The sequence below is a fragment of the Vibrio sp. 1751 genome (assembly GCF_033339895.1).
Lineage (GTDB): Bacteria > Pseudomonadota > Gammaproteobacteria > Enterobacterales > Vibrionaceae > Vibrio > Vibrio alginolyticus.
In genome coordinates, this window is sequence record NZ_JAWOVM010000008.1 from 1 (window position 1) to 106545 (window position 106545).

The following is a 106545-nucleotide window of genomic DNA, read 5'->3' on the forward strand; positions in this document are numbered from 1 at the left end:
AGCACTTTTCTAATACACACAGAGGTTTATATGACAGCGAAATATGGCGTTAAACGCCGATTAGCGATTCTTGCCGCCGCTTTAATCGGTGCGACAAGTAGCAGTATCGCAGCAGAGAAACCAAATATTCTCGTCATTTGGGGTGATGATATTGGCCAGTCCAATCTCAGTGCTTACACGTTTGGCTTGATGGGGTACAAAACACCAAATATAGACAGTATCGCCAAAGAAGGCATGATGTTCACTGACTATTACGGTGAGCAATCTTGTACAGCGGGCCGTTCTACTTTCATTACGGGCCAAACCGTTCTTAGAACAGGTTTGAGTAAAGTGGGGCTTCCAGGTGCTGATCTTGGCTTGAAGGAAGAGGACGCAACCATTGCCGAAATGCTGAAGCCGATGGGCTATATGACAGGGCAATTTGGTAAAAACCACTTAGGTGATAAAGATGAGCACCTTCCTACTAATCACGGCTTCGATGAATTTTTTGGCAACCTTTATCACTTGAACGCCGAGGAGGAGCCAGAAAACGTCGATTATCCTAAAGATCCTGAGTTTCGTAAAAAGTTCGGTCCGCGCGGTGTTATCCGTTCGTACGCTGATGGCAAAATTGAAGATACAGGACCTCTAACTCGCAAGCGCATGGAAACCGTGGATGAAGAGACGTTAGATGCGGCACTCGACTTTATGGATCGTGCAGTCAAGGCTGAAAAACCTTTCTTTGTCTGGTGGAACGCAACTCGTATGCACTTCCGTACTCATGTGAAAGAAGAGAACTCTGGAAAAACAGGCATCAGCGAGTATGCAGATGGTATGGTCGAGCATGATAATCATGTAGGTCAGCTGCTGAAAAAAGTGGATGATTTGGGTATTAAAGACAACACAATCGTCTTTTACTCCACCGATAATGGCCCACACATGAACTCGTGGCCAGATGCAGGCACAACGCCATTCCGTGGAGAGAAAAATACCAACTGGGAAGGTGCGTACCGAGTTCCTGCGATGGTACGTTGGCCGGGTAAAATTAAAGCTGGCTCTGTTTCGAATGATATCATGCATCACATGGACTGGATGCCAACGTTCGTTGCTGCCGCGGGTGATGACAATATCAAAGAGAAATTGCTCAAAGGTTATAGTGCGAATGGTAAGAAATTCAAAGTTCACCTAGACGGCTATAACTTCCTACCATATTTGACTGGTAAAGAGGATAAGGCCCCACGTGAAGAAATTTTTTACTTCTCAGATGATGGAGACTTAACTGCACTTCGTTATAACAAATGGAAGCTGGTCTTTATGGAGCAACGAGCAAAAGGCACGTTGCGTATTTGGGCTGAACCATTCACCACACTTCGTGTTCCTAAGATCTTCAACTTGCGTATGGATCCTTACGAAGTGGCTGATATCACTTCTAACACTTACTATGATTGGATGCTAGACCGTGCTTACATGCTTGTTCCTGCGCAAGCTTACGTTGGCAGATTCCTTGAAACGTTTAAAGAGTTCCCACCAAGGCAAAAAGCAGCAAGCTTCTCGCTCGATCAAGTGATGGAGAAACTAAAAGAGAACCCAAATAAGTAAGAAAAGCTAAGTGAAGTTCCACATCTAGAAAGAGGCTCATTAACGTGAGCCTCTTTTTTTATCTGTAAAATTCTATCTATTCAGGTTTGTAGAAAGCTTGATGACGAAAACGCCTAACGCTTCAATTGACAAGATTTATAAACAAATTGGTTCGTAGTGGGCTGCCGTTAAGTTGGCTTTGATTTTTTCACGTAGAGCGATGTGGGCTGGGTTGTTTACCTCTCGCTTATGGTAAACGAACTTGTAAGGGATAGAGCGTATCGAAATGGGGCAGGGCAAAATTTGAAGTTTGAGCGCTTTGCTCCACTTGTTTGCAAAAGATTGAGACACGATCCCTAAACTGTCTCTTTGGGCGACATACAGCGCCATGCCCGCTAGCGAAGAGGTGATCAAGTCGACTTTTCTTTCTTGAATTGTTTCCTTTGCTAGTTGCTCGAACCCCGACATGTTGTTCCATTTTCCTGAAAATAAACAGTGAGTTTCCTCATAAAATTGCTCTTTTGTGAGCGTGCCGTGTACACGGGGATGGTTCTCACTACAGATAACCACGGCTTCTTCCTCATAGGCATCTTCAATAATAAACGCTGCATCTTTCGTGATCACCGTATCGATTACTAGATCGACTTTTTGTTGTCTTAACAGCTCAAATAATAGGAATTTTTCGGGTGGTGATTCATAAAAAATAGTGTTCTTTATCGGGTCCATAATGTGCAACAAAATTTCCGAACAACACACTTCAAAATGATTTTTATCAGATATCGCATTGTCAATAATATTAACCGCTTGCTGGAATTGCGGCAGTAATTGATAAGCGGTGGAGGTTAGTGCGATACCTCGCCCTTTTTTAACGAATAATTGCTTATCGACGACTTGCTCTAAACGCTTTATTGCAGCGCTCACAGCAGGTTGTGTAAGCCCTAATTGTTCCGCGGCTTTTGTATAAGATTGAAACTCCGCAACAACAAGAAAAGTTTGGATCAAATTCAAGTCCATAACGTCACTCATAAATTTAATTTATAGGTTAACTAATTTTGACTGCATTTATCGCCTGAAATTAGTGCTTTATCTTATATCAACAATGGTATTGAAAAGCGAATACCATTTTTACGCACTAGCGAACTCTTGGAGATAATATGAAAAATGCGACCAAAACGAGCAGTAAAAAACTCGTACTTAACGCATGTACGTTAGCTTTGGGCGCTGCATCTGCAGTTGCACATGCAGCGGACAAACCCAACATTCTTGTCATCTTTGGTGATGATGTTGGTTACTGGAACCTTAGTACCTACAACCAAGGCATGATGGCGTACAACACGCCAAACATAGATAGCATTGCTAAAGAAGGTGCGAAGTTCACTAACTTCTACGCGCAGCAAAGCTCGACAGCAGGCCGTTCTGCATTCATCACTGGTCAAATGCCAAAACGTACAGGTCTATCAAAAGTGGGCTTACCAGGCGCTCCGGAAGGTATCTCGGAAAAAGATCCGACGATTGCAACCGTGCTTAAACAAATGGGTTACGCAACCGGACAATTTGGTAAGAACCATTTAGGTGACCGAGACGAGCATCTTCCTACCAACCACGGTTTTGATGAATTCTTCGGCAACCTATACCACTTGAACGCAGAAGAAGAGCCAGAGAACGTGGATTACCCTAAAGATCCGGAGTTCAAGAAGAAATTTGGCCCTCGTGGCGTTATCCATTCTTACGCTGATGGCAAAATCGAAGATACCGGTCCACTAACGCGTAAGCGTATGGAAAATGTTGATGGTGAGTTTCTTGATGCCGCTGAGAGCTTCATAGAAAAACAAGTAAAAGCGGACAAGCCGTTCTTTACTTGGTTTAACACCACTCGCATGCACAACTTCACGCATGTTCCTGAAGAATACCAAGGTAAAACAGGTGCCGGTTTCTACGCGGATGGTGTTAAGCAGCACGATGACCAAATCGGTCAGCTACTTAACAAGATCAAAGAGTTAGGTGTGGATGACAATACAATCATTGTTTACACCACTGACAACGGCCCTATGGTGGATTTGTGGCCGGATGCAGGGATGACACCGTTCCGCTCAGAGAAAAACACTGGCTGGGAAGGGAGTTTCCGTGTGCCAATGTTGATTAAATGGCCTGGAAAAATTGAGGCAGGTAAAACATTCAACGGCATGATGTCATTAGAGGACTTTTTCCCGACACTAGTTGCTGCGGCAGGTGATACCAAAGTTAAAGACGAACTGCTAAAAGGCAAAAAAGTTGGCGATATGGACTACAAAGTTCACCTAGACGGTTACAACCAACTGCCATATTTAACGGGTAAGTCAGACAAATCCGCACGAAATGAGTTCGTTTACTGGAGCGACGACGGCGATCTTGTGGCATTGCGCCAAGGAAAGTACAAGTTCCACTTTATGATTCAAGAGAATGAAACGGGTATGGATGTATGGCGTAAGCCGTTCACTAAACTTCGTGTGCCACTGATCTTTGACTTGAGCATTGATCCATTTGAACGAGGCGATCAAGGCATGGGTTATTCTCGTTGGATGTACGAGCGTTCATTCTTAATGATGCCAGCAATGGATACAGTGAAAGAGGTGATGGGTACATTCAAAGAATTCCCGCCTCGTATGGAAGCAGGTTCGTTCGTACCTAAGTCTTCTAAGTAAATTAAGATTATATAGCGCTTTTTGGAGCGCTATATACCCAAATAGCTTCACTTTTGCTGTACAGCGCTCACGAGGTTATTTGGGTATATGTAATAGTGAGAAACGTATGAGTAAGATTTCCCCTCGCCATTCTACTACTATGCCTATTGTTCCTCTTAAAACGGCGTCTAAAGCGCCGGTTCTGGGCGCGTATGACCGTCGATTCCATGTGATGGCAAAGCCAGGCGGAGCAAAGTGCAACATCGATTGTCAGTACTGCTTTTATCTGCATAAAGAAAATCTACTGCACCAAGAAAAGCAGCCAAAAATGGACGACGCAACACTGGAAGCGTTCGTGAAAAGCTATATCGAAAGTCAGGATGGCGAAGAAATTGTATTCTCATGGCAGGGCGGAGAGCCGACGCTGCTTGGGTTGGACTATTTCCGCAATGTCGTAGCTTTGCAAAAGAAATATCAGCCGAAAGGCGTTCGCATTGAAAACGACCTTCAGACCAACGGCATTTTGCTAAACGATGAGTGGTGTGCGTTTTTAAAAGAGCACAACTTCCTAGTTGGCTTGTCGATTGATGGACCACGAGAGCTGCACGACAAATATCGCAAAACCCGCAGCGGTAAGCCAACGTTTGATCTCGTGATGAAAGCGGTAGATAAGCTCAAAGCGCATGGCGTGAAATTCAACGCGTTGGTCACGGTGAATCGTCACAATGCGAAATACCCGCTCGAAGTATATCGATTTTTAACCCAAGAATTGGGTGTGACTTATATTCAGTTTGCGCCGGTGGTAGAAGCCAACAACTTCCAAACAACCGCGCCGCAGTTTTGGAACGAACAGATGATCCCAACCAAAGGTAGTGATCTGGCTAAACCGGGGCATCCAATGTCGATTGTAACGGATTGGTCAGTCGATCCTGAAGACTGGGGACGCTTTTTAATGGCGACCTTTGAAGAGTGGGTGAATAACGATCTTGGCCGTGTGCTGGTTAATCTGTTTGAAACCGCGGTGGCGCAAGTAATGGGGAAACCGTCTCAGCTTTGCGTGACGGCGGAGTTTTGTGGCAAAGGGTTGGCGATTGAGCACAATGGCGACGTGTTCAGTTGCGACCACTATGTGTATCCAGAATACAAACTCGCCAACATTCATGAACACTCACTGAATGAAATGGCCTTCTCTACAAGACAATATACTTTTGGCATGGCAAAACGCGATTCATTGCCGACGTATTGTAAGCAATGCCCTTACTTGCCTTATTGTTGGGGTGAGTGCCCAAAAAACCGTTTGATCAAAACGCCGAATGGTGAGAGTGGTCTAAACTATTTGTGTTCGGGAATCAAAATGTTCTTTGATTATGCGTTACCGATGTTGGTTGGTCTTGCACAACTTCTCCAATCTCAAGAACCGCAAAGATAACATAGTGAATATAACCTTAAGTTATTTCATTTGTTCTTATACTTAACTATCGAAAAGACGGCTTAAACCATTGAAAAGGTATCCTATGAACCACGCACAACAAGCGATAAAAGAACTCATCGAACAAACAGAAAAAAGCGTCATTGGACAAAGCCACGTGGTTCGAGCTTTAGTCATCGGGTTATTAACAAATGGGCATATTCTGCTAGAAGGTTTACCGGGAACGGCAAAAACACGTTCCGTAAAATCGTTGGCGAACTTGTTAAACACCAGTTTTGGTCGAATCCAGTTTACGCCGGATCTTTTACCATCTGACGTGACGGGTACTGAGGTTTATCAAGAGCTGGATGGTAAGCCGCAACTCCACTTTCAACCTGGGCCCATTTTTAACAGCATTGTACTTGCTGATGAGGTCAACCGTGCACCTGCCAAAGTACAAGCGGCACTGCTTGAAGCCATGGCCGAAGGCACAATCACAGTAGGCGATAAAACTCACGTATTGCCAGACTTATTTATGGTGCTTGCAACGCAAAACCCAGTAGAGCAAGAGGGCACGTACCCACTGCCAGAAGCGCAAATGGACCGCTTTATCATGAAGGTTACCGTCGATTATCCAGAAGATGACGCAGAACGTGACATCATTCGTTTGGTGCGCAGTGAAGAATTGGGTGCGGAAACCAGCAGCGAAATTATTACGCCAAAACACATCGAGCCAGACGTGCTGCTAGAAGCGCGCCGTCAGTTACCAAACATCGTGGTATCAGACCTAGTGGAAAACTACATCGTTGCGTTAGTGATGGCGACTCGTAAGCCAGAGCGTTATGCTGATTCAAACTTAGCAAAATGGATTGAGATTGGCTCTAGTCCTCGTGCTTCTATCGCACTCGACAAATGCGCTCGTGCGTATGCGTGGATGCAAGGACGTGACCACGTTACTCCTGACGATGTGCGTGCCATGGTTCCGTCTGTATTGGGCCACCGTTTTTCTTTGACCTACGATGCACTGGCAGATGGGGTCGATCATCAACGAGTCGTACAAGAGCTGCTAGATTGTGTAGAAATTGGGTAAGTGGGAGGCATTATGGCTAAGCCAACTCTTGCGCCAAAATCACAGGGGATGGATCCCCGTTTGTACTGCGATTATGCTCGTTTAGTACGTCTGCAAGCACAAGCAGAATCATTCAGTTTACTTCCTCATCTAAAAGCGGGTAGCGTACTCTCTGGCCGACACAATTCGTTGTTTCGCGGTCGTGGATTGAACTTCGAAGAGCTGCGCCATTACCAATTGGGTGACGATATTCGTAACCTTGATTGGAAAGTTACGATGCGTACAGGTAAGCCGCACGTGCGCAGCTATACAGAAGAAAAAGATCGCAACGTAATCGTGTGTGTCGACCAGAGAAGCACAATGTTTTTTGCTTCGACGCAAGTAATGAAATCAGTTGTCGCGGCAGAGATCGCAGCGATGTGTGGGTGGCGAGTATTAAAAGATGGCGACCGAGTCGGTTTTGTCATCGCATCCCCGCAGGCATTGTTTCACAGCAAGGCACAGCGTTCGCAAAACGATCTTCTGGCGCAACTTAAACGTCTCGCTAAAGCCAATCAATCGCTCAATGTGGACTCCTGCAATTCCGAAAAAGTAACGTTCAGTCAATGGATTGAGCTTATTAAACGCATGAAGCTCAAGCAATCCACTTTGATTTTTATCAGCGACTGGAGCGACTGCGAGGAGCACCACCTTGATCACCTTAAACAGCTACAACAGCACAACGATGTTCTTGCAGTGATGGTCAGTGACCCATTAGAACAAGCGCTACCAGACGATTTGGCAAAATCGAAATGGGTGGTTGGTGACGGGCAGTATCAACTCAATTTAGACAGCAAAGCAAAGGTAGAAGCTGCGAGCGCAAAGCTTGAGGCTCGAACTAGCTTACAGCGTCAATCACTCTCTCAACTTATGGCGATGAAACACCTTCCGCACATCGAACTCGATACGACAGGTGAGCACATTAAACAATTCCAAAAACTGGTAGGAGGGCGTTAAATGAGTGATCTTCCTACGCCTCCAAGTACCTACATACTCAGAGAGCTGCATGATGTGGCCGTACCATCTAGCGTGAGTTGGTACCCGCAAACTATTGGCTGGAAAATTTTAGCGGCGGTTGCGTTCATTGCATTGGTATATTTCGCATATCGCTTGGCTCGGCAATGGTGGCATAATCGTTACCGAAAAGAAGCTCTACTGGCGATTTCGCAAATCAACCCGAGCGACAAAGACATGCCAAAAGTATTGTTCTCTGTGCTTAAAATAGTGCTGATTCATATTGATAGCCGCAACGCGAAATTGTTTGATACCGCCTTTCTGCGCAAGCTCGATGCGCTGTATCCGCAAACCAGAGACTCTCAAGCAAACTCGCAAATGGTTTTTAACGATGAGCTTTCAAAGTGTTGGCTACAAAGTATTGTTGACCCAAGCGTTACGCTAACCAACGAAGAGCGAGTAACGCTTATTGCTCGTGCGAAAAACTGGGTGAGTGAGCACCGTTGTGATGCTCAAAAAAGCGCGGCAAATAAATCACCACGATTGAAACGCAAAGCACATCAGGGAGGTCAACATGAATGATCTTCTTGCATCGATAACTGGTTTGTCTGGTTTTGAATTTGCTCACCCAATGTGGTTTCTGGTTTTGCCCTTGCCGTTGGTGGTGTACTACTTGGTGCCTGCATATCGCACTAAGCAAATGGCGATCAAAGTGCCGTTTTTTAGTCAGCTGGTGGAAGCGATTGGCGAGACGCCATCAGAAGGTGCAAGCCAGTTGACCCCGAGTTGGTGGCAACGAGCAACGTTAATTCTCTCATGGCTTTTGGTGGTGTGTGCGATGGCAAAACCCACCGTGTTAGGCGAGCCTCAAGTTCGCGAGAGTTTAGGTCGCGATGTGGTGGTGGTGGTGGATCTTTCGGGCTCCATGGCCGAGCCAGATTTCACCTCACGTACAGGCGAAAAAATTTCTCGTCTTGATGCGGCAAAAGAAGTGCTGTCGGAGTTTGTTCAGTCTCGTAAAGGTGACCGATTAGGCTTGGTGCTTTTTGGTGATGCTGCTTTCGTGCAAACGCCATTTACCGCAGACCAAAAAGTGTGGCTCGAACTGCTTAACCAAACCGATGTGGCAATGGCAGGGCAGAGTACCCATCTTGGTGATGCGATTGGCTTAGCGATTAAAGTTTTTGAGCAAAGCGATAAGTCGCGTGGTGCTTTAGAACAAGACCAAAACCGTGAAAAAGTCGCGATTGTATTAACCGATGGTAACGACACGGGCAGTTTTGTTGAACCGATTGATGCGGCGAAAGTGGCGAAAGCCAAAGGCGTGAGAGTACACGTCATTGCGATGGGCGATCCGGAAACGATAGGTGAAACCGCGTTGGATATGGAGACGATTCATCGCATTGCGAAAGAATCCGGCGGTGAAGCGTTTGAAGCACTCAACCGTGATGAACTATCGGCTGCCTACGACGAAATTGGCAAACTGGAACCTCAACTTTACGAAAGCACTACATACCGCCCAAAACAAAGCCTTCATCATTACTTGATGGCGTTAGTGGTCATCATGCATTTGCTCGCGTTCAGCGTCGCAACACTCAAAAGAAGGGCTGCAACACGATCATCATTAGGAGAGAGCGATGTTTGATTCTCTTAGTTGGACGCAATTCTTTACGCAGTTTCATTTTATTCGACCACTGTGGTTACTGGCTTTGGTACCCATGTTTTTCTTGGTGTGGTTACGCTGGCGAGAAGAAAGCAAGCCAAGCTGGAAGGATATTCTGCCCGAACATTTACGCAATGCTTTGACGATAGGTGAGCGAGGCTGGCGTAAGCAACTGCCGCTTAAGCTCTTGATGCTGATTGTGTTCATCGCCATTGTGATTTGTGCAGGCCCAACGTGGCAACGAGAATCTTCTCCCTTTGGCGAAGATAAAGCCTCTATGCTTGTGGTGCTTGATAACAGCGACTCGATGCTGCAAAAAGATCTCCCACCAAGCCGCCTTGAGCGTTCCAAACAGAAAATACGCGATTTGCTAGCCGCGCGAAAAGGCGGAAAAACGGGTTTAGTCGTGTTCGCGGGCAGTGCTCATGTCGCGATGCCTATAACTCAAGACAGCAAAGTATTTGACCCATTTTTGGCGGCCATTACGCCAGAAATTATGCCCGTGCAAGGTAAGCTTGCCGAAAAAGCCTTGCCGTTAATTGATCAACAATTGCAAGGTCAACCAGGCTCCACCGTTCTGTTGGTGAGTGATGGCGTTAATCCAGCCACGATTGAGCAATACCAAGCGTATTTCTCGGGCAAACCTTATCAACTGTTAATTCTTGCGGCAGGGAATGCTGACATTGTGAGTAACAACCCAATGGATTTGGATTCTCTACAAAAACTGGCTAGTCAGACTAACGGTCGATTGGTGGAAGTGACCGTCGATAATAGTGATATCGAGCAACTGAATCGATACGTTGAGCGCAATATGCAGCTTAATGGCGAATCTTCAATGCCTTGGAAAGACATGGGGTATCAACTTCTGTTCCCAATCGCGCTGATCATGATGCTGTGGTTTAGAAAAGGGTGGTTAGTGCAGTGGTGCGTGATTGTAATGGTGAGCGGCACGTTATTGATGCCAACAAGTGCATTGGCCGAGAACATTTCAGTTAAAGCCGAGCAGCCACAAGTTGTGCAAAAAGTGACGGCTTTCGACAAGGTGACGCAATGGTGGTGGGATTTGTGGCTAACGCCAGATCAACAAGGACAGCGTTTGTTCAACCAACAAGCGTATTTAGAAGCCGCGAAACACTTTGTCGATCCATTACGCAAAGGGACGGCGTACTACTACGCTAGCGAGTTTGAACTCGCCCACAGTGCGTTTTTGGAAATGCAAAACGACCCGTCCGAAGAGGTTCGAGATTACGGTCTTTATAATGCGGCGAGTGCATTGGCGCGTCAGCGTGAATATTTGGCTGCACGTGACTTGTTAAAATCCCTAGCCAACAAGCCAACATTAAGCGAGAGGCTAAGACCGGATGTTGAGCATAACTTGAAAGTGATTGGTGGTATTGTAGAGGACATCAACCGGATGAGTGAGAGTCAGGCAGGAACGGAGCAAGAAGCATCAACCGAGCTAGGCGATAACCCTCAAACCGCAGAAGGGGCGGATGAAAAAACGTCAGCGGAGTTGATGATTAAAGAGACGTTAAGTGCAGACGACATCTTAGGTAGCCAAGAATTAGCCGACAAATGGTTAAAGCGAGTCGAAGCGGATCCTAAATACTTCTTAAATGCGAAGTTTCAGATTCAATTGCGTTCAATAGAAACCGGAGAATCAACTTCTACTGCGAACGAAAATACAGAGGAGGCGGTGCAATGATGAAAAGCCACCGTTTTACGCCCTTTGCTTTACCCTTGTGGTTAGTTATCTGTTTCGGTTTCCTCCTGAGCAGTAGTGTGTTGGCTCAAGATATTCGTGACGTTCAACGAGAGCATGGTGTAGAGTTACTAGCGTGGGTTGGTAAACAACCAACGGCTGGGGAGAAGCGTAAAACACCAAGTTTTAGCGTCAATGAGCAAGTTATTTTAACCATCGAAGTGGCAACGCCGCGTTGGTTTACGGGTGGTACGAGAATTGGCAATATTGAAATACCCAATGTTATCGCCAAACAGCGTAATCAACTAGCAACCAACTTTACTGAGCAAAAAGAGGGACAAACTTGGTCGCGTCAACGCTGGGAAGTGACTTTGTATCCACAAGCATCTGGTGATTTTGTGATTCCACCTGTCGCTGTGGGCGTTCAGGTGTCGGCGCCGGATGGCGAGAAGGTGTCAGGCACACTTTATACGCAGCCGATTAAGTTCAAAACTGTCTTGCCATCGGGATTGTTGAGCGGTGATACGCCTTGGTTTTCTGCAACGCACGTAGACGTAAAACAAGAGTGGGAAACCTCCACTGAGTCACTCAAAGTTGGGGATGCAATCACGCGTAAAATCACCATTTTGGCTCATGATTCGCTATCTGTGTTGCTACCAGACTTGTTGAAAGGAGAATCAACAACCCGTTACCAAGCGTATCCTCAACCGCACCGTCTTACAGATACGCAAACACGTGGTGACTACCAGTCAACACGCACAGAAGAGAGTGTGTACGTGATTCAACAAGGTGGTGAATTAACCCTGCCAGATTATGAGTTCCGTTGGTGGAACAGTAAGACTCAACAAGTGGAAACGGTGGTGTTAGAGGGCAAAACATTTGCTGCGAAGCACACGTTGAAATCCTTCATCAAAACGTACTTTGCATGGATTGTATCCACGCTTGTATTTCTGGGTTTTGTGATTATTTCATTGGTAGCCATTAAACGTTACTACCGCAACAGACCGACACCAGCATGGCTGACGTTCCACCGTTTGTTAAAGGCTAAACGTTGGTCTGAAGCAAGGACCATATTGTACAAACAATTGCGTTTAAATACGGCCGAGCTAGAAATGACCAAAGCCGATACGAGTGAATCGTGGCAAAAAAGTGCGTCGCGAATGCAAAATGGTGAAAATAGCGCTCATTTACTGAAGTCGATGTGGCGCAAAGTCCAGACCAAACAAAAACGCTTTAAATTCCGTATTCCGCGAGCGTTACCAGAACTGGACAAAGTCATTGGAAGAGATGGCAATGAATAAAACGGGGCGCTAATATAGCGCCTCGTTTTTATTAGAGAATAGAGTTCAAATGAGCCAAGAGTTTATGCGCCGCGCATTGGAAGTGTCCAAAAATGCGCTTCCTGAATGTCAACCCAACCCGTCGGTTGGCTGCGTGTTAGTGAAAGACAATCAAATCGTTTCTGAAGGTCATACTCAAGCGATTGGTGGCAATCACGCGGAAGTGGAAGCGCTGAATGCGTATCAAGGCTCGTTAGAATCGGTGACGGCATACGTTACGCTGGAACCGTGTTCGTTTGTTGGTCGCACGCCAGCTTGCGCGGTGACATTAGTCAAATCCGGCATAAGCAAAGTCGTCGTAGCCATATTGGACCCCGACCCGCGCAACAGTGGTCGAGGTATCGAGATTCTAAAACAAGCAGGTATAGAGGTAGAAACGGGTTTGTGCGGCGAGGAAGTCAGCGAGTTTCTTACCCCTTACCTAGGCAAAGCCTAAGTCAAGCTTTACGTTGCACTATGGTGCCAGTTTATGTGGTGAATGAAGTGCGTCAAAATTGAGTTAAAACTCATTAAAACAAGCGATACCGCCCATTTATTGCACTTGGCTACGTGAAGGATCATGCTGTTAGATTAAAATAGAGAAAGTGACTTTTGAAAAATTTAATAGCATGAAACCGACCGACCTTAATCTTATTCCCATTTTCACTGCCATCTATGAAGAGCGTAACTTGTCTCGGGCGGCGGCGCGTTTAAACATCACCCAGCCTGCGGTGAGTAAAGCGCTAGCAAGGCTACGTGATATCTACGATGATCCATTGTTTCATCGTTGCGTTAAAGGTGTCGAGCCTACCTCGTTTGCGATGGATATTTATCCTGCTCTTCTAGCTTCAGTACAAAATTTCACTTCGACATTATCGGCCTCTAGTGAGTTTGACCCTAAAGTGTCGAATAGAGTGTTTTCTATTGCCTGTGTGTCCGTTGCAAGCTTTGAGTTGCTACCTCAAGTCATGAAACAAATCCGTGTGTCGGCGCCAAATGTTGCATTAGAAGTACATCCGCTTTTTACGGAAGATTTTGAAAGTGATCTGCGGTTACAACGATACGATTTGATCATTGATATCACACCAAGAGCAAGAACGGTGTTAAAACTGGAAACTGTACTTACGGAGCGTTTGGTGGTGGTATGTAGCGAAGCGCATCCACGCCTGAATGACGAGATTACGGCTGAACAATTTTTTGAAGAAGAACACGTAGTGGTTTCGCAGTGGCAGAGTCGTAAGAGCTTGTTAAACGCCGATGACATTGTCGACTTGGATAAGAGAAAGATTAAGTATCGAGCCTCAGGCGTACTAGAAATGCTCCCAATTATTTGTGGTAGTGAATACATTGGTTTAATGCCAGAGTCGATGATCAACTTGTTCAATAACACCTATCATGTTAAATCTTTATCAATGCCATTTGATGAACAAATGTATGAGCTTTGCACAATCTGGCATCCTAGTCGCACAAACGACAGCGCCCATCAGTGGTTGCGTTCACAGATTAAGCAAGCAGGAAAAGTCATCAACCAATAGGAAGTGCAATGAAAAAGACAATACGTGCCATCCTTAACGGAAAAAAAGCTGGGAATCCAGAGTTAAGAGATGCAATCATGAAAATGAGAGACAAAGGCATCGACGTACAGGTGCGTGTGACGTGGGAATCTCAAGACATGCCGCGGCTAGTAAAAGAAGCGGTTGATGAAGGCATTGAACGTATTGTTGTCGCTGGTGGCGATGGGACCGTCAATGAGGCGGCTTCTGCGATTATTCAAATTGACAAAGAAAAACGTCCTGAGTTAGCAATTATTCCACTTGGTACCGCCAATGACTTTGCTACCGCTATTCAAGTACCTAATTCCATTAAGGCGTCTTTATCTCTTGCTGTTGAGGGGCAGTCCGCTTTGGTCGATTGCGTCAAAGCGAACGATCGCTGCTTTATTAACGTGGCAACAGCAGGGTTTGGCGCAGAAGTTACAGCAGAAACGCCTGTTGAACTCAAAAACTTTCTTGGCGGCGGAGCTTACACGCTAACTGGTGTTGTAAAAGCACTTGGCTTTAAACCATATGACGGAACAATAACGATTGAAGGTGGTGCGTATCAGGGAGAAATGTTGCTCGGTGCGTTTTGTAATGGGCGCCTTGCTGGAGGTGGGCAAGAGTTAGCTCCAAAAGCGATGATTAATGATGGGCTGATGGATCTAACATTGGTGCGCCCATTTTTACCTCATGAGCTGCCTAAAGTAATCGACGAGATCAATAACCCGAGTGAGAAAGGAGAGTTTGTGAAGTACACAAGAGCAAGCTGGTTGGAGATAGACTTCCCGAATCCATTGCCTCTTAATTTAGATGGAGAACCTTATCATTCGAGAACCATTAGATTTGATGTTCAGCCTAAGAGTATACGATTAGTCGTACCGCAAGATTGCCCTTGCTTGACTAGCTAAACGAGCGTTTTCCATGATTATTGCTTAACACAGCCACTAAAATGTGGCTGTGTTGCTTGTGTTGAGGTATCAGTCAACCTCTTAACGTTTTTGAATGGTCTCAACGTCTATCTGCGTAGTTGTCCAATCTGAGTCAACCTCTCCTCGAATCATTACGGTATCTTTTGGTGTCACTTCTTGACCCATCCAATCTTCGTTGTCGATCTCTACTTCGATCTCACCAGTGTTGTCTTTGAACAAGTAAGTCTCGTTACCAAATGATTGAACAATATGCCCGGTTAGCACTACAGCGCTGTCGTCGGTTGCGTTGCGCGCCTCTTTCACCGTATTGATTGCACTGACTTCTGGACCATTAAACGCGGCGAAAGCCGAGCTTGAAAGTAGGGCAAGCATGGATGTTAACAATACTCTTTTCATTATCATCTCCTTATATTAGAAGTAATAAGTTGTGCCTACGTTAAAGGATGCAGTGTTTGCGTAGCTGTCTAGTTGGTATTTAGCGTTTGCGCCAATGGTGAGCTTTGGCAACACTTGGTATTCCGCGCCCACAGAGAACATTGCGCCTAACTCGTTGCTTTTCTCCGAGCTATGGAAAAGCGTGTTGCTTATTTCCACATCGTCATTCGCGACAAGCTCATATTCTTGATGTTGAGCAACCTTGGCGTCGTATTGTGTGTAAGTTAAACCCGCTTTGAATTTTGTTGTCCATTTATCACTTAATGCATAGCTAAACACTGGTGCTAGCGAGACTTGTTTGGCTGTGATAGAGGCATCCCAATCCATTTCATGATGGTAATCTTTGCCATCAATTGTCTTGATACCAAGGTTCTTAGAACGGCCGTCATCAAGGTCAAACTGGCTGTAACCTAGCTCAATTGCCCAATTGTCATTAAACGAGTAACCGATAAAACCTGAGAAGATACCACCCTCAAGTTCTGGATTAAGCGTTACATTTTCAGATGAAAAGTGAGGTTCCAAGTCATGGTCAGTGGTGCCTAGTCCATATTCCAGACCTACATAAGGAGCCGCAGATACCGAAACTGAGCAGGTAACGAGTAACGCAAGAATGGTTTTGTTCATTTTATTTTGCCTCTTCAAATCAACTTAATGAGTAGAAGCGCATTGTGTGTGATGAAGCGTGAAGTGATCGTGAAGAAACAAAAATATTTCAGAAAAAGAGCAAGGTGCGGTAAAAAAGAAATTGTTTTAATGAATATGCGCCAAGCTCTTTATATAAAGAGAGTTAACTTGCGGCGACGTAACACACCGCAAATGGCACATTAAGGCGAGTAAACTCTTTAATCCAACGCCATTGGTTGTCTTGGAGTTTATCTCCTGGGCCTTTTACTTCAATCCATTCGAACTCGTTTCCTTTGAAAGCAATCAGATCAGGCATCCCATTGCGGTAAAGCTTTAGGTCACTCAATTGTATTTTAAATAGCGCCACCAACATGCTAGTTGGGATTGTATTGAGTGCCGTTTCGAGTAGCTCTTTACTTATTAAGCTCCAATGCACAAATGGATTGCTGATACCAAACTTCTCATCGTACCTAGTTAACAACGTATGAGTATTGCCCGTTTCCAACTCATCAAACGTCGCATCTATCAAAGCTTGGCGTTTGGTAACAAAATCAGAATGGTACAAATCTAAAGGACGGTGTTGATAGGCATTGATGAATGCGCCTTCGATGGGAGCGAAAATCGCATCCCAAAAAGTGAGACCAAGTAATGCATTAAGCAGTGCATTTTCGGCGTAAAATACAGTCCAGCCTAAGGACTCAAAATACGCTTTGCTGGCGAGTTCGACTCTCTGTTGAGATAAATCCAGTTCAAGGCGGTATTCCGTACAGGTTGGCTTCGTCACTCTTGGCACTTTCTCGCCTTGTTTTCGTTTTAACCGTTGCTCAAGTTTTTGTGCAACTTCGAGCTCAGACACATCGATCGGTGAGTTAAGCATATCTGTGACAATGTCACCAAATAAATCATCATGGTTTAATTTGTCATAGATACGTGCGCGTCGTTCTCGGCTCGGTGTGAGTTGAGTTTGGCCAAATAGAGATAGGGCGGTCTCTAGATCATTAAGCCGTTCGTAATCACGTGCTATGTCATTCAACATGTGCTCGCGTTTACGATCTACGTAACGGTGTTTAACGGGCTGAGGCATTGCCTCAATTAATAAGTCGAGATTGGCTTTGTCTTTTCGGTCAAATTGCCAGTACAGGTTGGCCAACTGGCTCAGTTCAATTAAGCGGTCTATTTGCTCACGTGAATCAAAGAAACGGCGCACTTTACTCAATTGATATTGCTCGAACTGATGCAAACCTAAGTCATCAAGCACAAACTGACTTAAGTCTTGATGGGTGTTGGCAAAAAACAGAGTGAGTAACACGTCGATCATATGAGCAGAATTGAGTTTGACGATCGTAAACTCAAGCCGCTCTATACGATCAAATTCCGTATTACTCAAATGTTCGACAAGGGCGTCTTTCTTGAGTGATTTCGGCAGTTCGGGATAAAGCGCGGAGATTTCTGGTTTGGTCAGTAAATTAGCCGCTAACTCTTGATGAGAAAGGGGTGGGGAAAGGGCTACAAACTCATGCTGACTCAATTCTGCCAGTGCTTCATTGATAGAAGGTATTTCTTGATAACTCAGCTTATCACTTCGAAACCAACATCCCTTTCGGCTGTATAAACGCACCAAAAGGCACTGGGCGTGTTTGCTCAAAGAATCAAACGAGCAAAGCCATGCGTGTTCTTCCTTGGTCAGTAAATCGCTGTACCAAGTTATTGCGTGATGAGTCAGCTTGAAGAAGTTCTCTAGATAGTAGTCTGGTGCAAGTTCGATAGGGCTTTCCATAAACGACCGATAACAAAAAAGGCTTAACCCATAGGTTAAGCCTTTTCGCTATCAAATCAATTCGCAATTATGCGTTTTTTAGCTGTGCTACTTTCGCTTCAGACAATGGCTTAGTGATGAACGCTAGTACGATACATACTGCCATCATTGCTGAAGAAATTGTGTAAGCCAAGGTGTAGCCGTCGCCATTTGTCATCGAGAAACCAACAACCGCTGCGCCGATTGCACCACCGATACCCCATGCTGTGTAAAGCACGCCGTAGTTAGTGCCGTAGTTTTTCAGACCGTAGAACTCAGCCGTTAGAGTAGGGAATACCGCTAGAAGTGTGCCGTAACCTACCGCTGCGATTGCTGTACCGATGATCAGTGTAAACTCAGAGTCGAACGTCGCGAACAGCACCATGTTTACGCCTTGTAGAACGAACGCGAGTAGAAGCGTACGAACACCGCCGATTTTATCTGCAAGCATACCCGCGGCAACACGACCGCCAGAGTTAAATACAGCAAGAATAGACGCTAGGTAAACCGCGTTTGGCAAGTTTGCTTGAACGCTTGCGATTGTCGTGATGTTACCAATGATCATTAGACCAACAGAAGCTGCAAACGCGTACATGATCCATAGAGAGTAGAACTGTGGCGTTTTCAACATTGCTTTCCAAGTTAAGTCATCTGACTTTTTCACCGCTTTAGGTGCTTGGCCTTCTTTTACTTTAGGCTCCGCAGGTGTGTAGTCTGCTGGTGGGTTGTTGATGGTTGCTGCAAGAGGAACCGCAATCGCTAGGATACCAACACCAAGAACCATAAAGCTAGTTTGAATGCCCATGCTGTCTATTAGCGCAGAAGTTACTGGCGCAAGGTAAATAGCCGCTAGACCAAAACCTGCCGCAATAATGCCGTTAACCATACCTTTCTTCGAAGCGTGGAACCACTTCATCGCAGAAGGTGATAGGCATGCGTAACCAAAACCGATACCTGCACCTGTGATCACACCGAAGGTAATGTTCAGCATGAGTGGAGTGTCAACAAAGCCAGACGCGATCATGCCCAGACCTGTAAGAACAGTACCTAGGATAAGGATCATTCGAGGGCCCATGCGGTCTTGAAGAATACCTGCAATAAGAAGACAGATAGAGAAAGTGATGGTTGCAGTTGCGTAAGGTGCAGAAGCTTCTGCAGCACTCCAGCCTGATTCAGTTACCAGTGCCTTGTTGAATACACTCCAAGCATACAGGATGCCAAGACAAAGGTTGATACAGAACCCTGCTAACAGGATGCGCATAGCTTTATCAATCTTGCTCATTTTTATTCTCAGTTTTTCCTCTTATTGGCAATGCCGCAAAGAAGGTTGGTTTAAAGATGTTTTTTCTCAAAATTAGTTTGCGTTTTTCAACGTTTAACGCAATGAGCGCGGATTATAACCAATAAATATGTGATTGGAATCTCTTTTTACGGTTACTGATAAAATAATTTGCAACATTAAAAGTGGATGTGAATTCATGGTTTTGTATGTAGTAAGAACGTTGTAAAAAAGTGATATTTTTTGTTCGCTAATAACGAATGATGAGTCAAGACAGAGAGGTTTTACGCTGTTGAGTGCACAGTTCACATTTCAAATAAAAAATTTCAAAATGTTTCCATGTTAACCATTTGTAACAAAAATGGCGAATTTATCATCTAACTGTCGTAAGTATCAGATGCAAAGGGTTTCTTAATTTTTAATTGTTAACCTTTTGTAATAATTGAAGCTGATTAGCTTTTATGTTCATTAAGTGAGCAAAAAAGTAACTTGTAATTGCTGATTTTAGGCGCAGAATATAGTGAAAAATGAGTTTTCATTTATGAAGGGATGCTTTTTAGATTTGTTGTGAGGTGACTTATGAAACTGTTCCTATTACTCATGGCTTCGGTATCCGCTGGTATCGCATCAGCAGACCACATCCATTCATTTATGTTGGGCTTATCTATTGCTTCTTTAGCGGTAGGTAGCTGTTATTTCTTCGCATTTCGCAGCTCGCGCTTTCCACAGCTTGCTTTATTCCTACTCATTTGCGGTATGCTTTCTAAGTTGACGATAACCGTAGTCGGTGTGATGTGGGGAATGTCCGCGGAATTAATCACGTCTCCAATCGTATTCGCACTTTCATATTTATTCTTTTCGCTTGCCGTTACCTACTTATGGTTTAGCTACAGAGAGAGCATCACTAAGATTCCTGACCGATTTAAGTCAGCGTAAATCAACACATTAGAATAAAAAAACGCCAGCACATTTGCTGGCGTTTTTAATTAAACGTAATTTTGTTCGGATATTGCTTTTAGTTTGATCGTGGCAATACCGTTAGGCACTCATTGGAACAAGCACCATAGTACCAATAATCACCGTGATAAGGCCTGCTAGAACCGGAACGGATGTGCGTTTTACAACCTCAAACGGGCTGATGTTTGCCATACCTGATGTCGCAACGATTACGCCAGATACTGGTGAGATAGTACGGCCTAGGTTTGATGCTTGAAGCATCGGGATAATTAGGAAAGCAGGGTTTAATCCCATTTTCGCAGCCAAAGATGGTGCTAACTCCACGAACGCATAGAAAGGCGCGTTACCCGAACCCGTTGCAATTGCTGCTGCAACTGTCAATGCAGTTAGAATAAGCATTAAAGCAACGCCGCCTGCACCAGCATTATCTGCTAGATGAAGTAGGTTATCGATAGCTCCGATAGACATCAGACCTTGTGCAAAAACCCCAGCGGCAACCAAAAGCATCACAACGCCTTTGAACGCGTCAGCCATGCCTGCGTAACAAGAATCTAAATCTTCTAGTGATTTCTTACCATCGAACTTATTTACAACATAATGGATCAGAGCTCCAAGGAAAATCGAACCAACCACAATAGTGTAGATGTCTAGACTAAGTCCTGGAATGGTACGACCGTTGAATAGGAAAACGCCGATGATAGGTAGAAAAGGAAGAGCTGCATAAAACGCTGGTGCGTCAGCTTTGATCTCTGATACATCAATTTTTTCCATTGGTGTATTTTCTTTCTTATCTAAGTATTTGTTCCAGAAGAACGCTGCCGCTGCCATGACGATGATTGCGCAAATAGAAACAGGCAACACAGTTTGTACCGCAAACACATCAAGCTCTAAACCAGACTTTTCTGCTGCGATAACAACATCACCAGAAGTAGGAGAAAGGATGATTGCCGCTGGAGAGGCACACACTGCAACGGCTGCTGGACGAGAAATGCCCATCGCGACCATCATTGGGAATAATGTCGCCATTAATAGTACGCCAAGGCCTGTTGCAGAACTTACCGCAAGAGACATTAAACACGCCACAATGTAAGCCGCTACCAAAAGGACGTAAGGAGACTTGATGACAGAAAGCGGTTTAGAGAACTGTTTCACTACCACGTTGTTCGCGCCGATATGAGTCATGTATGACGCAAAACCACAAAGCAGCATGATTTGCATACCAAGACCGCCACCGCGGTATTGAAGCATGTATTTCACGTATTCAAGCGCATCTGTCACCATGTTACCAGTTGAGGTGATTTTTGACGGCAGCACGTCGTGCCCCAAAACGCCAGTCATAAGAAGTAAAGCAATACCAGCGGTCAGTAACACGCCCGCAGCTTTATAGCCTTTGACAATAAAGTAACCCACTGCAATGGTAACCACTAAGCCAATTAAGAGCTCTAACATAGGGATCTCCGAATGTTATGTGAAAAAGAAAGAAACTGTTTCAGTTTATGACAAGGAATTTACAGAATTCTTAGCTGTGGCACGAGACAAATATGGGGCTTGCATGATCTGAGACAAATAATAATTTAATAAATAATTTCGTTAGATTGTATTGTTGGAATTTGGTTTTCTAAGTGTTATGTGCTGGTTTGAAGCTATTTATAGGAAGGAAAATATGACTAGGAAAGTGAATGAATAAAGAGTGAATTGATTCACAATAGGAAAAAGACTTTACTCAGTAAGCAATTATTGGAAAACACTCTTCACAACAAAAAAGCTTCGCCGAAGCGAAGCTAAGTAATCGTAAGAATGAGGATAAACTATGCGTATCGACGAACCATAAGGTTCCAACTACGCTGCTGCCGTTCGAACTCTGCTTTAATTTGCTGGTACTTCATTTTCGTTACAGAACATTCGTATTTTTTTACCACACTGGCAGTTTTGGCACCGAGTACTTCTTTGCGCATCTCGTAGTATTCCTGCATGTGATGAACTAAAGTATCAAACTCGTGCTGTAGCTGATCGAGGATTGTTTGCGTGTTCGGTTTCGATTCTAGCTTTTCTCTTGCTTTCTTCAAAAGTTGACTCGCACGGGCTTTTTCAATTCTAAATGTAGGCGTTGTGCGCAACTTAGATGTGAGTCCTAGCCAAGAACATGACTTTATCAACCACTTCGTTGGGTCGTAATGCCACCAATACACGCCATTGCGATAGTCATTCTCGAAAATATGATGGAAATTATGGTAACCCTCTCCAAATGTGAAAAAGGCGAGTACACCATTATCGCGAGCAGTGTTTTTGTCTGTGAAAGTTTGCTTACCCCAAATATGTGCGAGGGAGTTAATGAAAAAAGTCGTATGGTGACTCATAAAGAGTCGAGCCGCACCAACGACCAATAACATCCCCCAGATATCACCGTAGATCAGTCCGAGCATGACTGGGAAACCAATATTAGTCAGTAGGGCAAGTGGAACATAATACTTATGCTGCCACATGACGATTTTGTCGCGCTTTAGATCACGGCAGTTTGTATATTCGTTTTCCTTTGATTTATTGTAATCACGTAACATCCACCCAATGTGAGAATACCAAAAACCCCGCTTGGCTGAGTACGGATCTTTATCGTTATTGTCGACATGTTTGTGATGCACACGATGATCAGAAGACCAATGTAATGCACTATTTTGCAAAGAAAATGCTCCTCCAATCGCAAAAATGGCGCGCAAAATAGGATGAGCTTCGTATGTTTTGTGGCTCCAGAGACGATGATAGCCTGCTGTAATAGAAAGGTTAGTAAAACTAAATGCAATCACTCCCCAAATTAGATGTTCCCAACCCAGTCCAAAATGATATGCATACCAAGGCATTACAATAAAAGTTAGAACAAAACTGGCAGAAAATATTAATGTATTCAACCAGATAACAGGTGGTTTGTTTTGAGTCACAGGTGTATCCCTAACTTTGAGCTAACAACTGTTCGCCAGAATATCAGCGTACACATGTAAGTCAAATTAAAGTTAGACAAATGTGATGATTCCTTTGGGTGTAGATTAAGGAACTTGATGGGATATTTTGCTTTTAATTGAATAATGAGTAGTATTAAAAAATGAGCTCTGGCTTAAGGTGTATAAAATCTGCCAAGAAACAAGTGTTATAAAGGTGGAATATACCGAGACTCTATAAAGAAGCAAAAATGTAAGAAAATAGGAATACGTAATGGATTTACGATTAGCGGAATATAAGGACTACGAGCGCATTGCGCATCTTCATGCGGATAGCTGGAAGCGTCATTACCGTGGCATTCTTAGTGATAACTATCTTGAGAAAGAAGCGATTGACGACAAACTACTGATTTGGCAAACCCGTTTGACCAACCCACCATTCAATCAGCACATTGTCTTGGCGGAGGAGGGAGGTTTGCTACTTGGCTTTGTTTGTGTGTTCGGCAACCATGATTTCGAGCGTGGAACCTTTATTGACGCATTGCATGTTGATGACAGTTACCGTGGTCGTGGGATTGGTAAGCAGCTATTACTTGCTGTCGCAGAATGGCAACAGCAGTACTTTAAAGACACAGGTCTTTATTTAGAAGTTGTGTCGCAAAACATTTCTGCGATTGAATTCTATCGCCACATTGGTGGTCAAGAGGATCAAGAGCGAACTTGGCGCGCACCTGATGGCAAAGAGGTGTTAGAAAAAGTATTCCGTTGGAAGAACGCCCAGTCATTAGTTAGTGGGATTGAGGAAAACGTGATTTACTCCTAACCTAGCGTTCTAAAACATTAGATAAGAGCAGTCTCAACACTGCTCTTTTTTGTTTATGCACCCTAACGTTATGTTTTAATGAAAGCTTTCTAGAAGTTAACCCCCATGGCTTTTAGTTCGAGCTCACATTGCTGAGCATTTTCAAACTGAATAGCAGCCATGCCAACTGCTCGGGCACCTTCAACATTGTAAGGCATGTCATCAAGAAATACTGTCTCTTCGGGGTTAAGCTGATACTTTGAAAGTAGAGTTTGGTAGATCTCCGCTTGTGGTTTTAGTAATTGAACTTCAGAAGAGATGATTGCTCCATCAAACAGTGGCCAAAACTCATAGGTAGTACGAAGATGTTCCACAATTTCGTTGATGTTGTCTGTGAGCGCATATACGCCATATCCGGCTCTTTTTACTCGTTTTAACAGCTCTATACTGCCGTAAAGTAATATTTGAGTGTGTTTTACATAATAAAAGAAGCGGTCCATTTCTTCCGTCGTTACTTGGTGTTCACGTTGATAACGCTGTTTTGCTTCCCTTTCGGAGATCGTCCCTTTATTTAAATCTTTCCAGATTTGTGATGAAAATAGCATCTGAGCCATTTTCTCTGATTCTACGGAACCACCAAATGTTAAGCGAACGATTTCTACTGGAGACCAGCGTACCAACACATTACCTACATCAAAAATGACATTTTTTATCTGGACAGAATTCATAACACACCCCAAGCCAATTGTTCTTCACCACGCTATATGCGGTGAGTGCTGTTTTTGAATCGTTGGAAAGTCGTGCCAAAGGCGCGACTTAAGTTTCTTACACAAAATGAGATTAACATCCAATTGGATACAGAGCGATTATCGCAAAATTGCACTAAACTATATGCAACTTTGTTTATTTGGTTGTAAATCAAGTGTAGCTGTCTTAAAAGATTGAAACTAAAGATAAGTATTGCGAGCTGTTTACGTCATTTCGCGCTGCTTATAAATGATGATTAATATATAATTAGTTAATAATAAAACGATAAAAGTGAATCAAAATCACACTATTGTGCGTCAGGCGGAGTAAGCAAAACAGATTATATGGACTCGATACGTAAGGTTTATCAATATGCAGAACCAAACCTAACTCTCGTTGGCTGGATGGGGTTTCTTGGCTTTCCGCTGTACTACTTTGTCTGGGAGTTTGCCTTTCCACAGGCTTATGAAAATTTACCTCTTAGATTGTTTTGCTCGTTATTGTTTTTCGGCATCATTTTTAGAAACCGCTTATCATCGACTTGGAGAGATTATGTTCCTATTTACTACCAAGTGACGATAACGCTGTGCTTACCGTTTTTCTTTTTTTATATGTTACTGATGAATGACTGGTCCAATGTATGGGTTATGTCGTTTATGTCTGCAATTTTCTTACACATTTTACTGGTTCATGTTACTAGGGTCATGTTTGCTCAAACCTTTGCTGGGATAGGTTTAGCAACATTCTTCGCTTGGGTTGCAAAAGGGTTCCATCTTGACTTGACCATGGATTGGACTCATGTGCCAATCTTTCTGTTTATTTATGTCTTCGGTAATTTGTTCTATTTTCGTAACCAAGTTGAACATGAAGCGAAAGTCTCGCTGGCAAAATCATTCGGGGCAGGGATCGCACATGAAATGCGTAACCCGTTGAGTGGGCTTTGCACTTCAATAGATGTTATCCAGTCGATCTTGCCCAACATGAAAGAGGCAGGAAAAGAGCAGTACGTCATGAGTGTAGAGGATGTCACCTTATTACGTGAAGTGAGTCAGGATGCAATGAACATTATCCAATCGGGTAATGAAACCATCGATTTATTGCTGACTTCGATTGATGAAAATCGAGTTTCTCGTTCTAGCTTCAAAAAATATTCAGTTCACTCGGTCGTTGAACAGGCAATTGAAAGCTTCAGTTATAAACGTGCCACTGATCGATTTGCCATATCGCTGGATGCGAGAAGTGAGTTTGAGTTTCTAGGTAGTGATACATTACTTAAATACGTTATGTATAACCTCTTCAAGAATGCCTTCCATCACCGTAAATCTGAAGATTTTCACATACATGTATCCATGATAAGTTCAGAACGCTTTAATCAAATTGTTGTAACCGATAATGGTGCTGGCATTGCTCCTGATGTTCTACGCAATATCTTTCAAGACTTTTACACCACTGGCAAATCAGGAAGTTATGGTTTGGGTCTACCGTTTTGTAAAAAAGTCATGCGTTCATTTGGGGGGAACATTGAGTGTCAATCTCAGTTAGGGGAGTGGTCTCAATTTACGTTAACTTTCCCACTAACGACATCTGATACCGTTACTGAAATCAAAAACGATCTGACTAAACTCAAAACCATTCTAACGGTGACTAGCCAAGATATCTTGGTGTCTAAAGTAACAGATATTAGCCGTTTTATGGGCTTTGACTCGACGATTTTAGATGCCAACCAAGTACTCAAAAAGAAAGAGTACGAGTTCGAATTCGATCTGATTTTTGTCGATCTTGAGAGCTTAGATCCAAGAGCAAACCAATTGGATAGATTAGAATCTCTCTTGTCTTTCACTGAAGCACGCATAGTTTATCTTTTTGAGCATCATCCGACTCAGAGAGCACGTAAGGCTGCATATGAACCTATTTGGATCGAAACGCAAGCCTGGTTATTGAATACTAAACCAACTATTGAGCGTCTCTTATATGATTCAAGCTATGTATCGACACCAACGGCCTCGGTGACGTTAGATAATTCAAATAAGCGCACAATTATGGTCGTGGATGATAATGAATCTTTGCGTAAATTCACGGCAATGTTACTTGAAAAGCAAGGCTTTGAAGTGATTCAGAAAGAAGACGGGCAGCAGGCTCTGGATACACTAGAGCAAGAAGATGTTGATCTCATTCTGATGGATATCGAAATGCCAATTATGGATGGTGTAGAAGCGTCTAGGCGAATTCGAAGCTCGGATAAAAACTATGCGTCGGTACCTATTATTGCACATACAGGGGATAGTTCACCTGTCACGTTGGACAAAATTGGGTCTTCGGGTATGTCTGACTTCATCGTAAAACCGGCGGATAAAAATCGTTTGTTCGATAAAATCGCAAACTGGATCTAATCATTCGCGACTTGTTTTCTTGAGGCGAGTTGCTCACAACGAATAATACGAATAAAGAGCTCAGCAAAACTGTTGAGCTCTTTAGTTTTATCTACACACTAACTTACACAAACTCTAAGTCAGGGTGTGCAAATGCTTGTTGGCAGACAGTGAGTACATGATCAACTTCAGCAGCTGTCATGTCTGCATTGACTGAAAAACGGATGATGTTTTTGTTCCTTCCAGTTGCAGGGCGGCAAAACACTGCGCCGTAAACATTTCGCTCTTCGAGAAAGTCGCGGACTCGCTCAGTGTTTCTCTCGTTACCACATTCTAATGCGATAATTTGTGATTCACTGCGAATAGTAAATCCAATGCGTTTTAAACCAACGGCTAAAGACTTGGCTCTTTCAAACAGAATATCTCGCTTATCATCTGATTTTCTTATGACGTCCAGTGTTTTCTCTAGCCGAATGATCTCTTGCGGTAATACGGTAGAACTAAATATTGCAGGGTACGCCACAAATGGAAGCGTCTTCGCCAGTTTTTCTGGGCCTAAAATCGCGCCAGCACGATAAGCAAATGTCTTGGCAAGACTAACGGTAATAAAATCTACCTTATGAGTTAAGCCAAGACCCTGCAGTATCCCCGCACCTTGTGGACCGTGTGTACCTAAAGAGTGTGATTCATCTACAACCAGGCCGCAGTCAAACTCCTGTGCTATTTCGTAGATATCACGTAGAGGAGCGATGGTCCCGATAGTGCTGTAAACCGAATCCACAACAATGATCCCTGAACCGTGACGTGAAATCTGTTTTCTTAGGTGACTGGTGTTGTTATGCATGAACGGATGAATTTGTGCTCCGGCAATACGTGCGCCTTCCCACAAAGACATATGTGCAAAGAAATCAATGTACACAGGTATGTTCGGTGCACAAATAGTCTGCAATAAACCGACATTCGCAGCCCAACCAGATTGAGAAAGTAGACAACTAGGCATACCAACGAAACTGGCTAGTTGCGTTTCAAATACAGGTTTCGATTCATCGTCTTGTAAGAAAATCGCGGACATCACGACGTTGTCATCGTGCTGGGAAATCGCATCACGATGCGCGTTTTGAATCTCCTTATTATGAGACAGTGCAAGGTAATCATTGCTTTGCAGGACAACGGCATTACACGGTGGGCGTTTACCAAGAACAAGGTGTTTTTTGTTCTCATTCGGTTCGATTAGATCTTGAATATAAAAATCTAGGCGTTCCTCGATAAAGGAGGGAAGTGGTTTGCTTTGTATAGTTTCACTCATAATAAATCTCTTCTTCATATGGAAAAACGCCAGCGCTGACACTTATTCATATTGCGGATTTTGGGGAGAGTGTCACTAACCAGGTTGCATAAGTTTGCAGACCCTTGCAAACTCGACATTTGAGGGTTGGATGGTGGCTGTAACTCTATAGGGGCCCGGGGTCTAAACTAGTTTGTGCTTAAAGTTTATACGGCGATTTTGCGGTGTTTTTTCGTGCTTCATATCTGGGATTTTGGATGAGGAATATAAAGTTTGAAAAGTGAAAAAAATGGGCGCATTAGATAACAAAAAAGGCGCGAAAATCGCGCCTTGAAACATGAGTAGATAAGAGACAAGCTTATCGCTTATTACGTAAATAGCGCTTACGACGCTCTTCTTTACGCTTCGCTTTTTCTTCTTCTTTACGGGCGGTCTCAATCTCGACTTCAATCAGCTCTTGAGTGATCATTTCTGGGCGTTCTAATGTAATTTGGCCCAAAGTGCCTTGACGAAGTTCGTGCAATAAGATCTCTGATACTTTGTGCAAGTCAACACGTCCACCTGCACGTAGTGCACCGCGGCGACGACCAATTTCTTCCATGATCTCGATATCTGATTCTGGAAGCTCTTCAATTTGATAACGCTCTTTAAGCTTGTCTGCATAATGAGCTGCTAGGTATTCAATGGTATAGAATGCGACTTCGTCATATTCCATCGCTGTATCTTTTACCGCGCCGGTAGCCGCAAGGCGGAAGCCACTGTGTGGATTTTCCACTTTTGGCCATAAAATTCCTGGAGTATCAGATAATACGATGCCATTTTGCAGGTTGATACGTTGTTGACGACGTGTAACCGCGGGTTGGTTACCTGTTACAGCGATTGTTCGACCTGCGAGGGTGTTAATGATCGTCGACTTTCCAACGTTTGGGATGCCCATGATCATGGTGCGAATGTTTTTACCAATTTCTTCTCGGTGTGGGGCAAGTTTGCGGCAAAGCTCCATGATTCGATGCACTTCTTGTGGTTCAGAAGTCGTGATCGCCATTGCTTTTACATGTTGCTCTTGCTCCAAGTGCTCAATCCACAGTTGAGTTAATTCTGGATCGGCCAAATCACGTTTGTTCAAAACTTTAACGACAGGTTTGTCACCACGGATTTGAGAAATCAAAGGGTTTTCACTACTGAAAGGAATACGAGCATCCAGTACTTCGATGATCACATCCACTTGAGGGATTGCTTCTTCGATCTCTTTACGTGCTTTGTGCATGTGGCCAGGAAACCATTGAATATTATTGTTAACCATTTGAAAAACATACCTTTTAATTTTATGGTTAAGCTGGTGGGGTATCAGGTGGGGTACCAAGTAATAAAATTATATTTTGGGGATACCAGAGGAACTGTCTAAGTCACCCATAGCCGCATCAGCATTTAATGTGATGATATTAACATTTTCTAACGTGAGAGGATATTTTTGTTCGTTGGGGACACACTGAGTTGAACCCCAACGCTTACCTGGATTCCCTTGTATTATTAAACAGTGTCAATAATGACGTCTTCTTAGCGAACCGGTACTGATTACATGTAACCAAGGCAGTTACTCAGAATTATTTACAATGGGTACTCTTTCTGTTGATTGGCTTGCAGCTCTGACAGTCTTTGTTTTAGTTCGTAAATCTCATGTTGCAGAGTGGTAGAATCAAGTTTTTTTAGGAACACATCCTTATTGAAGAGCATGCATATGTAGTTAGTGTCTATCCTAGTTCCTGGTCTCGCATTCTCTATAATTCTTTGCAGTTCTTTTGTTTGCCGTTCTATATTTTTTGCATTGAGTAATGTAGTTTCAACCACATGACTTAAGCTGCACTTTTCACGTTTAGCCAACCTTTCTAGCTCTTTTCTGGCTGTAATTGAGATTGTATACGTGCCCTCAACTACTTTATTTTTGGTCTGCTTACGTTTTTTCCAAGAGTTCCATGCCGCCTTAAGATTTCGACATCGCTCTCTAGAGCTTGAGTCTTCTGGCCAACTTGTGGCGATCAATAAAAACTCTTCAACAGACTGCTGCGGAAGTAGATAAGATCCATTAATAGACTTCGTATTTCCCTGTTTTTTCGCTATATATTTTGCTAGCCATTCCGCTTGTTTTTGGTCGGTAGGGTTTATCCAACTTAATCGCTTCTTCATCTTACTATTCATTTCAAATCCATTGAGTTACTCACTTCAATAAACTCTCATTCTGTCACGATATAAGAAATAAAAACGTGACGGAGTCACATTGTATTAAACAAGTTATCAAACTAGTTGTCTTACATGTTAATATTCTTTATATACACTCTGTTTAAGGTTGCTTTTTAGTCAGATTATGAAGTTGAAATCCTTAAAAAACTACACTCCAGAGTCGATCTATTTGCTACTATTTTTGCTCAGAAAATATGGTTTGAATGGGCAGTTTACTGAATCGGTCGACGAGATTGTTCGTGATAGTAAAGCAACGAGAAACACCGTCGTTGAACTGTTTAGAGATTTGAAAGAAGGTGGTTGTGTGGTTGTCGAACCATCTTGGGTCGTTAAAGGGAAGGGAAAAAATGTTTATCATTTCACTGAAAAAGTAGATGAGCTTTTGAACTCAGATAGTTGTTTAAAAGCTGTATGTGAAAGCATTAAACCAGCTACAGCTTCTGTAATGAATAGTGACTCATTACAATCTTTTGGCGGTGTCAATTTGAAAATCCGTAATTCAAACAGACTGTTTCTCTCAATCCTCGTCGCACATGCGGACGAGTTTGGTACGGTCTCTAATTTGAGCTTTTCTGATATATCGAAATCAATGGGGGGGATTAGTAGAGACAGATTTAAATCACAACTGTCAACCGCAAAAAAAATGGGAGTAGTTGAATACCATATTGCAGGGGTAACCGGAAAACGGCTTTTCGGTAAGACCAAAAGTACTTTTTACCTGAATATTTCTCATCCTCTATTGGAATTAGGCTTTTGTCACTTAGGTGAGTTGAAAATACACCTCAAAGAGGTTTTTGATGGGACAGAGAAGACTGAATCTATCGCGTTAGGAATTGTTAGTACGTGTTTATCACGAGACAAAACGAAGCATTTTTTTTCGAAAGTAAACAAAGACGGGATTATAACTGAGTTCTACAAGTGGCCGGTGGAAGTTTCTTGCTTGAGACCTATTGTCAATGCTAACCCCAACCCTTATGAAGTATTATCTGTAGTGGGGCATTATAGAGATAGGGTGGTTCTTGAACAGCTACAATTGGTACTTAACGATCTAGCTTCCGAGATGATGTTTCGCAATTGGATAGAGCATTCCGATATCATCTGGACGACGCATATGCGGGAGTTACTTTCATGGAAAAAAATTTTGCCAACAAGGGACAGAATCCTGTTGAAGGCAGAACTTCACCCTATAGAGAACATTGACGAGTTGTTATTACGCCGTCACGAGTTAGCATTGAGTGACGAGGCTAAAATTTATCTTGAGATAGTGGCTTGGCTGTTAGCTTTGGCTAGAGAGATAGCACTGAGGTTTGAACGACTATTGAAGCTTATTTATAGTGAGCAAACCTGGGAAGGGGGCGAGTTTGGGATTAGGCCCATAGTTCATGATGGTCACACCGTACGTCGTTTACATATTGTACTTAAGTCGACTTCTTGCCAAGGGTCGTGTGAAGTGCGAGTGGGGAAACATGATGAAATTAGAATCCGTGGCCAAGAATGGAAAGTGATAGAAATACCAAACTTCAGAGATATGTTTAGAACCAGCTTCATGCATCAGTTTACATAAAATGTTACGAGTTTTTATCAGAGTGATGGTTTATGTTTATCTTGTTGGTAATTCCGGGGAGTTAATACATTAGATTGCTGAGAAATTCAGAGGCATGATCATGAGCGCAATGTCGGTATGTTAATACTAAAGAGTTTATATCTTTCAATATCACATTGTTTATAGGCTTTGAATAGAACGTTGCTGTCACCCTGCTAAGTAAAAAATAACATCCATGATGTCTTCTATGAATTAACTTACTCAAGGAGAACAATCATGCTAAATTTCAATCAACAGTTTTTTAATAACCTACCAGTTCTTGATGGTTATGAGTTGAAGGACAGTTACTTAAACGCAATACAAAATGTCATGATCAATGCGTTGACAGATCACCCTAGAACGATGATGGTCCGATTTGACTTACATTTACCTAGTCAGGTTAATTGCCCAGATTATCCACAAGGGTACGACACTTATGTTATTACACGGTTTATTGAATCAATGAAAGCTCATTTAAATGCAGATTTGGAAAAAAAGCGAAGAGAAAATATAAGAGTACATCCCTGTCATCTTCGTTATATTTGGGCCAAAGAAATGAATGAAGCTTTACAACCTCATTATCACGTGGCTTTTTTTGTTAACAAAGATGTATACTACACTTTAGGGGAATATCGTTGGGTGAGTGGTAACTTGGCAGGAATGATTTATCAAGCATGGCATAGTGCGCTGGGCTTTGACTTTGAGGGAGTGCTGAGTTTGGTGCACTTTCCGATGGACACACCTATCTACTATATAGATTGCAATTCTGAAAGCTATATCACCCAGTATAATGAGGCATACAGACGTTTGAGTTACCTTGCTAAGGTGGAAACCAAACAGTACGGTGACCGAACGAAGAATTTCTCATGCAGCAGGAAGTAAAAAAACAGTTTTTTTACTATGATATGTGTTTGAAAATTCAAGTACTTTAATTACCTATTTGGTAATTACATGATAGCGATACAGTTAAGTTATTATGCGATTGGTGCTGAATCGTGATGCAGACAGAAAAGGGATCTGCTGATCCCTTTTCGATTATTTGCCAATCTGTTTGTAATGATAGGTTAGTAAAGCATTGTTACTGATAAATTATCAGCAACGCCTATCCGACTCTTATGAGCATACTTCTTTTAGACATATAGCCTCTGAATGAGCAGAGGCCTTTTTATGCGGTCACGACGATTTGATATCATCATAAATCCCCATGGTTAAATAAGATAAAAAGTTACTCTCCCATAACTGGTAAAAGTCACGAACCTCACATCTATCAATGTTCGTCCAGCCCAATCCTGTCAGGTAAACTTGTCCCGTTGAAACATCAAAGTCCACGCATCTTTCAAGTTCAGGGTAAACATTCCCAACATAAGCAAAGTCTGTGATGTATTGAATTAACCATGTGTTTGATTTGGTCCATTGTAGTGATACTTCGACTGGATGATACCCGCCAGCTTCTGCGCTGTATGCACTATCACGAAAATTTAGAGTGATGGAAGTTTTACCAAGTTCAGAGTGCTGTTCAATTTGGCTTAGCAAAGTTTGAAACATTAATTCTGAGATGGGCAAAGCGCAAGGCTCAAATTGGTGTTGAATAGCCATAGTCTTTTCCTTTAATAAACGTTTATTTAATTTGTTGATAATTAACCAGAAAGAGAATTAAAAAGATTTCACAAGCGTGAGAACTTGAATGTCAAAGCTGTTTTGTCGTACGTGTTGAAGAAAGGCGATCAACCAACTCTGGAACAAGCCGGTCACTTCTGGCCTGTCAAGTTCACAGCGTTTGATGTCCGGCTGGTAGAACCACCTGAAATGAAAGTTAAAGTAAAGCGATACATCTAAGCTCTCTGAGTTCAAGGTTGGGTAGTCAAACGTTGCAACAAACCGAATCTCCCAGCCCGCATTCTCATCTGTTCTTTCAATCTGAATTTCCACTGGCTGAATGCCTTGTTTGTCGATATAGAACTGTGAACATTTAAAGTTAAGTGCCAGTCTTTTGGCATTAGATGGAATAGCGTATTGATTTAAAGTGAGAGCTATGAATTTGTTGAAGGGCTCAAGTGAAAGTAGGTAAGCATTACTACTGTTCATAACCACCCCTTTTCGGCAAATGAAACACAGTCACTGCCAACAACTATGTGATCGAGTGTTCGGATATCAATTAATGCTAGGGCTTCTTTTAGCCGTGTAGTTATCTGTCTGTCCGCCTGTGATGGCTCGGATACTTGTGACGGGTGATTGTGTGCAAAAATTACCGCAGCCGCATTAGCCTTGAGCGCTACTTTTACCACTTCTCTCGGGTAAATACTTGCGGCATCGATGGTTCCAAAGAAGACCTCGCTGTATTCGATGAGCTGATGTTGACTGTTAAGTAGCAAGACGGCAAATACTTCGCGTTCGTAATGTCCCATCTTTATTGTCAAATAGTGTTTAGTTACTTGAGGATCGTTAAATACATCTTTTTCCTGCAGGTTTTGTTTGAGTAATTCTGCAGCTTTTTCTAAGACTTGTTCCGCCGTGGCAGGGCCATGTATGACGTATTTCATCGCGTATTTCCTATCATCATTGTGGGTTTGCACCGTGATGATATGTGGTTGAAATATTCCCGAGTTTTGAGGGGTTGCGGACCTCTTGTGAAAATTGACATGCACCACTCATCAGATGAATTAACTATCAAAAGGAATTCATCATGAGATTTTTAAAATTAAAAGAAGTAATAGAAAAGACTGCACTGAGCCGTTCAGCGATATACAGGAAGATGGATGAAGGAAGCTTTCCACAAACTGTAAGTTTGGGTGATAGGGCTGTTGCTTGGATTGACAGTGAAGTAGAAGAGTGGATGGAAAAAGTTTTACATAGCCGAATCTAAAATTAGTGTCTGTTTAGCGAGTACAAGGTAATTAATAAAAAAACTCTCCACTTACCCAGATGTGTACTTTTGATGTTGTTGATAACTTGTCTGTGTTCAAACACACAAGGAGAAATGAGCATGTCAAAAGCAAAACCAACACCAATGACGCCATCGGCAGCATCACGTATTCAAAGTGCTCAAGCAAAAGCTAATGGTGGTCAAATCGCCAAGGGAACTTTCGCCACAAGAGCACAATCTGCGGCTGCAAAAAACAGTAAGTAACGGGAGTGTGGGGGAGGGTCATCTCTCCCCCTTACTTATTATGACAAGGTATAGTAATAACAAGGATATACAGAAGTTAGTTTGCCAGCTAATAAAGCACAATTGGAAATTCCAAAGGCGTAAAAAACATGGCTCTATCTTCTCGCCAGCAGGGAAGCGATTCACAGTGCCGAGTACACCAAGTGATAAAAGAGCTTTTCAAAATTTTAGCAAAGATATTCAACGTTCATTATGACTAGTAAAACAATAGAAACACCTTACTTCTCTGTTCAATACTTGCTCAGAGAGTTCGCGAAGGGATTAGGAACAAAGTCCTTAGCTGGAAAGAAAATTGATGATGCATGTAAAAGTTCAGAAATAAATCCGCATCATCTAGCAGCGCTAAAACAAGAACTGATTCATGAACCGCTTACCAAGTATGTCAATATTTACTTTGCGGATCATGTTTTAGAGCAATTTGAGAGCGTAACTGATGTTTATCTCAACTTGATAAAGTCAGTTCCTCTGGACGGGGTAAATGCAGGCTTAGCACAACAGTTTCTTGAACGTTACTTTATGACATTTGCTGTCGCTGAGATTTGCGCTAGTTCTTTAAATGGTATGCGTCTTACACCCAGAGATGTTGCGTGGAGTGATAAGACTTTGATGTCTCTTGTGATAGAAAAACTTGATGGCTCAACTGAGTGGCAAAAATTTCTAATCGAGAGTACGGACTCCCAGAGAGAACGTCTGCGAACTTGGTCGTTAGGAGCTGAGCTACCTGACTTAACCAGTATTGCCTCTCTTGGTAAGCAATGGCAGCGAGGGAATAGCTGGGGGACATATAAGGCGAGGTTTATAACTGCACGTTTGTGGGACTATTTTTTTCACCGCAGTGGCTATACCGACTTAGCTATTCTTAAGCATCAGTCCCCAAAACAGTGTTTAGAAATGCTGGTTAATCAATTATTCAATCTTCTTCAGAAGGGTACCGCTAAATATCAGGCTACAACGCCTTTAGCACTAGGGTTGTTTGATTTACTAAGCTTGCGACAACCTAAAGAAACTGGTTCGAGAGAGCACTGTTTTGAGTTACTAGGTCAGCTTAAGCAACAGCAAGATAGGTTGGATATAAACTACGAAACGACATATTACTACCATTGGATGAATGCTCGTTTTTACCTGCATTCGGGAGAACTTTTGGCCGCAGTTGACGCGTATAAAAGCGCGTTTGAACAGGTTATTTATAGGCAAGGTGAAAATGCCGAAAAAATAATCGTCGAAGCCATAGTTGCGGCATGCCGCTGTCCAAAACCAAATAAAAGGTTTATCAATCGGTTGAGGCGAATGGCTGTGATAATGAAGATCGATTTGATGCCACCAGATCATAGTAATGATGAGTACAGAGCTAAACCTGATGAGATTGAAGGTTGGGAGATTGCAGCATTTAGTCATTACTTCAGAGATTTCTTTACCTTAGATTCCTTCTTCCCAGACGCGCCATATCCCAAAGATCCGCATGATAATAATGGTGTATGGATGGTAGATGAAACCGCTTATAAGTTGGATATCCACAAGCCAAATAAAGTCTTCTCCGTTGGAATAGAAGGCGGGTTAGTGAAGAAAATGCCGCAGTTGGTTTATTTCTCGATGCTAGATGACACAGATGCTATTTCAGCTCTTTTAGAGGGTGGAGCGGATGTAAACAAGCTCTCTTCAAGCAACGAGTCTGCAATTCTGCTCGCAGTGCAATCTATGCAAGTTAATGTTGTTCCGTTGAATTCAATGAGCGATGAGTCATTCAATATATTGAGTAGAAAAGCACACAAGCGAAGTGTATTGGACGCTCTAACAGATAAGAAAAAACTGTCTCCATTGGGTTGTGCTGTTCAGACGGGACGATTAGACGTTGTCAGTAAGTTACTTGAGGTGGGGGCATCAGTGGATAGAAGGCATGACACTATTGGTGAAACTCCCTTGTTTACGGCGATAGGTTTAATAGCACACCATACTCGGCCAAACTTCAATGCAATACATTGGGAAGCAATGAAATTCTCAGAAATGAACTTACAATCTGTGCGAGCCCATTCAGCAGGGCTGTTACCTCATGATTTAGAGCATTTAAAGGCTGTGATAGAGAGGCAACAAAGCGATCCCAGGTTCCAATGTATGCATGAAGTCGTCAAGGCTAGAGAGCTGAACAATATTCTGGAACATACAACAGCTGAAGGGTTTCGACAAATTGCAAAACTCTTAATAGAACAAGGGGCTGATCCCAATGCAAAACACGATACGGCAATGCTTGGGTATACGCCACTGATGCTAGCCATTGAGCTAGACGAAGCTGAGCTGGTGGAAGCGATGATTGATTCAAAGTATCACCAAGCCAATTTCGGTGACACTTGTATCGATTCGCGCTCTCGGCAACGAGTAGATCTCGAACAATTGATGAGAAATTGGCGCTCAAAGAAGGTATCTAAAATGTTAACGGAACGGTTTTCTGATTAAATTGAAGCTCTAATTTCTGTGGAGACCTCACAGAGTAATTGTTGTTTGGCTCAGAACAGTGGAGCTTTCTGACCTGAGCTTTGTCTATGAAGAAGGTTAATATTCATAGGACCTATCTAAGAGGTTTCCAGCACAAGTACCACTCCACGAGGGCGTTACAGCTTTTGTGGAATGCTCTGATTATTACCGGCTAAACTCTCAACAGCAATTCAAGAATGTTACCAAGTCTTATAGTTTACATGCCTTACCAAAAGCGTGTTGTATGTTCCTAAGCGCACCTAGAAAAACAAATACGGCTTCAGCTCTTCAAAATTCCCAATGATAATCTGCTGACCTTGAGGGTTGGAATCAAGCACATTAATGTCGATGTTGTAAGCATCCAAAACATAGCGAACCAACGCGGCATTGGTCTGTATCTGGAGGATGTTTCCCTCCATACCGTAATCATGGGCAATAACTGAAGCCTGAGCCTCGGTCAAGCGTGGATCTGGTTTTAATTCGACGCGAAGTACAGTATTCCATAGTTCGTCGTTACCTTGTCCCATTACTTTTTTATCTTCAAGGCTTGGGATACCGCGAATTCGACTCAGTACAAAGTCCCTATAACCTTTTGCGTGTTCACAGTAGGCTCGAACATGCCAACGTAATGGGGTACAAACTAGCGTATGGGGTGAAATTATACGTTCTACTTCGATCCCATCTTTAAGCGATGTGTAGCTTATATCGACACGTTTTTTATCTTTAATAGCTTGGACTAGCGGGCGAAGTATCTCTGGCGAAATATTGCGTGTTACGGGTCTAACCATCGTCGTATTCTCAAAGCCCATATTGAGCTCACTAAATGTGATGGCCATATCTTCAGTGCGAGCGAGGATATGCAGGTACTCATCAGCATGACCGCTAGTTAATTTGGGTTTAAAGCTATTACTAGGCTTGTAGCCTTTTAACTGTTTGTCATAAACAAGGTTGCCAGGCGCAATATCAGCTAGATAAGAGTTGATGTCTTTCGATGCTTGTTGTCTACCAATACCAAAATTTTTAATCAGATGGTTCGTGGTTAAGCGGCCTTCCCACAACGCAATAATCTCAATCATTCGATATCGAAACAGCAGATCCCATCGAATTGGCCATTTACTCATTATTTGATTCCTGTCTACTTATGCGACGTGTGTATGTAATCAGTATTTACCTGTAGCTAATGGCGATATATTGTTTCAATGGTAATGAATAGTCAACCAAGCAGTTAATTTTGTTCTTTCTATTAGATATGCATGAAGTAGGTTTCAATGGCCGCACCTAAAAGTCTCACTTTTCAGCTACATCAACATTGGGAGGTGGTTGAGCAGTTAACTCGGCTCTCACGAGAGTTTCCAGCATTTGAGCTGAGATTACTTGAGCAGGTGATCAATCAGTACAAAAATAAACATGTGGAAAGTAATACTGTGCTCACCAGTCTGGTTAATGCAGACATACTGCAGCCTATCAATCGCAGTAGCGACTATCAGCTAAATACGCTAGTTGTGGACTTTGTCAGAGGCTTAACCCAGGAGCATGAGTTAGGTCTATCAGCGGTACTTAAAGCGCGAGTTGATGCGATTAAAGACGCCACCAGCCAAGTGTTAGAAGGGCTTGATGGGTCGGACAATGATTTACTTCGTACTGGTGCGAACAGGCTGTCAGAACTGGTTAGAAAAATTACCCAGCAGTTGACACAAGACAAACAAGCAATATTTGAAATAGCTGAATTGGCGAAATCGGCGGACACCAGTGTGCCTATTGAACGTCGCTATCGTGAGGTCTTAGAAGTGTATGATCAATACGTTGAGCCTATGAACGAAATGATGGATAGCGGTCTTGGCGGCAGTTTTTACCCCTTATTAGAAAAGGCGGAAGAAGCACTCGATACTGCCGTTGATATACTTTCCATGCGTGGAGCTTTGTATCAACAAAGACTGGCAATGCGTCAGATAGCTTATCAAGTCAAAGATCTTCGTTACCATGGCCGAGTCATTGCTCTGCAATGTGCCGATACCTTGTTGCCATTGAGAGAGGAAGCCAGGCAGCATAATCAGCTTTCTGCGGTGATAAGTAAGCAGCTTAGCCAAGTTCGTAAAAAGGGTCTAGCGCGAGGGCTGAACGCCGAAGGTTTGCCAATGTGGAAAAGTAGCAGAGTCACCAAAATTCAGTTGGGTAATGAGGTGCGTGAGTTGATGGCAGAAATCATGGACTTTGAGCCTAGCTCTATTCCGTTCCCTGATGAAGAGGAAATGCCAGAGAGTCCAATGTTCAATTGGGTTGATGAGAAGCTTCTGAGAGAGCAACTTATTGACGCATTACCAGTAGCGAACCTAATGACATGGCTTAGAGGAAACTATCAGCATTTACCAGATGCTGAGCTGTTGCGACTCTATCACGAGCTTGTCCGTGAACCTCAGTGGCAGAGCACTATAGGAGAGAATTCAAATACCACAGCGCTGAACACAGTAGCCGTAACTTACCACCCTCATGAAATAAAGTTGACTAGCTCAACAAATGCAAAGGATGTTGATAATGCAAATTAGCAAAATCGATTTAAATGAGCTTGCTCATCTAACAGAGCTATTTAACCTCTTTAACTCCGGGCGACACCTTAATCGCTCGATAGATGCAGCTCTTTGGCATGAGCTGGAACAACAAGCAGAGCAGTATCAGCACCTATTTACTAGCTTAGGTTTTGACTTGCGTATTGATGGGCGTGGTTTTGCTTGGTTCCACGATGACGATGGTAATCCGAACATCAATAAACAATCACGCCAGTTAGCGCTGTTGCTGATGGTGATATTTGACCTTCAAGCTGATAGCGGCCGTTCCCTTGGTCAGTTCTACCAATGGACGATTGATAATACCTTGCTAGATGAGGTTTATGAAAAGTACCAAGGGCTTTTGGATGCAGAAGAGCTCGACAAAGATGCGTTAGCAAAGATACTCGACAACGCAGTGCGAAAAGGCTTTGCAGATAAAGAGAACAATCATTGGCGTTTGCTGCCTTCGGTATATCGCTACCTAGACCATTTCGAAGCTATTACTGAACAAGCATCTGGCAGCGATGTAGCGGCTTATGAGGAAGGTGAATCATGCTAAGTTACGGTTTTCAACGTTTAGCGTTAATTGGCAGTGCTGGGTACAAGCGAGCAGAACTTCCTCTTGATGAATCTGTGTCACTAATTGCTCCAAATAACCATGGCAAAACAAGCCTAATCAACGCACTCCAGTTTCTGCTTATCATCGATCAAAGAAGAATGGATTTCGGCTCTCATACATTAGAGAAGGCTCGCCGTTTTTACTTCCCGAATAACAGCGCTTACATCTTGCTAGAAGTAATCTTACCGCAAACTGGCACCGTAGTGTTTGGGTGTGTTGGTAAAGGGGTAGGCTATGATTACGAGTACTTCGCCTACAAGGGGGAATTGAATTTAGATGATTTTCGTTTGGATGATGGCAACATCGTTGCTCAACCAAAGTTAGTTAATCATTTAGCGACAAAGAAACATCGAGTCTATAAATTCAATGATAAAGAGTTTCGGCACTCGATTTACGGCGGTGCGAAAAGTAATAAAACTAGTGACATCGATTTTACGGTATTCAAACTTGAGCATGTGAGCGACGCACGTTCATTCCAGCAAGTACTCACCAAAACACTAAGACTCGATAAGCTTAATTCCAGTGATGTGAAAGACTACTTGTTGAAGATATTTAGTCGAGAGCTACCCAATTCCAGCATCGATTTTAAGCAGGAGTGGGAGAAAGCATTTCAAGACATTAATCTAGAACGTGAGCAGTACTTAGCTGCCGTTCATAATCTGGAAATGATTCAAGATCTCGAGCAAAAGTTTGAGCGTACTTTGTCGCTAAGAGGAAAGATTGCTGTATGCCAACCTAAAGTGAATGAGCTGCTGCAAGATTGGCATGGTCACGTTAAAACGACGACCGAAAATCTATCAACGCAAAAGGCGAAGCTTGAAGAAGCACAACGTGAGTTACGAAGCCAGGATATCGCACGTGCAGGAGAGCGCACGGAAATAACCAATAAACTTGCAGATTTAAAATGTACCGAAGAGCAACATCAAGAACTAGAACAACGATTTACCTTGATTCCGGATCAAGAGTTTTTGGAGAGTCAATTAAAGTCTGCTGAGCAACAATATGACGCGCAGGCCGCATTGTGTGTTCAATCACAACGCTCTTCCTTTGCTTCGATTAGTAATCAGTTGCAAGAAAAAAAAGAGCAGCTACAAAGGTTGCAGTCTCATCATCAAACGATAGAAGACAATTTATACCTTCATCTTTCTAAAGTGCTCAATGCACATGAGTTAGAAAATCTGAACAAAGTACTTAGCCAACAAGTGATGCAACTGCCACCTTCGCAGTATTCGTTTGACATCAACCAGTTTCGAAACGTGCTCAGTGGTGAATCTTCTGAGCAACTTTCGCTTTCAGGTTTAAAACTGTCTCTTGATGAGCTTATTCCTCAGCATGTTCAAAAAACGGAGCAGGAGCTGGTGGAGGAAATAGATGATGTTAATAAGCAAATAACGGAACTTAAACAACTGATTGAAGTAATTAGAGAAAGTGACGCAGCTGAGAGGAAAAAGAACGAATTAAATGACGTAGTAAAACAGTGTGAACAGGACTTGAAGGACTATCAACACCTGCAACAACTAACAAAAGACCAGTCACAGCGAACAGAACAAAAACTGGCACTTGAGAATCAGCTAGAAGCGATTAACACAGCTTTTGAGAATGCAGATGAAAAATACAAGGCGTATACAAGCCAGATAGGTGAGGTTACCGATAAGCTAAATAAGCTTGCTTCGGACGATGAAAGTGTTGAAAAGCTAAAAAATCTGAGAATAGATGACCAAGCGTTGTTCAGTATGCTTTCGGAGCAACCGCATACCCCTTGGATCGTGATGGATGAATGGTCTCTGGAGTATCTGCCCGTTCGTCTTGAACAGTACATTGAGGATTGTAAGGACCTCGATAAGCTGTCCAAGGAATTACGCCAAATGAAAAATGACTTGATCCAACACGGGCTTACCAAGTTTCAGGTGGCTCAAACTCAGGATGAAGAGTTAAAAGGCATCATTCAATTCAGTCATTGTTTAGATAATGAGAAGAAAGCATTGGAAAGACGTGCTCGGTCGGCCGTGGTCAATGTAACCGCGAGTCTAAGAGAATTGCGCAGTGGCCTTTATGCTCTGCAAAGTAAGATGAAGGATTTCAATCGGTTAATCAGCCACAGACAGCTATCGGACCTCAAAATCTTCAAAATTGAGCCCGTGGAAGAGAGTCAGCTTGTTGATGCTATGAATGTACTGATACAGCAAGCAGAGCAAACCGAAAGTGGTCAGAGTTTCGAGCTGTTTGATCAAGGCAGTATTCTCGATGATGCGGAGTTAGAACGAGCGAAGAGCCTGCTGATTGAAGAAGGTAATGCTCGCCAAGGTTTGAGAGTGGCAGACTTGTTCAGACTTGAGTTTGTGGTTGCTAAGCAAGGACAGCAGCAAGAGTCATTTTAAGATATTGATAGTGCAGCTTCTAACGGAACCGTATTGATGGCCAAGCTTGTAACAGGCCTTGCAATGCTCCATCTAATGCAAGATAAACGTCACCAAATGAAAGCGGTATGCTATTTAGATGAGGCGTTAGCACTGGATACCAAGAACCAAGCTAACTTGGTAGAGATTGCTGATCAATTCGGTTTTGCGTTGATATTTGCTTCACCAGCACCATTAACTACCGCTCGTTATTGTGTTCCAATCCACCAAGCGAATGGCAAGAACCATATTAGCCGAACTAGCTGGCAGATTTTCGAACCAATAGAGAGCCGTGAACTGCCGCAGTCACAAGTGGAGCCATCACTATGAGCCAGGCATTGGCTAAAGCATTAACGCGATTAGTCGAGGTTTACCCTGACTCCATCGCCGGAAGCATATTGACGCCATCTCAGAAGAAGCAGCTTGAAGAGTTCATCCGCAAAACTCAGTGTGTACAAGTTACTCCTAAAGGCCGTGGTGTTGTCTACTGCATTCAAAATATGGATGTCGTTAAAGTCACACTGGAGCAGTTGGCACCAAACCAAGACTTGTCACCAACTGTGCCGCAACGCGCGGCAAACATAGCCTCCACACGCAGCAGCAAACAAGGACGAGTAGGTCACGAAGTGACCTACGTGCTGGCTAAAACGGTTGCCAATCCGTTATGGGAGGTTTCTGGAGTACCAACTGATCACTTAAATGTAGCGACAGAAGAGTTTGGCGTTTTTTCGCTTGAAGTGGGTGGGGAAAGAAATAAAAACCTTCACAGTCATCATTCTATTTGGCTGGTAGAGAACCAAGCACTATTTGACAGACTAGATTGGTTGCCCAATAACGAACCCACTACTGTTATTTGGTACCGAGGGCAGCTACACAACAAACTGATTGACTGGCTATCGGTGCAAGAAAGAGCGCCGATAGTCTACTTTTTTGCCGACTATGATGGAGTAGGACTAAATAACTACCGCCGCCTAAAAGAGAAGCTAGAAGAAAGAGCAGAGTTTTGGATGATACCGAATTGGAAGGAGCTTCTGAACCGATACGGGCAAAACCAGCTTTGGAATGATACAGCACGCGAATTTGAATCTTTCGAACAAAACAGTCAAAGACTTTTGGATCAGTCTTCAGCGTTACGAGGACTCATGACAGAAATGAAGAAACATGGCTTAGCTCTTGAACAAGAGAGCGTTTGGCTGGGAACAACTGTGAAATGACGGATTTCTAATTTCAGCAATGTTAGCGAGCAATAAAAAGGATAATAATCAGTTATGAATACTAACTCACTACCTGTAATAGGCACAAAACTCAATAACACTGAATTATGCGATGCATTTGGTTGCAGCCCACAAGGAGGCATGCGCCGCTCACATAAAACCAATACATTGGTCATTGTATCGAACCACATAAAGTCTATTTATGATGACCGATGGGTAGGTGACGTTCTCCACTATACTGGCATGGGCTCAAAAGGCGATCAAAGCTTAACGTTTCAGCAGAACAAAACCCTGGCAGAGTCGACAACCAATGGCGTCGCTGTTCACTTATTTGAGGTATTTAAGGACCAAGAATACACCTATGTTGGCGAAGTCGTTCTCGACGGTGAACCGTACTCGGAAACGCAAGATGATGAACAAGGTAATCCAAGAAGAGCATATATATTCCCTCTAAAGCTTGTAACGGGTGAGCGCCAGGTTAGAAAAGAAGATCGCGAGAACGTTGAGAGCGTCCGAGTTCGCAAGGCCAAGAGGTTGACGCTTGAGGAGCTTCAGTCTTTGGCGACGAAAGGTGGAAAAACCGCTACACGGTACCAACAACAATCCACCAGCTACGAACGAAATATTTGGGTAGCAGAATTGGCTAAACGCCTTGCTAAAGGTCAGTGCCAACTTTGTCTACAACTGGCGCCATTTAAAAATGCGAGAGGCGAGCCATATCTCGAGACACACCATATTGTTTGGCTCGCCAAAGGTGGAGACGATACGGCTGAAAATACAGTCGCATTGTGCCCCAATTGCCACAAGAAAATGCATATCGTAGATGACGCAAAGGATGTTGAGGTTTTAAAATCTCGTAGCAATAAAATGTTAGAAGAGCTAAATCAATGAGTAAGAAACGCATTGAAGTCGTTGCGGCTGTACTGAAAAATGAAGGCGAATTCCTAGTCGTACAAAGAGCGCCGTCAAAGCTAGATTATGTTAGCGAAAAATGGGAGTTCCCAGGAGGTAAAGTAGAAGCAGGCGAAACGCTTGTTGCAGCTATTACCAGGGAGCTAGATGAAGAGTTAAGAATTGCCATTACTGAACCACAGTTTTTGTTGACGATTGAGCATAGCTACCCTGATTTTGATATCACCATGCATTGTTTTGTTATTGAGGTACCAACGCGCGAACTTGAGCTTACAGAGCATATTGCCTCTCGTTGGTTATCCAAAGACCAACTTTGGGATGTTGATTGGGCTGCGGCTGATATACCGGCCGTTGAAAAGCTTCAGTCTACGTTATGAGGGATACCTAAGGTGGACTTAAAAGCAGGCTGGGATGGGACTTGGCAAGACTTTCTTTCTACAGACAAAGCTAGTTTTCTAGAGTCGTTAGTATCTTTCCATCGTAGTTTGAGTTGGACGCAAGATCTCGACCCTGCGCAACACTACGCTTGGGAAACTGAATACGATGTAATGACGTCTACCCTTGATCACGTTATTACAGAAACTCAAGTGGAACCAGAGAAGTGCTGGATAGCCTTTGAACAAGAATTGATTGGTGAAGGCGGAAAACGAGCGGCGGATGTTAACCTAGTTACTCCAGTTGGCGAATTGTTTGTAGTCGAGTTCAAACATAAGCAAGAAGCCTCTGAATACGAAATTCTTCGAGCAAACTCTGATTTGCAAACAATGCGACGCTATCACAGTGAATCTATTGACCTAGTCGGTCATGGCTTTGTTGTTCTCACCAAACCTGGCGCTAAGCCGTTCCAACACCCAAATGTTGTGTGTGACATCGCAGTCGATGGCCTAGCCCCCCAGTTAGCGTCACATCTTATAACGTCATTAAGTAAACCTGGTGACTATAACGTACTCCAGTGGGCAAAAGGTGAGTTTTATCGCCAGCCAAGCATATTGCATGGTACTGCTCAGGTCTTTTTCGACGCTAAAATACCTACGCTAAAAACCTCGGCCGGTGAAAATATTGACCAGGCCCGAGCGGCACTGTTAAAGCTTTATCAGCATGCTAGGGATAAGCAGCAAAGATATGTTGTTGTCGTTCATGGGCGCCCTGGTGCCGGAAAGACTCTACTGGGCATTAGTTCTGTTGCGGAAATTGCACGTAGTGAGAGCGCAAAGCAGAGTGAACCTATTTTTCTTTCTGGTAATAGACCTCTCGTTCAGGTCCTACAACATACGTTAGAGTATAGTGGTAAACAGCTAGGCAATCGGATTGTAGATAAGGTCATTGATGGTCGAGTGATGATCCAAGATCTGCTCCCGTTCAAGAAGGATCTGAAGCGCTCACTAAAATCACGCAGAGAAACTTTTGTCGTATTTGATGAAGCACAGCGAGCGTGGGACAAAGCAAGCCCTAGAGAATCACAATCACCGTCTGAGTTAATGCTGTTTTGTAACTGGCTTGCTTGTCAACCGTTTGGAGTGTTGGTGCTTTTGGTGGGGGATGGTCAAGCGATCCATCGCAATGAGATGCAGTTAGAGCAGATGCTAGCAGACCTAGATGCAGCAATAAGAGCACAAAACGGCAAAGTAGTCCCAATTATGCCATCGCTTCACGCTGATAAAATGCAGCTCATTACGCCACTTAAGAAAGACGTGTATTACCTTAAAACGCCCATTCGGCAGGCCTATACGGAAAGTTTAGACAAGTGGATTGAAGCGGTTCTATCTAACAATCCTGACCAAGCACAACAAGTCGCTTTGGACATTCAGGCTGACTATCCATTACGACTGACTAAAAACAAGCAAACTGCTGAGACTTACGCTCTGGGTTTACAACAAACTATGCACGAAGGAAACAAGCTTCAAGACGCCTTTAGAACAGGCTGGTTGATGTCCAGCCAAGGTGGCAAGTTTATTGAGGAAGTTCAGAAAGACAAATTCAAGCCTGGTAAACATATTGGTCCTTGGTACGTTGAACCACCAAGCTCTAGAAATTCATGTTGCCAATTTGAAGCGGCTTGTACTGAGTTTAGTTGTCAAGGTTTAGAACTATCACTTGCGCTGTTTAACTGGGGGCAGGATATGGTCTTTAGGAATGGAAAGCTGGTGGTTGAAGACAGGCGCCAGTACGAGCATTACACGGAGGGTAGTTATAGGGTATTGCTCAGCCGTGGGCGCAGTGGTTTGGTCATAAAGTGTGATGACCAGGAAACGTTCGAATACTTGAAACAATGTGGTATGCAGGAACTTTAAGTGACTGTTACTATATGAAAAAATTAATATGAATATGTGAGAGAGTAGTGAGCCGACAAAGAAGTCTAATTGGCTGGATAGATTTTTCATCTACAGAGCGAGAGCGTGTATCTCAAGTGTTATCCATGTTACAAGAGAAAGGTACGCTTGATGAGTTGGGTATAGGACAAATCAGGGATGCCTTTGCCGATCAGCTTTTTCCGGGTTTTTCTACTATCCAAACCCGCGCTAAGTACTTTGTCACTATACCGTATATCTTTCATGATTATCGTAAGTTAGAACCTAATGAGCGGCCTCTTCTGGCTGAATACATTAGCCAGCAAGAAGATAAATTAGCTAGGTGCTTAGTCGAAAACCATCAACACGACATGCCTGATGGGATCATTGGCAAAGACAGCCTAGAGAAAGGAGTGGCTCGTAAGCCTTCTTCCGTCTACTGGAATGGACTGCGCCAGTTATCCGTCGCTAAAACAGAACTGTCGTTAAGAGAGTTTGTTAATCAGTACCAAGAGCTAGCAAACAATAAGAGCGAAGCCCATATCGATGACGATGGGCAGTATTCTGATATTGCCCAACTGATGACGAAACCAGATGGTTACTGTGAATCTTGGTTAAACCAAGTGTCAATAAAACTTACACGTAAAGAAGCTGATTACCTCAAAAATAAACTACAGCTATCGAGTAAGATTGAACATAGTGTCCCCGCTCAGTTATTCAAGCACAACCTTGTTGGTGAAGCTTTGCAAGTGGCTGATATGGATGTCCATAATGGTTGGCAGGCCGAAGCCCTTTATGAAAAGTTAAAAGACTCTCCTATTTCCGAACAAACGAAAACATGTTTTGAAAAAGCGCTGGAATTTAGTTTTGTTCTTGAAGGCGCGCATATTCGTTACAACATCCTCATAGCCCAACGTGCCAAAAATATCGAACAGATTGAACAATGGAATGATGAGTTTGATGTTTGGTTGAACCAAGCTCATAAACAGCCGACGAGCTTTGAACAGCAGAGCATCGATAACTGGTATGAGTTTGCTTTCGGACCACATAAAAGCGCAAACAATCGTACACGTCAATTTATCGAAAACTGGTGTAGCTTGATTCGCGAGAATGCCCCTGTAGATAAGTTGGATGCATGTGTTAAGCAGCAAGCGATAGCAAATAAAGGGGCAAGGTGTTTGCTGAAAAAAGCCCTCAGTGAAAATCAAAAGTGGGTTGGAATGCGCAAACTGGAGTTTCGTTGGCCTTCTGCCAGAGTCATTTTACAAGATATCCAGGAGGGGCTAGATGTTAGTGCCGGATAAAAATCGCTTAGACTATGGCGAACAGCTTATTGCTCCCGAGGGTTATGAGCTTACTCGTGCTATCGCCACGACGTATAGCTTGGATCTAAATACCTTGTTGACGGTGCCAATTGCCATGTGTTTTGGCCATACCTTAGAAGGCTCGGTTGAACACATGAGAATAGCGCTGTTGGAAGCGTTAGGAATGCTGGGAGATAAACTCACGGTTTTCTACCAACAAGGCAATATTAAGTTGCCAGATAAGTACAACAGCTTATTTGGCTTGTTGGAACGCAGCCTAGTGCCTGTAGTTCCAAACGCAGGAGAGTCAAATTCAGCGTTTTCGTCGTTTCACCCGAAATTGTGGTTACTGCGATTCAAAAGCCCAGATGAAAACAAAAATGTGAAATACCGTTTGATAGTGTTGTCACGTAACTTAACGTTTGACCGCAGCTGGGATCTCAGCGCTGTCATTAATGGAGAATCAAGAGGGAAGCGCAAGCCAGCCAATCGTCCATTGATTGACTTTTTCGATGAGGTTTACCGTGGATCATCAGCGCAATCATTTGATGAAGTGATTGATCCAGAAGAGCTAGTTAGGGTGCATTGGGATAAACCAGATAACATCACTGAACTTGGTTTTCTCTCTACTGTTTTTCATGATGGCAATAAACGACAGCGTCCAATTCGTTTAAAGCATGGTAATCAAACCATGCTTGCTGTTTCACCTTTTATCAGAGGTGGAGGCAAGATAGGAGCTCTAGATTGGCTCAGTACCTTTGCTCCTGATGACCAACGTTACTTATTTAGCCGTAAAGAAGAGCTGGACATGGCGGGTGAGAAAGCGTTGGACGGTTGGCACTGCTATGCACTTAACGAACACCTCATCGATGCAGAAGAAAATGAGGAAATGGACCAGTCCCCATTTGTAGAAAACGACCTCAACTTGCATGCAAAGTTATTAGTTGTCGATGAAACTGATTCCACTTCTAGCTGGCATCTGGGGTCTGCGAATACGACTCAAGCAGCGATGGGAGACGAAACCAATAGCCCTAGAAATAGTGAATTCATGCTTCGTTTAATGGGCTCCAAAGATCACATTGGTGTTCATTCACTGATCAAGCAATGGGTTAATGAGCATGGCACCGGCTTATTTACAAAACATGAGTTCAGCGAATTAGAAGAAACTGAAGGTGAAGACTCTGATCGAACACTTCGTTTATTAGAGTTCAGCCTAATTAATGCAGATTGGAAGCTCAAAGTTGATTTATGTGGTGATGACAAATATCAGCTGACCTTAAATGGGGCTCTGGTTGAGACTCCGGAGAGTTTTGAGGTTAAGGTTTCGATTTTGAGTGCGTCACAGCCACGAGCCCTAGCTCAAGAGGTTATTTGGGATAGCCTTAAACCCTCCCAAATTAGTGCGCTGATCCATTTCGAAATATCTGAAAAGGATTCAGTGGTTAAAAATTTAGTCGTTCAAGCTGAAATAATATTTAACTGTAAATTGGACCGTGGAAAGGCAATAACCAATGAATTGCTCGAGAATCGCTCACAGTTTATGAGTTATATCGCGATGCTGTTACATATCGACCCAAGTAAGCAAGATTTGATGAACAGTGCGAGCAAGGGAGACGGTGAGGGGGCTGGTGGCGTGTTCTTCACCAAAGATAGTGTGATCTACGAAAAATTGATGCGAGCAGCTGCGTTAAGTCCGGATTTGTTAGAAAGAATTGATCGTTTACAGGCGCAAGTCGATGAAAAGATCATTCCAGATGAATTCAAGACATTATGGGGCGTCTTCTCGTCATTTGTACCATCCAAGTAGTTAATAAATAGTTGTAAAAATAAGAAGAACACGAAGTAATGACACAAGCGATCCTAGAGCAACTAAACGGTGTATTGACTGGCCTTAAAGATTTTCAAAAGGCAACGGTAGACCTAGTTATAGATAAGTATCAAATACCCGAACATAGCCACAGAATACTTGTAGCTGATGAAGTGGGGTTAGGAAAAACTATCGTCGCGAAAGGTGTCATCGCTCAATTACTGAAAAGACATGTAGGGTCCAACACGACTAAACCGATGCGTGTCATCTATATCTGTTCCAACCTTGCATTGGCAGATGAGAATCGCCAAAAGCTGGCGCTATTTAATGGTGAAGATGCAAAGCGATGGGTGAAACCATCAACATTTGGGCGCTTGGTTGAACTGGCTCTAAAGCCGAAAAAATCTGAAATAAACGATGAGCACGTTATTGAAGTTTGTACCTTAACCCCTTCGACTTCTTTTACGTTGACTGCTGGATCGGGTAACTGCCGGGAAAGAGCGATCTTAGCGGTTCTACTGTCTAAAACGACGAATTTATGTGAAGTCGTGAAGCCAGTTCGTGAGCTATTTAAAACCAATCAGATTACCAGAGAGGGTCGATGGGAAGATGAATTGAGGTATCTGGATCAGTATTTCGATACAGATCCGTTAGTCGTATCTCAGTTGGAAGGCAGCTTAACTAAGCCTTGTGAGTCTACAGTGTTAAGAGAACACTTTTCATCGCTTCAAGATGCAGCGCTCTACCTGGCTAATTGTTGGAAGAAGGACTCAGGCGAAATCGATGAAACTAGCCATCTATTTTACCATTTTAGAGTGGAAATTCGTCGACTGGTGGCGCGCTGTTGTGCTGGAAGTTTACAAGCAGACTTGTTCATCCTAGATGAGTTCCAACGTTTTCAGTCTTTAACAGATCAAAGCTCTGATTCCGAAGAGTCGTTAATTGCTAGGCAGGTATTTAGTGATAAGGGCAAAGCCAAAAAGGCAAAATCCAAAGTACTTTTGTTATCTGCAACGCCTTTTAAAGCGATGACGACAATTAACGATGAGGACGATGAAAGCAGTCATCATGAACAATTGCATAAGCTACTCGATTTTCTATCGCACAATGATGTGAATTTTGTTTCTCAATACGAACTGAAGCGTAATCAGCTTCATGGGGATATGTTAGTCCTGTCGTCCGGCAATGCAGGTTTTGAGTCTATCAGCGATACGAATGCGCGTTCAGTCGAAAAGTTACTGCAAGAGTATATTGCCAGAACTGAGCGGAGCCAAATTAGCAAAGGCTTTGAGCAGCTTATTCATTCTAATGAACTATGTTGTGGTTCTGACTTTAGTGTTGAAGAAGTCCAAGGTTACCGAGCGATCGAAGCGTTAAACGCAGTGCTGCCTAAGGGGCGTGGAGGTGTATCTCTTATCGAGTTTGCTAAGTCAGCGCCTTGGGCGATGTCTTTCTTAAATGGTTATGCTTTTAAAGAACTGTACCACCGCAATATCAACAACCCTGATGTAAAAAAGCTGCTTGGAAGGCACCAAAGCAGAGAGCACACTCACGCTTGGTTATCTCGTAGCAACATTCAAAACTATAAATTGAACGTTGAACAAAGAGCCCCGAACGCAAAGATCAAAGCGTTAAGTAAAGTCATTTTCGAAGGTTCGCCGGAGAACTTGCTTTGGTCCCCACCTTGCAAACCTTATTACCAATTTGACGGTGTATTTAAAGGAAATGAGAATTTTACTAAGACGCTGCTATTTTCATCGTGGGCGCTTGTGCCAAAGGCTTTAAGTTGTCTGTGGTCTTATGAGGCCGAACGTCGAGTACTAATGAGGAAGGGGAAAAGGCCTAAATATCATAACGATAAAGGTAATTCACCTTTGCTTCGATTTGAAGGGAAATCCACTCTCAACGTATGGCATTTACTCTATCCATGTAAATCGGTAGCCGAAGTGTCGTATTTAGATGTGAGCCTAGATGAGGTTTTGGCTCAACAAACCATGTTAATCCAGAGCAAATTGGCCGGTTTAAAGCGATATGAAAGTGATGACAAGACCAATAGCGATTGGTACGTGCTCGCTCCTATGCTGTTGGATCGACAAGCTGGGAAGACAGATCATTTCGAGAATTGGTTAGAGGTGATTAAGTCTCGCTTGAACACAGAAGGTCGTATTAAGCATTTTGCCAAAATTAAGCAGTACTTTGAGGGGAGTGAGTCATTCTCTTTAGGTAAAATGCCTGATGATTTAGCCAAAGTGCTGGCATATTCAAGCCTGGCTAACCCTGCCACCTGCGCAATGAGGACCATTCAATCGCTATGGTCAGAAGGCATCTCTGAACTCGAATTAGTTGGTTACTCTGTTCAGTTTGCTGAGCTTGCAACCAGACTGTTTAATCATGAATACGCTATTCCCATTGTCAAACGTAACGTTAAACACACCCTACTATCTGGACAGACGGCTTCACCTGCTTGGTATAAGGTCTTGGTCTATTGCGCACATGGTAACTACCAATCAATGCTAGATGAATACTGCCATTTACTCGCGACATCAGGTAGTGATGTGTATGCAGCAACAAGTAAGCTTGAACATGCTATGGGGCTCCAAAGCTCAAGTCCGAATGTTCATTTCTGGGAAGATAGGAAAAAAAGGCCAAAAGATAAAAGGACAACAATGCGTTGTCATTTTGCTGTTCCGCTCGGTAATCAAAAACTCAATGATGATAGTGGCTTGAAACGAGTAGTGAATGTACGTGACGCATTTAACTCCCCATTTCGACCATTTGTGTTGAGCTCTACATCGATAGGTCAAGAAGGGCTCGATTTTCATTGGTATTGCCGTCGAGTCGTTCATTGGAACTTACCCAACAACCCTATCGATATTGAGCAACGAGAAGGTCGGGTGAACAGGTATAAGTCGCTTGTTGTTCGTCAACGTATAGCAGAAAACTACACTCCAGATTTTGGCAACAAAGCGGATGTTTGGGAGCAGCTATTCGCGCAAGCAGCCAATGATGATGTGAATAAAACGAGTGACTTAGAGCCGTACTGGTTTACTCCTCATGGGAAGGCTCAAATTGAACGAATTGTACCGACTTACCCAATGAGTAAAGAAGTTGCGAAATATGCTGAAGTCAAAAAAATACTTGTGCTCTATCGCTTAGCATTTGGACAACCGAGACAGCAAGAACTCTTGGAAAGCTTCACAACCTGCGATATAGAAAGTGAAGAATTTAATCGAGTGAAGGACTCGTTGATCATCGACCTTGCCCCTTTGAATGCTATCTGATTTATCCCTACTAGCGGAAGCTGGTGGGGATTTGTATTTTTTCTATGCACTCAGTCTTGTATTGAGTTATCTCACATTGCCGATTCCCCAATTTTCCCATATTCTCTCACCATAAATTCTGATGAATAAAACCAACATGAGATAACACTCTGAATGGTAGACCAAATTTTAACCTTGAACGAGGTGGCTGCTTACCTAAAGCTGGCCGAAAAAACAGCATATAGATTAGCAAGCGAAGGAAAGCTTCCTGGTTTCAAAGTCGGCGGTTCTTGGCGTTTCAAACGTGAAGACCTTGAAGCTTGGATCGAAAGTCAAAAGCCCCAAAACTAACTAGTGTGATCTACAAATGCTGTGTCAGGTAATGTTTATTTTCCAGCGAATCAACTTATTGCAGACTGCACACAAATTAATATATTTCACCGCATGGCGGTGAGTCGAATCAAAAAATTTCAGGTACCACAATGAACTTACAAGACAAAGAACAAAGCGCCAAACTCTCCAGTGCTATTTGGCGCATGGCAGATGATCTATGGGGTGATTTCAAACACACCGACTTTGCACGCATTATCCTGCCCTTTTTGCTACTGCGTCGTATTGAATGCGTGTTGGAACCCACCCGTGAAGAAGTACGCAAGTTCTATCTGGCCGAGAAACAATCGGGCATTGACCTTGGTTTAGTGTTGCCAGAAGTTGCGGGATTCGCCTTTTACAACACCAGTGAATACAGCCTGGAAACCTTAGGTGCATCAGACACTAGTGACAACCTAGAACACTACATCAGCCAGTTCAGCAAAAACGTGCGTACCATCTTTGATGAGTTCAAATTTGGTCAAACCATTGCAGATCTGGAAAAAGCCAAGCTGATCTACCGCATGGTGAGCTACTTTGCCAACCTCGACCTGCATCCAGAGGTGGTATCCGACCGTGTATTGTCCGATGCCTATGAAGAGCTGATTTTTAAGTTCGCCAGCTCGGTGAATGAAAAGGCAGGGGAATTTATGACCCCGCGCGATGCCGTGCGTCTTGCTACTAAACTTGTATTAGCAGCGGACGAAGAAATCTTTGATGAGAAAGGCGTGATCCGCACCATCTATGACCCAACCTGTGGTACGGGTGGCTTCCTGTCCGATGCCATCAGCCAAATTGAAGAGATGGGCAGCAGCGCCAAAGTCGTGCCTTTTGGTCAAGAGCTCGACCCCGCGACCCATGCCATGGCGCTAACCAATATGATGATCCGTGGCTTTGATGCCAACAACATCAAGCAAGGCAACACCCTATCAGACGATCAATTACGCGCCGATAAATTCCACTACGGTCTTGCCAACCCGCCTTTTGGCATTAAGTGGGATAAAGCCAAAACCGAAGTGACTAAAGAACACAAAAACCTTGGCTATGCTGGTCGTTTTGGCCCTGGTTTACCAAGTATCTCTGACGGCTCCATGTTGTTCTTGTTGCACTTGGTATCAAAAATGGAAACGCCTGAAAACGGCGGTGGCCGCGTCGGTATCGTCCTCTCAGGCTCGCCATTGTTTAACGGCGATGCAGGCTCAGGCCCATCAGAAATCCGCCGCTGGCTGCTGGAACAAGATTTAGTCGAAGCGATTGTTGCCCTGCCAACCGATATGTTCTTCAACACGGGCATTGGCACCTACATCTGGATTTTATCTAACCATAAAGAACCAAGACGCAAGAATCAGGTGCAACTGATTAACTTGGCAGACATCTGGACGCCAATGCGTAAGTCGCAAGGCAGTAAGCGTAAGTACCTCAGCGATGTGCAGATCAACGATATTGTTCGTGCATACGATGACTTTGAAGCCAGCGATAACTGCAAAATTTTCAATACCACCGACTTTGCTTATCGCAAAGTGACCATTCAACGTCCGCTGCGCGCCAAACTCAATATTACTGAGAATGGTATCGCCCAGCTGAAAGACTTAGTGGCATTTCAAAAGCTCAAGCCAGAACAACAAACCGCTTGGGTGCAATACCTTACAGATAACCTTGGCCTTCAGCCTTATGAATGGGCTCATTTGGCAGCGAAACAAAATCACAATAAAGGTGACTTTGGTAAGTGCCCTAAGGCATTGGCCTCGGGCTTAACTTCGCACTTTGTAAAAATTGATCCGCAATTCGAGCCTGCACTGGATGAAAAAGGCCAAGTGATCGCCGACCCTAAACTCAAAGACATCGAAAACATTCCCTTTGATCGTGATGTTGAAGATTACTTTACGCAAGAGGTACTGCCACATGTGCCGGATGCCTTCATCGATCACTCAGTGCGTGATGAAAAAGACGGTGAAGTGGGCATTGTCGGTTATGAAATTAACTTTAACCGCTATTTCTACCAATACGTGCCACCACGCGATCTGGGTGAAATTGACGGTGAGCTAAAGGCATGTGAAGCGCGCATTCGGGCATTGCTGAATGAGGTGGCGGAATGATGCGTCCGTACACTGAGTATCAGCAAAGTGATATTAGTTGGTTAGGTAAGGTTCCTAAGCATTGGACCAAGAACAAATTCAAGTTCCTACTTAACGAAAAACCGAAGACACAAAATTTAGAATTACCTTGTGGTTCTATTAGTTTTGGGCACGTCGTGTTCAAAGATTCAGAGCGTTTAAGCGAGGAGACAAAGGCTGCATACCAAGAGGTATTGTCCGGGGAGTTTCTCATCAACCCTCTGAATCTGAACTATGACTTGAAGAGTTTGCGAACAGCATTGGCAGATATCGACGTTATTGTTAGCTCAGGCTATATCGTCCTCAAATCGTTAGGCGTTGTTGATAAAGCCTATCTCAGATGGTTGCTTTATCTGTTTGATGTGCGCCATATGAAGACATTGGGTGCAGGGATCAGACAAACCATTTCTTTCAAAGATATCGCAGATTGTGCTGTTTACATCCCAAACGATTCAGAACAAAAAGCCATTGCGACATTCCTTGATCGCGAAACTCTGCGCATCGACAGTCTGATCGAAGAAAAGCAGACCTTTATTAAGCTGCTCAAAGAAAAACGCCAAGCACTGATCAGCCATGTGGTCACAAAGGGGCTTAATCCCGATGTGGAATTAATGAAATCAAATCACTATTGGCTAGAGGTGATTCCATCCCACTGGAAATTATCCAAAATTAAATACTTAGCCAAAGTATCGAATGGAGCCACACCAAACAGAGATACTGGTGATTATTGGAACGGAGGCACTATTGGATGGTTAAACAGTTCAAAAGTTAATGATGTTTATATTGAAAATGCAGATCAATACATCACTGAGCTAGCGCTTAAAGTTACCAGTGTTCAGGCAGTTAAACCAAACGATATACTGATGGCTATCACTGGTGAAGGGCAGACAAGAGGACGTGTAGCCATTAGCAAAATTGACGCTACGATCAACCAGCATTTAGCTGCGATATCAATCACTCAAAAAGAACTAGATCCTGAGTTCTTGCATTTCTGGCTAACCTCTCAATATGGAAGAATAAGATATGAATCTTCAGGGGCTGGAAGTACTAAAGGAGCTATTACTTGCTCAGATATTTGCGGCTTCCCAGTCCCAGTCCCGCCTCACGAAGAACAACTAGCGATTGTGAGTAACATAAAAAGCAAAACTAAGTTGTTTGATAGGCTTTTAGAAGAAACGAATAGATCAATCTTGTTACTAAATGAACATCGCACATCTCTGATCAGCGCGGCTGTCACAGGGAAAATCGACGTCAGGGAGGCGGTGTAATGGCAGCACATCATGAAGTGCATTTTGAACAATATATTACCGAGCAGTTGGTGAACAATGGCTGGAAAGAAGGCCACTCCAGCCACTATGACCAGCAACGCGCCATTTACCCGCAAGATGTTATGGATTGGGTAAAAACCACACAACCCGATGCATTGCACAAGCTGAATAAACTGCATGGTGCAAATGCCGAGCAGGTGCTACTGGAGCGCCTGGAAAAAGCACTTGCTAGTAAAACAGGCGGCACCATTAATGTGTTGCGTAAAGGCTTTACCATTGCAGGTTGCGGCACCATTGCCATGGGCCAACGCAAACCCGAAGATGCGCGCAATGAGGAGCGTATAGCCCGTTATGAGCACAATATTTTGCGCGTGGTGCGCCAACTGAAATATTGCCCGACCCGCGAGTGGGAAATTGACTTGGTGTTTTTTATCAACGGACTACCCGTTGCCACCGCAGAGCTAAAAACCGATTTCACCCAGTCGATAGAATCGGCCATTGCGCAGTACAAGCAAGACCGATTGCCAGTTGATCCAAAAACCAAACGTAAAGAACCGCTGTTAACCTTTAAGCGTGGAGCAGTAGTGCATTTTGCCATGTCGGATACCGAAATTGCTATGGCGACCAAACTGGCGGGTGAAAACACCTATTTTCTGCCCTTTAACAAAGGGCACGATGGTTCTACCTCTGATCTACCAGTGCATATCAACCTACTAGGTAAAAATGGCGAATATCCGGTCAGCTATTTCTGGCAAGAGATCGGCCAAAAAGATAACTGGCTGCGCATCTTCTACAGCTTTGTGTATGTCGAAACCAAACAGGTGACTGACAGCAATGGCAAAGTAGTTCCCAAAGAAACGCAAATATTCCCCCGCTACCATCAGCTTGATGCGGTAAACAAGATGATTGACGATGCCCGCCAGAACGGTGCAGGCATGCAGTATCTTTGCGAGCACAGCGCTGGCTCAGGGAAAACCTCCACCATCGCATGGACAGCCCATGATTTGATTCGTTTACGCAGCACCGATGGTAAAGCGGTCTTTAAATCCGTGATCATTGTGACCGACCGCACCGTGCTGGATTCGCAGTTGCAAGATGCGGTGCAGCAGCTCGATCATCAATATGGGGTGATCAAGGCTATTGACCGCGAAAAGAGTAGCGAGTCGAAATCAAAGCAACTGACTAAAGCGCTGCTAACTGGCACGCCGATCATTGTGGTAACGATTCAAACCTTCCCGTATGCGTTAGAGGCGATTCTGACCAATCAATCTTTGGCGCAAAGTAACTTTGCGGTGATCATTGATGAGGCGCACACTTCTCAAATAGGCTCAAATGCAAAAGGTTTACGTGCTGCTCTAACATTGAACCTCAGCCCTCAAGAGCTTGAGAAAATGACAATCGAAGAAGTGCTGAAAAAAGTGCAAGACGCACGTGTTATGCCCAAGAGTATTTCGCACTTCGCTTTCACTGCCACACCTAAACACAGCACCAAGATGCTGTTTGGTCGGCCTAAAGATCTTAGCCAACCAGTGTCAGATGAAAACAAGCCAGAATCGTTTCACCTCTACACCCAACGTCAGGCCATTGATGAAGGCTTCATTCTTGATGTGCTGGAGAATTACACCCACTACGATACGGCTTACAAAATTGGTGAGAACAACCTAGATGAGAAGCGCGTAGACAGCAAACAGGCCCGTCGCGCCTTGGCGCGCTGGATGTCACTGCACCCAACTACGGTCAGCCAAAAAGTCGAATTCATTATTGAACACTTCAAGGCTAATATCGCCCACCTACTGGAAGGTGAAGCCAAAGCCATGGTGGTAACATCAGGCCGACCGCAGGCTGTGAAATACAAGCTCGCCTTTGATAAGTACATCAAAAAGCATGGTATCGAGGGTATTCAAGCCTTGGTTGCCTTCTCCGGAAAAGTACCGGGTAAAGATTTGGGTGATGAAGATAGCCAAGACCCATTAGGGATTGATTTCGATAAAGAGTACACCGAGTACAACTTAAACCCAGACACGCATGGAGCCGACCTGCGCCATGAGTTTGAGAAAACCGAATATCGCGTAATGTTAGTCGCCAACAAGTTCCAAACGGGCTTTAACCAACCAAAATTGGTTGCCATGTATTTGGATAAGAAAATCTCAGATGTAGAAGCGGTGCAAACTCTGTCTCGCTTAAACCGCACCTACCCAGGCAAAGACACGACTTACGTAATTGATTTTGCCAATGAGCCGCAGACTATTCTCAATGCATTTAAAAAGTACGACAAAGGCGCGCAGCTCAACGAAGTGCAAGATGTCAATGTCATCTATGACATCAAAGAGATTCTGGATGAGCAAAGCATCTACAATCATCAAGATTTAGAGTCATTTAAGCAAGCGCGTGGTAAATCGATTCTCGGCCAAACACCCGATAAAAAGTCCCACGCGCACAAAAAGCTGCTTGCTGCCACGCAACGCCCTACCGATGTGTTCAACGTTAAGTTGAAAGAGCTGGTTGATGCCGCAAACCATTGGGATCAGCAATACAACAAAGCCCACCTTGCTGGTGATGAGAAAGCTGCGAACTACGCAGAATCGCAACGCAGCGAGTTCACCAAACAACGCGAGGCGCTGATGCGTTTCAAGTCAGATTTGGCTCGATTTGTGAAGCACTACAGCTACATGGCGCAATTGATTGAGTTTGGCGATCCTGAACTGGAAAACTTTGCCGCGTTTGCCCATTTGCTTGCGCGTCGATTGAAAGGGGTAACACCAGAAAACATCGACCTCAGTGCTCTTGTGCTAGAAAAATACAAGATAAAGCCTTCAACTACCGATTTACCTGATGGTGTAGCACAACCTCTTACGCCGATAACACCTAACCCAAGTGATCCTAACGACAGGGAAAAAGTCTTTCTAAAAGACATCATTCGTCGATTGAACGAACTCTTTGGTGATGTTGGTGATGAACCAGGTCGCCAAAACTTTGCCAACGGCACCATTACTCGTGTCATCCAAAACCCAATTGTGGTTGAGCAGGTAGAAAAGCACGACAAGTCGATAGCCCTCAAAGGCGACTTACCTCAAGCAGTGAAACAAGCAGTTGTGCAGGCTCTGCTGAAAGAAGGCGATATCGCCCGAACGTTACTCAAAGACCCTCAGGTAATGGCAAGTTATGTTGATTTGATTTTTGACATGATGAAGCAAAATAGCAGCATGAATGAATAGAGACAGCTTGATTAACTAAGGGCTCTATACGTTAAACGTTAAGTAATGAGATAAGAAATGACATATCGCGATGAAGACCTGAAATTGGCTAAAGCTCAGGCAAGAGAAATATGGAAGATACTTGATTATGTTCGTGGTGCTTCTCCTATATCGAACTATCGCTCATTAGCGTATTCAATTTTCTTCATACGTTATCTCCAATCAAACACTGGTCAGCATTTTGATGCACCAAGGTTTGATTCATTTAATGTTATTGCCCAATATTCTTACGAACTTATAAATCATGCTGTCCATCTAGGATTAATTCATCGCGATTTATCCAATTTTCTGTGCGATTACTTAGAAAACACATTACGTTCATTCGACAACATTAATGAGTCTTTTGTTCGTCATGCAATCAGAGACGGGCTATTAAATAGAAGCTCTTCCATAGCGTCACTTTCTCTATCTGAACTAGACTTACTCTTTGCTGAAAATGAAGGTAAATCAGGAAGTGAGTTTTACACTCCCAAAGATGTGAACCACTTGGTCACTGCGCTCGGGTTGCGCTATCAACCAAAGTCAGTGTGCGACCCATTCGCAGGGGCTGGAAACACAGCATTTTCTTTTTCCAATGTAAGTAAAGAAAGAGTTTGTATAGATACTCAAGAAGTCAACAAGGACGCTTATTTTCAACTAATAATAAGCCGAGTAATCAGGGGAATAAAAGGTAGAGACTTTTTTGGAGACTCCTTATCGCAGCCTACCTATCAGGAAAATAAATACGATCTAATTGTTTCCTTTCCACCTTTTGGAATGAAAATCCCCAAATCATCTCGGGAAAAAATCTATTATTCAATGCGTAATGAGTGGCTAGACGTAGCCAGTATTTTGCCAGAAAGTAGAAGTGATTGGTTTATAACGCTATCAATGCTGTCAGCTCTTACAGAGAAAGGTAAGCTGTTAGTCGGAATGTCTCTAGGGGCCTTAACGAGAACAGGCTCTGAAGCCAAGGTTCGTGAGTATTTAGTATCTCAGGGAGTTATCGAACAGGTCATTTTATTACCTAGAAACATCCATTACTCGACGTCAATTCCGACAGTGCTTCTTGTTCTCAACTCAGGGTTAGGGGATAAAAATAGCAATAGAGTTAAGTTTGTCGATGCTTCGTTGTTCTATGAACCAGCTCGAGGTCGAAATGTTCTCTCACCCGACAACATAAATGCGATTGTTGAGGCTTGTGACAATGATGGCCGATTTAGTGTTAGCTTACATTCTCGGCAGATAACAGAAAGACAATTTAACTTAGATCCTTCTCTTTACGTACGTAAAGACCTCAAAGTTAGCGAGGTCACTGTAAGCAACTTTAGGGGATACACGGATTTCAAAGTGCCAATGCATGCTTCTTTGAATGTATTGGTTGGAGAAAATGGTGCTGGTAAAACTTCAATATTAGAAGCGGTAGCGTGCGGGCTTGGTCCTTTTCTCACAGCTATGCCTGATGCAAAAGGAAAGCTGATAAAAAAATCGGACATTCATGTCAGTTTGAATGGGGTTGCGAGTTATGCTCGTATAGCGATTGAGACAACATCAAGCTTGAGCTGGGATCTTGTAGCAAAAGGAGCCGGGACATCAGAGCCACCTAAGATAGGGACTGCAGCATTAACTGGCTATGCCAGTCAGTTGGTTGATAGCCAATCTGAGTTTCCATTGATCGCCTACTATGGAACAAGTCGCGCCCTCACCCCAACAAGTTCTAAAGTAGCAATAAACCCCTTCGAAAAAGATATTCGTGGCGAAGGTTATGACTCTGCTCTAGATGCTAAGGTGAACTACGGCATTATAAAAAACTGGTTCTCGAAAATTGAAGTAGATGAACTTCGAAAGCGTGATGAGCTAAAAGATCACAAGTTTATCCACTCGGCGAAGAGACTTGTCTCTGAGGCTGTTTATCAGATTGTAGAGCGAGCAAAGAGCATAGAGTTTGATAAAAACAGCAATGATGTTGTCGTGCATTGGAAAAATGAGAAGGATGAGTGTGTAAAGCTTACCTTAGAGCAACTAAGCGAAGGCTATAGAAATATGGTTGCTTTAACAATCGACTTAGTGCGACGTGCCTATTTACTTAACCCTACCAGTAATAACCCATTAGCAGTGAATGGGATTGTTCTAATCGATGAGATTGAGCTTCACCTACATCCGAGATGGCAGCAGAAAGTTCTAAACGATCTAACAAGTTTGTTTAAAAACGTCCAATTTATTGTTACCACACATAGTCCCCAAGTACTTACCACTGTTCATGCTGAATCAATTCGCATTGTTTCTGCCGATGAAAGTGAAGCAAAATTATTAACAGGAACTAGTACATATGGCTCTGAAAGTACAAGAATGTTGGAAGACGTCTTGGGAGGCAATATTCGACCTCAACACATTGATATTGTAAAAAAACTAAATCGTTATACGGAACTAGTAGAAGCTGACCAATGGGATACAAATGAGGCTCTAGAGCTTAAAAACGCTTTATATCAATGGGGTGGGCAGACAGAAGCAGAGCTTCAAAAATTGGAAACAGATGTTCGTATTCGTGAGTTTGAGCGAGACAATGAAAAAAATCAATAAAGGAGTCGAGCCAAATCGGCTAGGTGTATTTAGAGCAGCAAACCCTGATGCTTTGTGGGATAAAGATAAAGAAGATAATGAATTAATTGGAGAAACTTTCCGTTGTTGCGGTGCAAGGTATCATGAAACACAGCAACAATTACGGACAGATCAAGGCAATTTATGCGCATATTGTGAGCAAGATTTACTGTCTGGAACAAACGGAGTATTGGATGACTGTCGTATTGAGCATTTTCATCCAAAATCAAAACGCGATCTGGGAGAGCCTAACTGGGGCTTGGAGTGGAGCAACTTATTAGCCGTTTGCTGTGGTGGAAATCAAAGCAAAGTTGTTGAGCCTGAGCAGAGGTTTGATACTGATCGGAAAAACTATTCTTGTGATGTACCAAAAGATGACAAAATTCTGGATACGATTATCTTCAACCCATTAAATTTACCTCACCACAACATTTGGAAGTTTTCTCGAACTACGGGCCAAATGGATGTAAATGAGAGCGCTTGTGAAGCTCAAGGGCTAGACGCTGAAATGGCGCGCCAAACAATTAAAGAACTAAATTTAAACTCTCCTCGGTTAATGAGGGCTCGAAAAGTGATTCTTGAAGACCTCAATAGGCGAATAACAGAAAGAGTAGGACGTGGTCTATCGATAGAGCAAGCTCGTAGCTCGTTAGCCGCATCTGTACTTAGGAAAAATAGGGCCGGTGACTGGCCATCGTTTTTTAGTGCAACTCGCTCCTATTTAGGTCGTTCGGCAGAGGCTGTTTTAGCTCAGCCTCTTTAAATAACCTTCAACACCTTAGTATGTTAGGTTTAATGTCTCACTCGCTGTTTATTAGCTGCGATTCGCTTTCGTTATATATTCACTCCACCAGCACATAATCCTTTTTCTTTGCTCGAAGAAGTCAGAGCGGTTGTAGCTTGCTCTAGTCACATTTTTATCCATATGTGATAAACAAGCTTCAATGTGAAGTGTATCGAATCCTTGTTCGTGTAGAGCGGTGGAGGCAATGGCTCTTAATCCATGTGCAACAAGTTCATCTTTAAACCCCAAACTACGTTTTAAGGCAGCATTAGCCGTATAGACGCTCACATGGCTGTCAGAGTTTCGTTCGCTGGGAAAAACGAACTCTTTGCCGCTGCTTTGAACTTTGATCTTTTCAAGGATGTCGATCGCTTGTTTGGTTAAAGGAACTCTGTGCTCTCGTCTTCGCTTCATCTCTTCGGCAGGTATAGTCCAGCATTGCTTATTCAAGTCAATGTCTTTCCAGCGTGTTCTAGCCGCTTCTTTTGGGCGAGAAATCGTGAGCAACTGCCATAACAAAAGTAGTTTAGTCTTATCTTGAATGTTTTCATTCTGCCGCAAACGAGTCATAAACTCACCCAGCAGCTCTGGGCGTATGGTAGGCATGTTTTCTACTTTATGTTTCTCAAATGAATTGATCATCTTGGTTAATGGGTTAGCGTTAATCACATCACTTGCTACCGCATACTCCATAATTTGATTTAAGCTCTGACAAATTCTTTTGATGGTGGATAGTTTTCCGTCTTTTTCGAGAGGGCGTAGCATTTCAATAGCATCACGTCGAGTAATGTCACTTACTGGAAGGGGCCCTAAGCTATCAAATACGTACTTTTCCAGTGTTCTCCAGATTCGTTCCGCATGAAAAGAGCTGACTGACTTGCGCTTCCTATCAAACCACATGGTTGAAACTTCAAGAAAACTATCATTGTGCTTACGTAATTCTTCGATCCGTTTATCTTCTTTGAATCGTTTTGGATCGATACCTTCTGCGATTTGCTTCCGATATTCGGCGGCTTCGAGTTTTGCAGCTGCAAGTCGTAGTGAAGGGTAGGTGCCCATTGGAATTTTGGTAATTTTTCGCGTTACAGGGTGACGGTACTTAAATTGCCAAGCTTTGGTTCCCGTCCCTTTGTCTGAGCGCTTAGGACGAATACGAAGCTGCAAACCCTCTTCAACAGTGAATGTATATTCCTTGTCTGTGATAACTAGAGCTTTGATTGTTGTATCAGTGATTCGTTTTGCCATGGCCAATGATCTTTGAAGTGATTATTTGAAGACCATTGTATAGTAAATTGATTTGGTGGGGTACCAGGTGGGGTACCAAAATGATGGTTTGTAGTGATATCTGGTGGGACGTTTTGGAATTGAGTTTTTATTTAAATTATTGATATTAAATGATAAATAATACGTACTGGTAAGTTGTGGGATTTTAATGCGGGTGTCCAGGAAACCACTGGATTGAGTTATTAACCATTTGAATTTAATACCTTAATTTTTCTAATGCTCCAGCGGTTGTAAAAGTAGCAATGTGAGTCTTGAGTAATACAATACTAGAACGCATTTTCTAAAACTGTGTTTACTTCAAGCTGCTCGAAACCGCGGAGTTGAGCTTTCTTTCATGTTAATACGCCAGTTTATCATGGAATGATGATGAATCATTCAAGATGAAAGTAAAAAGCTATGGCGTGCAAACCTAAAAGCACACATCCCTTATGTATACCGACTCGCAGTGAATATCCGTCTGGGTGAGAGACCGAACGCAAACGCTGTGTAGTCAAAGGTGGATTGTGTTGTCAGATTGTTCTGACGAATTTTGGTTTTTTGGTTTTATATCAAAGCTTTATTTTTATTTCGCTATTGAGCGAAGTTTGACTTTTATCTGACAAAAACTAGTCTGAGCTTCCATTCAGAGGAAGCAGTCATGCTCAGTATTCTTAGAAGTATTACGGTATCGTCCGTCGCCTTAATTTTTTTAGCGAGTTCTTTTTGCTCAACTGCCAAACAGAGTCCTAAACCGAAGGTCATCGTTGGTGTTATTGCGCAAGACGAAGCTAAAGACTCGTTTGACGGTAGCGTTGGTCCTTCGTACGGAATTAGTCTTGAGTATTTGTCTAACATTACTAAAGCTTTGGATTATGAGTTAGAACTTCGGACTTACAAGCATATTCCGTCTTTACTTGCGGATGTCGAAAGCAAGAGGATTGATGGTGCGGTTGGATTTAGTAAAACAGCAGCAAGAGAAAAGCGTTTCTTGTTTTCGATGCCTTTTTTTTCGAGCACTATCGCTGTTTGGTATCGGAATGCCACTTACCGAGATAGTGATGCGCGTGATCTTAAATGGGTGTGTGTTGAGGGCAGTGTATATTGTGACAACCTCACTGAACGCGGTATCGATAAGATACATTACGTTAAAACACGTTTAGAGGCGTTTAATGAAGTTAAGCGAGGTAAAGCGAACGCGCTGATTTACACTTATGTTGGTATTACCCAATATTTGGATTTGAATGACATTGTAAAAGGGGTTGTCGATATTCCCAGTTGGTTGAAAAACGAAGAGGTGAGTTTTATCGCTTCGTTGGACAAACAGAGTCTGATCGATGACATCAACAAAATCCTTCAGTGGGAGCAAAATGGAAAAAATATTCGCTCCGTCGCCTCGAAAAATCCTTACCATATCAGTGATAAGTTATTGGTAGATTACCGACGTAATCATCAAAACAAACTAGTGATAACTTACAGCAGCAGTGACGAAGCTTATCCGTTTCTCTACCGAGATTCGCAAACGGGCGAGCTAGACGGTTTCTTTCCAGACTTCATCGACTTATTGCAGTCTCGTACTGGCTTGAGCTTTAAGTATGTGAAACCGACGTCGAGCCTTTCTAATGGATTAACGGCATTTGATGCCGATATAGTCCCCGTTTCTTATGTGGGTGAGCTACCTAAGTCAGATTGGTTGTTCACTAAACCATTCATGCACAGTAATTACGTGGCTATCCAAGCGGAGCAGAGCAAGCGCGATAAATCTGCATTGAAAGAAGCGGGTATTCTGCTCACTTTGAAAAAGCAAGGGTTAGTTCATTTGGGCACTTGGCAGCAAGGCCAAGTTGATCATTATGATGATTTGAAAAAGCTGCTTACCGATTTGAAATCGGGCGTTTTGGATGTGGCTTACATTCCTGACGACATCGTTCACAACATGATTGCACAAGATCAAGTCGATGGCTTGGTGATCAATGCGGAGGACGTTTTGACGTTCTCTAATGCATTTGCGGTTGCAAACCACAATACACAACTGCAACACATGTTGAACAGCATCATCGAAACCATTGATTCTAACGAGATCGAAAAACTGCAGCGTTCTCACCGAAGCTTCAAACTGACTTATGGCTATGACGCGGAGCAGATCGCTACATTTGTTGTTGCTGGTTCATTCATATTCTGTCTCATGTTAATTGCGGCGTATTTCACCTTATCTCACATGCGACTTAAAGTGAGGTTAGCCGAATTTAATGCTGACAATGAGGAAGCGCAAAAGCAATGGCTGATGGACATCATCAAAGAGATCAATAGCTTGGTTTTTATCCATAGTGAAAATAACCATATGGAGATGAGCAATTGTGCCAACTACAACAGTAAACAGTGCCAACAATGTAAGTTGAAAAGTGATTCTACGCACGCTCCTCTGGTGAATAATTTTGATGAACTGACCACTGTTATTGCTGGAAAGCGTGTTTCAGAAGAGGTTGCCTCGTCGGGCTGTGAACTTGATATTAAACATGTATATCGAGAACGCAAAGTCATCGCTTCTCCTAGCGGTAAGAACAAGTTTGTACTGACGGTTATTCAAGATATTACCCAGCAAAAAGAACGTGAGCAGGCGTTAATCGATGCGCAAAAAGAAGCGCAAACCGCGGTACGTGCGCGCGAAAACTTTTTGGCAACCATGAGTCACGAATTAAGAACGCCATTGTCGGCAGCACACGGCATCCTCGATCTGCTAAATCACCAAGTGACGGCAGATTCAAATCGCGAGTTAATTGCCCAAGCCATACGCTCGCTCAATCATTTGAATACGCTAGTAGACGAAGTACTGGATTATTCAAAGTTAGAAGCAGGGCACTTAACCGTCGCCCCAGCTAAGACCGACTTGCTTAAAACCTTGTGCGATGTGTTTCGAAGCTTTGAACCACGAGCGCTCGCGAAAGGTTTGGATTACAAAGTGACAATCAAACCATTTTCGAATGCTTTCATTGAAATCGACGCGCTGCGATTGGTGCAAATTACCACCAATCTGCTCTCCAATGCGGTGAAATTCACTGCGGAAGGCGAGGTTGGAATCAGTGTCATTCTTCATGAAAAGCAGCTTATTTTGAAAGTGGCGGATTCAGGTATCGGCATGACGGATGACCAACTCGAAGGCATTCTCAATCCTTTTGTTCAAGCGGATGACACTATTACGCGTAAATATGGCGGTACTGGATTGGGGCTGAGCATTGTTGACCGATTGATCGACTGCATGGGCGGCGTGCTCTGCATCGATTCACAATTTGGCTTGGGCACGACGATTACCGTCAAACTGCCAATTGAGCATTGCGACTCTGAGCCAGACGTTTGTTTGAACTGGACGTATAGCGAGAGCTTACCACTTAATATTCGCCAGTGGTGTGACGCGTGGAAAATGCGTCCAGCGACGTTAAAAACAATGGTGGCGAACCTTCACCCTATACACGACAGCGATGCCAGTTTTAATGGCCTAATGCTGCGTGACGAACAAAGAGTACTTGGCAGTCTTACGCTAAGAGAGCTTAAGTATCCAGATATATTGTTCAATTTGCTCTGCCAAACGCAGCAAGACACCAAGCTTAGTGACGTAAATCAAGAAGTGGTTTCTTGGGTTCTCGGCACGGTACTGGTCGCAGAAGATAATCCCATTAACCAAAGCGTGATAGCAATGCAGCTTCATGAACTTGGAATCGAACCTGTCATTGTGAACAACGGCCGCGAAGCATGGGAATACATCAACCAAGATGAAAACGTTGTGTTGCTGCTGACCGATTTTCATATGCCAGAAATGGATGGCTATGAGCTTGTTAGGCACGTGAAAAACTCCGAATTTAAAGCTATTCCAATCATCGGTGTGACAGCAGAAGATGCTCGTCTTGCCATTGAACGTACACAGGATATCGGCATTGATGATGTGCTCTACAAACCCTATGACCTTAATCAATTAAAAACCGTTTTGATTCCATTTATTGGCGAAAAAGAGAGGGGGAGGCTGCCCGGCTGGATTAAACGGTTCAAAGCACAGGACGCAAAAGAGATTGCGCGCGTGTTTAGTCAATCAATGTCTACAGATATAAAAAACTTAAACGCCGCATCGACTGAGCGAGACAAAAAACGGGTCATTCATGGCATCAAAGGAGCGGTTGGGACGATAGGGGTAAGCATGCTGGCTGAGCTTTGTATTGAGGCAGAACGAGTTACTGCTGCGGAGTTTGACAGGCGAACAGCGGAGCTAATTTTACGAATCGAGCAGGAGATCGAAAACATAAACTATTGGGTAGAGACAAATGAATACACAATTTAATGTGATGGTGATTGATGACCATCCGCTACAAACCACAATACTTACGCAAATATTGGAACGCTATTGCGCGCAAGTCATCCCTTTTAACTGTGTGGATGCCGCTATTCAGAGTGTGCAGGAACAACATTTTGACGTAATTTTTTGTGATATCCAAATGCCCGGAAAAGACGGCATCGATATGATGGAAATGCTCGATGAAGTCCAGTACCAGGGGCAAGTTGTACTGGTCAGTGCAATGGAATTGACCATTATTTCTGCGGTAAGAGCCATGTGCGAGGGATTTAGTTTTGAAGTATTAGGGAAGCTGCCTAAGCCATACGATGAAAATGAAGTCGTTGATTTGTTGGGTAAAATAAAAGATGAAAAAGCGAAACAAGTCAGCTTTGCGCAACCTATTGAAGTGGAAGATCAAGAATTCCTGTTTGCTCTGGCTGAAGGGCGCGTGAAAAATTATTACCAGCCTTTAGTCGATGTGCAAAGTGGGGAAGTGCTTGGGTATGAAGCGCTCGCGCGTTGGAATCATCCTATTTATGGTGTGTTACCCCCTCATTATTTTTTGCCAATTGTAGAGCGTTGCCGCCTTTCTGGAGAGTTGTTTCAAGCTGTATTGAGTAATGTTATCTATGACATGAAACACCGCGGATTGACGCAAAACGTATCCATCAATGTAGACCATGAAAATTTAGAAGATACGGCGTTCTCTCACTACTTTTTACAGCAATGTTCAGAGAGCGAGATTGACCCATCACAAATCACCATTGAAATTACAGAGCGAGATACATTTCAGACTAGCGCGTCCCTGTACAAGAATTTACTCAAGTTGAGGATGAACGGTGTCACTGTCTCAATAGATGATTTTGGCACGGGTTCATCGACGTTTGAAAAACTGGCTCAACTGCCATTCAACGAGTTAAAAATCGATCGTTCGTTTGTACAAGGTGTCGAATGCGACATCAAAAAACACAACATCGTTGTTGCTATTTGCGCGTTAGCGAAAAGTTTGAATATACGACTGGTCGCGGAAGGTATTGAAGACGAAGTCACACTGCAAGCGATACGTGAGTATGGGATTGATCTTTGCCAAGGCTTTTACATTGATAAACCCATGCCACTAGAAGCCATAACCATACTAAATGAAAGATATGAATAAATTGAATTACTTGATCTTTGACGATCATCCTCTCGTTTGTGTTGCGATCAAGTCGTTGATGGAAGAATTAGGTAAAACAAACGGGGTATTTACTGCAACATCAGCGAAGATGGCATTACAAATATTGAAAAAGGAAGAAATTCAACTGTTGATCTTAGATGTGAACTTGGCAGATTGCGATGGGTTTGATTTCTACAAACGTATCAAATCCCATGGTTATGAAGGCAAAGTCATTTTCTTCTCCGCTGAAACTAGCCAAATGTACAGCCAAATGGCTTTTCGTTCTGGCGCTGATGGCTATGTGTGTAAATCGGAAAATCACGACATTCTTAAAGACGCGATAGAAGCGGTAGAGAAGGGGTATACCTTCTTCAAATTTAAGCAAGTTGTTAACAGCGTTCGAGAAATGCCACAACTTTCAAGCAGAGAAAGTGCAGTAATGAAGTATTTACTACAAGGAAAGTCCAATAGAGAAATCGCTTCAGTGCTATCAATAAGTGATAAAACAGTCAGCACATACAAACGCCGTCTATTGGATAAATTTAACGTAAAGAACATTGTTGAGCTAACAAGAGTGGCGGGGGCGTAAGACCGCATCATGACACTTAAAAGTATCGCGTTGTCTCTTTTCATCGCAACATTACTATTCGTCACTTCTGTCACAATGATTGGTGCGGTGTTAATTTCTTATGAAGTAAAGCAGTTCAACACTTACGCGAATAATTTAGCCAAAATAAAACAAAAAGTAATTCTCATGGGGCTATTGACGGAAGCGCAGCTCGAGCAATACAAAGGTATGAGCGTGAGTGAAGTAGAAGCGCAAACAGAGCTGAGCTTTCAAGATGCGATTTACTCCCTGTCACGTTATGAAAAACTTAATTACGTTGAAGCTGTTGCACGGAAATCGCTTCATCAGGCTGAAGCGTATTTATCAAATGCGTTCAATCGACAAAATGCCGTTATGTATTTTCGTTCTTATACTGGAAACAAACTCATCTTAGAGAGACCGATTGAAGCGCTAGAGGGAGTGAAAGCCACATTTGATGTTGATTGGTGTAAAAGTAACTATTCTTGTGTGTTAGCCGCGTGGAAAGAACAACTGACGGACCGGGTATTGTTTTCCCTACCATTTAAAACGACATACTCCGATGACATGGCGATAAGCATCATGAGTCCGGTTTACTTTCAAGGTGAGTTAGTGGGGGAGTTCTCGGAACAATTGTACCTCTCGCCGCTTTACAATGATGGGAAAGCGGTAGATGTTCAAATAGCGAATGGGAACAAGCAAATGGTGATTTATTTCGCTGGCTACCCCTTTCCATCATTCGCGTACACCCAATCATATGTCGCAGACAACAACAATCTTATCGTTTACATGTACCCATTCAGTAAAATTGTACTGGATTACGTGTTCTTGTTTATCATCTTCTTTTTCGTAACTTTAGCGTATTACAACAAAGCTTATGAATCTAAAGAGAGCAAACTTCGCCTCGCGAAAGCACTGACGAACGTGACGAAAGATGATTTAACGGGATTGTTTAACCGCAGAGTCTTTCAAGATAGCGAATTCAAACGTCGTTTGGAAACCGCGCCATATTCTGTCATTGCAATAGATGGCGATAGGATCAAGCGAATCAATGACCATTACGGTCACCATGTAGGGGACGAAGTTATTGGGATTATTGCTGATGCTATGTCTAAAGTGTTTCGAAATAGTGATTATCTAGTTCGAACTGGTGGTGATGAGTTTGTTGCGATTCTGCCGGGTTGCAGTATCAGTCAATCTTCAATATTGGCGAAGAAGCTTCGTAGTGTCGTTAAAGATAACCGACTAAAGACCTTGGATATCGAAGTTAGTGTGAGTACTGGTATCGCGGCGAATGAATTACACGAAACGCTTCAGGACGTTATTGTACGTGCAGATGAAGATCTCTATGAGATGAAAAAACATAGACAAAAGTCCCATTAAGCAGCGCTAGTATTGACTCAATGTTAAGTTACGGAACATAACCATGACATAACTGTTTGATTAATTTGACCAAACAGAATGAGTGGTCTTTTATATTAGAGCAGTCAACAAATAGTGATTGCTCTATTTATTCTCGACCTTACATTTGGTGTCGCACGTGAACAAAGATCTCGACTTAAACTTACTTAAAATACTTGTCTTACTGGATAAGCACCGTCAGCTCAAGCCCGTTGCGAAAGCGATGGGGAAGAGCGAAGCGTCAATTAGCAAATACCTTGCCCGATTGCGACTCCAGCTAAACGATGAATTGTTTATTCGGCATCCTCACCACATGGAACCGACGGACTATTTAAAACGTCAATTACCTAAAATTTCCGATGCACTCGAGAAGCTTGAAACTTGTCTAATTAGAGATGAGTTTGAACCGGAAAATTACGAAAAAGACATCACCATTTGTTTACCGCAAACCGCTCAATACTCATTTGGGCATTTACTTGCAATGGATTTAATGGCGCTGTTTCCCAAGGCGCACATTTCGATAGCAACGATTACAGAGTATACGATAGAAGAGATAATCCTAGGCAAAGTGGATGCGCAGTTACATTACTTCAACGAGGATGTTCCGAAATCTGTTTATCAGAAGTTCATCGGCTATGCGCCTGCTGTGGTAGTTGTCCCTGAAGAGCTGGGAATTACCACCCTGGAAGAAGCGGCCAAACTTCCCTTTATCATGTTAGAGATTATCGGTTGGAAAGAGAAAGAGCAGCTCGTTAAGCGTGCAATGGAAAGCCACGGTATGGTCATCAACCGTATTGCGGCTCTAGACAACGTAAGCAGCGTATTGAAGCTAATTAAGCAAAAAAGCGCCGCAACCGTATTACTTGAATATCAGGCGCCAATTGATGGATATAAATTTATAAGAGTGCCAGAGCATTTTTACCCAGATGGCTGGCCAAAAGTGGTTGTACAGGTGAAGCAAAGCTTAAGACATGATGCAATGCACCAGTTGTTAATCGGTGCTATTGCAAAATACATGAGCGCTTAGCGGCAAAACTCAATGTTTTCTGACTGAGGAATAGTATGCAGAAGTTCAATCAACGTGTCCGCATGGTACTTTTTCAGAATACGCGTTTTGTAGGTGCTGATTGTTTTAGCGCTGAGTGAAAGTTGTTCAGAAATCTTCTTATTTGAGTAGCCTTGTACAAGATAATGGAACACCATGGCTTCGCGATTTGAAAGTGTTACGTTACCCGACGATGGTGTGTGAGTCGACTTAAACATTGAGTAACCGCGTGAAACACTCACAATTGCGTCGATAATGGTCTCTCTTGTTTCATGCTTGCTTAAGAAGCCGTTTGCGCCCATTTCGTACGCTGCTTTAGAAAGACTCGAGTAGTCGCGTGAAGAAACAAATAACAGTCGGCCACGATATCCCGTCGCTAAAATGTTTTTGGCTAAACGCATACCATCGCGGTCGCCAAGCACTACGTCTAGAATAATCAAATCAATCTTTTGGCCTCGAACAAGATCCATCACTTCCGCACTGTCAGTGGTTTGAATCACTTCAGCTGCGTTGATTATAGATTCAACTAGAGAAGCAAGTGCTTCGCTATACAATGGTTGAGCGTCGATAATAAGAACATTATTCAAAGTTAACCTCACCTAATACATCAACTAGTGTGCTGTCAGGCGACAGCGCAATTGGATGAATAGGATTGTAGGAAAAACCTTGCTAAGAGGAAGGAAAATGACTCTTTCCAAAAGTGAAAATCAGTGTCTTGATTATGGGAATAACGATGTCAGGTATTGAAATACCTAGTGATAGGATGATTGCTTAAAACTTACGCTGACAGAAAACTAACAAACTGAAAGTGTTCTTTCAGTGTTCTATGCCTTCAGATTTTCTTGCGATGCCTCTAGCGCTTCGATTTAAACTCGTGTGTTCACAAGCGCAGTTTTATACCATGCCACTTGAAGAGAGCTTGTTCTACACCAGGCATGAGCACAGTAGCCAACTTTGTACTGATATCTGTTAGATAGGTTTGGCTATTGACGCTGAACATCACTTCAAATTATTTCTAAACTTTTCATTGACTCTGCCGCTAAAAGTGGAGGTGTTAATTCGCACTTTGGCCACTCATAATGTCGTGTTCAAAAATGAGACAATTTTACATGGTTTGGTATGGAAATGTGCGTTAGCCGTCCTTTTGATGGTTTACAAATTTTGTTGTAACGACTAAAAAGGACTTTTGGATTTTTAGCCAGAGAATGGCTTCTCATGGCGTTTGCATCAAACTTTTTCTGATGCGTATTTTTGGTTGGATAATTGGCTTTATGAGTAACGTAACCAGCACCATTTTGACAGAAAGTGGTACCAATGAGCTTGAAATCATCGAGTTTCATTTAGAAAAAACATTGCCAGATGGCAGCACAAAAACTTGTTATTACGGCATTAACGTTGCGAAAGTACGAGAAGTAATTCGCGTGCCAGAAACAACCGATTATCCAAACGCACAACCTCATATGATTGGTGTGTTCTCATCCAGAGATGTACTGACGCCTTTAGTGGACTTAGCTGGTTGGTTAGGTGTGCCAACACGACAAGATCTGGAGCGCAAGTTTGTAATCGTTACGGATTTCAACAAAATGACCAATGGCTTCTTAATTGACAGCATTTCTCGTATTCATCGTATCTCTTGGAATGATGTGGAATCACCAAGTCAGTTTTTGGAAGCGGGTGAACAAGATTGTGTAGTAGCCGTTGTCCGTAAAGAAGGCAACCTGATCATGATTCTCGACTTTGAAAAAATCATCGCAGACATCAACCCAGAATTGAGTATGGAAAAATACGATGTGAAAGGGGACAAGTCGGTGGATCTCAACCAGAGAATGGTCGGTAAGCGTAATGCTAAAACGATCATGGTGGTGGATGACTCAGCATTTATTCGCTCTTTGATCCAAGATACATTAGCGTCTTCAGGTTACAATGTGATCACATGTAAAGACGGTGGTGAGGCGCATGAGAAGTTGATGAGCTTGATCGAGGTCGCGAAAGAAGAAAATTTGCCAGTTAAAGAGCTATTAGATGCGGTGGTTACGGACGTAGAAATGCCTCGAATGGATGGTATGCACTTAGTGAAGAGACTACGCGATACCGAAGCGTTTCATAAAATGCCGATCATTATGTTCTCGTCATTGATGAGTGAGGATAACCGAGCGAAAGCACTATCTCTTGGCGCAAATGATACGATTACCAAGCCAGAGATTGGCCGCATGGTGAATATGATGGATAAATACGTGTTTAACTTTGCGTAAAAAACCGATCAGATGAAACAAATAAGGCTGCCGATTGGCAGCCTTATTTTTATTGAGGGCAGGGAAGAATCTCTAAGGTGTAACTCTCGTTTGGAGTCTGCGGCGGCCCATATAAAATTCCACATTGTGTAAGGCTAGCTCTTTTTTCGTCGGCTGCAGCAATGACCATTTCGCGAGTTGTTGAACCAGCCGGGTGATGAAATGTTTTCCAATCCGAGTCTTCTTCGTTCAGTCCTTGCACGAGTAACTTCATCGATTCGCTATCAGAATCAGGGTATCCATATAAAAAAACACAGCGCTTTGAACCACCAATATTACAGCCGTCAAATGGTAAATCTGCCATTAAAGCACTGTCTACGAAGTTTGAAACGTAAGGCTTGCTTTCCAATCCCGCAATCGCCATTTTCCCATAACCGACGCCTAATGCTGACGCAATAGCGCCTTTCATTCCTTCCAAACGAGCTTCACGTGCATCACTTTGAAGGTTTAAAAAGCGTGGCGCGGCAGTGACAGCAAGAATACCGAGCACGACAATAACTACGACTAACTCTATTAGAGTAAATCCCGTTTGTTTTTTCATATTATTTTCACAGCAAGTTAAAGGTAGAAAAACACTGACCGTACACTTGTTTATTGTGTAAATAAGTACGGTAATGATAAATCGATCAGTAGTATAAGGAGGTGAGTTGTAAAGTGCTATACCGACGCCGCACTAATTGACTGAATCCATTAAATGCAATGGAGAATTCACGGGTCTAATTCTGCTAGATTTTAAGAGGTCATTAATTCCGCTGAAGAAATGCTGCGTGAACAGGCGAGCATGAATCCTCTTCGATGTAAGCAAACATGTACATCAGCGGAATGAAATACAAAATGCAAATGAGGGCGAACCGCACAAATGGATTGTCTTTTTATTCACTTTGATGAATGCTACGCGGAATTCATATCGCAGTATGCCTGAGGTATTCGTCATGTGAATGTGTTTTGGTTTTGTGTTTATTTTTCAAATATAAGAATAATCTAAATGGAATTCGATTCGATAAACTTCCTTGCAATAGGTTTGATATTTCTTGGCTCTTATGTCCAGACCGCAATCGGTTTTGGCTTGGCTATTGTTGCCGCACCTTTACTGATTCTTTGGGCGCCAGAATATGTTCCTGCGCCAATCTGTTTAGTCGCGTTATTTATTTCGTTGATGAATGCGATGAAGCACCGCAGTAGTGTTGAAATCGGCGGCTTAAAGATGGCGTTGATTGGGCGAGTGCCGGGATCAATTGCTGGTGGCTTGCTACTCTTTTTTGTATCTACACAAACTCTCACGCTTTGGATTGGTTTGTTGGTGCTGTTTGCAGTCTTGGTGAGTGTTTTACCGTTTCGGGTTGAGCCTACGCCTTCGCGTATGACATGTGCTGGTTTCTTTTCTGGGTTGTTTGGTACCAGTTCTGCGATTGGAGGCCCTCCGATGGCGTTATTGTTGCAGCATCAAGAAGCAAATCAGTTACGCGGCAACTTATCGGCTTTTTTTGTTTTCAGTTCGATTATTTCACTAATAGTACAAATCCCAGTGGGCTTCTTCACATTGCATCATTTGGTCATTACTATTCCTCTATTACCTGCTGCGGTGCTTGGTTACTGGCTAGCAATGAAAACTACCCAGTCGTTACCAAAAGAAAAGATTCGGTTTGGGGCACTTATGTTGTGTTTTGTGAGTGGCTTTACCGCCGTCGTACAAGCGTTGAGCCAATAATGCCATCTGCATCATAAAGCACTGCGAGATTGCATTCCTTTTTATGTATGGCGGACTTGTTTACTTACGCCAAATTGGTCGTTTAGATGGGCGATAGTTTTATGAATAACACTCGTTATGGCACTTTTATGGCAGCATTCTCCTTTGTGATCTGGGGATTGCTACCAATTTATTATCGTTATTTACCAAATGCTTCTATGGATGAGTTGCTAGCATGGCGAATCATTGGGTCTGTACCTGTCGGGTTTCTAATTGTACTTGGGATAACCCGTCGAGGGCTGAATTGGAAAGAAATCTGGCTTGATAAAAAATCCTTGTGGTACACGTTTGTGGCGAGCAGTTTGATGTGTATTTCTTGGAGTGCGTTCACTTGGGCTTTGACCCATCATCGGGTCATCGATGCCAGCTTAGGCTTCTTTATTGGGCCATTAGTATCTGTTGCGCTGGGCGTATTTATTCTTGGGGATAGGCTCTCAAAAGGCAAACTTATTGCAATAGTGTTGGCAACAATTGGTGTTATGTATCAAGTGATTCACTATGGTCAGCTACCCGTTATCGCACTAACGATGGGGTTGTTCTTTGCTTTGTATGGGCTGTACAAGAAGAAGATAAATTATGACTGGAGTACAACCTTGTTTGTTGAGGCGTTGTTACTGACTCCAGTTGCACTCGCATATTTGCTCTATAAACAATGGGCAACTGGTGAACTGGCTTCGGGCACAGATACCACAACATTGCTTTTGTATTTTGGCAGTGCACCTATCACACTTTTACCACTCGTATTTTATTCTATCGCAATACGTATAACTAATTTATCAACCGTCGGTCTAATGCAATACATCGAACCAAGCTTGCAGTTTGTGTTGGCAGTTATGTTTTTTGGCGAGTTGTTTGACGAAGTGAAAGCGGTGACCTTTGCATTTATTTGGGCAGGGCTGTTGTTCACAATTTTTGAAAGTATTATCAAAGGGCATCGGCGCAAAAAGCTGGTCAAACACCCCTTATAGTGGTTTCAATATTCTCACATATTAGCTTCTTTATTCTTATGCCCTCCATTCGAGGGCATTTTTAATGTCATGAAGCATTGGCTTTCGTTTTTTTCCGAGTAGAAATCATAACTTGAGATTATTTGACGCATTATCATAATGATACCGCTATAGTTATAGCCAAGTGACACGCTTATATAAGTGAAAACCAGATCAAGAAGGACGACATATGATCACAGCTCTGTATGCCAACATTCTCGCAATACTCATTATTTGGTTGGCTGTTCAAGTAATTAAGCAACGTCGCTTAAATCAAATTGCTTATGCAGATGGTGGGGTAGAGGCTCTACAAATTGCTCGTAGTGCCCAGAGTAATGCGACAGAATATATCCCTATCACCCTGATTTTAATGGCACTTTTAGAATTCAATAGTGCTTACCCAACATGGATACATCTCACCGGTATTATTTTTGTAATTGGTCGAGTTATTCATGCTAAAGGCATATTGAAAAAAGACTTGAAAAAGCGCATTAGAGGGATGCAGGTGACATTTCTGGTGATACTTTCATTGGTTGTGTTAAATATGATTTACCTGCCATACGATAAGTTATGGTAAGTCTGCGACGTTACATTCCACCACCATGGGTACTCGTTCTGATTGGATTAGTACTGAATATTGGCGCGATCATCGTTACTAGCTTAGTCCTTGATAAGTTGGGTAAACAGCACTCGCAGCTCGCAGAGCAAACAGCAGAAAACTTGTATTCCATCCAACTCGCATGGAACAGTGTGGAAACCCTAGAAAGGAAAAGAGAAGCTTTACTGCTGCATGTGCACATAAGTCAGAGCGTAGCGATACCTTTAGAGCTAGAAGAGGTATTAGCAGGGCATTTATCTTCTTGGGTTCACAACGAGTCGGATGAAATACAAATTGATCAACTTCCGCAACTAATGTCAAAGATAAATCAGGCACAAGCTTCGTATAGAGACCGCATCGATAATTACTACATTGAGAATGTAGGGCTCAATGAGGTAATGGCAAAGCAGGATGAAAAGATCGCTTGGTACAAGAATATCGGACTCTTCTTGCAAGTATTCGGACTTGCGTTAATCCTTGCACGCGACTTAGCTAGGAAGCAATAAAAGCAAGAGCTAAAGATCAGGTTTATTGCGAAATGCCAATGGTAGTTTGCAAATTGCAATTTATTCTTTGAGCAAACAGTAGCTATTGGTTAAGTTTTAATGAAAGTGATTAAATAACAACCTGTTTTTGTGCGCTGAAAAGTTGGCACGCCTCATGCTTTAGTATGAGTGACCCTTTCTAAGCCGAGGGTCACCTAGCCAACTGACGTTGTTAGTGAACCATCTTGTTCACAAATATATACAGCCAATCACGACTCCTTGTGGTTGGCTTTTTTTTATGCAGTCTAGAACTGTGCTTTAATCCAGATCATGCGATGGTCGGAAGATACATCCTTACCATCACCATACTTACCGATACGTGCATCGTTAAATAGTTTACGGCCCTCTTCATAAGACGCTGACCAGTACACACCAGAGTCTATTACATTCAAATCTGCTGAAGGCAAGGCATAGTCTACCCCTAAGCCAAACGTTGAAGTGATGCGATTCGGATATGAGTGAGTTGAACTGCGGTCAACAGCGTGTTCAGCTGCACCAAAGCTTGTTGGGTAAAGCTCACCATTCATCACGGTTTGGTTAACCAATGGATCGTTGTGCAGCTCTTGCATTACAGAGCTAATACCGTCACCAGCCACTGGATCAAGGTTTTGATCACCCATCATTACGAATTTAGCGCCGTTCGTTAAGCCACCTGTTTTACCCGCATCGTCGTAAAAATAGTCTTTGCCTTGAATGTAATGATGCCAAAACTCCACTTCTGCTGCGTTTTGCGCTTTGTTTTTACCGGTGTCAAATACTGGTGGAGTAGGATGAGACATCAACAAGTGTACAACTTCCTCGCCATTGCGAGTTGGAATGATGATTGGCGCGTCGACGTGATTTTTCGAAGATAGATGCACTTGATCCCATTCTTCCGCTGAGTACCATTCATCACCACACTTCATGCCGTCTGGAATCTTTTGCGAACCGTCACAGATAGTAATGGTTGGAATTTTCGCACCTTCCATATCTTTCCATTTAAATGCTTGGAATGTACGTGTGTTTGCTGTGTCAATTTTATACTTAGACATAAGGGCAAATGCATATTGACCATGGTACATGCCAAAGCCCCATGCATCACCTGGCATTTGACCTGCGGTTCCGTTGTTGTCGAGATCAAACTCACTCAACAACCCTGTATTAGTTGAATAAGATTCAGCATAAGGGTATTCAATAGGCTCAAGGTTTGCTTCACCGCCCGCGCCATCGATACTTTGCGCGACAGACAAGTAGTTCTTCTGGAATCCTTCAATGGCTGCTTTGTTTTCGCCTGTTCCGTCGTTGTTGTATTCCGCCATCATAAGAACATCAGGACGATTCTTTTGAATGATTGCTGCAACGTTACGAATTTGAATGACTTTTTCCGCAGTGGTTTTGTCTTCGGCTGCGATTGAACCGTCTAAATAAGAGGTGACCAACGCAGCTTGCTGCGTTGGTTCAATTTGCATTTCATCTACCAAAGTTTCGAAGGTAGCGCGGTCAAAAGAGAGGTTGTAAGTCGCTATTTTTACTTCTTTAGGCTGGACATTGACGTATTCAGTATCGTCATTACATCCAGATAGTAGAGCGGCGCCAACAAGGACAGCGATAGAGGTTTTGATTGCTTTCATGGGTACGTCATACCTTATAATTAATTCGGCTGAATATTAAAGTCATCAGTCATTGTTTTAAGCGATATTAGTCACACAAACGTTTTCATATTTACATGTTCAATTAGTTTTTGTGTGATTTGTGCAATAAATGCAACACTTTCAACACCAGAAGGTTATATGTAAATTGTTAAAAAACGGTGTCGTTATTGATGCGAAATAGAGAGTCCGCCACCGTTAAAAAGAAAAGCGTAGAATTTAAGAGTGCATGAGATGTTTGAGTTGTATGCTTATCGACGTGTTTTATTTTTTATGTTTAGATTTCCGTATATAATAAGTAGTCAATCAGAAGTGAGGACGACCTCACCGCTCTATCTTTTCTCGGGGACGACCCCATCTCGTTGGGAAATGTGACATGGCTTGGGGAATTCTCTTCATTGCGGGCTTGTGTGAAATCGCATGGGCTGTCGGTCTTAAATATTCACAAGGGTTTACCAAATTCGGTGCTTCGGCATTCACTATTGTCTTTATGTTATTGAGCTTTTGGTTGCTTGGCATTGCGTTAAGAACCTTGCCTCTAGGCATTGCTTATGGCGTATGGGTAGGGATTGGCGCAATAGGCACGGCAGTCGTGAGTATTTATCTGTTCAATGAGCCAGCAACACTTATCAAAGCCTTAAGCTTGCTAATGATTGTCGCTGGTATCGCAGGGTTAAAAATATCAGCTTAACGTTAGGCTAAACACAAAACAGCCAGAGTCACTCTGGCTGTTTTTCTAAATGTCGTGTTTACGGTTCTGGGTAGGTATATCAAGCGTTGCGCTTAACAAAAGGTAATCGCAAGTGATGACCAAACGCATTAATTAATGCGCCTGTAACAATCAGACCGCCACCGACGTACGTCCAAATGATCGGAACCTCGCCAAAGAAAATGATGCCTAACAACACAGAAAATACGATCTGGATATACGAATAAGCGGAGGCTTTACCCGCTTGTTGAGTTTGCATCGCTTTGGTTAACCCCAATTGTCCAATTTGGGTAAAGACACCAACTAGAACCAACATGAAAGTCAGATATAGATCGGGCATTACAAAATCGTCGCCAATCAGTAAGAGTGAAGCGGGGAGAGCAACCAACGGGAAATAGAAAATGATCACTGAGCTGTCTTCTGTCTGACTCAGTTTTCTGACAATGACGTAGGCAATTGAGCTACCAAATGCGCCTAAGATCGCAATCATGACGCTAAACATTGGTAAAGCGCTATCTGAGCCTTGCCCAGTTTCTGGGCTTACCATGATATAGATGCCGAGTAAGCACAACGCAATACAAAGGAAAGTTGACGGCTGGATGCGCTCTTTCAAGAAAAATACGGCGAGTAGTGCAGTAAATACCGGATGAATATATTGGAATATCGTCGCTTCTGCCAAAGGTAAGGTGGTCACTGAATAATATACACACATCAGAGCCATCGTGCCCACAGCACCGCGTGCAAATAGTAATGGCTTATTATTGCCCCATACAGAAATTCGTTTTCGCTTTACATCGAAATAACTAATGATAAGTGAAACGAGCGCTCTTGCTGCAACGATTTCAAAAACGGGGATACCGTAGTTGCCGACGTGCTTTACTGTAGCCGACATCAGAGCAAAGCCGAACGCGGAAAGCACCATAAAGCGCACACCGATGGGAATCATAGTGTTGAATGAATTGGACATTTTACTGCTCATTTGTTGCGACAGATCTCACTTTAGCATACTTAGTTAGCGATTAAATCCTCTAAACTCAAACACTTCTGTCGACAAGATGAATAAACAGTAGAATACGTAGCAATTAATCTGCCTCTCTCAGCGTAACAATAAAAACTCGATATTTAAGGAGCTTACATGATCCCGATAAAAGCAACGCATGTTTCAGGCGTTGTCATTTCAAAAATTGATGGCATAGAAAAAATGCTGTTACTCAAACGCGTAAAAGGTGGCTATTGGTGCCATGTTGCAGGTGGTATCGAAGCGGGTGAAGCCGGGTGGCAAACCATTTTAAGAGAGTTAAAAGAAGAGACACTAATTGACCAAGTTGAGTTACATACAGCAGACTTTCTAGAGCAGTTCTACGAAGCAAAAAATAACCGTATCATGGTTATCCCATGTTTTGTGCTATTTTGTCCGCCTAACCAATCAGTTGTTCTTAACGAAGAGCATACAGAGTATCGCTGGTGTACGCTTGAAGAAGCTAAGCAGCTGGCTCCGTTTGCCAATCAGCATCACCTATATGAACATGTATGGAAACATTATGTAGATGTGGCATCACTAACGCCATTTACGCTGATCGATCAAAAGGGCTAAATGAACGGCAACGGCTTTGATTAGTTTTTATAGAGAGGTTTGTTCTCATAAAATGAAGCGTTAGGATTTGCGCTGAGCGTTCACAATAAAAAGGAATAACATCTATGGATGAAGTCACATGCCAAGAGACGTATCAAGGAAATCACTTACAGAAGCGTTTTTCCGTCTCGCAAAGGATCTCAATTGAGCCCCTCAACACGAAACACGCATCCGCTTTACTAGAGGTTGTGAACACTCACCGAGAGAGCCTTGAGGGCTATCTACCTTGGACGGATTCTGTCACGAATCATAGAGAGGCCGTGAACTACATTTCCCAGCGAGTGAACAGTAACGCGCTGGATTCCCACTGGTGCGCAATTTATTTTGATGAGCAACTTACGGGTGTTATTGGCATTAAAGGTGTGGATTCACATACACGTGTTACTGAAATTGGCTACTGGCTTGCCAACAATGGGCGAGGCCATCGTGTGATTGATCAAGTACTCGCAGTATTGATCCCTTTTTTGAAGAAGAAAGGGCACGCACAATTCATTCAGTTCCATTGTTTGGAAGATAACATCGCTAGCATCAATATTGCTGAGCGTGCAGGCGCCACATTAAAAGAATACGTTGATCATGAGTTTGATATGCTTGACCGCTCTCAACGACTAGGCATTTATGAACTACGTTTGATGTAGTATCCACCCCAGAAATATTTTAATCAGAGTTCGAACTCTAACTTCACGAGCGCTACAATAGTAACATTGTTGCGCTCGTGTTAACTTGGGGCGTCATTGGCAGAAACTAGGCTAGGAGAAGCATCATGAACGCAATCACAGAGGTTGAAGTAGATAACTTGTTACAGCAAAGCCTCGAACGCTTAAAAGCGGCATATGCAGCCGAGCCTTATCCTAGTTTGGATGAACGTAAACAGCGCCTCGTTTTGTTAAAAAAATCGCTGCTTGAGAACAAACAAGCGCTGGTTGAAGCGTTAAGTGACGATTTTGGCTATCGCTCAGAATTTGATACCGCTATGACCGACGTTTTGCCAACGGTCTCGCATATTAATTATACCCTCAAACGACTAAAAAAATGGTGCAAACCCAGCAAGCGCGAATCCGGCTTATTGCTTGCACCTTCTAAAGTAACCGTTCAGTATCAACCGTTAGGTGTCGTCGGGATCATTTCACCGTGGAACTTTCCTGTGATTTTGAGCCTTGCGCCTTTAGTGACAGCATTGGCTGCTGGCAACCGCGTGATGATGAAGCTCAGCGAATTTACGCCAAAAACCAATAAAGTCATCGTCGATATTTGCCGTGGGTTGTCTGAGTATGTCGAAGTTTTTGAGGGTGAAGCAGACGTCGCACAAGCATTCAGCCAACTGCCATTCGATCACCTTTTGTTCACGGGTTCTACGAGTGTTGGCCGCGCAGTGGCAAAAGCGGCAGCGGAAAACCTTACCCCGGTGACGTTAGAGTTGGGTGGAAAGTCCCCGGTGATCATTGCAAAAGATGCAGACATGAAGAAAGCCGTTGATGCTATCTTGTTTGGTAAATGCATTAATGCAGGCCAGATTTGTGTCGCGCCTGACTACGCATTTGTACCGCAAGAACGTGTCGAAGAGTTCATTTCGCTATTCTTAAAACGTTTTGAAAAGCTCTATTTAAAATCCAACAAGAATCAAAAGCTGACCCATATTGTCAACCAACGACAATATGATCGTTTGACTGCGCTACTTGAGGATGCAAAAGCGCAAGGTGCTAACCTTCACACTGTTGAAGCGTCGCCCCAAGAGGAACGACTTCTGTATCCTCATTTGGTCACGGACGTGTCGCCGAATATGCGAATCATGCAAGAGGAGATCTTCGGGCCATTTCTACCTGTTAAGCCCTACAATGCCGTTGATGAGGCGATTGACTACATTAATCAGCACCAAAGACCACTTGCGCTGTATGTTATGTCGGACGACAAATCGACCATCAAACATATTGTACGCAACACCCACAGTGGTGGCGTCGGCGTTAATGATACGGTTTTACATGTTGGCGCTGAAGATGCGCCTTTTGGTGGCGTTGGTGAATCGGGTATTGGGCATTATCACGGAGAGGAAGGATTCAGAACTTTTAGTCATGCGAAAACCATTCTTCACACACCGAAATGGTTGCCAAGAACGAGCGTATTAATGCGCCGTAGGGCTATGGCGATAAAAGCGATCCAAAAGATCTTTGTTCGATAATAATTATGATTTGATTGATAAAAAACCGCCCGAATAGGCGGTTTTTTGTTTCTATATGCTCTGAAACGCTGGGCACCAAAGTCCGAGAAACTTCCATCGCGTGCTACCAACAAAACAAAGAAAGGCTCTTGTTGATAGAGCCTTGTTCAGGAAGTGTCGAGAGATCTTGGCAAGTTTAATGTAGAACTTCACTGCTGAATCTTAGATATCTACAGTCGTTCATCAGTTCTTTAAACGCCTTTCGGTCCAGCTTAATCAGAGTTTCATGATCGCCAGCTTCAAGGTAGACATGTTCCAAGTTTGCTAGTCTTTCATCGCAAACTGTCGACATGTGGTAAGGGCTACCAATCGGTGGAATAGCGCCGTGTTCACAATCGGTGAAGAGTCGGTAAACCATACGCTCTTTCACCAAGTGGAAGGTGGCATTAAATTCGTCGTTTAATCTCGACAAACTGATTTTGTTGTTGGCAGGTAAGACCGCCATCATATGACGCCCTTCATGATCCTCAAGAATCACACCTTTTGCGATATTCATTAAAGGCACACCTGCTGCAACACCACTTTGTAGCGAGCTATGACTGTGGCTGTGATTCACGGTTTGAAAGTGAATGTTATGCTCAGTCAAATATTCATCTAATCGGGTTGCAATCGTCATATAGCCTCCACGTGTATGAGACCCATAAAAAGTATAGGTTAGTCGGGCGACAATCGCGCATTTTACTCGGCGACACTGACGCTCTTTACGCTCCTGTTCTACGCTTATTGCAAGCCAGCGAGAAAGCATGGTTAACAATAATAAATAGGGGGCAACATGAGCAAGCCAATCATCGCTGATAACAAGCCGATCAAAGTAGAGTTGAAAGCTGGGCAAGAATATTACTTCTGCCGATGTGGGCGTTCTAAAAATCAACCTTACTGCGATGGGTCTCATTCGGGAACCGGCTTAAAGCCAATGAGCTTTAGTGCGGAAAAAGACGAAGATGCCTATCTCTGCCAATGTAAGCATACCGCCAATGCTCCTTTTTGTGATGGTACACACAAGCGATTTACCGCAGAGCAAGTCGGTAAAGAGGGACCGGAACAAAAGCGAGAGAAAAGAGACAAACCAACGGCGTCTGCTACTCAAGAAGAACCAACCCTCGAGTTTATCCACCAATTAGCGAGAGAGGGACTCTCTAAACTCGGTCATCATGGTCCGATGGCTGCAATGGGGGTTCCTAGGCATTTGCTACCACATTGGGATGCTATACAAATCATGGTGGCGCAAATGGCGACACAACCGTTGTTGGAAGACGTTCCTGTGTCTACCGAGTTGATTGTGGGACCAAACGCGCGTAAGCCGCTCAGACTCGCCATTCCTTTGTTGGTGTCGGACATGAGTTTTGGCGCACTTTCTGAAGAGGCGAAAATTGCACTAGCAAAAGGTGCAGAGTTGGCAGGGACTGGGATTTGCTCTGGTGAGGGTGGCATGTTACCGGAAGAGCAAGCCGCCAATTCACGGTATTTCTATGAGCTTGCTAGTGCTCAATTTGGCTACGACGAATCTAAGCTTCTTAATGTTCAGGCGTTTCACTTCAAAGGCGGGCAAGGAGCAAAAACGGGCACGGGTGGTCATCTGCCTGCAAATAAAAATGTAGGTAAGATCTCTCAGGTAAGAGGCATCCCCGAGGGACAACCAGCGATATCACCACCAACGTTCAAAGATCTTCACACTACTCACGATTTCAGAAAGTTTGCTGACAGAGTTCGTGGCATCACAGGCGGTATTCCAATTGGATTTAAACTCAGTGCCAACCATATTGAGCAAGACATTCAGTTTGCGCTTGATGCTGGGGCTGATTATATCATCTTAGATGGTCGCGGTGGTGGCACGGGTGCGGCGCCAACTATGTTCCGTGATCATATTAGTGTTCCCACCATCCCTGCATTAGCTCGTGCACGTAAGTACTTAGATGAAAAAGGCGTAAGTGACCGCGTCACATTAATCATCACCGGTGGGTTGCGAGTTCCTACGGATTTTGTCAAAGCGTTGGCACTTGGAGCAGACGGAGTAGCGATAGCAAACAGTGCGATGCAATCGATCGGTTGTGTCGCGGCTCGCATCTGCAACACCAATAATTGCCCGGCAGGCATTGCGACACAAAATGCCGATTTGAGGCAGCGTCTCGACGTTGAAAAGTCATCCCAGCAACTGAAAAATTTCTTCGAATCCTCGGTCGAGCTCATGAAAGTCATGGCGAGGGCGTGTGGTCATCACGCTCTGAATGAATTTAGTCATCATGATTTAGCGACCTGGGATCACAACATGGCGAGGCTGTCTGGGATTAAGTATTCAGGTATGGACTTAAACTGATCTCTATCCATATTTTCTGCATATAGGTACATGTTTGATAACAATTATTTATTCGCTGAAATGTTTGAAATTTTGACTTGGCGTTAACTAAAAAAACAGTGTATGAACTACGCTGTTTGAGGTGGATATTCGATTTATTGAATAACAAAGAGTGGTTACCACAACCACGACACGAAGGAGCATTATATGAGCAAAGCAAACGGCGGTTCGGTAGGTAAATGTCCAGTTATGCATGGTGGGCAAACATCTACAGATAAGTCGGTGATGGATTGGTGGCCGAATGCCTTGAACTTAGACATCCTGCATCAACACGACTCCAAAACCAACCCATTTGGTCAGGACTTTAATTACAAAGAAGAACTGAAAAAGCTAGATGTCGAAGCACTTAAAAAAGATTTAAAAGATTTAATGACTGATAGCCAAGACTGGTGGCCTGCCGACTGGGGACACTACGGTGGTTTAATGATCCGAATGGCATGGCATGCAGCGGGCAGTTATCGTATTGCGGATGGCCGTGGCGGTGCTGCTACAGGCAACCAACGCTTTGCTCCTCTCAACTCTTGGCCAGATAACGCCAACCTGGATAAGGCTCGACGCCTTTTATGGCCAATCAAGAAAAAATATGGCAACAAACTAAGTTGGGCAGACCTGATTGTCCTTGCCGGTAACATGGCGTACGAATCCATGGGCTTTAAGACCTTTGGCTTTGCGTTTGGACGAGAGGACATCTGGCACCCAGAAAAAGACACTTACTGGGGCTCTGAGCAAGAATGGTTAGCCACAAGTGACGCTGATAACAGCCGCTACTCTGGTGAGCGAGATTTAGAAAACCCGCTTGCTGCGGTAATGATGGGTCTTATCTATGTGAACCCTGAAGGGGTAGACGGTAACCCAGATCCTCTCAAAACAGCACATGACATGCGAGTGACCTTTGCGCGAATGGCAATGAACGATGAAGAAACCGTCGCGCTCACAGCTGGTGGTCACACGGTGGGTAAGTGTCATGGTAATGGTGATGCCGCAAACCTTGGCCCAGAGCCCGAAGCAGCAGACGTTCATGAGCAAGGTCTTGGCTGGATTAATCACAAAACACGTGGTATTGGCCGTGACACGGTAACGAGTGGTATTGAAGGTGCTTGGACAACACACCCTACACAATGGGATTACGGATACTTCCACCTACTATTTAAGTATGACTGGGAACTGAAAAAGAGCCCAGCCGGCGCATGGCAATGGGAGCCAATCGACATTGAAGAACAAGACAAGCCTGTCGATGTTGAAGATGGTTCTAAGCGCTACAATCCAATCATGACCGACGCCGATATGGCGCTCAAAATGGACCCTGAATATCGTAAGATTGCAGAAAAGTTCCAAAATGACCCTGCGTACTTTGATGACGTTTTTGCTCGTGCCTGGTTTAAGTTGACACACCGCGATCTAGGACCAAAATCATGTTATTTCGGCCCTGATGTGCCAAGCGAAGATCTTATTTGGCAAGACCCAACGCCCGCAGGTAAGACAGACTACGATGTTGATTTAGTAAAAACAAAAATCGAAGCAAGTGGCCTATCCATTAGTGAGTTAGTTAGTACGGCGTGGGATAGTGCGCGTATTTACCGTGGCTCTGACCGCCGAGGCGGTGCAAATGGCGCGAGAATTCGCTTGGCTCCGCAAAAAGATTGGCAAGGGAACGAACCTGAACGTCTAAGCTGTGTTCTTGCTGTGCTAGAAAAAATAGCAGCAGAAGAGGGCTGTAGTGTTGCAGACGCTATCGTGCTTGCTGGGAACGTAGGTATTGAACTGGCTGCGCGTGCCGCAGGTCATAATGTTTCCGTACCATTCGCGCCAGGCCGAGGTGATGCCACCCAAGAGATGACGGATGTGGAATCGTTCGAAGTACTTGAGCCTGTTGCTGACGGTTTCCGAAATTGGTTGAAGAAAGACTACGCGGTTAAGCCAGAAGAGCTTTTATTAGATCGTGCTCAGCTTATGGGGCTAACGGCGCCAGAAATGACGGTACTTATCGGTGGTATGCGCGTTCTAGGCAGTAACTACGGCGGTGGAAAAGAGGGCGTATTTACTGACCGAGTAGGCACTTTGTCGAATGATTTCTTCGTGAACCTTACTGACATGGCATATACGTGGAAACCAGTGAGTGCTAATCAATATGAAATCCGTGATCGTAAAACCGACGCTGTGAAGTGGACGGCTACTCGAGTGGATCTTGTCTTTGGTTCAAACTCGATCCTGCGTTCGTATGCGGAAGTGTATGCGCAAGATGATAATCAGGAAAAATTCATCCATGACTTCATCGCCGCATGGGCGAAAGTCATGAACGCGGATCGTTTTGACTTGCAATAAGTGAAACGATGTTCATCGATAGATGCGTAAACAAAGTTGATGAATAAGTAAGAGAGGCGGGCGAAAAGCTCGCCTTTTTCTTTACCTATCTTTTTACTTTGATTGTTACTTTGATTGAAAACTAAGCTCATTTGAACCATAATAACCGGACCATATGAACCACAGGAGCTTGATATGGCAACTGCAGCATTAAAAAGCTTCAAACCGAAACAACCTCATAAAGCCAATTTCTGGTTTATGTTGGGTATTGAAGACGCTGAAACAGGTCGCACTGATGCGGTTCACAAAGGCTTTGAGCCAAAGGTGTATCGCAATATTGTTGAGCGTGTGAAGCTTTCTCAGAGTGAGTTTCAAAACGTCACATTGATACCTGTTAGCACGATCAAGCGTCGTCTAAAAAACGATGAGCGCTTCAATACGCAAGAAAGTGATGCAATCTATCGATTAGCGATGTTATTGAAACTCGCGACAGAACTGTTTGACGACGAAGAGCGCGCGTTAAAATGGATGAGAGAGAATGTGTATGGCTTAGGTGGAAAACGTCCACTTGATATGGTCTCGACCACGGTGGATTTTGAAATCGTAAAAGATTTGATCGGCCGTTTAGAGCACGGGGTATTCTCGTAATATGAAGCTCTATCGTCTCACACAAAAGAAATTTGCTGACACGCCATTCAGCCCCGTTGGCGCAAAGTTATTTGGAGGGCGATGGAACTCAAAAGGAACCGAAGCCCTCTACTTCTCTGAATCGGAATCCCTTTGCTCGTTGGAAGTGTTTGTGCACGTAAACAACGATCCTGCTATCACCAAACTTTACGATTTATATCGTATTGAAATGCCAGAATACCTCATCGCCACCTTAGATGAAGAAGATCTCCCTGTGACGTGGCGAGCAATACCGGCGAGCGAGTCTACGCAGTACATTGGTGATCAGTTTCTCAATGATCCTCATCCAGAGTTTGCCGCGCTGCAAGTGCCTTCAACGATTTCACCTCGTGATAAAAACTACGTGGTTAATCCAAATCATCCCAAAATAAAAGAGATCATCAAGAAAGCCGAAAAGCTCGATTTCGCGTTTGATCCGCGCATTTTCAAATAGACGTGCTGGTTTTGTCTTGCTTTAAAGCATTCAGCGCTTACCTGAGATAAGCGCTGAAGCATAAAAGTTTATTTCCTTGGTTATTGTCGGTCGTAAGTGAACTGTTGCGCTTCATTTGTAGTATTGAGGTAATGCCCAAGCACCAACTCAGCACCTTTGTAAGATAAATGGCTGTCATCGGTATACATCGCGTTGTTTGCTCCAACTCTCATTCGACATACACCATTTCTGCAAATGGCATCGGTCAAGTCGACAAACTCAACGTGCTCAAATTGCTCAAAGTAGTTCACTAACTTCGCCACGTTTTGAGGGTGATGTTGTTTGGGAGAAAAGTCGCAGGCAGACTCTTCTGTCTCGCCAAACAAACGCGCTTTCCAAAGGCATTCTCCTACCGCAAACGGTGCAGAAGGGGTTGGACCGAAAACGACCACTTCCTTTCCTTTCAGTTCATTCAATAATTTGGTTAATGATGCTTCATAATCGGCTTGTGAAAGCTCTTTATTGAAATTAGAAGAGATAACAACGCGACGGATGGAAGGGGTACTTAGAATGGTATCGACAGCTTCATTGAAGAACTGTCGGCAAGAAATTGAGCCAGCAGCTTCTAGGATGTCGACATAACCGACCGCACAGGAATCTTGAGTAAGTTGTGCCACGCCAGTTGGTGTTACTTCGGATAGACGCTTCACGTAAACCATGCTGTGACTATTGCCTAACACAGCGATGGCGGGCTGCGGCGCAGACGAGCACACATCGTTAACGTTGGTGTTGCCGTTGCAATCTAAACCATAACCGTTGTTAACGCGCATGGCCTCGAAAAATGCGCTTCTTTCTGGAAAACCACCGTTTTGATGACCGATAACGCCGAGCGTTAGCAAGGGCAACGTCAACAACACAATAACCGCGGACACAGTGCGCATGCTCATGGCTTTTCGGCTACGGAACGGCTTTTCAATAAAGCGCCAAGTGAAGTAAGAAAGTACAAAAAGAGTGACAACGTAAAGTGGGATATTGATGTCTTGTGTTGTGTCCAACACGTAGCGGTAAAAGACAAATAATGGAATGTGCCACAAGTATAAGCTGTAGCTGATTAAGCCGACGAACACGACCCACTTTAGGCTCAGTAATCTACCGCAGACATTGTCTTTCGAGGCAAACAAAATCACCAACGCGCTACCGATGACCGGCACCAGCAGCGTAATGCCCGCGCCATCTTGCGATTTTTCAAACAAAAGCGCGGAAGCCAATATCAAAACGATGCCAATGGTTGCTAGAGTATCGTTAGATTGAACTTGGACTTTTCTCATCACTAATGCGAGTAATGAACCGCTTGCCAGTTCCCAAGCGCGAGAGAAGATCATGTAGAAGGCGAAATCAGGGTCGTTGCTCGCGTAGACAATAGTCATCAAACTCAGCACAAATACCGTGATAAAAAAAGTCAGGTAAAACGCGTTTTTACCACGAGCGAGTAGCATGAGTAGCAAAGGAGTGACAATGTAGTACTGTTCTTCAACGCCCAAGCTCCATGTGTGGAACAGCGGGTTGGCTTGATCTTCTAAACCGAAGTAATTGTGGCCTTTTAAATACAGAAGAATGTTGGATGCGGAAAGAATGGAAGACACTGCAAATTGACCAACGTCTTTGTGTGCTTGCGGCAAAAATAGCCACCAAGACATCAAATAGCTGACGGCGATCACCACTAGTAAGAGGGGGAGTATGCGACGAATGCGTCGCTCATAAAAATCACCAAGGCTGAACTTCTGGTTTTCTAAGTCGTTAATCACGATGATAGTGATCAAATAGCCGCTGATCACAAAGAACACGTCGACGCCAATAAAGCCACCAGCGAATTGCTCAACTCCTGCATGAAACAAAATCACCAACGTGACAGCAATCGCCCTTAATCCGTCTACTTCTGCTCTGTAAGTCATATCGTGTTGCTCCAACATTCCGTTTAATGAAGTAGAGCAAAATATGAACCAGAAATAATGTTTATTTAAATCAGTGCCTTAAAGTGATTGTCAAAATGAAAATGCTAGGTGGGTTAACGAATTCCCAAATTGAATTTCAATATGGAAAACCCATAAAGAATGATCTTAAGAAGCGCTAAATCAAAGAACGTAAAGCGCGAGGCACTTAAACTCCATTGAAAATGATTACGCTAAAGAAACGATGACAGAGAATACGATTCAGGAAAAAATTGCCAGCTTTACTTGTATCGAAGAGGCTTTGAATTACTTCGACATCGAGTTTGATAGCCGATTTATCGAAAACAATCGAACCGAGTTGGTTAAGAGGTTTCACGGCTACTTAATCCTCACTAAACCGGATGATTGGTTTTCAGGTCGTCGTGCTTTAAAGAATGCTTACTGTAAAGTACAACGCAGTTTGCTCAGTAAAAAGACGCGCTCTGCGTGTCGAGGTTGTACATCTTGTCAAAGACGTTAATTCTGATGGCTTGCCTAAAAAGAACCCTGCATCTTGGCGTTACAGGGGGAAGAGCAAGGTTCTTTTGGTTTCGCTATTGGTTTGTCGCGAGTTGCGAATCAGCTTTACGTAGATGAATTAACCCGCGTGGTACGCAGGGTAGTCCACTAAGCCTTTTTCACCGCCGCCGAACAATGTGGCAGGGTCATGTTCTGCCAGTGGATAGCCATGCTTGATGCGGCTTGGTAAGTCGGGGTTTGCAACAAACGGACGGCCAAAGCCAATCATGTCAGCTAAACCACTTTCGATCGCGTGTTGCGCCTTTTCATCGTTGTAACGACCGGCATAAATCAGTGTACCTTTGTACGCCTCACGAACTGCGGTTTTAAAGTTGTGCGGAGTGTCTGGCGCGTCGTCCCAATCCACTTCTGCAATGTGAATGTAAACCACATTGAGTTTATCAAGCAGCGCTGCAGCGGCGGTGTAGGTTTCGACTGGCGTACTATCAACGGTGCCATTTAACGAAGTGAATGGTGCAAGACGAACACCAACGCGCTCAGCGCCAATAGCTTGCGTCATCGCTTCTATCACTTTACCAAGAAAACGCAGACGGTTTTCAATAGAGCCACCGTATTCATCGGTGCGGTTATTCGCTTCAGAATCGATAAACTGGTTAACCAAGTAGCCATTCGCTGCATGAAGCTCGATACCATCGAATCCGGCTTCCATCGCGTTTAGTGCGGCTTGGCGGTACTCTTCAATAACGTTCTTGATGTCTTGTTTGGTCATTTCACGTGGCACAACCACGTCGACAAAACCCGGTTCGTCTGTGCCGTTATCGACAAATACTTTCACGTTTTCTGCTTTTAGCGCAGAAGAAGAAATAGGTTGCTCACCGCCAATGTTATCAGGGTGAGTCACACGACCAACGTGCCATAATTGCGCGAAGATAACGCCGCCTTTCTCGTGCACTGCATCAGTTACTTTTTTCCAGCCAGCAATTTGCTCTGGGCTGTAAATGCCTGGTGTCCATGCATAGCCTTGACCCATTGGCGAAATTTGTGTGCCTTCAGCAACGATTAGGCCCGCTTCAGCACGTTGAGCATAGTAGGTCGCCATCATGTCGTTAGCGATATTACCTGGTTGAGAAGCACGAGAGCGCGTCATCGGAGGCATAACGATACGGTTTTTTAATGAGAGAGAGCCAAGTTGAATGGGTTGAAATAATGCGTCTGTCATAGGAAACCTCGTTATTTTTGAGTTTGGATGAGTTCGATTTGGTAACCATCGGGATCTTTAATGAACGCGATGTGAGTTTCTCCGCCTTTCATTGGACCTGGCTCGCGAGTAACGTTGCCACCAAGCGCTTTAATTTTTTCGCAAGCGGCGTAAATATCTTCAGACCCCAGTGCCATGTGTCCGAATGCGTTACCCAAGTCGTAACTGTCGGTATCCCAGTTATAAGTTAGCTCGATGGTCGCGCCATCTGGTTGATCAGGGTTACCAACAAACACCAGTGAGTAACGGTATTCTTGGTTTTCAAAACGATCCAAAACACTCATTCCCAGAACTTTTGTATAAAATTCGATAGATTTGTCTAGGTCAGCTACACGGATCATCGTGTGGAGAAACTTCATAAGTCGCCTTTTCATAACGTTGCGTAATCACTATGCAAACCATATCGTCACTCTAAATAAACTGGAAATTATCGTTAATTATTAAAATGATTATTTAGTGTTATGAAAAGCGAGGTTGCTGGCCCTGCAACATGCAAACAAAGATTACTCGCCGTTTCTTTTTAATTATTGGCATATGCTAATTACTCTTTTGAGAAACCGAGTAACTATCATGTCCACAAACAGCTACTGTCATTACACTCACGAGTCTCATCATCAATGTGCGGTTTGTTCTTCAATTAATGTGAATCCGAACTCTTTGGCCGTGAACTACCAATACCTAGCCGATGGCTCTGTTGTCGGAGAGTTTCACGTTTTACCGCGTCATCAAGGTTACACAGACCTGTTGCATGGTGGTATTGCCAGTTCGCTTCTCGATGGTGCAATGACGCATTGTTTGTTATCTAGAGACATTCAAGCCCTTACGGCGCAGTTGGATGTGCGCTACCATGCACCTATTCAGTTAGATGATCGAGTCACGATTACTGCACACTGTGAAGGTGAACGACGCGGTATATATCAACTGGTGGCTCAATTGCGGGTCGAAAGCGAAGTTAGAGTGACGGCTAAAGGGAAGTTTATTCGTCCTAAAAAGGCATAAATAAAAACGTGTTCTACGGAGAGGCAATGAAGAAATTTGATGAGCTGTATGCAATTGCGACGAGAAAATCTCAATATGACCAAACCAATACTTGGTTTAAAGGCGTAGAGACTTATCTGGAGGCCATTGGCAAAGAAGTTGATGAAGTCCGCGAAGAGATTCGCGAGGATCGCCTTTGTCATTTGGAAGACGAGTTAGGCGATGTGTTGTGGAACTACCTTAACGTATTAAAAGCGCTGGAAAGAGAAAAGGGTATAGATCCTGAGAAAGTACTCGAAAGAGCCTGCACTAAATACGAGCAGCGTGTATCTGCGATTGAATCGGGACGCAGTTGGGATGAGATAAAACAGCAGCAGAAACAAGCCTTGAACGCGGAACATGAAGCCGCGCAGTTAGAAGATGTAAAGAGCCAATAACTGCGCTTGGTATTGAAAGGATAGGTTAATAGGGAATACCTAGTCAGCCCTTGGAGCTGTTGACCAACAGTAGGTCACAAGGTGGTTGATCAAGTAACGTGTCTACAGTGCTGCCAGACCAAAATTGAGATGACATGCTTCGTTTACATGCCCCCATAATCAAAATCGCTGCTTGTGATTGCTTAACTGCTTTTGGTAACGCCGTTTCAGGGTTTCCTTCTGGCAGCAGTAGTGGTACTCGAGTTAACCTTTGCGCACTAATAAAATCTGTAATGCCTGCTTTTTGGTTGCTTAATATCTCTGCACGATAGCGAGAGAGGTATGGCGCGACGTATCGGCAGTAAACGAGCGTCATTTTCCCGCTTAAGGTTTGTTCTAATTTTGAGCCTCGCGAGACGATGGCTTTATCTACTATCGACTTTTCATCCCCTCGATGAAGTGGGTCGATTGCACAAAGCATGTTGGCGTGAGAAGGCCATGAACGCTCACTCAGTAGCAACAAGTCGCAATCTTGTTGTGCTAGTTCTGTGAGCATCGTTTGAATCTCGTGTTTGTTAAAGTGTCCCACGAGCAGTAAGTCAGTGTGGTCAACAAGTCGTTTCGCAACTTGCTCAACCCAATGGCTCCCTTTGAAATGCTCGTAAGAGAGCGTTGGTGTTTCAAGCTCTTCTTCTTCACAAAGTTCGACAATTAATGCGTTGAACTTTAAGGTCCAAGCTTCAAACTCAGCTTGTCTTTTTTCTATATGGTCAGAGTTGAAACTGAGAAAATGAGCGAATGCGTGATCTTCACTTCGGCGATGGTCTTCCACTAAAACTACAATAGGCTGAGCCAGCGCTGTCGAAAATTGAATCACTTTACGAAGCACCTTACGACTTGGTAAGGCGGCCTGCTGAGTCAGAAAAAATACAGGTGCCATTGATTACTCCATTATCAAACAAGGCGAATGAGCCTGACACACATTCAAGTCTATACCATGAACTGATGCAGAGGCGTTTTGTTTCTGCGAGCGAAATATAAATTCCGCAATTAAGTCAACTATCGCCTAGAATTTTAACATCAAGAATTCATGCCTTCGGATAGCACATATCGTCAATGCGGCGAATGTGGTAGTGAAAGCTATAGGTAAAAGTAATGATAGATTCCAACCAATTGCAAATTAACCGCAAAGTGCCACATTTGCTTGCTGAGATCATTAAAGCGATAGAATCGACCGAAGACTTGAGCTTTTTGAAAGACTATCAAGAAGCACAGATTGCGAACATTTTGGAATCGGTCAACATTGCTTACCGTAAGCGTGTCATAGAAGCAGTGCCGCCTGAGAAGTATTGGACGGTATTAAATTTGCTCCGATACGACACCGCCAAGCACATTCATCAATCACTCAATAAAGACTTACAACATGAACGCTTGGCGTACATAACGGATTCAGAACTGATCATCTTTGCGGACTTTCTACCGACCGAATTTGTAGATGAATACCTTATTGATCAAAGTGAAGAGTCTGTCGCGCATATCCAACAAGCATTGTCGTATGAAGACAACAAAGTTGGACGTTATGCCGAGCCTCACTTTCTGGTCGCAAACCCTAAAAACAGCGTAGGAGGCATCAAAACCGAGCTGCTAAAACGCGGGCAAAGTCCAGTGCGGTTGATTATTGTGCGTGATGCAAGTGGTGTGATTGGTACGATAGAGCCGCAAACCTTGTTGCTGCACGAGAATCATATCAAACTTACCGACTTGACCGTAGTTACGCCAATCCTAGAAGATATTCAAACGATTCAAAGTGTCAGCAAACAAGTCTCGATTGATGGTGGAGCACATTGGTTTCCTATCATGGCTGGTGGCAAAATTATGGGCGTCTTGTCGATGGCGACCATCGCGATTACGTTGCGCGAACTCAGCCTACAAGCTGTAGTGGCAGAAAACGTACGAAGCGAAGAAGATTTGTTCACACCATTAAGCGTGGCGACAAGGCTAAGAGCACTTTGGCTAGTGATTAACTTGCTTACCGCTTTTGTTGCCTCTGCCATCATTGGTATTTTTGATAATGTGGTCGAGCAAGTCGTTGCGCTTGCTATTTTAATGCCTGTCGTGGCGAGCATGGGCGGCATCGCGGGTAGCCAAACCTTAGCGGTGGCCATTCGAGGTATCGCACTAAACCACTTGCACCAAAGTAACTTGAAGCTATTGGTGAATAAGGAATTAAAAATCGCCACCATTAATGGTTTAATTATGGGATTGGTGATCGCGGGTGTCGTTTACATGGTGTTTGACTCTTTGCCATTGGCGCTTATTATTTGCTGTGCCATTTTCCTCAATAGTTTGGCGGCCGCGGCATCGGGTACGTTGATACCATTCACGTTGAAAAAGTTTAACATTGACCCCGCCGTGGCTGGCTCGGTAGTATTGACGACCGTTACCGATGTCGTCGGTTTCTTTGCGTTCCTAGGCTTAGGTGCCATTTTCTTGATATAGATATCCAATTGACGCGTTAACCAGCAGAACCAATCGCACCATTTCCCAACCCAGTATTTTGGGCGAGCTTGCTTCACTCCAGCATTCCTCCGTTTTCCATAACCGATGAACACGTCGTTTCGGTTCTTACTTTGTATATCTCTTCACTGCCCAGTTCTATTCCCCAAATTTCCCACTACCGATCTCGCTTTACGCTGGCGTGCCAAATTCCAATTTCAAACGCCAGACGATGCCCATTTTCTTGGCTGTATACGCATTACTTCACTCAAACAAAAAATAAGGAAACAATTTTGAATAAACTCATCGTATTCACTGGTGGTCCCGGTGCAGGGAAAACTTCGGTAATCGAACAGCTAAAAACACAAGGCTTTATCTGCGCGCCAGAAACCGGTCGTCAAATAATACAAACGCAGGTTGCCAATCACGGTTCAGCATTACCTTGGAATGACAAACAAGCTTTTCGAGACGAAATGATGAAGGCAGAAGTGAGCAATTACCGAGCTTTCAATGTCCACCAAGGGAATGTGTTTTTTGATCGCAGTATTGTGGACGTATATGGCTACAGTAAGTTGGAACAATTTCCAATCTCGCATGAGTTCATCACGCATTGCCAGATGCTTCGTTATCATTCTCAAGTATTCATTTTTCCACCGTGGACGTCGATATTCAGCAACGACGAAGAGCGAAAGCAAGATTTTTCTGAAGCGGTCGCCACGTATCAACAGATGGTCGATGCATACCACAAGTTCGGTTATCAATTGATCGAAGTGCCCAAAATGTCAGTCGAAGACAGAGTAGCGTTTATTCTCGGCTCAGTTATCGAACAAGGCTAAAAGATGATTGATGCAAACAAATACGTAAGGCGATTGTGAGCACGACAACAATATGCGTAAAGGGAGTTATCTATACTGGATAAAATTCAATAACTTAATTGAGTGTTATGTCTTTTAAATATCTTACCTTATTGCTCGCAACGACGAGCATGAGCAGCTTTGCTGATGTAGGCCTGCCTTCGGGAGATGATTGGTTAAACCATGTGACGAATGGCCTAGCCCCATATTGGGTGATGGAAAGCGCGCATGGGCAACCTGCGGGGAATTTTCCGACTTTTCGTTGTGATAACGGTGTCATTCTCGACCCACAAAAGCCGTGTGAAGAATTAAACAAAGGGTGGATTAGCCCGCACTTCGATCGCGAATACACCCGCATGAAATCGCGCCAAACTTACGCTTATGGCGTGCTTTTTCATCTTACGGGTGACAAGCAAGCATTAGAGCTGGCAAAGAAAGGGGCTTATTACCTGATTGATCATCTACAAGATGAGAAAAACGGCGGCTTTGTGAGCTTTACGCGTAGTGGGAAACCGGGGATGGAGTGGCAACAACGAACTTCTCAAGACCAAGCATACGCCTTAGTGGGTTTGGCGATGTACTACTACTTAACGCAAGATCTAAAGGTCGAACAAGCGCTTATCGACCAGCAAGCGTTTATATTTAAACAATACCGACGAAGCGATGATCGCGGTCTGGCGTGGGTTTTGAAAGACGGTGATGGGGAAAGTGCGAAGCAGCAAGAGCTAGTCGCTCAACTTGACCAGATCAATGGCTATCTGTTGTTAACGGCGCCACTTTTACCACCGCCAGCGCAAGCTAAGTGGAAGCAAGATCTGCAATGGCTGACGCAAGCGATGCTGGATAACTACCACTCCGACAAAGAGCAGCGCTTTTATGGCGCGATACACCACAAAGCGGTAATGATGCCAGATGCGAAACACAATGATTTTGGACACACCATCAAGGCGTATTGGATGACGTATCTGACAGGTCAGTTGTTGGAAAATTCAAAGTGGACAGAGTTTGGTTTCAAAGGAATGAAACACACGCTTAAGCAAGCGCAATACCAGCAAAACTTTGAGCAAGTCAAAGCGCTTTTCTCACCAGAATGGCAGAGTAAATGGACGCAAGAGAGCATTCCTGCTTGGCAATCAAGACCATACAAGCACTATAGCTCGTCTTGGGAATGGGCAGAGCTCGATCAAGCGGCAATGACAGTTTCCCTTGTTGATGGTTCGATGAAAGAAACGCTTCAATACACGTTACCCACTTTTATGGATGCATGGGTGGATCATCAATATGGAGGCGTCGGTCTAAGCCCTAAATCAACCAAAGCGTTCCATTGGGGAAATGGTTACCACCAGTTTGAACATGCGTTGGTTGGGTATTTGTACGCGCAACAAATGGCAAAACAGCCCGCCAAGCTTTACTACGCGCGACTAGCCGAGAGTAAAATGCCACTTAATCCATATTACTTTAGCGCAGACGTAAAATCGTTGTCGTCACAAAGTGATGGAGTCACCATCGCGACATTCACCAATATTCGACCTTAGGTTGGTCGATGGTGATGTGTTGGTTAAAGTCCGCGTAAAAGCCAATAAAATCCTCCGACAGCAAGTGCGACTATTAGCTATCTAGGTCTGTCACTAGATAAGCTTCAAGCAATAATGGTGCAGGTAATGCCCACGGGGCGCTTACAAAAAGCCGTCAGAACCACTGGTTTTGACTGCTTTTTATTCTATGACAGGTAGAGGCTTCAATTTTCAGCGCGATAGATCCATGAAAACTTAAGTGAGATTCCAATCACGTCGCATGATCTCACTAGTGTCATTGGAAATAAATGAATTGTTTCTAATACATAGAACGTATTAACATGGTTGCACTTGGCCCATATGAGTAAATTCATTGAACATACAATTTGAGAGAGGGTTTAGTTGTAAAAATAATAGTTAGTTGGAATCTAGGTTAAATGAAAATAAAACTATTTAAAAAGCTACAAGTTGTATTTCTTGTGGTGTCAGCATCTTTAATGGTGGGGTGTTCGTCTATAGATGCGCATGCTGGTGGCGGATACGGAAAGCCGTTTTCAGGCACCGCGTTATCAGTCGCACGACAACCTTGCTATTTAAGAGCTGATATTACTTCTATCGCGTTATACCCACTATCATTGATTGACATTCCTTTGTCGTTAGCAACGGACGTTGTGTTTCTTCCTGTTGATTTAGTCATGGTAGCTACACCAACAACGAGTTATGGCGGTGTTGTTTCTCTAGGTTGTCCAAGCGGAAGCATGATCTAAAACGCTTATTTTATTCAAATAAATGGAAGGAAATGAAAGTGGAATTAAAAAGTAACTATTCAGAATCAGAAATAAACCAGCCACCATCGGTACTTCTTGTTACGTCTCTGTTGTGTCTGGCGTCCGTTTGTTGGGCTGCATTGCTGTTGGCCATTGAATATATTGTTGGGATAGAAATGAGTGGTACAGGCTTTCTTAGCACGTTAATCCCAGCCATGAGTGTTGGTTATTACTTCGGCTACAAGACTGGAGATGTAATGCCATCAAAAACAAGATGGTATGCTGTTTTACTGTGGACTTTAGCAAGTTTGGTAGTGTTCTCTCTTATCTTAATGTCGTTAGATATTTCTCCGTTTTATTTATTATCTGAGCTCGGTGGGGTAAGTATTTTTATTGCTATCATAATGCTAATAACGATTGGCATCGCCTACTTAATTTTAAAAAGTGGTGAGAAAATGGCGATTAGAGTATTACTCAAAGCCAAGGAAAGTCAGTAGATAAAATACAACAAACGATTCAATTAGGATCATGACAAGACGCCAGCCATAATGTGCTGGCGTTTTAGTTTCCTGTTTGTAGGATTTTTTGTCTAAAAGGCAAACCCATTTATTGTGTTGTCGTTTGAGTTAATGGTTTATGCCTTGTGCGCAAGATAGCTTAGCAGGTTTATGTATCGAGAAACGTGTGTATAATTCGCCACGAATTACGATTTATAGATATGAAAGGTAAGTATGGCAGTCCTCGAAATTCTCTCCATTCCAGACCCAAGGCTTAAAGTAAAAGCAGAAAAAGTCACTGATGTATCGACAGTACAAACGCTGATAGACGATATGCTAGAAACACTTTACGCAACGGGCAATGGTATCGGTTTAGCTTCAACCCAAGTAGGCAGAAAAGAGGCGGTTGTTGTCATCGATATCTCTGACGAACGCAATGATCCTTTAATCTTGGTTAACCCAGAAGTGGTGAGCGGAGAAAACAAAGCACTTGGTCAAGAGGGATGTCTCTCTGTTCCTGAGTACTATGCAGATGTAGAGCGTTACACGTCAGTTGTTGTGTCTGCACTAGACCGTGATGGCAACCCGATTACAATCGAGAGCGATGAGTTCTTGGCGATTGTGATGCAGCACGAAATTGACCACCTATCGGGTAACTTGTTCATTGATTACCTCTCACCGTTAAAGCAAAAAATGGCGATGAAAAAAGTGAAGAAGTACGTAAAAGCGAAAGCTAAGTAATATGAGAGGAAGTAACCCTCCATGTCGAGTTACTTCCTTTTAAATCAAGAATAGGAAGGTAGGGAGAGCGGTTCATCTCTGCTTTTGGGGGACATAACGCTTTACGACCTTCATAAGCCTTTGAAATGAAGAACAGTCCATATGTGACTCATGAGGGCAGGTGGCAACATGGTTTAGGCTGTCTCGCACCGCTTTCAAACGTTTTATTTGCTCATCAATCTCAAGTGCCTTTTTCGTTAGTAAGTCACGATCGATATATGGCTTTGAAACTTCTGATTGATTCAACATTTCTGCCATTTCGTTAAGCGATATTCCAGCGATACGCCCCAAACTAATTAAATTGAGTGTATTGAGTACCTCTGGTGAATATTGGCGTCTCAATCCATTCCTTCCTATCGAGCGAATTAACCCCAGCTGTTCGTAGTACCTGAGCGTTGAAGTCGGCAATCCTGATTTTCTAACCACTTCTGCAATATCCATATTATTCCCCATTGACTTCAAGTTGGCTTTAAGTTGTAGCATGCAACTAAGACCTTAACAAATCAAAAACTTGAGGAGAGAAAAATGCTGCTTTTAATGGGATTGCAAGCGGTGCTAATAGGGATTGGTGCCACTTTGATAATGGATTTATGGGCATGGTTACAAAGGAGAGTGTTTGGTATTCCTTCATTAAACTATGCGTTGGTTGCGCGCTGGGTTTTGTACATGCCCCAAGGAAAGCTTATGCATGCGCCAATTATGGCGTCAGAGGCGATGCCGGGAGAAAAGTCACTTGGCTGGTTTTTGCATTATGCCATCGGCGTTACTTTCGCTTTGGCTCACGTTACTGTTTTTGGTCATCATTGGTTGGTAGAGCCCAGTCTAATGCCCAGCTTAATTACAGGCGTGGTAACGTTGATCTTCCCATTTTTGGTCATTCAACCTTGTCTAGGATTTGGTTTTGCTGCGAGTAAAACCCCAACACCTTGGAAAGCCCGTTTTCTTAGCACATTGGCGCATTTGGGTTATGGTTTGGGTTTATTCATTGCCGGGTTTGCAATCAAAGTTACGAGCCAGTATTTTGCATAGATAAAATGAGCATCATGCAAACGAGTGGTTTTTATCTATGATGCTCAACTCTTGGTTGTTTTTTGCGCTTTGATCATAATTGACCGATATGTCTAAAGTCTGTTGCATTTATCCAAGACGTAAAGTCGGCGGACATTTAACATTGCCTTAACGTCAGAATGGCAAGCGGTTTACCAAGAAAAACTAAAATTATCTGGTTTGACATAAAGAATATTAAGGGTTTCAGATGGCTTCAAAAGTGGCAGGGATATCAATACTGAGTTTATTGGCAGCGCCAGTTGCGATGGGAGAAACAGCCAGTGCTTATGATTTATGTTTGCTAGACAAAATAAAGCAAAGCAAAGGTGAAGAAACCATAAAGAGCATTCGCGCGCAGTGTGAGCTTGACACAGTAACCAGCACAGTGCCCGCTGATCCAGAAATTGAAGAGCCTGAAGAACTTCAGGAAAGTTTGGTCGACAAGCGTTTGGAATCAGAACGAGAAAACGCGTTCGAACCGTTTAGTCTGGTCGCGCATCGCGTTAACTATATTCTTCCGTTTACATACAGTGATCGTGTAAATAAACGCGCGTATGCCGACACCAAATACGGCGATGAACTGCGTAAGGAAGAGGCGGAGTTCCAAATCAGTTTTAAAGTACCAATGAACTATGATGACTTGTTGTTTGATGGCGATGGTCTGTTTTTTGGAATGACTCTTAAATCATTTTGGCAGGTATATACGGGTGCAGCATCTCGTCCATTCCGTGAAACCAATTATCGTCCAGAGCTTTTTTACTACACCCCAACTGACTGGAAACCACTTGATGGTTCGACTTGGTTAGGTTTTGGTATTGAACATGAGTCTAACGGTCAGAGACAGGAGCTATCGCGCAGTTGGAACCGTGTCTATGCCAACGTAACCTTTGCAAAAGACAATTTTGCGGTTTCTATCCAGCCTTGGTGGCGTATACCTGAAGATGAAAAGACATCGCCTAATGATCCCAAAGGTGATGATAACCCGGATATCGAAGACTATATGGGACACTTTGAGCTATCGAGTGCTTACAAGTGGAATGGTTACGAGTTTACCTTTTTAGGTCGCCAGAACTTTCAAACACATAAGGGTTTTGCAGAACTGGGAGTGTCATTTCCGATTTGGGGCAAAGTTCAGGGGTACGCACAATACTCAGCGGGTTATGGTAAGAGCTTGATCGACTATGATCATAATCAGCAGTGGATTGGTGTTGGTATTGCAATCAACGGTGTTTTGTAGTTTTTCGTAGATGGATAGAAATTAACACTGGCAATTGAAATTTCAATATTTAGAATGCGAGGCTGAAATTGATTTCTAACCTAGAGTGATTTTATGCTTCGTGATTACACCTTCGATTGTCTTGTAACTATGCCTCG

Annotated in this window: 92 protein-coding genes; 66 read left to right on the plus strand and 26 right to left on the minus strand. The window is 43.4% G+C overall.

The features are described 5' to 3' along the window. Positions 1 to 30 precede the first annotated feature (30 nt). A complete protein-coding gene (locus tag R7041_RS04800) occupies positions 31 to 1578 on the plus strand; it encodes an arylsulfatase (RefSeq protein ID WP_005376560.1) in 1548 nt (515 codons plus the stop codon). A 135-nt stretch (positions 1579 to 1713) separates the two neighbouring features. Here R7041_RS04800 and R7041_RS04805 read toward each other — a convergent pair whose 3' ends face one another. Further along, positions 1714 to 2571, minus strand: a complete 858-nt coding sequence (locus R7041_RS04805; protein ID WP_017635364.1) for a LysR family transcriptional regulator — start codon at positions 2569 to 2571, stop codon at positions 1714 to 1716. 140 nt (positions 2572 to 2711) lie between these two features. Between R7041_RS04805 and R7041_RS04810 the strand changes: the two genes are divergently transcribed. The 11 genes from R7041_RS04810 (at position 2712) to yegS (ending at position 14817) form a co-directional block, all read left to right on the plus strand. Next, complete coding sequence (locus R7041_RS04810) at positions 2712 to 4238, plus strand: arylsulfatase (protein ID WP_017635363.1); 1527 nt, start codon at positions 2712 to 2714, stop codon at positions 4236 to 4238. Between the two features lie 106 nt (positions 4239 to 4344). Next, complete coding sequence (locus R7041_RS04815) at positions 4345 to 5646, plus strand: anaerobic sulfatase maturase (protein WP_033906479.1); 1302 nt, start codon at positions 4345 to 4347, stop codon at positions 5644 to 5646. A gap of 85 nt (positions 5647 to 5731) precedes the next feature. Continuing rightward, positions 5732 to 6715, plus strand: coding sequence for an AAA family ATPase (locus R7041_RS04820; RefSeq protein ID WP_206948986.1), 984 nt, complete (start codon positions 5732 to 5734; stop codon positions 6713 to 6715). 12 nt (positions 6716 to 6727) lie between these two features. After that, entirely contained in the window at positions 6728 to 7690 is a 963-nt protein-coding gene (locus R7041_RS04825; RefSeq protein ID WP_017821549.1) for a DUF58 domain-containing protein, read from the plus strand. After that, positions 7691 to 8269, plus strand: coding sequence for a DUF4381 domain-containing protein (locus tag R7041_RS04830; protein ID WP_017635361.1), 579 nt, complete (start codon positions 7691 to 7693; stop codon positions 8267 to 8269). After that, entirely contained in the window at positions 8262 to 9332 is a 1071-nt protein-coding gene (locus R7041_RS04835; RefSeq protein WP_206948987.1) for a vWA domain-containing protein, read from the plus strand. Before R7041_RS04830 ends, R7041_RS04835 begins: the two co-directional genes overlap by 8 nt. Beyond that, positions 9325 to 11055, plus strand: a complete 1731-nt coding sequence (locus tag R7041_RS04840; protein ID WP_025767854.1) for a VWA domain-containing protein — start codon at positions 9325 to 9327, stop codon at positions 11053 to 11055. The genes R7041_RS04835 and R7041_RS04840 overlap by 8 nt, the downstream gene beginning before the upstream one ends. Then, on the plus strand, positions 11052 to 12353 hold the full coding sequence (locus R7041_RS04845) for a BatD family protein (protein WP_017821551.1): 1302 nt from the start codon (positions 11052 to 11054) through the stop codon (positions 12351 to 12353). Before R7041_RS04840 ends, R7041_RS04845 begins: the two co-directional genes overlap by 4 nt. Before the next feature lie 49 nt (positions 12354 to 12402). Next, on the plus strand, positions 12403 to 12828 hold the full coding sequence (locus R7041_RS04850) for a bifunctional diaminohydroxyphosphoribosylaminopyrimidine deaminase/5-amino-6-(5-phosphoribosylamino)uracil reductase RibD (protein WP_064369291.1): 426 nt from the start codon (positions 12403 to 12405) through the stop codon (positions 12826 to 12828). A gap of 172 nt (positions 12829 to 13000) precedes the next feature. Then, the gene (locus R7041_RS04855) at positions 13001 to 13906 is read left to right on the plus strand and encodes a LysR family transcriptional regulator (protein ID WP_005376541.1); all 906 of its coding nucleotides are present in this window, start codon (positions 13001 to 13003) and stop codon (positions 13904 to 13906) included. Positions 13907 to 13914: 8 nt separating this feature from the next. Beyond that, positions 13915 to 14817 carry a lipid kinase YegS gene (gene yegS, locus R7041_RS04860; RefSeq protein WP_017635356.1) on the plus strand — a complete coding sequence of 301 codons (903 nt, stop codon included), beginning with the start codon at positions 13915 to 13917 and terminating at the stop codon, positions 14815 to 14817. 81 nt (positions 14818 to 14898) lie between these two features. Here yegS and R7041_RS04865 read toward each other — a convergent pair whose 3' ends face one another. The 4 genes from R7041_RS04865 to R7041_RS04880 form a co-directional block, all read right to left on the minus strand. Beyond that, positions 14899 to 15234, minus strand: coding sequence for a YgiW/YdeI family stress tolerance OB fold protein (locus R7041_RS04865; protein ID WP_017635355.1), 336 nt, complete (start codon positions 15232 to 15234; stop codon positions 14899 to 14901). Between the two features lie 15 nt (positions 15235 to 15249). Further along, positions 15250 to 15897: an AcfA family outer membrane beta-barrel protein gene (locus R7041_RS04870; protein WP_017635354.1), complete on the minus strand. Its 648-nt coding sequence runs from the start codon at positions 15895 to 15897 to the stop codon at positions 15250 to 15252. Positions 15898 to 16060: 163 nt separating this feature from the next. Further along, a complete protein-coding gene (locus tag R7041_RS04875; protein ID WP_206948988.1) occupies positions 16061 to 17674 on the minus strand; it encodes a VRR-NUC domain-containing protein in 1614 nt (537 codons plus the stop codon). A 67-nt stretch (positions 17675 to 17741) separates the two neighbouring features. After that, positions 17742 to 18974, minus strand: a complete 1233-nt coding sequence (locus tag R7041_RS04880; RefSeq protein WP_017635352.1) for an OFA family MFS transporter — start codon at positions 18972 to 18974, stop codon at positions 17742 to 17744. A gap of 576 nt (positions 18975 to 19550) precedes the next feature. On the opposite strand from R7041_RS04880, the gene R7041_RS04885 reads away from it, so the two are divergent. Next, a complete protein-coding gene (locus R7041_RS04885; RefSeq protein WP_005376535.1) occupies positions 19551 to 19907 on the plus strand; it encodes a hypothetical protein in 357 nt (118 codons plus the stop codon). Between the two features lie 102 nt (positions 19908 to 20009). Here R7041_RS04885 and dcuC read toward each other — a convergent pair whose 3' ends face one another. After that, on the minus strand, positions 20010 to 21377 hold the full coding sequence (gene dcuC, locus R7041_RS04890; protein ID WP_005376528.1) for an anaerobic C4-dicarboxylate transporter DcuC: 1368 nt from the start codon (positions 21375 to 21377) through the stop codon (positions 20010 to 20012). Positions 21378 to 21736: 359 nt separating this feature from the next. Next, a complete protein-coding gene (locus R7041_RS04895) occupies positions 21737 to 22861 on the minus strand; it encodes an acyl-CoA desaturase (RefSeq protein WP_017821552.1) in 1125 nt (374 codons plus the stop codon). Between the two features lie 271 nt (positions 22862 to 23132). Between R7041_RS04895 and R7041_RS04900 the strand changes: the two genes are divergently transcribed. Further along, positions 23133 to 23681, plus strand: a complete 549-nt coding sequence (locus R7041_RS04900; protein WP_005376525.1) for a GNAT family N-acetyltransferase — start codon at positions 23133 to 23135, stop codon at positions 23679 to 23681. A gap of 89 nt (positions 23682 to 23770) precedes the next feature. Here R7041_RS04900 and R7041_RS04905 read toward each other — a convergent pair whose 3' ends face one another. Next, positions 23771 to 24388, minus strand: a complete 618-nt coding sequence (locus tag R7041_RS04905; RefSeq protein ID WP_017635351.1) for an HAD family hydrolase — start codon at positions 24386 to 24388, stop codon at positions 23771 to 23773. Positions 24389 to 24751: 363 nt separating this feature from the next. Here R7041_RS04905 and R7041_RS04910 point away from each other — a divergent pair, with 363 nt between their 5' ends. Continuing rightward, positions 24752 to 26797: a response regulator gene (locus R7041_RS04910; RefSeq protein ID WP_017821553.1), complete on the plus strand. Its 2046-nt coding sequence runs from the start codon at positions 24752 to 24754 to the stop codon at positions 26795 to 26797. 103 nt (positions 26798 to 26900) lie between these two features. On the opposite strand, the gene cqsA is transcribed toward R7041_RS04910, so the two are convergent. The 3 genes from cqsA to R7041_RS04925 form a co-directional block, all read right to left on the minus strand. Then, on the minus strand, positions 26901 to 28082 hold the full coding sequence (gene cqsA / locus R7041_RS04915) for an alpha-hydroxyketone-type quorum-sensing autoinducer synthase (protein WP_017635350.1): 1182 nt from the start codon (positions 28080 to 28082) through the stop codon (positions 26901 to 26903). Between the two features lie 337 nt (positions 28083 to 28419). Next, a complete protein-coding gene (gene ylqF / locus R7041_RS04920) occupies positions 28420 to 29364 on the minus strand; it encodes a ribosome biogenesis GTPase YlqF (protein WP_054866316.1) in 945 nt (314 codons plus the stop codon). Positions 29365 to 29669: 305 nt separating this feature from the next. Beyond that, a complete protein-coding gene (locus tag R7041_RS04925; RefSeq protein WP_318114678.1) occupies positions 29670 to 30245 on the minus strand; it encodes a hypothetical protein in 576 nt (191 codons plus the stop codon). 178 nt (positions 30246 to 30423) lie between these two features. Between R7041_RS04925 and R7041_RS04930 the strand changes: the two genes are divergently transcribed. Together R7041_RS04930 and R7041_RS04935 are read left to right on the plus strand one after the other, a co-directional pair. Further along, on the plus strand, positions 30424 to 31863 hold the full coding sequence (locus tag R7041_RS04930; RefSeq protein ID WP_225467814.1) for a hypothetical protein: 1440 nt from the start codon (positions 30424 to 30426) through the stop codon (positions 31861 to 31863). Positions 31864 to 32118: 255 nt separating this feature from the next. Further along, a complete protein-coding gene (locus R7041_RS04935) occupies positions 32119 to 32763 on the plus strand; it encodes an inovirus Gp2 family protein (RefSeq protein WP_225467812.1) in 645 nt (214 codons plus the stop codon). Positions 32764 to 33054: 291 nt separating this feature from the next. Here R7041_RS04935 and R7041_RS04940 read toward each other — a convergent pair whose 3' ends face one another. Genes R7041_RS04940 through radC form a run of 3 tightly spaced genes read right to left on the minus strand, consistent with a single transcriptional unit; the run spans position 33055 to position 34421 of the window. After that, positions 33055 to 33477 (minus strand): DUF2787 domain-containing protein, encoded by a 423-nt coding sequence (locus R7041_RS04940; RefSeq protein ID WP_225467810.1) that lies wholly within the window; start codon positions 33475 to 33477, stop codon positions 33055 to 33057. Between the two features lie 57 nt (positions 33478 to 33534). After that, positions 33535 to 33966 carry a DUF2787 family protein gene (locus tag R7041_RS04945; protein WP_225467808.1) on the minus strand — a complete coding sequence of 144 codons (432 nt, stop codon included), beginning with the start codon at positions 33964 to 33966 and terminating at the stop codon, positions 33535 to 33537. Continuing rightward, positions 33963 to 34421: a RadC family protein gene (gene radC / locus R7041_RS04950; RefSeq protein ID WP_225467806.1), complete on the minus strand. Its 459-nt coding sequence runs from the start codon at positions 34419 to 34421 to the stop codon at positions 33963 to 33965. The genes R7041_RS04945 and radC overlap by 4 nt, the downstream gene beginning before the upstream one ends. Before the next feature lie 143 nt (positions 34422 to 34564). Between radC and R7041_RS04955 the strand changes: the two genes are divergently transcribed. From R7041_RS04955 to R7041_RS04965, 3 genes are all read left to right on the plus strand, one after another. Then, positions 34565 to 34744: an AlpA family transcriptional regulator gene (locus R7041_RS04955; protein ID WP_213960629.1), complete on the plus strand. Its 180-nt coding sequence runs from the start codon at positions 34565 to 34567 to the stop codon at positions 34742 to 34744. Positions 34745 to 34864: 120 nt separating this feature from the next. Next, positions 34865 to 35008 (plus strand): hypothetical protein, encoded by a 144-nt coding sequence (locus R7041_RS04960; protein ID WP_225467804.1) that lies wholly within the window; start codon positions 34865 to 34867, stop codon positions 35006 to 35008. 231 nt (positions 35009 to 35239) lie between these two features. Then, positions 35240 to 37495, plus strand: coding sequence for an ankyrin repeat domain-containing protein (locus R7041_RS04965; RefSeq protein ID WP_225467802.1), 2256 nt, complete (start codon positions 35240 to 35242; stop codon positions 37493 to 37495). A gap of 278 nt (positions 37496 to 37773) precedes the next feature. Here R7041_RS04965 and R7041_RS04970 read toward each other — a convergent pair whose 3' ends face one another. Further along, positions 37774 to 38634, minus strand: coding sequence for a helix-turn-helix transcriptional regulator (locus R7041_RS04970; protein WP_225467800.1), 861 nt, complete (start codon positions 38632 to 38634; stop codon positions 37774 to 37776). Between the two features lie 147 nt (positions 38635 to 38781). Between R7041_RS04970 and R7041_RS04975 the strand changes: the two genes are divergently transcribed. The 17 genes from R7041_RS04975 to R7041_RS05055 all read left to right on the plus strand — a co-directional run bounded on the left by R7041_RS04975 (position 38782) and on the right by R7041_RS05055 (position 64201). Beyond that, positions 38782 to 40056 (plus strand): hypothetical protein, encoded by a 1275-nt coding sequence (locus tag R7041_RS04975; protein ID WP_225467798.1) that lies wholly within the window; start codon positions 38782 to 38784, stop codon positions 40054 to 40056. Continuing rightward, positions 40046 to 40615: a DUF4194 domain-containing protein gene (locus tag R7041_RS04980; protein ID WP_225467796.1), complete on the plus strand. Its 570-nt coding sequence runs from the start codon at positions 40046 to 40048 to the stop codon at positions 40613 to 40615. Before R7041_RS04975 ends, R7041_RS04980 begins: the two co-directional genes overlap by 11 nt. Beyond that, positions 40609 to 43053, plus strand: coding sequence for a hypothetical protein (locus tag R7041_RS04985; RefSeq protein ID WP_225467794.1), 2445 nt, complete (start codon positions 40609 to 40611; stop codon positions 43051 to 43053). Before R7041_RS04980 ends, R7041_RS04985 begins: the two co-directional genes overlap by 7 nt. A gap of 36 nt (positions 43054 to 43089) precedes the next feature. Beyond that, entirely contained in the window at positions 43090 to 43401 is a 312-nt protein-coding gene (locus R7041_RS04990; protein WP_225467792.1) for a hypothetical protein, read from the plus strand. Then, the gene (locus R7041_RS04995; RefSeq protein WP_225467790.1) at positions 43398 to 44285 is read left to right on the plus strand and encodes a Wadjet anti-phage system protein JetD domain-containing protein; all 888 of its coding nucleotides are present in this window, start codon (positions 43398 to 43400) and stop codon (positions 44283 to 44285) included. The genes R7041_RS04990 and R7041_RS04995 overlap by 4 nt, the downstream gene beginning before the upstream one ends. A 54-nt stretch (positions 44286 to 44339) precedes the next feature. Next, a complete protein-coding gene (locus R7041_RS05000) occupies positions 44340 to 45176 on the plus strand; it encodes an HNH endonuclease signature motif containing protein (RefSeq protein ID WP_213961343.1) in 837 nt (278 codons plus the stop codon). Then, positions 45173 to 45574: a (deoxy)nucleoside triphosphate pyrophosphohydrolase gene (locus tag R7041_RS05005; protein WP_225467788.1), complete on the plus strand. Its 402-nt coding sequence runs from the start codon at positions 45173 to 45175 to the stop codon at positions 45572 to 45574. Before R7041_RS05000 ends, R7041_RS05005 begins: the two co-directional genes overlap by 4 nt. Before the next feature lie 12 nt (positions 45575 to 45586). Next, the gene (locus R7041_RS05010) at positions 45587 to 47488 is read left to right on the plus strand and encodes a DNA/RNA helicase domain-containing protein (RefSeq protein WP_225467786.1); all 1902 of its coding nucleotides are present in this window, start codon (positions 45587 to 45589) and stop codon (positions 47486 to 47488) included. Between the two features lie 47 nt (positions 47489 to 47535). Next, on the plus strand, positions 47536 to 48789 hold the full coding sequence (locus R7041_RS05015; protein WP_225467784.1) for a DUF6361 family protein: 1254 nt from the start codon (positions 47536 to 47538) through the stop codon (positions 48787 to 48789). Beyond that, positions 48773 to 50596 carry a phospholipase D family protein gene (locus R7041_RS05020; protein WP_225467782.1) on the plus strand — a complete coding sequence of 608 codons (1824 nt, stop codon included), beginning with the start codon at positions 48773 to 48775 and terminating at the stop codon, positions 50594 to 50596. Before R7041_RS05015 ends, R7041_RS05020 begins: the two co-directional genes overlap by 17 nt. 38 nt (positions 50597 to 50634) lie before the next feature. Continuing rightward, positions 50635 to 53877 (plus strand): DEAD/DEAH box helicase, encoded by a 3243-nt coding sequence (locus tag R7041_RS05025; protein ID WP_225467780.1) that lies wholly within the window; start codon positions 50635 to 50637, stop codon positions 53875 to 53877. 153 nt (positions 53878 to 54030) lie between these two features. Next, positions 54031 to 54207: a methylation-associated defense system helix-turn-helix domain-containing protein MAD1 gene (mads1, locus tag R7041_RS05030; RefSeq protein WP_225467779.1), complete on the plus strand. Its 177-nt coding sequence runs from the start codon at positions 54031 to 54033 to the stop codon at positions 54205 to 54207. Positions 54208 to 54338: 131 nt separating this feature from the next. Then, on the plus strand, positions 54339 to 56321 hold the full coding sequence (locus tag R7041_RS05035; RefSeq protein WP_225467777.1) for a class I SAM-dependent DNA methyltransferase: 1983 nt from the start codon (positions 54339 to 54341) through the stop codon (positions 56319 to 56321). Continuing rightward, complete coding sequence (locus R7041_RS05040) at positions 56318 to 57607, plus strand: restriction endonuclease subunit S (protein WP_225467775.1); 1290 nt, start codon at positions 56318 to 56320, stop codon at positions 57605 to 57607. The genes R7041_RS05035 and R7041_RS05040 overlap by 4 nt, the downstream gene beginning before the upstream one ends. Further along, complete coding sequence (locus R7041_RS05045) at positions 57607 to 60822, plus strand: type I restriction endonuclease subunit R (protein ID WP_225467773.1); 3216 nt, start codon at positions 57607 to 57609, stop codon at positions 60820 to 60822. Before R7041_RS05040 ends, R7041_RS05045 begins: the two co-directional genes overlap by 1 nt. A 57-nt stretch (positions 60823 to 60879) precedes the next feature. Next, the gene (locus tag R7041_RS05050) at positions 60880 to 63420 is read left to right on the plus strand and encodes an N-6 DNA methylase (protein WP_225467772.1); all 2541 of its coding nucleotides are present in this window, start codon (positions 60880 to 60882) and stop codon (positions 63418 to 63420) included. Further along, positions 63404 to 64201 (plus strand): retron system putative HNH endonuclease, encoded by a 798-nt coding sequence (locus tag R7041_RS05055; protein ID WP_225467770.1) that lies wholly within the window; start codon positions 63404 to 63406, stop codon positions 64199 to 64201. Before R7041_RS05050 ends, R7041_RS05055 begins: the two co-directional genes overlap by 17 nt. 51 nt (positions 64202 to 64252) lie before the next feature. Here R7041_RS05055 and R7041_RS05060 read toward each other — a convergent pair whose 3' ends face one another. Next, on the minus strand, positions 64253 to 65467 hold the full coding sequence (locus tag R7041_RS05060) for a tyrosine-type recombinase/integrase (RefSeq protein WP_225467768.1): 1215 nt from the start codon (positions 65465 to 65467) through the stop codon (positions 64253 to 64255). 676 nt (positions 65468 to 66143) lie between these two features. On the opposite strand from R7041_RS05060, the gene R7041_RS05065 reads away from it, so the two are divergent. The 5 genes from R7041_RS05065 to R7041_RS05085 all read left to right on the plus strand — a co-directional run bounded on the left by R7041_RS05065 (position 66144) and on the right by R7041_RS05085 (position 73973). Continuing rightward, positions 66144 to 69809, plus strand: a complete 3666-nt coding sequence (locus tag R7041_RS05065) for an ATP-binding protein (RefSeq protein ID WP_206948990.1) — start codon at positions 66144 to 66146, stop codon at positions 69807 to 69809. Continuing rightward, positions 69793 to 70959 (plus strand): EAL domain-containing response regulator, encoded by a 1167-nt coding sequence (locus R7041_RS05070; RefSeq protein WP_206948991.1) that lies wholly within the window; start codon positions 69793 to 69795, stop codon positions 70957 to 70959. Before R7041_RS05065 ends, R7041_RS05070 begins: the two co-directional genes overlap by 17 nt. After that, positions 70952 to 71548 (plus strand): response regulator transcription factor, encoded by a 597-nt coding sequence (locus R7041_RS05075; protein WP_158159339.1) that lies wholly within the window; start codon positions 70952 to 70954, stop codon positions 71546 to 71548. Before R7041_RS05070 ends, R7041_RS05075 begins: the two co-directional genes overlap by 8 nt. Before the next feature lie 9 nt (positions 71549 to 71557). Then, a complete protein-coding gene (locus tag R7041_RS05080; protein WP_017635346.1) occupies positions 71558 to 72928 on the plus strand; it encodes a GGDEF domain-containing protein in 1371 nt (456 codons plus the stop codon). 157 nt (positions 72929 to 73085) lie between these two features. Then, positions 73086 to 73973 carry a LysR family transcriptional regulator gene (locus R7041_RS05085; protein WP_017635345.1) on the plus strand — a complete coding sequence of 296 codons (888 nt, stop codon included), beginning with the start codon at positions 73086 to 73088 and terminating at the stop codon, positions 73971 to 73973. On the opposite strand, the gene R7041_RS05090 is transcribed toward R7041_RS05085, so the two are convergent. After that, positions 73970 to 74578: a response regulator transcription factor gene (locus tag R7041_RS05090; protein WP_017635344.1), complete on the minus strand. Its 609-nt coding sequence runs from the start codon at positions 74576 to 74578 to the stop codon at positions 73970 to 73972. The genes R7041_RS05085 and R7041_RS05090 overlap by 4 nt on opposite strands. Before the next feature lie 684 nt (positions 74579 to 75262). On the opposite strand from R7041_RS05090, the gene R7041_RS05095 reads away from it, so the two are divergent. Continuing rightward, positions 75263 to 76243 (plus strand): chemotaxis protein, encoded by a 981-nt coding sequence (locus tag R7041_RS05095; RefSeq protein WP_064369682.1) that lies wholly within the window; start codon positions 75263 to 75265, stop codon positions 76241 to 76243. Between the two features lie 49 nt (positions 76244 to 76292). Here R7041_RS05095 and R7041_RS05100 read toward each other — a convergent pair whose 3' ends face one another. Beyond that, positions 76293 to 76823, minus strand: a complete 531-nt coding sequence (locus R7041_RS05100; protein ID WP_042520741.1) for a prepilin-type N-terminal cleavage/methylation domain-containing protein — start codon at positions 76821 to 76823, stop codon at positions 76293 to 76295. 444 nt (positions 76824 to 77267) lie between these two features. Here R7041_RS05100 and R7041_RS05105 point away from each other — a divergent pair, with 444 nt between their 5' ends. The 4 genes from R7041_RS05105 (at position 77268) to R7041_RS05120 (ending at position 80119) form a co-directional block, all read left to right on the plus strand. Further along, positions 77268 to 77990 (plus strand): sulfite exporter TauE/SafE family protein, encoded by a 723-nt coding sequence (locus R7041_RS05105; protein ID WP_206948992.1) that lies wholly within the window; start codon positions 77268 to 77270, stop codon positions 77988 to 77990. A gap of 101 nt (positions 77991 to 78091) precedes the next feature. Further along, entirely contained in the window at positions 78092 to 78997 is a 906-nt protein-coding gene (gene rarD, locus R7041_RS05110; protein WP_064369681.1) for an EamA family transporter RarD, read from the plus strand. Positions 78998 to 79205: 208 nt separating this feature from the next. Beyond that, positions 79206 to 79592: an MAPEG family protein gene (locus tag R7041_RS05115; RefSeq protein WP_005376510.1), complete on the plus strand. Its 387-nt coding sequence runs from the start codon at positions 79206 to 79208 to the stop codon at positions 79590 to 79592. Next, positions 79586 to 80119 (plus strand): hypothetical protein, encoded by a 534-nt coding sequence (locus R7041_RS05120; protein WP_064369285.1) that lies wholly within the window; start codon positions 79586 to 79588, stop codon positions 80117 to 80119. Before R7041_RS05115 ends, R7041_RS05120 begins: the two co-directional genes overlap by 7 nt. Before the next feature lie 284 nt (positions 80120 to 80403). Here R7041_RS05120 and R7041_RS05125 read toward each other — a convergent pair whose 3' ends face one another. After that, positions 80404 to 81768, minus strand: coding sequence for an endonuclease/exonuclease/phosphatase family protein (locus R7041_RS05125; protein ID WP_206948993.1), 1365 nt, complete (start codon positions 81766 to 81768; stop codon positions 80404 to 80406). 394 nt (positions 81769 to 82162) lie between these two features. On the opposite strand from R7041_RS05125, the gene R7041_RS05130 reads away from it, so the two are divergent. Beyond that, positions 82163 to 82477: a DMT family transporter gene (locus R7041_RS05130; RefSeq protein ID WP_005376506.1), complete on the plus strand. Its 315-nt coding sequence runs from the start codon at positions 82163 to 82165 to the stop codon at positions 82475 to 82477. Between the two features lie 79 nt (positions 82478 to 82556). On the opposite strand, the gene R7041_RS05135 is transcribed toward R7041_RS05130, so the two are convergent. Next, positions 82557 to 83462, minus strand: coding sequence for a DMT family transporter (locus R7041_RS05135; RefSeq protein WP_033906499.1), 906 nt, complete (start codon positions 83460 to 83462; stop codon positions 82557 to 82559). A gap of 168 nt (positions 83463 to 83630) precedes the next feature. Between R7041_RS05135 and R7041_RS05140 the strand changes: the two genes are divergently transcribed. From R7041_RS05140 to R7041_RS05150, 3 genes are all read left to right on the plus strand, one after another. After that, positions 83631 to 84089, plus strand: a complete 459-nt coding sequence (locus tag R7041_RS05140; RefSeq protein WP_005376504.1) for an NUDIX hydrolase — start codon at positions 83631 to 83633, stop codon at positions 84087 to 84089. A gap of 104 nt (positions 84090 to 84193) precedes the next feature. Continuing rightward, a complete protein-coding gene (locus tag R7041_RS05145; RefSeq protein ID WP_064369283.1) occupies positions 84194 to 84766 on the plus strand; it encodes a GNAT family N-acetyltransferase in 573 nt (190 codons plus the stop codon). Between the two features lie 125 nt (positions 84767 to 84891). Continuing rightward, positions 84892 to 86304 carry a coniferyl aldehyde dehydrogenase gene (locus R7041_RS05150; protein ID WP_017820990.1) on the plus strand — a complete coding sequence of 471 codons (1413 nt, stop codon included), beginning with the start codon at positions 84892 to 84894 and terminating at the stop codon, positions 86302 to 86304. A gap of 175 nt (positions 86305 to 86479) precedes the next feature. Here the strand turns inward: R7041_RS05150 and R7041_RS05155 are convergent, their stop codons facing one another. Beyond that, entirely contained in the window at positions 86480 to 86959 is a 480-nt protein-coding gene (locus tag R7041_RS05155; RefSeq protein ID WP_005376501.1) for an aminoacyl-tRNA deacylase, read from the minus strand. A gap of 156 nt (positions 86960 to 87115) precedes the next feature. Between R7041_RS05155 and R7041_RS05160 the strand changes: the two genes are divergently transcribed. The 4 genes from R7041_RS05160 (at position 87116) to R7041_RS05175 (ending at position 92117) form a co-directional block, all read left to right on the plus strand. After that, positions 87116 to 88657: a glutamate synthase-related protein gene (locus R7041_RS05160; RefSeq protein WP_064354734.1), complete on the plus strand. Its 1542-nt coding sequence runs from the start codon at positions 87116 to 87118 to the stop codon at positions 88655 to 88657. Positions 88658 to 88843: 186 nt separating this feature from the next. Next, positions 88844 to 91018: a catalase/peroxidase HPI gene (gene katG, locus R7041_RS05165; RefSeq protein WP_064369282.1), complete on the plus strand. Its 2175-nt coding sequence runs from the start codon at positions 88844 to 88846 to the stop codon at positions 91016 to 91018. 174 nt (positions 91019 to 91192) lie between these two features. After that, positions 91193 to 91645 (plus strand): antitoxin Xre/MbcA/ParS toxin-binding domain-containing protein, encoded by a 453-nt coding sequence (locus R7041_RS05170; RefSeq protein WP_017820987.1) that lies wholly within the window; start codon positions 91193 to 91195, stop codon positions 91643 to 91645. Position 91646: 1 nt separating this feature from the next. Beyond that, on the plus strand, positions 91647 to 92117 hold the full coding sequence (locus R7041_RS05175; RefSeq protein WP_064369281.1) for an RES family NAD+ phosphorylase: 471 nt from the start codon (positions 91647 to 91649) through the stop codon (positions 92115 to 92117). Positions 92118 to 92197: 80 nt separating this feature from the next. Here R7041_RS05175 and R7041_RS05180 read toward each other — a convergent pair whose 3' ends face one another. Continuing rightward, positions 92198 to 94048 (minus strand): acyltransferase family protein, encoded by a 1851-nt coding sequence (locus R7041_RS05180; RefSeq protein ID WP_064369280.1) that lies wholly within the window; start codon positions 94046 to 94048, stop codon positions 92198 to 92200. Between the two features lie 241 nt (positions 94049 to 94289). Between R7041_RS05180 and R7041_RS05185 the strand changes: the two genes are divergently transcribed. Further along, positions 94290 to 94565, plus strand: a complete 276-nt coding sequence (locus R7041_RS05185; protein WP_033906505.1) for a nitrogenase-stabilizing/protective protein NifW — start codon at positions 94290 to 94292, stop codon at positions 94563 to 94565. 117 nt (positions 94566 to 94682) lie between these two features. Here R7041_RS05185 and R7041_RS05190 read toward each other — a convergent pair whose 3' ends face one another. After that, a complete protein-coding gene (locus R7041_RS05190) occupies positions 94683 to 95783 on the minus strand; it encodes an alkene reductase (RefSeq protein WP_064369279.1) in 1101 nt (366 codons plus the stop codon). 11 nt (positions 95784 to 95794) lie between these two features. Then, complete coding sequence (gene gloA / locus R7041_RS05195; RefSeq protein WP_005376490.1) at positions 95795 to 96181, minus strand: lactoylglutathione lyase; 387 nt, start codon at positions 96179 to 96181, stop codon at positions 95795 to 95797. 211 nt (positions 96182 to 96392) lie between these two features. Between gloA and R7041_RS05200 the strand changes: the two genes are divergently transcribed. Together R7041_RS05200 and R7041_RS05205 are read left to right on the plus strand one after the other, a co-directional pair. Further along, entirely contained in the window at positions 96393 to 96821 is a 429-nt protein-coding gene (locus R7041_RS05200) for a PaaI family thioesterase (RefSeq protein WP_031781242.1), read from the plus strand. Between the two features lie 26 nt (positions 96822 to 96847). Beyond that, positions 96848 to 97237 carry a MazG nucleotide pyrophosphohydrolase domain-containing protein gene (locus tag R7041_RS05205; RefSeq protein WP_047101463.1) on the plus strand — a complete coding sequence of 130 codons (390 nt, stop codon included), beginning with the start codon at positions 96848 to 96850 and terminating at the stop codon, positions 97235 to 97237. A gap of 43 nt (positions 97238 to 97280) precedes the next feature. On the opposite strand, the gene R7041_RS05210 is transcribed toward R7041_RS05205, so the two are convergent. Beyond that, positions 97281 to 98156: a universal stress protein gene (locus R7041_RS05210; protein ID WP_047101465.1), complete on the minus strand. Its 876-nt coding sequence runs from the start codon at positions 98154 to 98156 to the stop codon at positions 97281 to 97283. Between the two features lie 215 nt (positions 98157 to 98371). Here R7041_RS05210 and R7041_RS05215 point away from each other — a divergent pair, with 215 nt between their 5' ends. The 6 genes from R7041_RS05215 (at position 98372) to def (ending at position 104085) form a co-directional block, all read left to right on the plus strand. Then, the gene (locus R7041_RS05215) at positions 98372 to 99715 is read left to right on the plus strand and encodes a magnesium transporter (RefSeq protein WP_064369278.1); all 1344 of its coding nucleotides are present in this window, start codon (positions 98372 to 98374) and stop codon (positions 99713 to 99715) included. A 290-nt stretch (positions 99716 to 100005) separates the two neighbouring features. Continuing rightward, positions 100006 to 100548 (plus strand): AAA family ATPase, encoded by a 543-nt coding sequence (locus R7041_RS05220; protein ID WP_064369277.1) that lies wholly within the window; start codon positions 100006 to 100008, stop codon positions 100546 to 100548. A 107-nt stretch (positions 100549 to 100655) separates the two neighbouring features. Next, positions 100656 to 102101: an N-acylglucosamine 2-epimerase gene (locus tag R7041_RS05225; protein WP_206948994.1), complete on the plus strand. Its 1446-nt coding sequence runs from the start codon at positions 100656 to 100658 to the stop codon at positions 102099 to 102101. 416 nt (positions 102102 to 102517) lie between these two features. Beyond that, a complete protein-coding gene (locus tag R7041_RS05230) occupies positions 102518 to 102847 on the plus strand; it encodes a YceK/YidQ family lipoprotein (RefSeq protein ID WP_053349143.1) in 330 nt (109 codons plus the stop codon). A gap of 32 nt (positions 102848 to 102879) precedes the next feature. Further along, positions 102880 to 103344, plus strand: coding sequence for an ABZJ_00895 family protein (locus tag R7041_RS05235; protein ID WP_017820978.1), 465 nt, complete (start codon positions 102880 to 102882; stop codon positions 103342 to 103344). Between the two features lie 234 nt (positions 103345 to 103578). Further along, positions 103579 to 104085, plus strand: a complete 507-nt coding sequence (def, locus tag R7041_RS05240; protein WP_017635324.1) for a peptide deformylase — start codon at positions 103579 to 103581, stop codon at positions 104083 to 104085. Between the two features lie 72 nt (positions 104086 to 104157). Here def and R7041_RS05245 read toward each other — a convergent pair whose 3' ends face one another. Then, positions 104158 to 104565: a helix-turn-helix domain-containing protein gene (locus tag R7041_RS05245; RefSeq protein ID WP_021707542.1), complete on the minus strand. Its 408-nt coding sequence runs from the start codon at positions 104563 to 104565 to the stop codon at positions 104158 to 104160. 84 nt (positions 104566 to 104649) lie between these two features. Between R7041_RS05245 and R7041_RS05250 the strand changes: the two genes are divergently transcribed. Further along, entirely contained in the window at positions 104650 to 105153 is a 504-nt protein-coding gene (locus R7041_RS05250) for a DUF2938 domain-containing protein (RefSeq protein ID WP_005376471.1), read from the plus strand. A 226-nt stretch (positions 105154 to 105379) separates the two neighbouring features. Further along, the gene (locus R7041_RS05255; protein WP_258512359.1) at positions 105380 to 106408 is read left to right on the plus strand and encodes a phospholipase A; all 1029 of its coding nucleotides are present in this window, start codon (positions 105380 to 105382) and stop codon (positions 106406 to 106408) included. Positions 106409 to 106545 lie beyond the last annotated feature (137 nt).

What these genes read in the sequence shown, in the direction of transcription:
- R7041_RS04800 (WP_005376560.1), top strand. Translation starts at nt 31, where the DNA reads ATGACAGCGAAATATGGCGTTAAACGCCGATTAGCGATTCTTGCCGCC.
- R7041_RS04805 (WP_017635364.1), bottom strand. Translation starts at nt 2,571, where the DNA reads ATGGACTTGAATTTGATCCAAACTTTTCTTGTTGTTGCGGAGTTTCAA.
- R7041_RS04810 (WP_017635363.1), top strand. Translation starts at nt 2,712, where the DNA reads ATGAAAAATGCGACCAAAACGAGCAGTAAAAAACTCGTACTTAACGCA.
- R7041_RS04815 (WP_033906479.1), top strand. Translation starts at nt 4,345, where the DNA reads ATGAGTAAGATTTCCCCTCGCCATTCTACTACTATGCCTATTGTTCCT.
- R7041_RS04820 (WP_206948986.1), top strand. Translation starts at nt 5,732, where the DNA reads ATGAACCACGCACAACAAGCGATAAAAGAACTCATCGAACAAACAGAA.
- R7041_RS04825 (WP_017821549.1), top strand. Translation starts at nt 6,728, where the DNA reads ATGGCTAAGCCAACTCTTGCGCCAAAATCACAGGGGATGGATCCCCGT.
- R7041_RS04830 (WP_017635361.1), top strand. Translation starts at nt 7,691, where the DNA reads ATGAGTGATCTTCCTACGCCTCCAAGTACCTACATACTCAGAGAGCTG.
- R7041_RS04835 (WP_206948987.1), top strand. Translation starts at nt 8,262, where the DNA reads ATGAATGATCTTCTTGCATCGATAACTGGTTTGTCTGGTTTTGAATTT.
- R7041_RS04840 (WP_025767854.1), top strand. Translation starts at nt 9,325, where the DNA reads ATGTTTGATTCTCTTAGTTGGACGCAATTCTTTACGCAGTTTCATTTT.
- R7041_RS04845 (WP_017821551.1), top strand. Translation starts at nt 11,052, where the DNA reads ATGATGAAAAGCCACCGTTTTACGCCCTTTGCTTTACCCTTGTGGTTA.
- R7041_RS04850 (WP_064369291.1), top strand. Translation starts at nt 12,403, where the DNA reads ATGAGCCAAGAGTTTATGCGCCGCGCATTGGAAGTGTCCAAAAATGCG.
- R7041_RS04855 (WP_005376541.1), top strand. Translation starts at nt 13,001, where the DNA reads ATGAAACCGACCGACCTTAATCTTATTCCCATTTTCACTGCCATCTAT.
- yegS (WP_017635356.1), top strand. Translation starts at nt 13,915, where the DNA reads ATGAAAAAGACAATACGTGCCATCCTTAACGGAAAAAAAGCTGGGAAT.
- R7041_RS04865 (WP_017635355.1), bottom strand. Translation starts at nt 15,234, where the DNA reads ATGAAAAGAGTATTGTTAACATCCATGCTTGCCCTACTTTCAAGCTCG.
- R7041_RS04870 (WP_017635354.1), bottom strand. Translation starts at nt 15,897, where the DNA reads ATGAACAAAACCATTCTTGCGTTACTCGTTACCTGCTCAGTTTCGGTA.
- R7041_RS04875 (WP_206948988.1), bottom strand. Translation starts at nt 17,674, where the DNA reads ATGGAAAGCCCTATCGAACTTGCACCAGACTACTATCTAGAGAACTTC.
- R7041_RS04880 (WP_017635352.1), bottom strand. Translation starts at nt 18,974, where the DNA reads ATGAGCAAGATTGATAAAGCTATGCGCATCCTGTTAGCAGGGTTCTGT.
- R7041_RS04885 (WP_005376535.1), top strand. Translation starts at nt 19,551, where the DNA reads ATGAAACTGTTCCTATTACTCATGGCTTCGGTATCCGCTGGTATCGCA.
- dcuC (WP_005376528.1), bottom strand. Translation starts at nt 21,377, where the DNA reads ATGTTAGAGCTCTTAATTGGCTTAGTGGTTACCATTGCAGTGGGTTAC.
- R7041_RS04900 (WP_005376525.1), top strand. Translation starts at nt 23,133, where the DNA reads ATGGATTTACGATTAGCGGAATATAAGGACTACGAGCGCATTGCGCAT.
- R7041_RS04905 (WP_017635351.1), bottom strand. Translation starts at nt 24,388, where the DNA reads ATGAATTCTGTCCAGATAAAAAATGTCATTTTTGATGTAGGTAATGTG.
- R7041_RS04910 (WP_017821553.1), top strand. Translation starts at nt 24,752, where the DNA reads ATGGACTCGATACGTAAGGTTTATCAATATGCAGAACCAAACCTAACT.
- cqsA (WP_017635350.1), bottom strand. Translation starts at nt 28,082, where the DNA reads ATGAGTGAAACTATACAAAGCAAACCACTTCCCTCCTTTATCGAGGAA.
- ylqF (WP_054866316.1), bottom strand. Translation starts at nt 29,364, where the DNA reads ATGGTTAACAATAATATTCAATGGTTTCCTGGCCACATGCACAAAGCA.
- R7041_RS04925 (WP_318114678.1), bottom strand. Translation starts at nt 30,245, where the DNA reads ATGAAGAAGCGATTAAGTTGGATAAACCCTACCGACCAAAAACAAGCG.
- R7041_RS04930 (WP_225467814.1), top strand. Translation starts at nt 30,424, where the DNA reads ATGAAGTTGAAATCCTTAAAAAACTACACTCCAGAGTCGATCTATTTG.
- R7041_RS04935 (WP_225467812.1), top strand. Translation starts at nt 32,119, where the DNA reads ATGCTAAATTTCAATCAACAGTTTTTTAATAACCTACCAGTTCTTGAT.
- R7041_RS04940 (WP_225467810.1), bottom strand. Translation starts at nt 33,477, where the DNA reads ATGGCTATTCAACACCAATTTGAGCCTTGCGCTTTGCCCATCTCAGAA.
- R7041_RS04945 (WP_225467808.1), bottom strand. Translation starts at nt 33,966, where the DNA reads ATGAACAGTAGTAATGCTTACCTACTTTCACTTGAGCCCTTCAACAAA.
- radC (WP_225467806.1), bottom strand. Translation starts at nt 34,421, where the DNA reads ATGAAATACGTCATACATGGCCCTGCCACGGCGGAACAAGTCTTAGAA.
- R7041_RS04955 (WP_213960629.1), top strand. Translation starts at nt 34,565, where the DNA reads ATGAGATTTTTAAAATTAAAAGAAGTAATAGAAAAGACTGCACTGAGC.
- R7041_RS04960 (WP_225467804.1), top strand. Translation starts at nt 34,865, where the DNA reads ATGTCAAAAGCAAAACCAACACCAATGACGCCATCGGCAGCATCACGT.
- R7041_RS04965 (WP_225467802.1), top strand. Translation starts at nt 35,240, where the DNA reads ATGACTAGTAAAACAATAGAAACACCTTACTTCTCTGTTCAATACTTG.
- R7041_RS04970 (WP_225467800.1), bottom strand. Translation starts at nt 38,634, where the DNA reads ATGAGTAAATGGCCAATTCGATGGGATCTGCTGTTTCGATATCGAATG.
- R7041_RS04975 (WP_225467798.1), top strand. Translation starts at nt 38,782, where the DNA reads ATGGCCGCACCTAAAAGTCTCACTTTTCAGCTACATCAACATTGGGAG.
- R7041_RS04980 (WP_225467796.1), top strand. Translation starts at nt 40,046, where the DNA reads ATGCAAATTAGCAAAATCGATTTAAATGAGCTTGCTCATCTAACAGAG.
- R7041_RS04985 (WP_225467794.1), top strand. Translation starts at nt 40,609, where the DNA reads ATGCTAAGTTACGGTTTTCAACGTTTAGCGTTAATTGGCAGTGCTGGG.
- R7041_RS04990 (WP_225467792.1), top strand. Translation starts at nt 43,090, where the DNA reads ATGGCCAAGCTTGTAACAGGCCTTGCAATGCTCCATCTAATGCAAGAT.
- R7041_RS04995 (WP_225467790.1), top strand. Translation starts at nt 43,398, where the DNA reads ATGAGCCAGGCATTGGCTAAAGCATTAACGCGATTAGTCGAGGTTTAC.
- R7041_RS05000 (WP_213961343.1), top strand. Translation starts at nt 44,340, where the DNA reads ATGAATACTAACTCACTACCTGTAATAGGCACAAAACTCAATAACACT.
- R7041_RS05005 (WP_225467788.1), top strand. Translation starts at nt 45,173, where the DNA reads ATGAGTAAGAAACGCATTGAAGTCGTTGCGGCTGTACTGAAAAATGAA.
- R7041_RS05020 (WP_225467782.1), top strand. Translation starts at nt 48,773, where the DNA reads ATGTTAGTGCCGGATAAAAATCGCTTAGACTATGGCGAACAGCTTATT.
- R7041_RS05025 (WP_225467780.1), top strand. Translation starts at nt 50,635, where the DNA reads ATGACACAAGCGATCCTAGAGCAACTAAACGGTGTATTGACTGGCCTT.
- mads1 (WP_225467779.1), top strand. Translation starts at nt 54,031, where the DNA reads ATGGTAGACCAAATTTTAACCTTGAACGAGGTGGCTGCTTACCTAAAG.
- R7041_RS05035 (WP_225467777.1), top strand. Translation starts at nt 54,339, where the DNA reads ATGAACTTACAAGACAAAGAACAAAGCGCCAAACTCTCCAGTGCTATT.
- R7041_RS05040 (WP_225467775.1), top strand. Translation starts at nt 56,318, where the DNA reads ATGATGCGTCCGTACACTGAGTATCAGCAAAGTGATATTAGTTGGTTA.
- R7041_RS05045 (WP_225467773.1), top strand. Translation starts at nt 57,607, where the DNA reads ATGGCAGCACATCATGAAGTGCATTTTGAACAATATATTACCGAGCAG.
- R7041_RS05050 (WP_225467772.1), top strand. Translation starts at nt 60,880, where the DNA reads ATGACATATCGCGATGAAGACCTGAAATTGGCTAAAGCTCAGGCAAGA.
- R7041_RS05055 (WP_225467770.1), top strand. Translation starts at nt 63,404, where the DNA reads ATGAAAAAAATCAATAAAGGAGTCGAGCCAAATCGGCTAGGTGTATTT.
- R7041_RS05060 (WP_225467768.1), bottom strand. Translation starts at nt 65,467, where the DNA reads ATGGCAAAACGAATCACTGATACAACAATCAAAGCTCTAGTTATCACA.
- R7041_RS05065 (WP_206948990.1), top strand. Translation starts at nt 66,144, where the DNA reads ATGCTCAGTATTCTTAGAAGTATTACGGTATCGTCCGTCGCCTTAATT.
- R7041_RS05070 (WP_206948991.1), top strand. Translation starts at nt 69,793, where the DNA reads ATGAATACACAATTTAATGTGATGGTGATTGATGACCATCCGCTACAA.
- R7041_RS05075 (WP_158159339.1), top strand. Translation starts at nt 70,952, where the DNA reads ATGAATAAATTGAATTACTTGATCTTTGACGATCATCCTCTCGTTTGT.
- R7041_RS05080 (WP_017635346.1), top strand. Translation starts at nt 71,558, where the DNA reads ATGACACTTAAAAGTATCGCGTTGTCTCTTTTCATCGCAACATTACTA.
- R7041_RS05095 (WP_064369682.1), top strand. Translation starts at nt 75,263, where the DNA reads ATGAGTAACGTAACCAGCACCATTTTGACAGAAAGTGGTACCAATGAG.
- R7041_RS05100 (WP_042520741.1), bottom strand. Translation starts at nt 76,823, where the DNA reads ATGAAAAAACAAACGGGATTTACTCTAATAGAGTTAGTCGTAGTTATT.
- R7041_RS05105 (WP_206948992.1), top strand. Translation starts at nt 77,268, where the DNA reads ATGGAATTCGATTCGATAAACTTCCTTGCAATAGGTTTGATATTTCTT.
- rarD (WP_064369681.1), top strand. Translation starts at nt 78,092, where the DNA reads ATGAATAACACTCGTTATGGCACTTTTATGGCAGCATTCTCCTTTGTG.
- R7041_RS05115 (WP_005376510.1), top strand. Translation starts at nt 79,206, where the DNA reads ATGATCACAGCTCTGTATGCCAACATTCTCGCAATACTCATTATTTGG.
- R7041_RS05120 (WP_064369285.1), top strand. Translation starts at nt 79,586, where the DNA reads ATGGTAAGTCTGCGACGTTACATTCCACCACCATGGGTACTCGTTCTG.
- R7041_RS05125 (WP_206948993.1), bottom strand. Translation starts at nt 81,768, where the DNA reads ATGAAAGCAATCAAAACCTCTATCGCTGTCCTTGTTGGCGCCGCTCTA.
- R7041_RS05130 (WP_005376506.1), top strand. Translation starts at nt 82,163, where the DNA reads ATGGCTTGGGGAATTCTCTTCATTGCGGGCTTGTGTGAAATCGCATGG.
- R7041_RS05135 (WP_033906499.1), bottom strand. Translation starts at nt 83,462, where the DNA reads ATGTCCAATTCATTCAACACTATGATTCCCATCGGTGTGCGCTTTATG.
- R7041_RS05140 (WP_005376504.1), top strand. Translation starts at nt 83,631, where the DNA reads ATGATCCCGATAAAAGCAACGCATGTTTCAGGCGTTGTCATTTCAAAA.
- R7041_RS05145 (WP_064369283.1), top strand. Translation starts at nt 84,194, where the DNA reads ATGGATGAAGTCACATGCCAAGAGACGTATCAAGGAAATCACTTACAG.
- R7041_RS05150 (WP_017820990.1), top strand. Translation starts at nt 84,892, where the DNA reads ATGAACGCAATCACAGAGGTTGAAGTAGATAACTTGTTACAGCAAAGC.
- R7041_RS05155 (WP_005376501.1), bottom strand. Translation starts at nt 86,959, where the DNA reads ATGACGATTGCAACCCGATTAGATGAATATTTGACTGAGCATAACATT.
- R7041_RS05160 (WP_064354734.1), top strand. Translation starts at nt 87,116, where the DNA reads ATGAGCAAGCCAATCATCGCTGATAACAAGCCGATCAAAGTAGAGTTG.
- katG (WP_064369282.1), top strand. Translation starts at nt 88,844, where the DNA reads ATGAGCAAAGCAAACGGCGGTTCGGTAGGTAAATGTCCAGTTATGCAT.
- R7041_RS05170 (WP_017820987.1), top strand. Translation starts at nt 91,193, where the DNA reads ATGGCAACTGCAGCATTAAAAAGCTTCAAACCGAAACAACCTCATAAA.
- R7041_RS05175 (WP_064369281.1), top strand. Translation starts at nt 91,647, where the DNA reads ATGAAGCTCTATCGTCTCACACAAAAGAAATTTGCTGACACGCCATTC.
- R7041_RS05180 (WP_064369280.1), bottom strand. Translation starts at nt 94,048, where the DNA reads ATGACTTACAGAGCAGAAGTAGACGGATTAAGGGCGATTGCTGTCACG.
- R7041_RS05185 (WP_033906505.1), top strand. Translation starts at nt 94,290, where the DNA reads ATGACAGAGAATACGATTCAGGAAAAAATTGCCAGCTTTACTTGTATC.
- R7041_RS05190 (WP_064369279.1), bottom strand. Translation starts at nt 95,783, where the DNA reads ATGACAGACGCATTATTTCAACCCATTCAACTTGGCTCTCTCTCATTA.
- gloA (WP_005376490.1), bottom strand. Translation starts at nt 96,181, where the DNA reads ATGAAGTTTCTCCACACGATGATCCGTGTAGCTGACCTAGACAAATCT.
- R7041_RS05200 (WP_031781242.1), top strand. Translation starts at nt 96,393, where the DNA reads ATGTCCACAAACAGCTACTGTCATTACACTCACGAGTCTCATCATCAA.
- R7041_RS05205 (WP_047101463.1), top strand. Translation starts at nt 96,848, where the DNA reads ATGAAGAAATTTGATGAGCTGTATGCAATTGCGACGAGAAAATCTCAA.
- R7041_RS05210 (WP_047101465.1), bottom strand. Translation starts at nt 98,156, where the DNA reads ATGGCACCTGTATTTTTTCTGACTCAGCAGGCCGCCTTACCAAGTCGT.
- R7041_RS05215 (WP_064369278.1), top strand. Translation starts at nt 98,372, where the DNA reads ATGATAGATTCCAACCAATTGCAAATTAACCGCAAAGTGCCACATTTG.
- R7041_RS05225 (WP_206948994.1), top strand. Translation starts at nt 100,656, where the DNA reads ATGTCTTTTAAATATCTTACCTTATTGCTCGCAACGACGAGCATGAGC.
- R7041_RS05230 (WP_053349143.1), top strand. Translation starts at nt 102,518, where the DNA reads ATGAAAATAAAACTATTTAAAAAGCTACAAGTTGTATTTCTTGTGGTG.
- R7041_RS05235 (WP_017820978.1), top strand. Translation starts at nt 102,880, where the DNA reads ATGAAAGTGGAATTAAAAAGTAACTATTCAGAATCAGAAATAAACCAG.
- def (WP_017635324.1), top strand. Translation starts at nt 103,579, where the DNA reads ATGGCAGTCCTCGAAATTCTCTCCATTCCAGACCCAAGGCTTAAAGTA.
- R7041_RS05245 (WP_021707542.1), bottom strand. Translation starts at nt 104,565, where the DNA reads ATGGATATTGCAGAAGTGGTTAGAAAATCAGGATTGCCGACTTCAACG.
- R7041_RS05250 (WP_005376471.1), top strand. Translation starts at nt 104,650, where the DNA reads ATGCTGCTTTTAATGGGATTGCAAGCGGTGCTAATAGGGATTGGTGCC.
- R7041_RS05255 (WP_258512359.1), top strand. Translation starts at nt 105,380, where the DNA reads ATGGCTTCAAAAGTGGCAGGGATATCAATACTGAGTTTATTGGCAGCG.